Below are 113500 nucleotides of genomic sequence, written 5' to 3'. Positions count from 1 at the left end.
CGGTTGCGCAGGTCGACCACCCACTCACCGCGGTCGATCCGGTCGGCGAGCACGGCCTTGTCGGCCTGCTCGGGCGGGGTGAGGTCCGGCGCCTGCGGCCCGGTGCTGTTGGCCGGGCCCATGTGGGCGTAGTAGGCGGGGTAGGCGTCGAGCCCGGCCAGCGTGTCGGACACCCAGCGCTCCTCGTCCTGCGTCAGGGCCGAATTGGCGCGCTTCTCGCGGCCGATGGTCGAGGCGGTCGTGTCGCCCGTCGAGCCCGCGGAGCAGAAGCTGCCGAAGCCGTGCGTGGGCAGCACGTGCGCGTCGTCCGGAAGGACGTGGGCGAGGCGGTGCGCCGACGCGTACTGGTGGTGCACGAGGTCGTGGGTGTGCGCGGCGCCGAGCAGGTCGGGGCGGCCGGTCGCGCCGAAGAGGAGGGAACCTCCGGTGAAGACGCCCACGGTCTCGAACTGTTCCGTCGCCGGGTCGGACGACTCGAGGGCGTAGGACAGGTGCGTGAAGGTGTGGCCGGGCGTGGCGATGACGCGCACACGCAGGCTCGGCGACACGTCGACGACGTCGCCGTCGGACACCGGCACCCGCTCGAAGGAGACGCTGTCGGCGGCGTTGACGTGGTAGGCCGCACCGGTCGCCACGGCGAGCGCGTGGCCGCCGGTCACGTAGTCGTTGTGCAGATGCGTCTCGAAGACGTGGGTGATCCGCACGCCGGCGTCCGCCGCGAGGCCGAGCACGCGGTCGATGTCGCGCTGCGGGTCGATGACGACCGCGACCTGCCCGTCGTGGGCGAGGTAGCTGCGGTCGCCGAGGGTGGGCGTGTCGATCGCGACGACGGTCGCCAACCCGATGACGGTCGCGGATCCGGCAGCGGGGGTGGTCATGCGTCCTCCTGGCACTTCGTCGTCATGACCTGAACTATACCCCCTGGGGTATAAGTTCACGAACACGACCGGCGCGCGGACGTCGTCGGGCTGCGACGGCATACCCCATTGGGTATGCTCGAGGTCCATAGGACCCTGCATCGAAGGAGCGTCGTCATGGCGACACGGAACTGCTCGGGGGCTGCCTGATGGGCTACGTGCTGACGGCCACGATCCCCCGGGACTTCGCCACGACCCTGGCGGCGACCCGAGAGGCCCTCTCCGAGGTCGGCTTCGGGGTGCTGACGGAGATCGACCTGGCGGCGACCCTCGAGGCGAAGCTCGGCGCCGACATCGCTCCCCAGGTCATCCTCGGCGCCTGCCGGCCTCCCCTGGCGCTCGCGGCCCTGCAGGCCGAGCCCTCCATCGGGGTGCTGCTGCCGTGCAACGTCGTCGTGCGCAGCCTCGACGCCGCCCACACCCTCGTCGAGGCGATGGACCCGGCCGCCATGGTGACGATGACCCGCAACGAGGGGCTCGTCGACGTCGCGACCGACGCCCGCGAGCGGCTCGGACGCGCGCTCGAGCTCGTCGCCGGCTGACCGACGACGCCCCGCTCGTCGCCCCGCTCGTCGCTCTGCTCAGGCCTGCGCGGGGGTGACGTCGAGCGACTCGAGCAGTCGCAGGACGCGCTGCCTGATCTCGTCGCGGATGGGTCGCACGGCGTCCACGCCCCGACCGGCCGGGTCGGCGAGCTCCCAGTCCTCGTAGCGCTTGCCCGGGAAGATCGGGCACGTGTCGCCGCACCCCATGGTGATGACGACGTCGGACTCCTTGACGGCATCGGTGGTCAGCACCTTGGGAGTCTCGGCCGTGATGTCGATGCCCTCCTCGGCCATCGCGGCCACCGCGGAGGGGTTGACCCGCTCTGCGGGCGCGGACCCTGCGGAACGCACCTCGACGGCGTCGCCGGCGAGGTGGGCGAGGTAGGCCGCCGCCATCTGCGACCGGCCGGCGTTGTGCACGCAGACGAAGAGGACGGACGGCCGGTCGGCGGGTCGGGTCTCGGTGCTCACGGGTGAATCGGTCCTTCCGGGTGGGTGAAGCGACGACGGAGGGCGAGACTGACGTAGACGAGGGCGACGAGGGCGGGCACCTCGATGAGCGGGCCGACGACCCCCGCGAGCGCCTGGCCCGAGGTGGCGCCGAAGGTGGCGATGGCGACCGCGATCGCGAGCTCGAAGTTGTTGCCGGCGGCGGTGAAGGCGAGGGTCGTCGTGCGCTCGTAGCCGAGCCCGATGCCGGCGCCGAACGCGAAGCCGCCACCCCACATGATGGCAAAGTAGGCGAGCAGCGGCACCGCGATGCGGGCCACGTCGAGCGGGCGGGAGGTGATCGCGTCGCCCTGGAGGGCGAAGAGCACGACGATCGTGAAGAGCAGGCCGTAGAGCGCCCACGGCCCGACCTTCGGGATGAACGTCTTCTCGTACCAGTCGCGCCCGCGCCGACGCTCTCCGAGGCGGCGCGAGAGGAAGCCCGCCACGAGCGGGATGCCGAGGAAGACGAGCACCGACCGCGCGATGTCCCACGTCGAGGCGTCGATGCCGGTCTGCTCGAGACCCAGCCAGCCCGGCAGGACGGAGAGGTAGAACCAGCCGAGACCGGCGAACGCCACGACCTGGAAGAGCGAGTTGAGCGCGACGAGCACGGCCGCCGCCTCGCGGTCGCCGCACGCGAGGTCGTTCCAGATGATGACCATGGCGATGCAGCGCGCGAGGCCCACGACGATGAGGCCGGTGCGGTAGGCCGGCAGGTCGGGCAGGAAGATCCAGGCCAGCGCGAACATCAGCGCCGGACCGACGACCCAGTTGAGCAGGAGCGAGCCGACGAGCAGACGACGGTCCCCGGTCACCGAGTCGAGCCGGTCGTAGCGCACCTTGGCGAGCACCGGGTACATCATGACGAGCAGGCCGAGCGCGATGGGCAGCGAGACCCCGTCGACCTCGACGCGCGACAGCGCGTCGCCGAGGCCGGGCACCAGGCGTCCGAGGAGCAGGCCCGCCACCATGGCCAGACCGATCCACACGGGCAGGAACCGGTCGAGCGTCGAGAGCCCCCCGGCGACGGGGTCGGGAGCGGTCGGGCGCTGCGCGGTGGTTCGGGTCACGCGGCAACGGTGACGGCTGCATCGACGTGTGTCAACATGGACCCTCATCGATACAGGCCGACGGACGGTGGACCCATGGGCATCACGACGCTGACGACCACGCTGTCGAGGACCCCGCAGGACGTCCCGAGCGTCTCGGCGTGCGGATCGGCACCGGTGCCCGTGCTCGAGCGGGCCGAGGCCGACCGGCGCGCGGCGCTGCTCAAGGCGCTCGCCGACCCCGTCCGGCTCCAGCTGCTCAGCATCATCGGCGCCTCGCCCCGCCAGGAGGCGTGCGTGTGCGACATGACCGACGGCGTGCAGGTCTCGCAACCGACCGTCAGCCACCACCTCAGGACGCTCGTCGAGGCCGGGATCCTCACCCGCGAGCGGCGCGGCACCTGGGCCTGGTTCCGGCTCCGGGCCGACGCGCTCGACGACGTCCGGCGCTTCCTCCCCTGAGCTCCGAGGTCCGTGCTCCGAGGTCCGTGCTCCGAGGTCCGCGCCCTGTGCTCCGCGCTCCGGGCTCTGAGACCGCTCTCAGATCCTCACGTCATCCTGCGGGTTGCGGCGTCCTGCCGCGCGACCGACCCGAAGGACGACCGTGAGCCGCCTGCTCGGCCTCAGCGACAGCCTGTTCCTGCGCTTCAACGACCTCGCTCGAACGACGACGGCGCTCCACGCGCCGGCCGTGGCGTACGCCACGTACGGCGTCGTGGTCTTCGCGGCGCTGGTGGTGCTCGGTGTCTGGCGTCGGCGACGTGCGAGCGACCGGCAACTGGCCGCGGCGCTCTGGGCGGGCCTCGGGACGGCGCTCGCGATCGCGGTCAACCAGCCTGTCGCTGCCCTCGTCGCCGAGCCCCGGCCGTATGCCGCCCACCCCGCGGCCCTGACGCTGGTGGACCGGACGACGGACTGGTCCTTCCCGTCCGACCACTCCGTGATGGCCGGTGCCGTCGCCGTCGGCCTGCTCGTCGTGTCGAGGCGCCTGGGCGCCCTCGCGGCTGCGGCCGCGGTGCTGATGGCCGTGACCCGCGTCTACGTCGGCGCGCACTACCCGCACGACGTCGTTGCGGGCCTCGCCCTCGGCGGGGTGGTCGCCGGTGTCGGCTGGTTGCTCGTGCGGCTGCCGCTCACTCGCCTGGCCGGGGCGCTGCGACGGCTCCCCGTCGTCCACCGCGTGCTCGCGCCGGCCGCGTAGACGCCTGGGGCGGCACCGAGGATCGGTGCCGCCCCAGGACGGTCAAGCCTGACGACCGGCGTCAGCTGCAGCCGCTGGTGCTGCCGCAGCCCTCGCAGACGTAGCAGGAGCCGGCGGGACGCATCTTCGTGCCGCAGGTCATGCAGATCGGCGCGTCGGCGGTGATCCCGCCGAACTTCTCGAGCAGCTCGGCCGAGCTGTGCACGTCGGAGCCCGCCTCACGGGCCGACGCGGCGCCGGCACCGGACTTGACCTCGGAGGCCTTGAGCTCCTTGGCCTCGTCGGACTTGGCCTCGGCGCGCTTGGCGACCGGGGCCGACTGCTGGAGGGTCTCCAGCTCGTCCTCGAGCTCCTCGTCGGACTCGTCGCTCGCGGTGGCCTCGTACGACCCGGTCTCGACCTGACGGGCCCGCTCCACCGCGGTGTGGATCCCCATGAACGAGCGGGTGTCGAAGTCGAGGTAGTCGAGCGCCAGGCGGCGGAAGACGTAGTCCATGATCGACTGCGCCATGCGCACGTCGGGGTCGTCGGTCAGGCCGGCCGGCTCGAACCGCAGGTTGGTGAACTTCTCGACGAAGGTCTCGAGCGGCACGCCGTACTGCAGGCCGATCGACACGGCGATCGAGAAGGCGTCCATCACGCCGGCGAGGGTCGAGCCCTGCTTGCCGAACTTGAGGAAGATCTCACCGAGCTGCTGGTCGTCGTAGGTGCCGGCCGTGAGGTAGCCCTCGGCCCCACCGACGGCGAACGACGTCGTCTGCGAGGTGCGGCGCTTGGGCAGGCGGCGACGGACCGGACGGTACTCGATGACCTTCTCGACCTTGACCTCGGCGGCAGCGGCGTCCGCGGCGGCCTTGTTGTTCTTGGCCGTCGAGCCACCGTCGGAGAGCGGCTGGCCGACCTTGCAGTTGTCGCGGTAGATCGCGAGCGCCTTGATGCCGAGCTTCCAGCCCTGCATGTAGACGTCCTGGATCTCCTCGACCGTGGCCGTCTCGGGCAGGTTGACCGTCTTGGAGATGGCGCCCGAGAGGAACGGCTGCGTCGCGGCCATCATGCGCACGTGGCCCATGGCCGAGATCGAGCGGGCACCCATGGCGGTGTCGAAGACCTCGTAGTGCTCCGGCTTGAGGCCGGGGGCGTCGATGACGTGGCCCTTGTCGGCGATGTACTCGACGATGGCCTCGATCGACTCCTGCTGGTAGCCGAGCTTCTTCAGGGCGCGCGGGATCGTCAGGTTGACGATCTGCATCGAGCCGCCGCCGACGAGCTTCTTGAACTTCACGAGCGAGAAGTCCGGCTCGATGCCGGTCGTGTCGCAGTCCATCATGAAGCCGATCGTGCCGGTGGGCGCGAGCACCGACGCCTGGGCGTTGCGGTAGCCGTGCTTCTCACCGAGCTTGACGACGTCGGCCCACGCCTTCGTCGCGAGCTGGTGGACGTCGGAGTCCATCGCGTCGAGCGTCTTGATGGTGTCGTTGGCGGCCTGGTGCTTGCGCATGACCCGCTTGTGGGCGTCCGCGTTGCGGGCGTAGCCGGCATACGCACCGACGACCGACGCCATCTCGGCGGAGCGCTTGTACGCGGCACCCGTCAGGAGCGAGGTGATCGAGGCGGCGAGGCTGCGGCCACCCTCGGAGTCGTAGCCGTGGCCCGTCGCCATGAGGAGCGCGCCGAGGTTGGCGTAGCCGATGCCGAGCTGGCGGTAGTTGCGGGTCGTCTCGCCGATCGGCTCGGTCGGGAAGTCGGCGAAGCAGATCGAGATGTCCATCGCCGTGATGACGAGCTCGACGACCTTCTGGAAGGTGACCGCGTCGAACGTGTCGTCGTCGCGGAGGAACTTCAGCAGGTTGAGCGAGGCGAGGTTGCACGAGCTGTTGTCGAGCGACATGTACTCCGAGCACGGGTTCGAGGCGGTGATGCGGCCCGTCTCGGGGTTCGTGTGCCAGGCGTTGATGGTGTCGTCGTACTGGATGCCCGGGTCGGCGCACTCCCAGGCGGCCTTGGCGATCTTCGTGAAGAGCTCACGCGCGTCGACGGTGTCGATGACCGAGCCGTCCGAGCGCGAGCGCAGCCCGAACTCGGTGCCGTCCTCGACGGCCTTCATGAACTCGTCGTTGACGCGGACCGAGTTGTTGGCGTTCTGGTACTGGACCGAGACGATGTCCTTGCCGCCGAGGTCCATGTCGAAGCCGGCGTCACGCAGCGCGCGGATCTTGTCCTCCTCGCGCGCCTTCGTCTCGACGAACTCCTCGATGTCGGGGTGGTCGACGTCGAGCACGACCATCTTCGCCGCACGACGCGTGGCGCCGCCCGACTTGATGGTGCCGGCGGAGGCGTCGGCGCCGCGCATGAAGGAGACGGGACCGGAGGCCGTGCCACCCGAGGAGAGCAGCTCCTTGGAGGAGCGGAGGCGGGAGAGGTTGAGGCCGGCGCCGGAGCCGCCCTGGAAGATCTTGCCCTCCTCCTTGTACCAGTTGAGGATCGAGTCCATCGAGTCGTCGACGGCGAGGATGAAGCACGCGGAGACCTGCTGCGGGCTCTTCGTGCCGACGTTGAACCACACCGGCGAGTTGAACGAGAAGACCTGGTGCAGCAGGGCGTGCGACAGCTCGTGCTCGAAGATCTCGGCGTCCTCGGCCGAGGCGAAGTAGCCGTTGCTCTTGCCGGCCGCGACGTACGTGAGCACGACCCGGTCGATGAGCTGCTTGAGCGAGACCTCGCGGGCCGGCGTGCCGACGGCGCCTCGGAAGTACTTCGTCGTGACGATGGTGCTGGCGTTGACCGACCAGAAGTCGGGGAACTCGACGCCGCGCTGCTCGAAGATCGTCTCGCCGGTCTTCCAGTTCTGCTGGACGACGTCGCGCTTCTCCCACGTCACCTCGTCGTACGGGTGCACACCGGGCGTGGTGTAGATGCGCTCGATCCGGACGCCCTTCGCGCCCGCCTTCGCGCGTGAGCTGCGGTTACCGATCTCCGTCATGTGTCGCGGCCTCCCTGACCGAATCTGCTGCTGGACTGAGTGTTGCGTGTGGCACCGACAGCGGACGTGGCCGGGGCGGTGCGGGGTCGTGCTGGTCGTGCTCAGCGGTGCTCGTGGTGCTCGGTGGTGCTGGGTCGTGCTGGTCTGGTCGTGCGGGTCCTGCTGGACGGTGCCGGTCGACTCACGCGTCCCGGTGCGCCACGCTCACCGCGGTGCGTCGTGGCGGAGAGGCTCCTCGCCCACCGCGTCGCGCTCGGCCCGCAGGAGCGCGATGGCTCCCTCGAAGTCCTCGAGCGACTCCCAGCCCTGGTAGACGCTGGCGAACCGGAGGTAGGCGACCTCGTCGAGCTCCCGGAGCGGCTCGAGGACGGCCATGCCGACCTCGTGCGCGTCGATCTCCGCGCTGCCCTGGGACCGGATCGTCTCCTCCACCTTCTGGGCGAGGAGCGCGAGGTCGTCCTCGGTCACGGGCCGGCCCTGGCAGGCCTTGCGCACCCCGGAGAGCACCTTGGCCCGGGTGAACGGCTCGCTCACCCCCGACCGCTTGATGACGTTGAGGCTCGAGGTCTCGAGCGTCGTGAAGCGGCGGTTGCACTCCGGGCACTGCCGACGGCGCCGGATCGAGGTGCCGTCGTCGGTGGTCCGCGAGTCGATGACCCGGGAGTCGGTGTGGCGGCAGAACGGGCAGTGCACGCGTGGTCACCTTCCTTCCCGGGGCATGGCTCTTCGAGCACAGGTCGGAGCGCCCCGCACCGCGCTCCCCGGGACCGCCTGGGGACGGAGGTGGGGACGGGTTGGGGATGACCTGTGGGTAACCCCCGTTCAGCTGGGGACTACATGTGGATGTCTTACATCTGTGTAACTACTAGATGTAGGGGTAACTGTAGGCGCGAGCGGACCCCGCCGCAAGCAGCGATTTCACCGTCGGCGCGTCGCGTCGCTGACCTGCGCAAACGCCTCCGCGACCCATTCGCCCGACATGTCCGTGAACATCGAGACCCATCATGTGGGGGTCCACCGTCGGTCCCGCCCCACCATCCGGGGAACGCCGCCACCGACGGCCCCGGCGACGCGACCCACGACGCGACGCACGACGCGACCGGGACCGCGATGCGTCCCGGCGTCGTCCATGGCACAGTTCTTTCGTGACAAACCGGACATCGACGACGACTGCTCTGGACACCGCCGAGCGCCGCGACCACGCCCTGGCGGGCTACGACGTGCTCGACCACGCGCCGGCTCGCGAGCTGCAGGCCCTCGTCGACATCGCGGCGCAGGTGTGCACCGTGCCGCGCGCCGCCATCAACCTCATCACCTCGACCGAGCAGCAGCAGATCGCCACGACCGGCTTCGCGGCATCGATCTGTGCCCGCGAGGACTCGATGTGCGCCGCCGTGCTCGAGCACACCGACCGGGTCGTGGTGCCGGACGCTCGCCTCGACGACCGCTTCCGCGAGAACCCTTTCGTCACCGGCATCCTCGGCACGGTGCGCTTCTACGCCTCCGCCCCCCTGAGGACGCCGGACGGCGTCATCATCGGCCGGCTCTGCGTCTTCGACCACGCGCCGAGGGAGCTCGACGCCTCGCAGGAGGCGGCCCTCGGCGCCCTGGCCGAGCGGGTCGTCGACGTGCTCGAGCTGCGGCTGCGCACGCGCGAGCTCGAGGGCTCCCTCTCGGCCCTGACCCGTGCCCGTGACGAGCTGCACCGCTCCAACGAGGCCCTGTCCGTCTTCGCCGGGCAGGTGAGCCACGACCTGCGCAGCCCGCTCACCGCGATCATGGCGAGCACCGAGATGCTCGGCCAGCAGCCCTCGGTCCTTGAGGACGCCACGGCGCAGCGGCTCGTCGCGACGGCCTTCCGGTCGGCCACGCGCATGGCCGGGCTGATGGAGCAGATCCTCTCCCACGCCCAGGTCGGCGCCCAGCTGCTCACGACCGAGACCGACCTCGACGCCGTGCTCGGCGCGGTGCTCGAGGACCTCGCCCCGCGCCTCACGGCCCGGTCCGCCACGGTTTCGGTCGGGCCCCTCCCCGTCGTGGTCGTCGACGACCAGCAGATCTACTCGGTGCTGCTCAACCTCGTCTCCAACGCCGTCAAGTACTCGCGGCCGGACGTGCCGCCGGTCGTCGCCGTGTCGGCCAGCCGACGTCGCGGAGCCTGGCGGATCTCGGTGCGCGACAACGGGATCGGCATCCCCGTCGGCGAGCGCGAGATGGTCTTCGGCCTCTTCAACCGCATCGAGACCTCGGTCGACGGGAGTGGCATCGGCCTCGCCACGGTCAAGCGCATCATCGAGGCCCACGGCGGTCGCATCGGGATCGACTCGGTCGACGGACCGGGCACCGAGGTCTGGTTCGACCTGCCCGCCTGCTGAGCAGGCCGGCCGTCGCCTCACGTCGTCACGGCAGCAGGCGCGGCCAGGCCAGCGGGTCCGTGCCGAGGCTCGGCCCGGTCGTCGTGCACGCCCGCTCGTCGTCGCCCTGCAGCACGCGGAGGTCGCGGCGCCCGACCGCGAGGGCGACGAGGTTGCGGGCGCTGTCGGTGCCGGACCGCAGGTAGTCGGAGTGGCCCACCGAGGTGCGACCGACGTCGACGTAGTCGGAGCGCGGCCGCAGCCAGTGGTTGCAGCCGGACGCGGGTGCCTTCAGGGCCAGCGTCGACAGGCGCACGGCCCCCGCGACGGCAGCGGGCGCCGTGCCGTGCACGACCCACCCGTAGGCGAACACGTCGTCGCCGATCGCCCCGAGGACGTTGAACGAGCCGGGGGCCAGGGAGGCCTTCGCGACGTCGGCGAACGGCATCCCCGGTGCGCCGAGGACAGCCACGTCATCGATGACGCTCGTGCGCAGCACGGCGAAGCCCGCGAGCGTGCCCCCGTAGGAGTGCGCCCACACGCTCGTGTGCGCCGGACGGTCGCGGGCCGCGTCGACACCGGTCACGAAGTCGGCCAGTGCCGCCGCGTTGTCGCGAGCGAGCTTGGAGCTCAGGACGTTCCGGTCGATCGAGGTGACGATCTCGCGCAGCTGGGGCGCGTCGTAGCCCATCCACGTCACGATGGCGACGTCGCCGCCCCGGGCGAGCTGCAACGCCTCCGAACGCATCCGCACGAAGGTCTCGTCGTAGCGGCGCAGGTCGCCGCCGACGGTCGTCGAGAGGCCCCCGACGTAGGTCGCCACGTGGTCGGCGCGGTCGACGTCGCCGATCGCCACCACCGCCCGCAGATCGGGTGCGCCGGTGTCGACGAGAAGCAACTGCCGCTGCACCCCGTCGCGCCGGGCGAGGACCTCGCGGATCGCCCGGAGCCCGTCGACGCGTTCCTGCGCCCGCGTCCGCTCCCCCGCGTCCCACGGGGCGCCGTCGTGGCCCAGCTCCTGCACGCGCCCGTATGCCGTCCGCTCGGCGCGCACGAGCAGCGTGAGGTTGGCCTCGTGGCGGGCCCCGGCCGGGACCCCGTCGCGCGCGCCGACCCACTCCGGCCGCTCGCGCAGCACCCAGCGCTGCTCCTCGGCGGTGAGCGAGCGCCACCAGGCGGCCGTCGAGAAGACGAGGTCGGGCACGCCACCCGCGACGCCCGAGGGAGGTGGTGACGGGCGCACGGTCGCCGCGCCTGCCGGGGCGCCAGGCGACGCGCCCGCCGTCGGGTCGGAGCCGCGCGCGGACTCGAGCAGCGCGCGGGCGAGCTCCTCGTCGAGCTCCCGGGCCGCGCGCTGCGCCTCGTGGAGGCACGCGTGCACCTCGGCGAGCAGGAGGGCGTCGAGGCGGGTCCGGTGGGCCTCCACGAGCGGCTCGCCGAGCGACGCCCGCACGGGCAGGAGCACGACACCGTCGGGGTCGACCCAGGCGCCCTCCGCGGCCGCGCGGCGATCCGCGCGGCGCACGAGGTCGGCCGCCGCCTCGAGTCGGCGTGCGGCCCGGCCCAGGGCGTGGCCGGTTGCGGCGAGGCTCCGGCCGAGCCGGGAGAGCTGGTCGACGACGAAGGCGTGCCGCGCGAGAGCGGCGCGGGCAGCAGGGCCCGACCACCGCGTGACGGCCGAGCGCCGCCACAGCAGGACCTCGGTGCACCTCAGCACGGTGGCTCGCCGCTCCTCCAGCCGTCGGGCCACCGCCAGCAGCACCGCCGGCCGGGCCTCGCGGATCTCGCGGATGCCCGGTCCGCCGGCAAGGGTCGCGGCGGTCATGCGCGCCGGCGGGACCCCGACCGGCCCGAGGGGCCCGACGGGCCCGACGGGCCCGACAGGGCGGACCGCGCCAGCTGCTCCACGCCGTCGTAGCCGTCGGCGGCGGTACTCACCGCGGCCCCGAGCTCGCGCAGCTCCCACGTGATGCCGGCCAGCCGCGCCTGCCACGCCAGCGCGAGCCCCTGCGCGCCTGCCGTGGTGCGCCCGGCAGGCACCGCGGCGGTGACGGCGGCCAGGTCGTCGGCGATGCCGAGCCGCCGCACCCGCGCCAGCACCTCACCGATCGTCAGCGCGCCCTCGCGCAGCGCCGCGGTGTCCACCTCGTAGTGCATCGGTCGTGGCTCCCTTCCCCGGTGGCGACGGTAGGACCTCGCGGCGCCGGACCGGGCCCGTCATCCACAGGGCGCCGGAGGGAGCAGAACGCCGCACCCCACGCAGGGGTGCGGCGTCCGGCCGGGGCCGGCGGGGTCGAAGCGCCGGTCCCGACAGCCGCTGGAGGTGGAGCCAACGCGGCCGTTGGGGGTCTGCGCACGGTGTGCGCAGAGGTCTGCTGGATCGGAGCGGGCTCAGGATCCGGGGACGACCAGCTGCTGGCCGGCATGGATCTGGCTCGTGCTGAGACCGTTGGCCAGCTGCAGCTCGAGCACGCCGTCGGCGCGGCTGAGACCGGGCAGCTCGCGGGCGGCGATGCCGGAGAGGGTCTGCCCCGGCTGGACCGTCAGCGTGCGCGGCTCACCGGTGGCGGACGCGAGCTGGCCGGCCAGTCCCACGGCGAGCAGGGCCACGACCGAGGCGACGAGCAGGGAGACGACGAGACGGCCGAAGCGCGTGAGCCGCATCGGGACGCGGGCGTCACGGCCCGCCGGTGCGGTCCGGGGGTCCCGTGCGATCCGTGCGGCTCGCGCGGTCCGACCTGCTTCGCGTCCGGTCGGCACGGAGACGAGGCGCGGGCGCCCCTGCGGACCCGACGGGGCCTGCTGCTCCTGCGTCGCGATCGGACGAACGGCCGTCAGCACGGTGGCGCTCATGGTGACCTCCCCTAGCTCCGGATCCACCGAACAGGTGTTCGATGGAACGTCTGGACGATTTCTAGCACGTATGTTCGAAGAAGTCGAGACACGCGTCGAACAGGTGTTTGGCAACTGTGTTCGAACCTCGTACGCTTCCCTCACACCACACACCTCACCAGCCACCACTGACATCGGTCGTCACGACCGGTCGCAGCAACGGTCTGACGAGCCGACGAAGGGGACACCATGGGCGTGACCGAGCTTCCCGACCGCGACACCGGCGACGGGCTGACGGTGCGCCAGCGGAAGGTGCTCGAGGTGATCCGCAACTCCGTCGACCGGCGCGGCTACCCGCCGAGCATGCGCGAGATCGGCGACGCCGTCGGCCTCGCGAGCCCGTCGAGCGTCTCCCACCAGCTCAACGCGCTCGTGGCCAAGGGCTACCTGCGCCGCGACCCGAACCGACCGCGCGCCCTGGAGGTCGTCTCCCCCGACGCGACGGCCGAGCAGGTGGGCTACCGCGGCCGGGCCACGTCCTCGCCCGCCCGCGCCGCGACCGCCACGCCGGCTGCGCAAGGCTCGCGCGGCGTCGGGACGGCCGACCCGGCCGGCGACCAGTACGACACGGAGACCGACTCGGGTGACGCCCGACCCGAGGCCTCCTACGTCCCGGTGCTCGGCAAGATCGCCGCCGGCGTGCCGATCACGGCCGAGGAGGTCGTCGAGGACGTCTTCCCGCTGCCGAAGCAGCTCGTCGGCGAGGGCGACCTCTTCCTGCTCAAGGTCACGGGCGACTCGATGGTCGAGGCCGCCATCTGCGACGGCGACTGGGTTGTCGTGCGCCAGCAGCAGCACGCCGAGAACGGCGACGTCGTGGCCGCGATGCTCGACAACGAGGCGACCGTCAAGACCTTCAAGCGCACCGACGGCCACGTGTGGCTGATGCCGCACAACCCCGACTTCTCGCCGATCGACGGCGACCACGCCACCATCCTCGGCAAGGTGACCGCCGTCCTGCGGCGCATCTAGGAGGCGCGCTGGGCACCAGAGCCCGGGCACCAGGCCCAGGGCGTCAGACCCCGAGCGCGGAACGCAGGCCGGTCAGGGTGGCCCCGAGCGGCGCGTGCAGGCGCAGGGTCGCCTCGGCGTCACCCCGCGTGGCCGAGCGCGTGACGATGGCGACGGGAACGCCCTTGGCGTGCGCCCGGCGCACGAACCGGTAGCCGCTCATCACCGACAGCGACGAGCCGAGCACGAGCAGGGCCCCCGCCGTCTCGACGAGGCCGAAGCAGCGCTCCACGAGGGGCTTGGGCACGGACTCGCCGAAGAAGACGACGTCCGGCTTCACCGTGTCGTTGCCGCAGACGAGGCACCGCGGCGGGTGGAACGACTCGACGAGCTCATCGGCCAGGACGATGTCGCCGTCCGGACGCACCTGCTCGCCCCACTGCGAGCCGACGGCGTGGGCGGCGGCCGCGAAGCGCGCCATGAAGCCCGGGTTGGCCTCCGTCATCCGCTCGTGCAGGCCAAGTCGTGAGGTGACCTCCCCGCACGTGAGGCACACCGCCCGGTCGAGCGAGCCGTGCAGCTCCACGACGTCGCGGGCGCCGGACGCCTGGTGCAGCCCGTCCACGTTCTGGGTGATGACCGGGCCGAGGTAGCCGGCCTCCTGCAGGTCGGCGACGACCCGGTGCCCCTCGTTCGGCTCCGCGGCGTCGAAGCGCTGCCAGCCGATGTAGCTGCGCGCCCAGTAGCGCCGCCGGGCCTCGCCGGAGCCGGCGAACTCGCCGTACGTCATCGGCTCGACGCGCCGGGTGCCGTCGGGTCCGCGGTAGTCGGGGATGCCCGACTCCGTCGAGAGCCCCGCACCGCTCAGCACGAGGACCCCACCACCGCTGACGAGGTCGACGAGGTCCTCGAAGGTGCCGAGGTCGTGCGTGACGAGTGGCAGGGTGCGTGAGGTGGACAGCCGGGTCGTCGGGGACGAGGAGGACAGACCGGTCGGCTGGGACACGCGACCAGCCTACGTCGCCGCGACGCACGACCCGGCAACCCATGCCTGGCTGACGTCACGCCGCCGGAAAGCATAAGAACCCGTTATGATTGCCCCATGATCGATGCTGCGGGACTGAGGGTCATGAAGGCCATCGCCGACGAGGGGAGCTTCACGAGCGCCGCGAACGCGCTCGGGTTCACCCAGCCGGCCATCTCGCAGATGGTGCGCCGCCTCGAGCAGCGCACCGGCACGGTCCTCGTCGAGCGCTACGGCCGGCAGGTCCGTCTGACCGAGGCCGGTCAGGTGCTCGCCCGTCACGCCGTCGGGGTGCTCGCGGCGCTCGACGCGGCCGAGGAGGAGATCACCGCGATCGCGGGTCTGCGCGCGGGACGCGTGCGGCTGCAGGCGTTCCCGAGCTCGTCCGCCACCCTCGTGCCGCGCACCCTCGCGATCCTCAAGGCCCGCCACCCCGACATCACCGTCACCTTCACCGAGGCCGAGCCGCCCGAGTCGCTGGCGGCGCTCCGTCGCGGCGACTGCGACGTCGCCGTCGCCTTCGCCTACGAGGGGGCCGACCTCGGCGAGCTCGAGGAGGACCTGTCGCTCCTCGTGACGCGCCGGCTCATGGACGACGAGGTGCGCCTCGTCGTGCCCCGCGCCCACCCCCACGCCGGTGACGCCGCCGCCAGCCTCGCGGACTTCTCGGCGGAGGAGTGGATCGCCGGCTGCCCGCGCTGTCGTGGCCACCTGCTCTCCCTGGCCGACCACGCCGGGTTCCGCCCCAACGTCGCGTTCGAGACGGAGGACTACGTCGCCCAGCTGGGCCTCGTCACCGCCGGGCTCGGGGTGGCGCTCGTGCCGGACCTCATCCTCAACGCGGCGAAGCACGACGAGGTGGCCACGCTCCCGCTCTCCCCCGCCTCACGGCGCCAGATCCTGGCCGTCACCACGTCCGACCTGCAGCGGGTGCCCGCGGTGGCCGCCGCGCTCGACGCCCTCGTCGAGGCCGCCGGCACGGACCCCCGCTCGCCCCGCGCCGCGCTCGCCGCCGCGGCCCGCTGAGGCAGCCCACTCCGGTGCGCGGCTGACGCGGCCCGTCGCGCTCGGACGCGCCGTCCGCGCGCCCGGGGTCCCACCGGCATACGGTGGTGCCATGGGTGACGACGAGCGCTGCTCCTACCTGCCGGAGCCCGACCGGGAGCGGGCGCGGCGAGCCGCGACCGACGCTCGACCGTCATGACGAGGGTCGCCCTCGCCGCCTCCGGCCCGGCGCCGCTCGAGGCCGGGCTGCAGGCCGCCGCCGACGGCGGCAACGCGGTGGACGCGGCCCTCGCAGCCGCCCTCGCGTCGATGAGCACCGAGCCCGGCATCGTCAGCCTCATGGGTGGCGCCTTCGTCAACGTGTGGCCGGCAGGCGGTGACCCGGTCGTCGTCGACGGCAACGTCGAGATGCCCGGCCGGGGGCTCGACCCGTCCGCGTTCGGGCGAGGCGTGCGCCAGGTCCGCACCGACTACGGGGGCGGCGTCACCATCGGCGCCGGGCACGGCTCGGTCGCGAACTCCGGTGCGCTGCAAGCGCTCTCACTCGCGAGGGAACGGTTCGGCGTGCTCCCCTGGCGCCGGCTCGTCGAGCCGTCGGTCCACTTCTGCCGCGACGGCTACCGCACCGGCGCCGCGGCCGCGCTCTACCTCGCCCTCGTGCGCGACAGCCTCTTCGGCGACGACCCGGAGGCGCACGCCCTCATCACCGGCGCCGACGGCGGGCCGGTGGAGCCGGGCGAGACGAGCGTCAACCCCGACCTCGCCGACATCCTCGAGCTGCTCGCGACCCAAGGGGTCGACCTCTTCACGACCGGCGCCGTGGGGCAGGTGCTCGCCGGCGACATGGCCGCCCACGGCGGCCTCGTCACCCGGGCCGACCTCGAGGCCTACGAGGCCGTCGTGCGCACCCCGACGATGCGTTCCGTCGGCAGCTGGACCGTGGCGCTCAACCCCCCGCCCTCCGTCGGTGGGCCGATGCTCGCCGCGATGCTGGGCGAGCTCGCGCGGCACGAGCACTGGACGTGGCCGGAGGTCATCGACATCCAGCGCCGGGTCCTCTCCTACCGGCTCGCGGTGCACGACCGGTCGAGGGACCTCGCCGCGGACGGCCATGCCCTGCTGCTCGCCGTGGAGCGCCACGGCCTGGCCGGCCTGCCGACCTCGGCGTCGACGGCCCACGTCTCGGCCGTCGACGAGCACGGTACCGCCTGCGCCGTGACCATGTCCGCCGGCTACGGCGCCGGCATGGTGATCCCCGGCACCGGCATCCTGCTCAACAACGCCCTGGGCGAGCCGGAGCTCAACCGTCTCGGGCTGCACGCCGTCGAGCCCGGCACGCGTCTCGCTTCGAACATGGCGCCGACGACCGCGCGCAGCGCCGTCGGGGCGGCCCTCGCCGTCGGCTCTCCCGGCGCCGACCGGATCACGACGGCGCTCATGCAGGTGCTCGGCCGCGGCCTGCTGCTCGGCGACGACCTCCAGCACGCCATCGACGCCGCGCGACTGCACGTCCGTTTCCTCGACGACGGCTCGCCGCGCGTGGAGCACGAGCCGTCGCCCGACATCGCAGCCGCCATCGCGGCGAGCGGCCTTGCGGCGCACGCTTACCCGGGCCCCCACATGTACTTCGGGGGCGTCGGCGCGGCAGAGCTCGGCCCGCGCGGCCTCGTCGCCGCCGGCGACGCGCGCCGCGAGGCGGCCGTCGGGGTATCTCCTTGAGGCAAGGGCGCCCCGGTCGCACCGCCCATCCGTGCGACCGTCCGCTCCGAAGCACCACACCGAAGCACGTGCAGCACCACCGACCCGCTCGCGTCGACCCCCAACGAGAGGCCACCCGATGACCATGACCGACGACCGCCCCGACGCTCCCGCCCCCTCCGCGGCGTCCACCCGGCCCGGGGGCGTCGCCTCCCGCCTGGCCGCGGTCGTCGAGCCCCTCTTCGGCGGCACCCTCCCCGTTCGCCTGCGCGCCTGGGACGGCACCGTCGCCGGGCCGAGCGACGCACCGACCGTGGTCCTGCGCGACCCCGCGGCCCTGCGCCGGCTCGTGCGCCACCCCGGTGAGCTCGGCCTCGCCCAGGCCTACGTCACGGGTGAGCTCGACGTGGAGGGCGACCTCCTCGACGGCTTCCGACGGGTCTGGTCGACGGCCCGCACGCTCGCGGGCGGCCGCCCCTCCGCCGGCACCGTCGCGGCCGTGGCGAAGAACGGCATCCGCACGGCCTTCGACCTCGGGGTCGTGGGCCTCCCGCCCGAGCCGCCGGTGTCGCAGGCGCGGCTGCGCGGCCGGCTGCACACCAAGACCCGCGACCGCAGCGCCATCGAGCACCACTACAACCTCTCGAACGACTTCTACTCGCTCATCCTCGACCCCCACATGGCCTACTCGTGCGGCTACTGGACGAGCACCGAGCCGGGCTACACCGTCGAGGACTCCCAGCGCGACAAGCTCGACCTCGTCTGCCGCAAGCTCGGCATCGAGGCGGGCGGCCGCCACCTCGACATCGGATGCGGCTGGGGCTCGCTGTCGCTGCACGCCGCCGAGAAGTTCGGCGCCCAGGTCGTCGGCGTCACCATCTCGAGCGAGCAGAAGGCCTTCATCGACGAGCGGATCCGGGAGCGCGGTCTGCAGGACCGCGTCGAGATCCGGCTCCAGGACTACCGTGAGGTGCCCGACGGCCCGTTCGACACGATCTCCTCGATCGAGATGGGCGAGCACGTGGGGCAGCGCAACTACCCGACCTTCACGGGCCAGATCCACCGTCTGCTGCGCCCCGGCGGCCGTGCCCTCATCCAGCAGATGTCGCGGACCACGCGCCCCGGCGGCGGCCCCTTCATCGAGGCCTTCATCGCCCCCGACATGCACATGCGTCCCGTCGGCGAGACCGTCGACCTCATCGAGCAGGCGGGCCTCGAGGTCCGCGACGTGCACGCGATGCGCGAGCACTACGTGTGGACCGTCAACGCCTGGTACGACACCTTCGAGGCCAACTGGGACAAGGTCGTCGACATGGTCGGCGAGGAGGTCGGCCGCGTGTGGCGCCTCTACCTCGTCGGTGGCGCGCTCGCCTTCGAGGAGGGCCGGATGGGCGTCGACCAGATCCTCGCCGTGAAGCCGACGGACGACGGCCGCAGCGGTATGCCGCCCGTGCGGGCCTGGTGACCGCGTGAGCTCCGCGTCGCCGCTCTGGGCGACCGTCGTCCCCGCCGCCGGGGCCACCGGCTTCGACGGCGGGGCCTTCGGGCGCACCCTGGCGTTCACCGCCCTCGCCGTCGTCGTCGTCCTGGGCGTCACCTTCGCCGTCGCGCTGCGCGTCGGCAAGCAGGCCGTCATCGACGTCACGTGGGGGCTGGGGTTCGTCGCCATCGCGCTCACGGCCTTCGTCACGAGCGAGGGTCACGGTGACGTCCTGCGACGCTGGGTGGCCCTCGTGCTCACGGCCGTCTGGGGGCTGCGCCTCGCCGGACACATCTTCAGCCGGTCGCGCGGCAAGGGCGAGGACCCCCGCTACGAGGCCATGCTGAAGCGCGCCGACGGCAACCCGAACGCGTACGCGCTCCTGCACATCTACCTGCCGCAGGGCCTCATCATGTGGTTCGTCTCCCTGCCCGTGCAGATCGCGATGTTCGTCGAGGGCGGACTGGTCTGGGTGCTGTGCATCGGCGTCATCGTGTGGGCCGTCGGCTTCTACTTCGAGACGGTGGGCGACCTGCAGCTGACGCGCTTCCGCAACGACCCGTCGAACAAGGGGACGGTCCTCGACACCGGCCTGTGGCGCTACACCCGTCACCCCAACTACTTCGGGGACGCGAGCGTCTGGACCGGGCTCTTCCTCGTGGCCGCGAGCGCCTGGCCGGGCGTGCTGACGTTCCTCTCGCCCGCCGTCATGGTGTGGAACCTCTACGGGGGAACGGGGAAGAAGCTGCTGGAGAAGGACATCGGCGACCGCCGCCCGGACTACGCCGACTACGTGCGGCGCACGAGCGGCTTCTTCCCGTGGCCGCCGAAGCCCGCCGACCCCTCGGTGAAGCGCGGCTGACGACCTCGGCTGCAGGTCGGGAACGGGTCGGGGATGATGGGCGTCATGCGCCCGCCCCTCGCCGACCTCCTCGACCTGCAGCCCCACCCGGAGGGCGGCTGGTTCCGCCAGACGTGGGCCTCCCCCGCGAGCGTCTCGCTGCCCGACGGGCGGGTGCGGCCGACCGCCACCCTGATCCACTTCCTGCTGCCCGCGGGCGAGGCCTCGGCCTGGCACCGGGTCAGGTCCGACGAGGTGTGGCTCGCGCACCGGGGGTCGGTGCTGCTCGAGATCGGTGGTTCGGGCGCGCACCCCGGCAGCGGGGCCGGGGTGGAGTCCGCCACCCTGGGTCTCGACCTCGACGCGGGCGAGCAGGCCCAGCTCGTCGTGCCCGCCGGGCACTGGCAGCGCACCGTCCCCGGCGGCGCGGACGCCCTCGTCAGCTGCCTCGTCTCGCCGGGCTTCGACTTCGCCGACTTCGAGCTGGTCGACGACCACGCGTCCCGCGACGGGGCGGACGACGGGGTGCCGCGGGCACCCGCGGGCCCTGACGACGACCCGGTCGACCCCACCGCCCCGGTCAACCCGGCCTGACCTCCGGGCACGGTCGGTCGCACCCGTCTCACCGCGCCACCGCCTCAACGCCTCGCGACCCGCGCCACCCCATCGTCGGCGACGACGGCGAGGTCACCCTCCCAGTCGGTCCGGTGCACCTCGAACCCCCTGTCCTGCAAGGCTTTCAGGGTGGCACCTGCGGGGTGCCCGTAGTCGTTCCCGGTCCCGACGCTGACGAGCGCGAGCCGGCCGTCGACCTCGTCGAGCAGGCGGTCGTCACGGTTGGCCGACCCGTGGTGCGCGACCTTGAGCACGTCGACGTGGCCCCATCTGACGGGGTCGAGGCGCGAGGCGTGCAGGACCTGGGCGGCCGCCTCTCGTTCTATGTCGCCGGCCAGCAGGAGCGTGAGGCCCCGCACGTGGACGGTCAGCACGACGGACGCGTTGTTCGGCACCGAGCCCGCGTCGATCCGCCGAGCCGGCCACCACACGTCGGCCTCGACCGCACCGACGGAGACGTGCTCGCCGGCGTGCAGCTCGGCGACCGGCACGCCCGCCGTCCCGGCCAGCCGGGCCACGCGGGCAGCCTCGTCCGGAGGATCACGCACCGGGGTGGCCCGGATCTCGGTGACCGGCAGCTCGAGCACGGCCGAGACCCCACCGACGTGGTCGGAGTGGTAGTGCGTCAGCACGAGCAGGTCGACGGTCCGCACCCCGATGCGGTCGAGGCACCGGCGCATGGCGGCGGGCTCGGGGCCGGCGTCCACGACGACGGCGTGCCCGTCGCCGGTGTCGACGACGAGGCCGTCGCCCTGCCCCACGTCGCAGACGACGAGCACCCAGCCCCGGGGCGGCCAGGCGATCACGCTCGTCGGCACCGCCGAACCGGCCGCGAGCACGACGACCGCCAGCGCGACGGGCGGTCGCTGCCGTGACCGGTGCCAGGCCCAGGGGGCGACGGCGAGGCCGGCGACGGTGATCCCGGCGAGCAGGACGGCGGCGCCGGCGGAGTCACCCCACGCGACGCTCCCGGCGGGCAGGCTCGCGCTCCACCGGGCCACCGCCCCGATGCACTGGGCCGGCAGCGCCGCCGGCCAGGCGAGCACCGCCGCCACCGGCACCGAGCCCACCCCGAGCAGGGCGACGGCGACCCCGAGCACCGTCGTCGGCCCGACGAACGGCGCGGCCAGGAGGTTGGCGAGCACCGCCACCACCGACACGTTGCCCTGCAGGGGCACCACGAGCGGTGCGCACACCACCTGCGCGACGACCGGCACGGCCAGGACCGGCCCCAGCGGTTTCACGGGCCCCGGCAGCCACCGCGCCAGCCGCTCACCCCACGGACGTGCGAGGACGAGCAGCCCGAGGGTCGCGACCGCGGAGAGGGCGAAGCCGAACGACCGGGACAGCCAGGGGTCCCACACGAGGAGCCCGACGACGGCGCCGGCGAGGGCCGGCGGGCCGTCGCGCCGCCGGGACGTCGACAGCGCGAGCAGCCCGACGAGGCCCATGACGGCAGCGCGGACGACGCTCGGCTCCGGGCGGGCGACCACCACGAAGGCTGCGAGCGCGATGCCGCCGACCGGTGGCCGCCACCGTCGGCGCACGCCGACGAGCGAGCAGAGCCAGCCCACCGACGCGAGGACGAGCGTGACGTTGCTGCCGGACACCGCGCTCAGGTGCGTGAGCCCCGTCGCGAGCATGGCCGTCGTGAGCTCCGGTGGCGTGCGTGACACGTCGCCCACGACGAGCGCCGGCACGAGGCCACGGGCGTCGGGCCAGAGCCCGTCCGTGGCCTCGCGCAGCCGCCCGCGCACCACCTCGGCCGCGGCGAACACCCCGCCGGCCGGCACGACGACACGGACGGGGCCGCGCGGCGTGGCGACGGCGACGACGTCGTCGCCGGGGTCCGCCGGCCCGAGCCGCAACACGGCCGTCACCTCGTCGTGCCAGCGCACCCGGGACCACGTCGGCTCACGCGAGAGCACGAGCACGGGCGTGCTGACGTCCGCAGCGCGCCCACGGCCGACGACGCGCGAGACCTCGACCCGGACGAGGACGAGCCCCGGCGCGGCACCCGCCCCACCCCCACCGTCACTGCCGCCAGCAGCACCACCACCACCCTCGCCGCCGACCGGTCGTGGCTCAGCCACGACGACGCCCTCGACGACGACGACGGCGCGCTCGGCCGCCAGCTGCTCGACCGGGCCCACCGAGCGCAGCGCCCGATGGCCCGCGGCCGCGCCCAGCGCCAGCCCGAGCACGGCGAGCACGGCCGCGACCTCGCGCCCGCGGGCCCCTCGTCGCGCGGCACCCGCGGCGAGGACGAGGCACGCACCCGCCGCGACCACGACCCATCGCAGGTCGGCGAGGAGGCCCCAGAAAGCCACGACGGGCCACGCGACGAGCGCCGGCACGAGCAGCCGCACGTCGAGACGCCGGCGCTCCCTCGGACGCACCCGCCGCACGGGCGACCGACCGGTGAGCACGACGAGTGACGGCCCCCCGGTGCGCCGACCAGGTTCGTGGGTCTGCCCGCGGCTCACAGCGTGACGCGGTCGCGCAGCTGCGCCATGAGCTTGTCGCCGATGCCGCTCACCTCCCCCAGCTCGTCGACCGAGGTGAAGCGCCCGTGCTCGGTGCGCCAGTCGAGGATGCGTTGCGCGAGTACCGGCCCGACGCCCGGCAGTGCGTCGAGCGCCGCGGCGTCCGCCGCGTTGAGGCTGACCGGCGCCCCGGACGAACCGCCGCCCGACGCAGGAGCCGGGACCTGCACCGGACCCTGCACCGGACCCTGCCCCGAGGCGAGCACCTCACCGGCGCGCGGCACCCGCACCTGCTCGCCGTCGACGACCGGACGGGCAAGGTTGACGGCCGAGACGTCTGCACCCGGACGCGTGCCGCCCGCCCCGGCGATCGCGTCCGCGACACGGGCCCCCACCGCCAGCCTGACGAGGCCCGGGCGCGCCACCTGACCCACGACGTGCACCACGACCACCGCACCTGCCGCACCGCCACCCGCACCGCCACCCGCACCGCCACCCGCACCGCCACCCGACGCACCACTCGTGCCTCCCGCCGTGATGCCGGTCGGCCGGGCCCCCGTCGCACCTGCCGTCCCCGTCGCACCTGCCGTCCCCGTCGCACCTGCCGTTCCCGCGGCGCCGGCCGTTCCCGCCGCCGACGGCTGCACGACGCGGACGCTGCGCCCCGGACCAGGTGCGACGTCGGAGCCCTCGACCGCGCGCTCGGCCCACAGCACGCGCAGCACGAAGAGGCAGCCCACGGCCACCGCGAGCGCGAGCAGCGCGACCACGGCGGCGCTGCTGACGCCCCGGCGGCCGCCCCGCAGCTCGTCGGGCAGCGTCAGCAGGCCGGGACGGCGGGCCCGGCGCAGGTCGGCGTCGAGGCGGGCCACCTCGTCCTCCGCGCCCGGCACGCCACGCCCCCTCCCGAGCCCGACCCCGTCGCGGAGCCGCTCGGCGACCGCCCGCACGGGTTCCACCCGCACAGTCCCCAACCGCACGGCACCGACCCGCTCCGGCCCGGCCCGCGCCCGTCCCGTCGTCGCGGACGTGCGACTGCCGGCCCCCTCGGGCGGGAGCTCGGGCTCCCGGGGCACCCACCCGGCCGACCCCGAGCCGAGCACGCGGGCCACGCGCTCGAGGTCGGCAGGTCGTCGGGAGGCGCGGGGCGGCATACCTCGACGGTAGGAAGCCGACGGGACCCGCGCGCCTACCCCGACCCGGGCTGGGGACAACGCCGCCCGGTCGGGAGGGGGTGTGGACAGCCGACTCCTGAGACGCCCCGCGCGTCGATGCGGGCGGTCACCCGCGACTGGTCCAGACTGCTCCAATGGCCAGGCACATCATGACCCTCACCTGCGACGACCGCCCCGGGATCGTCGCCGCCGTCTCGGCGGCGCTGCTCGCCGTGGAGGCGAACATCGTGGAGAACCAGCAGTACTCCGACGAGGACACCGACCTCTTCTTCATGCGCACGGTCTTCGACGCCGAGCCCGACGAGGTCGAGCAGGTGCTCGAGGCGGTGCGCGAGAGCCCGGCCATCGCCCACCACCACCTCTCGGCGCGCCCCGAGGACGAGCACTGCCGCACCGTCATCCTCGTCAGCAAGTTCGACCACTGCCTGCTCGACCTGCTCCACCGCTGGAAGTCCGGCGACCTGCCCATCGACATCGTCGGGGTCGTCAGCAACCACGAGGACTGCCGTGGGCTCGTCGAGTACTTCGGCCTGCCCTTCACGGTCATCCCCGTCACCCGGGAGACCAAGGACGAGGCCGAGGCCGAGCTGCTGCGCCTCGTCGAGGCCGAGGACGTCGGGCTCGTCGTGCTCGCGCGCTACATGCAGATCCTCAGCGACGGCCTCTGCCGTGCGCTCGAGGGGCGTGCCATCAACATCCACCACTCCTTCCTGCCGGGCTTCAAGGGCGCCAAGCCCTACCACCAGGCCCACGACCGTGGCGTCAAGCTCATCGGCGCCTCCGCGCACTACGTCACGGCCGACCTCGACGAGGGGCCGATCATCGAGCAGGACGTCGTGCGCGTCACCCACGCCGAGTCGCCCGACCGGCTCGTCGCCATCGGCCGCGACGTCGAGCGCCGCGTGCTCTCGCGCGCGGTGCGCGACCACGCGGAGTCGCGGGTCTTCCTCTCCGGCCACCGCACGATCGTCTTCTGACCCGTCGATCCCGTATGCCGTCCGGCCCGGCCAATGCGCCCCTGCGGGTAGCGTGCGAGCCATGAGCGAGGCGCAGTTCGTCGTCGGGCGACCGCACTTCGGCCGCTTCACGAGGAGCCGTGACGAGAACGAGGCCGCGCTCGCGCAGGCGCGCGACGCCCTCGTGTCGGCCGTGGACGCCGACCCCGCGGACGCCGGGGCGGCCGACGTGCTCGACGCGACGGTCCACCTCGCCGAGGCCCTCACGGTCGCGCGACGCGAGGCCGAGGCCGTCGCCCTCGCCGGCCCGGCCGTGCGTCTCGCCCGGGACTCGGGCCGCACCGACGTGCTCGGCTGGGGCCTGCTCGCGCTCGCCACGGCAGAGCACTACCTCGGCCGACCGGGTGCCGCCGAGCCGCACTTCGTCGAGGCGCTCACCCTCGCGCGGGAGACCGGCGACCCGGTGCTCGAGCACTACACGCTGCACCACCTCGGCCGTTTCCTGGTCGACACCGACCGGGCCGACGACGCCCTGCTCGCCTTCCGGGCGGCGCTCGCCATCCGCGAGCGGCTCGGCGAGCCACGGGCCGCGAGCACCCGCGCGGCCGTCGCAGCCCTGACCCGGGACCACTGACCCGAGACCACTGACCCCGGTCGCCCGGCCCGCCTGCCGGGGATGCCGTCAGGCGTTCTCGTCGAGGTGTCGCTGGCGCCACCAGCCGAGCACGTTGTTGCGGTGCCGGGCGAGGACGAGCAGCCCGATCGCCATGAGCCACAGGGCGGTCCACGCATCGCCGGGCGCGTGCCCGGTCCAGATGAGCACCGCCACGACGAGCATGGCGAACGCGCCGAAGATCGAGCCGGCCGCGACCCACCGCGTCAGCGCCACGGCCACCGCGAAGACCACCACGACGACGAGCGCCACCCACGGGTGCACGCCGAGGATCGCGCCGAGCGTCGTCGCGACCCCCTTGCCGCCCCGCCCCCGGAGGAAGGGCGACCAGATGTGCCCGAGCACGGCCGCGATCCCGACGGCGTACGCCGCGTGCGCCCCGAAGAGGTGGCCGGCGACGAGGGTGGGCACGAGCCCCTTGAGCACGTCGAGCACCCCGACGACGACGCCCCACTTGCGGCCGAGCACGCGCCCGGCGTTCGTCGCACCGGGATTGCCCGAGCCGGACGACGCGAGGTCCTTGCCGAGGAGGCGGGCGATCGTCGTCGCGGGGTTGAGGGCACCGACGAGGAAGGCGGCGACGACGCCTCCCGTCCAGGCGAGCACCGTGCCGACGCTCACGAGTCGGCGGTCTCGTCCGGATCCGACTGCGGCAGCGGCTCGCCGGGACGCGGTGACACCGCGATGGCGACGGTGCCCGGACCGACGTGCGCCCCGACCACGGCCCCGAGCTCGACGACGGTGACGTCCGGCGACCCCGGCACCATCGTGCGCAGCTCCCCCGCGATCTGGTCGGCCCGGGCCCGGGCGTCAAGGTGGTGGACGGCGAGGTCGACGACCCGCCCGCCCCGCTGCACCTGCTCGAGCACCATGGCCTCGATGCGCGCGACGGCCCGCGAGGACGTGCGCACCTTCTCGACCGGCACGATGCGCCCGCCCCGCACCGCGAGGATCGGCTTGATCGCGAGGGCCGAGCCGAGCAGCGCCGACGCGGCGCCGATGCGACCACCGCGGCGCAGGTGCTCGAGCGTGTCGACGTAGAACAGCACGCCCGACGGGCCGAGCCGCGCGTGCGCCGCCTCGACGACGGCGCCGGCCGCCGCTCCCCCGGCGGCCGCCCCGGCCGCGTCGAGGACGGCGAAGCCCATGGCCATGCCGATCGTCGCGCTGTCGACGACCTCCACCGGCACCGGCGCCTCGGCGGCCGCCAGGCGCGCGGCCTCGACCGTGCCCGACATCTGCGAGGACAGGTGGATGGAGACGACGGACGAGGCCCCCTCGTCGGCGAGACGCCGGTAGGTGTCGGCGAAGACCTGGGGTGTCGGGCGCGACGTCGTGACGATCGTGTAGTCGCGCAGCGCGGCCGCGACCTGCGCGGCCGAGATGTCCTGCCCCTCGACGTGGTCGCGGCCCCCGACGACGACGTGGAGCGGGACGACCTCGATGCCGTGCCGCTCGACGAGCTCCTGGGGCAGGTAGGCCGTCGAGTCGGTGACAATCCTCGTGGTCACGTCCCGCTCCTCTCCGTCGCGGTGGGTCGGGCGATCAGGCGGTCAGGTGGTCACAGCGGGACGACGTTGACGAGCTTGGGCGCCCGCACGATGACCGTGCGGATGCCGCCCTCCGTCGCCGCCTTCACCTTGTCACGGCCGAGGGCCAGCTCGCGCAGCTCGTCCTCGGTGATGTCGGGGCTCACGTCGACGCGGTCGCGCACCTTGCCCTTGATCTGGATGACGCAGGTGACCTGCTCCTGCACGATCTTCGTGGGGTCGCTGACGGGGAACGGCGCGTACGCCACCCCGCCCGCGTGACCGAGGCGCTGCCACATCTCCTCCGCGAGGTGCGGGGCGACCGGGGCGAGCATCAGCACCATGGCCTCGACGACCTCGCGCGGCGGGGTCTCGAGCTTGGTCACCGCGTTGTTCAGCTCGATGAGCTTGGCGATCGCGGTGTTGAACCGGAGTCCCTCGAAGTCCTCGCGGACGCCGGCGATCGTCTGGTGCAGCTGCGTCGTCAGGGCCTGGTCGACCTCGACGTCGGCCACCCGCAGCTCACCCGTCGTCTCGTCGACGACGTTGCGCCACAGGCGCTGGAGGAACCGCTGGCTGCCGACGACGGCGCGGATCTCCCACGGCTTGCTCAGCTCGAGGGGCCCCATCGACATCTCGTAGACCCGGAAGGTGTCGGCGCCGTAGGCGTCGTACATCTCGTCGGGGCTGACCGAGTTCTTCAGCGACTTGCCGATCTTGCCGTACTCGCGGTTGACCGGCTGCCCCTGCCAGGTGAACGTCGGCTCCGCGCCGTGGGCACCCGGGTGCTCCTCGACCTCGGAGGCGGTGACGTACTGCCCGCGGCTGTCGGTGTAGGCGTAGGCCTGGATGTAGCCCTGCGAGAAGTACTTCCGGAAAGGCTCCTCGCTGCGCACGTGCCCGAGGTCGAAGAGCACCTTGTGCCAGAAGCGCGCGTAGAGCAGGTGCAGCACGGCGTGCTCGACGCCGCCGACGTAGAGGTCGACGCCGCCGGGGTCGCGGGTGCCGGCCGGGGCGCCCTCGACGGGGCGGTCGTGCCGGCCCAGCCAGTAGGCCTCGTTCTCCGGGTCGACGAACGACTCGTGGTTGGCCGGGTCGAGGTAGCGCAGGTAGTACCAGCACGACCCCGCCCAGTTGGGCATGGTGTTCGTCTCGCGGCGGAACCGGCGCAGGCCCCGGCCGTCGCCGAGGTCCTTCTCGACCTCGACCCACTCGGGCACGCGGCTGAGCGGCGGCTCCGGGCTGCTCTGCGCGTCGTCCGGGTCGAACGTCTTCGGGCTGTAGTCCGGCACGTCGGGCAGCGTCAGCGGCAGCTCGTCGGCGGGCACGGCGTGGGCCACGCCGTCCTCGTCGAACATGATGGGGAAGGGCTCGCCCCAGTAGCGCTGGCGGCTGAAGAGCCAGTCGCGGATGCGGTAGCTGATGGTGCCCTCGCCGAGACCCGCCTCCTCGAGGAAGGCGATGACGCGTGCCTTGGCCTCGGCGACGTGCAGGCCGTCGAGCGAGATGCGCTCGTTGGCCGAGTTGACGGCGACGCCGTCTCCGAGGAACGGCTCGTCGTCCGGGTGGCCCTCGGTGGGCTGCACGGTGCGCACGATGGGGATGTCGAACTTCTCGGCGAACTCCCAGTCGCGCGTGTCCTGCCCGGGAACGGCCATGATCGCGCCCGTGCCGTAGCCCATCAGCACGTAGTCCGCGACGAAGACCGGAACCCGCTCTTCCGTCACGGGATTCGTGGCCCACGACCCGGTGAAGACACCGGTCTTGTCCTTGCCCTCGGTCTGGCGCTCCACGTCACCCTTGCGCGAGGCCGCGAGCTGGTATGCCGTCACGGCCTCCTTCGGCGAACCCGCGGCGGTCGCATCCGCACCCGTCCAGGCGTCCTTCGTGCCGTCGGGCCAACCGCCCTGCGGCACCAGCGAGTCCACGAGGGGGTGCTCCGGGGCGATGACCATGAAGGTGGCGCCGAAGATCGTGTCGGGGCGCGTGGTGAAGACGTCGATGCCGCTCTCGGCGCCGTCGGTCGTCACGACGGGGAAGGTGATGCGGGCACCCTTGGACCGGCCGATCCAGTTGCGCTGCATGAGCTTGACCTTCTCGGGCCAGTCCACGCCGTCGAGGTCGTCGGCCAGCCGGTCGGCGTACGCCGTGATCCGCATCTTCCACTGGCTGAGGTTGCGCCGGAAGACGGGGTAGTTGCCGCGCTCGGAACGGCCGTCGTTCGTGACCTCCTCGTTGGAGAGCACGGTGCCGAGGCCGGGGCACCAGTTGACGGGCGCCTCGGAGGTGTAGGCGAGCCGGTGCTCCTCGAGCGCCCTGGCCCGCTCCGTCGCCGACAGCTGCGACCAGGCCCGACCGTCGGGCAGCGTGCGCTCCCCCGACTCCAGCTCCTCGACGAGCTCGCTGATCGGACGGGCCCGCCCGCGGCCGCCGTCCTCGCGCACGGCGTCGGCGTCGTACCAGGAGTCCCAGATCTGCAGGAAGATCCACTGCGTCCAGCGGTAGTAGTCGTCGTCGATCGTTGCGAAGGTGCGGCGGTTGTCGAAGCCCAGCCCGAGGCGGCGCAGCTGGCGCTTCATGTTCGTCATGTTCTCCTCGGTGGTCTTCCGAGGGTGCTGCCCGGTCTGCACGGCGTACTGCTCCGCCGGCAGGCCGAACGCGTCGTAGCCGAGGGCGTGCAGGACGTTCTTGCCGAGCATCCGGTGGAACCGGCTGTAGACGTCGGTCGCGATGTAGCCGAGCGGGTGGCCGACGTGCAGCCCGACCCCGGAGGGGTAGGGGAACATGTCGAGCACGACGAGCTTCTCGCCGCGCGCGGCGACCTTCTCGGGCTCGGCCCACGGGCCGGCCGGGTTGGGGGCGTCGAAGGTGCCCTCCTCCTCCCAGCGGTCCTGCCAGGCGATCTCGATCTGCTGCGCCATCGCCGCGGTGTAGCGGAACGGGGTCTCGTTCGTCTGCTCGCTCATGTCGTCTCTCTCGTCGCTGCTCGGTCGGGGCAAAAAAGAACCCCTCGCACAGGAGGGGGGCCGCGTTGATGCCGGGAGTCCCGGCGTTCGTCAACGCGGCTACGGAAGGAGCAGCAGGCCAGCCATGCGCCCAAGGTTAGCGCAGCCGCCTCCGGCACCCCACGGCATACGGCCGCGGGTCGGGCGCGGTCGGGCGCGGTCGGGTCCGGTCAGCGGAAGAGGCCGACGACGACGAGCGTCTGGGCGACGTGGTAGGTGACGATGACCGTGAGCGGCGCCCACCGCCGCTCACGCACGAAGCGGTCGTGCCCGAGCACCGCGTCGGAGACGGCGAAGACGGCGGCACCGAGCAGGACGAGCCAGTCGCCGTGCCAGGCGGCGACGAGGACGAGCACGCTGAGCGCGAGCTCGTAGAGCAGCACCGGGCCACGGTCGGGGCTCGCGCCGCGCACGATCGCGCGCCCCACGCGGGCGTGCAGGAGCAGCAGCGCCGGCACGGCCGCGAGCAGCCACCACGGGAACCCGTCCGGCCCGCCGGTCTCGACGATCGCGATGACGTAGGCGACGTGGGCGAGCAGGAAGGCGCCGAGCCCGACGAGGAAGCGCGCCTCGGTCGCGTGCAGCAGCGCGACGTCACCGACGAGGGAGAGGCCGAGCGCGACGAGCACCGGCAGCAGGCGGGGCGAGTCGAGCGCGTGGCCCTCCCAGTAGAGCGACGTCGCGAGGCCCATGAGCAGCAGCACGACGAGCGGCTTCGTCACGCGCTCGACGACGACGTCGCCGCGCAGCACGGAGCGCCAGTCGAAGACCGCCGTCACCGCGAGGGCGACGGCGAGGACCCACAGATGGGTGGTCACCGCCCCACGTTCCCAGCCGGGGCCCAGGTTGGCGGCACCGACACGCGGCAGGCGGCACCCACCAGTCGAGACGTCTCGGGGTGGTTTCGGCGCATCCCCAGTTCTCTGTCAGACTCGAGCAATGCCCATGCGCAAGTTCCAGCACACGGTCACCCCCGACGACACGGCAGCCCGTGTCGGCAGCGGCGACCTCGACGTCCTCGCGACACCCCGCCTCATCACGTGGTGCGAGAACGCCGCGTTCCAGGTCTGCCGGGGCAGCGTCGACGCCGAGCACACGACGGTCGGCACGATGATCCGGCTCGAGCACGTCAAGGGCAGCCCCGTCGGTGCCGAGGTGACGGTGCTCTGCGCGGAGCCGATCAACGACGGGCGTCGCCTCGTCTGCCACGTGGCGGTGCAGGACGCGGAGGGCGACGAGATCGCGCGCGGCGAGGTGCACCGAGCGGTCGTCGACCCGGACCGCTTCATGAGCAAGTGCCAGCGCCTGGTCTGAGGCCCAGCCGCCTCCCAGTCTCGCCCGGCACCATGGGGTCGTGACGCCCGGTCTGCTCGGTGCCCTCGTCGCAGCCGTCGCCTACGGCGCCGCGACCGTCGCGCAGGCCGTCGGCGTGCGACGCGCGTCCGCCGTCCCCGCCGGGAGCCACCTCCGCGTGCGGGCTCGGGCCGCGTGGCCGTATGCCGCCGGGCTCGGTCTCGACGGACTCGGCTTCCTCGCGTCCGTGGCGGCGCTGCGCACCCTGCCGCTCTTCCTCGTCGAGTCCGCGGTCGCGTCGTCGGTCGCCGTGACGGCCGTGCTGTCCGTCCTCCTGCTCGGGCTCCGGCTGGGCGCCGCCGAGGTCGTCGGCCTCGTGGCCGTCGCCGCGGGCCTGGCGGGGCTCGCCCTCGCCGCGCAGGACGGGTCCCCGACCGAGCCGGGCGGCGGCGCGACGACGTGGCTGCTCGTCGCCGCGGCCGTCGTGGGCGCCCTGGTCGTCGCCGGCTGGCGCGACCGCGTGCGGTGGCGCGGCGCCGTGCTGCTCAGCGTGGCCGCCGGCCTCGGGTTCGGTGGCGTCGGGGTGGCCGCCCGGCTGCTCGAGGTGCCCTCCCCGCCCTGGGGGCTCGTCACCGACGGCCTCGCCTGGGCCCTCGTGGCGCACGCCGCGCTCGCGACCGTCGCCTACGCCCTCGCCCTCGGCCGCGGCCGGGTCACCACGGTCGCCGCGCTCACCTTCGCCACCGAGACGGTCGTTCCGGCCGGCGTGGGCCTCGCGCTGCTCGGCGACCGGGTGGTGCCCGGCCGCGGCGTCGTGGCCGCCGTCGCCTTCGCGGTGACCCTGGCCGGGTGCGTGGCCCTCGCCGGGCGGGCCGAGCCCGAGGCGGGCGGGGACGCGGACGCAGACCTGGGCGCGGGCGGGGACGCGGGCGGGGACGGTCGTCAGATGACGAAGGCGTCGCCGTCGCGGCGGAACCCCAGCGCCTCGTAGTACGGCTCGACCATGTCGGGGGGCGGCAGCACGCGCCGGAAGCCGCGGCGCCGGAACGGTCCGTCCGGTCCGAAGACGAACTCCCCCGGCGTCACGTCGCGGTGGCGCGGCGTCACCCAGTCGAGCAGCAGCTGGGCCGTGCCGTGCCCGGCGTCGCGCACGAGCACGACGCCGACCATCTCGTCACCACGCAGGACGAGGTAGGACGGGTCGCCCGCGAACGGGTCGTGCACGAAGTGCGGGTTGTAGCGCCGCACGTCGGCCTCGTGGACGCGCAGCACGTGGCGCAGGTAGGTGTCGTCGCCCGCCACCTCGAGCACCTCGTACACGTGGCCGTCGTGCTGCTCGCGCGACATCCGCACGAGGTAGGTGAGGTTGATGCCGGCGAGCACGACGTTGAGGCCCACCATCGGCCACACGTGGTTGAGCGCGTTGTAGGCGATGAGCACGACGCAGCCGACGAGGTTGATGACGCGCAGGCGGCGCAGGCGGGTCTGGAGCAGCGACCACACGAGGACCGCCGATCCGAGCCACCCGACCGCCTCGAGCCACCACGAACCCATGACGCGACCCTAGCCGGGCACGGCCCCCGCCGGACAGCGTCCGGCGGGGGCCGTGCGGCTCAGGCGTCGGGGGCGACGAAGCCGGGCAGGGCCGCCTCGAACTGCCGGTCGAGGGTGAGCGAGGGCAGGACGTGGCCCTGCTTCTGGGCGTCGGCGGCGACACCCGATCCCCACGCCGAGGCCCGCAGGCGCTGGTTCGGGGTGCCGTGGTGGCCGGGGTTGGTGAAGGCGCAGTCGCCGACCTGGTAGAACGACTGCTCCGCCTCGAGCACGCGTCGGGTGTTGAGCGCGAGCCCCCGCTTGTGCGTCACGAAGTAGGTGCCGAACGCGTCGGCCATGAGCTCGGTGCGCCGGGTGGCCTCGGGGCCCGTGAGCGGCGAGTCGAAGAGCGAGCGGTCGTACTGCACGTGGTGGGCGTACTCGTGGCCGAGCACCGCGCGCGGGCCGACGTCGCCCACCCCGATCGCGCCGAGCGCCTGGAGCATGCCGTCGCCGAAGACGAGCTTGTCGGGCAGCGCGGAGATGACCGGGTCGGTCTCGCCGGCACCGCTGAAGGCGAAGGCGTTGAGGGTGAAGATCGGGTTGCTGCCGCCGGCGAGCCCGGGGTCGGAGGAGACGACGTCGACGACGAGGTCGGCGATCTCGGCGGCGTCGGCGGGCGAGACGCCGTACAGCACCGCGACGAGGCGGGTCAGACGCGCGCGGTCGAGCATGAGGTCACCGTGCATGGCCATCAGCTGGATGTTCGAGCCGTCGGTGTCCCAGAACTTCTGGGCGGCCCGGAACGAGCTCGTCAGCTCGTTCCTGGACGCCTTGGTCAGGGCGTAGGCGGGGTCGCCGGACGTGCCGAACAGCAGCGCGTCGTAGGTCGGGAAGTCGAGGCCGCCGACGAGCGACAGGATGAAGAGGCTCGACGGGTCGATGCCGGCGAGCGCCGAGTCGACGAACGCGTCGAGCTTCGTCGGCGCGCACTGGTACTGCGAGCCGTCGACGGCCCGACCGAGCGCCTCGCGGGGCGCCGACGCCTCGACGCCGAAGCGCGAGAGGGCGGCCGCCTCCCGGGCGCGCCAGTCCGCCGGCAGGTGCGCGCGCAGGATGGCGACGCGTGCCGCGGCGCGCGGGTCGGACGTCGTGCCCGTCGTGAGGTCGTAGCGGTAGCCGGACGCGGTGAGGGCCGAGCCCCCGGCGGTGGCCGAGGCGCGCGCCGCGGACGCGGACGGGGACGGGGCGGCCGTGGCGGCGGCCGCACCCACGGTGGAGAGGGCCAGCGAGGCGACGAGGGCGATCGACCAGGGGGCGGTCCTGCGCACGAAGAGCTCCTTGCGTTCGGCTCGGGACCCGGTGCCCCGAGCGACGCGCTCATTGTGCGTGCCCACGGCGCCCGACGCGCGTCAGAACGCGCCGGAACGTCCCGCTTCGTCCGTGGGGTGCCCGACGACCTTGAGCCCGATGACGGCGCCGACGATCCCGGCGAGCAGGGCCACCTTGACGACCGAGAACGCCTCACCGCCCGTCGTCATCGCCCACGTCACGGTCAGCGCGGCCCCGAGACCGGTCCACACGGCATACGCCGTGCCGATGGGGATCGACCGCACCGCGTGCGCGAGCCCGACCATGCTGAGGGCGCCCGCGACGAGGAAGAGGACCGCCGGGCCGGGACGCGAGAGTCCCTCGGAGGCGGCGAGCGCCGACGCCCAGACCGCCTCGAGCACGGCGCTGGCGAGCAGGACGAGCCACGGCATCACGCCACCGCCTTGAGGCCGGCCACGCAGCCGACGAGGACGACGAGCAGCACGGCGCGCGCGGCGCCGAGCCGCTCCTGCCCGCGGGCGACCGCCAGCAGCACGGTGCCGACGGCCCCGATGCCGACCCACACGGCATACGCCGTCCCGGTCGGCAGCGCGGTCATGGCCCAGGCGAGCCCGACCATGCTCAGCACGAGCGCGGCGGCGAAGAGCGCGGTGGGCCGCGGGCGGCGGAAGCCGTCCGACGCGGCGAGGGCGGTGGCCCACACGGCCTCCAGGGCGCCCGAGACGATGAGGACGAGCCAGTGCACGGCGATTCCGATCTGGCCGTCTTGTCGCTGGGCGGGTACGGCTCCCTCGTCCGCGAACGCGCTCGGCGCGCTCGTCCCCGAGGATACCGGCCCGCCGGCCCGGGCGCGAAACGTCGTATCAGGTCGGCCCGCTCGGCGTACTGTCTGTCGCAGGCTCGCTCCTTCACGGACAGAGGACCGCCATGAGCCGTGACTATCTCGACTTCGACGTCGCCGTCACCCCCGAGGGGCAGGGGTATGCCGCCCGCGTCCTCGCCTCGCCCGCCGGCGAGGCGTCGGCACCCTTCACGTTGCCTTTCGCGGCGACCGACCTCGCGGCCTTCCTCGTCGCCGTGGGCCCACCACGCGTCTCCTCGAGGCGGCTGGCCCCGGCGGAGGCCCGGGTCGTCGACGTCAAGGAGTACGGCCGGCGGCTCGGCGAGGCGCTGCTCTCGGGCGACGTGGGGCGCGCCTTCCGCGACAGCCTGGCGGCCGCGTCGGCCTCGGACCACGACCTGCGGCTGCGACTGCGGCTCGACCTGGTGCCCGACCTCGACGCGGTGCCGTGGGAGTACCTCTACGACACCGGGCTCGGACGCTTCATCACCCTCTCGCAGGAGACGCCCGTCGTGCGCCTGCTCGACGCCCTCGAGCGGCCTCCGGTCGTCACCGTCGACGCGCCGCTGCGGGTGCTCGTCATGATCTCCAGCCCCTCCGACATGCCGGCACTGGCCGTCGACCGCGAGGAGCAGCTGCTCCGCGCGACGACCGGCGACCTCGTCGAGAGCGGCCGGGTCGAGCTCACCGTGCTCGAGGACGCGACGCTGGGCGGCCTGCAGCGGGCGCTGCTCGACGACTTCCACGTCTTCCACTTCATCGGGCACGGCGGTTTCGACGCGCAGGCCCAGGAGGGCGTGCTCGTGCTCGAGCGCGCGGACGGCACCGCCCACCGGGTCTCGGGCGCCCGCCTCGGGACCCTGCTGCACGACGCCCGCCTCCTGCAGCTCGCCGTGCTCAACGCCTGCGAGGGCGCCCGCACGTCGGGCAGCGACGCCTTCTCCGGCGTCGCCCAGGCGCTGGTGCGCCAGGGGCTGCCGGCCGTCGTCGCGATGCAGACCGAGATCTCCGACCGCGCGGCGCTCGTCTTCAGCCACGAGTTCTACTACTTCCTGACGCGCGGCCTCGGCATCGACGCCGCCATGTGCGAGGTGCGCAAGGCGATGGCCGTCTCCGACGAGGCGTCCGAGTGGGGCACGGCGGTGCTGCTGCGCTCCGGCACGGAGCAGCCGTTCAGCTTCACGGGGGCCTCGGTCGCCACGGCCGACCCGCGCGAGAGGGGCGAGTCGCGCGTCGAGTCGCTGTATGCCGCGGCGCGGGTGGCGCTCGAGGCGAACGCCACGGAGACGGCGCTGCCGCTGCTCGAGCAGGTCGCGGCGGAGCACCCCGACTACCAGGACGTCACCGCGCTGCTCGACCGCGTACGGCCGGCCGAACCGGCGACGGACCGGCCGGTGGCCCTCGCGGGCGCGCCGACCGACGCCACGGCCGCCCGGCAGGAGGTGGTCACGGAGACGGTCACGGAGCCGGGCACGCAGACCGAGCCCGAGCCGACCGGGTCCGATCCCCAGGGTCCGCCCTCTTCCCCTACTCCCCCGGCCCCCCGGGAGGGCCCGTCACCGAAGCCGCGGGGGGTGCACCTCGGCCGGTGGCTGCGGCTCGGGGTGCTCGTCGTGCTCGTGGTCGGCAGCTACGTCGCGTGGCGGGTGCTGCCCTCGCTCCTGCAGAAGGCGGACCCGTTGGTGGCGGCGGCCTGCGGCAGCAGCTCGACCGACCCCGGCGCGACGACCTTCTCCGTCGGCTGCGCACCTGTTGCGCCCGTCGTCGACGGCTCCTTCGACGACTGGCGCTCGGTGACCGAGCACGACGCCGACGCCGCCGTGTTCGGCGCCGCGAGCCGCCGCGCGGGGCTGACGGCGACGTGGCAGGCGCTGTGGGACCACGACGCGTTCTACCTGCACGCCGTCGTCGACGACCCGCTCGTCACGCCCGTGCAGGGCGCACCCGCCGCGTGGTGGAACGGCGATGCCGTCTCCTTCGAGATCGGGCCGGACCCGCGGGCCCTGTCCCGCACGGCCCCACTGCGCGCCGGGCGCGACGTCCACGTCATCCTCGCCGTGAGCGCCGACTCCGACCGGCGTGCCGCCGCCGACGTCAACGTCGTGGGACGCAACAGCGCGGGTCGCCTCGTCTTCGCGACCGGGTCCGCCCGCCCGGGCATCGCCGTGGTGGCCCGGGCCCGCGACACGGGCTACGAGCTCGAGGCCCGCCTCCCCTGGGCCGAGCTCGGGCGCAGCGTGGCGCCGCAGCGCGGCGAGGTGCTCGGCCTCAACGTCAACGTGAGCGACGCGACCGGCGCCGGTCCCGACTGGCGGCTGCGCACGATGCTGAGCAGCAACCCGCAGCGCACGGGCGCCAACCAGAACGCCCCGGCGCGCTGGCAGACGGTCGCGCTGACCGACGCGGGGTGACCGCGTGGCCGCCCGCCTGCACGCCCTCCTCGTCGGCATCGACGCCTACCCGGCGCCCGTCCCGGCCCTCTCCGGCTGCGTCAACGACGTCACGGCCTTCGCCGGCGTGCTGCGCGAGCGCGTCGGCGCGGAGGCGCTCGAGCTCGTCGTGCTGACGGATGCCGCGGCCACCCGCGCCGCGGTCACCGCCGCCCTCACCGACCACCTCGGCCGGGCGGGCGCCGACGACGTGGCGCTCTTCTACTGGAGCGGGCACGGCTCGCAGCAGGACACCCCGCCCGAGCTGTGGGCGCTCGAGCCGGACCACCGCGACGAGACCCTCGTGTGCGTCGACAGCCGCTCGCCCGGCAGCTGGGACCTCGCCGACAAGGAGCTCGCCACCCTCCTCGCGGGCGTCTCCGCCTCGGGGTGCCACACCGTCGTCGTCCTCGACTGCTGCCACTCGGGCGACGGCACCCGCGACGCCGACGACACCGTGCGCCTCGCACCGCCGGACCCGCGCCGGCGCCCCGCCTCGAGCTTCGTCGGGCCCGGGCCCGGCCCGCAGACCCGGGCCGTCGCCCGGTGGACCCCTGCCGGCCGGCACGTGCTGCTCGCAGCCTGCCGCTCGTCCGAGACGGCCAAGGAGGTCACCGTCGGCGGACGCCGGCGTGGGGCCCTCTCGGCCGCGCTCGAGGCGGCCCTCACCGGCGCCGGGGGCCGCCCGTCCTACCGCGACGTCCTGCGCATGGTCACGGCCGACGTCGCCGCGCGGGTGTCCGAGCAGCACCCCCAGGTCGAGACGACCGACGCCACCGAGCTCGACCGCCCCTTCCTCGGTGGCGCCCTGCCCACGACGCCCCGCCCGCTGACCCTGAGCCACCTGCCGGACGGCTGGTGCATCGACTCGGGCGCCGTGCACGGCGTGCCGGCCCCCGTCGGCGACGAGAGGACCGAGCTCGCCGTCTACCCCCTCACCGGCGAGACGTCGGGGTCACCCCTCGCGACCGCCGCCGTGACGCAGGTGCTGCCCGACCGCAGCCTCGTGCGTCTCACCCCCGAGCTCGACGAGTCGTTCGTCTACCGGGCCGTCGTCACCTCGATCCCGCTCCGCCCGCTCCTCGTGGGCGTCGTCGGCGAGGACGCGTCCGCCACGGCGCTGCGCGAGGCCGCGTCCGAGGCCGACGAGGGTCTCGTCGACCTCGTCGAGGGCGGCGGCACCCACGACGCCGACCTGGTCGTCGAGGCCACTGCCGACGGCTTCGTCATCACCCGGCCGGGCGTCACGCGACCGCTCGTGCCCGTCGTCGGGGGTCCGGCACGGGAGGAGCGCACCATCCGCGCGCTCGAGCAGGTGGCGCGGTGGCTGCGCCTGTCGGCCCTCACCAACCCCGGCACCCACCTCCCGGCCGACGCGATCCACCTCGAGGTCGAGGCGGGTGCCGCTGCCGTCGGTGCGGGCGGCACCCTCACGCTGACGTATGCCGGCAGCGAGCCCCCGCGCTTCACCGTGCACCTCGCGAACACGACGGCCACGCCACTCTGGGCCGCCCTGCTCGACCTCACCGAGACCTACGGCATCTTCACCGACGCGTTCCCCGCCGGGGCCGTCGCGCTCGGGCCCGGCGAGTCGACGGCGGTCGACCTCGTCGGCCAGGTCGACGACACCCTCTGGGCGGCCGGCACCGTCTCGTTGCGCGACCAGCTCATGGTCGTCACGAGCACGCTCGAGTTCGACCCCCGCTCGCTCGAGCAGGACGAGCTCGACGTCGGCGCGCCGCCGGCACCCCGCCCGGCAGCCGGGCCCACCCGTGGTGCGGGGGCCGGCGGCGGCGCGGGTGGAGGCGGCGTGGGTGGAGGGGACAGCGGAACCGCCGCGCGGACGAGCCTCGACCGCGTGCTGGGCGGCGTGACGACGCGCCGCCTCGGCCCGACGCCCACCCGCGCGGCCGTCGCCGACTGGCGCACCGACTCGGTCTTCGTCGTCACCTCTCGGCCCCGCTGAGGCAGCCCTGGGTGGCACGATCGGGCGATGCCTGCCGCCCTGCCGACCGCGCTCGTCTCCGCCGACGACCTCACCCAGATCGGCGACCTGCCCCTCGCCTTCGCCCTCTCGACGGTCATCGGCTTCGAGCGGCAGCTGCGCGGCGAGAGCGCGGGTCCGCGCACCCAGACGTTCGTCGGCCAGGCCTCGGCTTCCTCGGCGCCGAGCTCGTCATCACGCAACGGGGCGCGATCCGCGGCCTGACGACCGCCGCCTCGGTCTGGGGACGACGGCGATCGGCACGGCGGCGGGCGCCGGGCTGCCGCTGCTCGCGCTGACCGTCACGGCGCTGCACGTCGTCGTCGTGCTCGGCTACACGCCGTTCGGCCGCGTCATCGCCGAGCGGTCGCACACCGAGCGCGACATCGCCGTCACCGACGTGGACGGCCAGGGCGTGCTGACCCCGGGGACCGTGGTGACGGCAGCGAGGCCGAGGACGACCCGGGAACGCGCGAAGGGCCGGACGTGTCGTCCGGCCCTTCGTCTGGTGGAGCTGAGGGGACTCGAACCCCTGACCCCCTGCATGCCATGCAGGTGCGCTACCAGCTGCGCCACAGCCCCGTACGGGATGCCGCTCCGTGAAGCGACTGCGTAACCATAGCGGGTGTGCGCCCCGGAGCCAAAATCGGGGGCGGCCTTTCGGGTCAGACGTTCCAGGGCCCGAGGTTCCAGCCGGCGATGCGCCAGCGGGTGACGTCGGAGAAGCTCTTGGACGACTCGACGAGCTCGATCCAGTGGCAGTTGTCGAGGCCGCGGAAGACGGCGTCCGACACGTCCTGGTCGAGTCCGACGAGCGCGCTCGCGGCCACGCGGGCCGACACGCCGTGAGCGACCACGACGGCGGTCTCACCGGGCAGCAGCTCGCGGGCGAGCTCGCGCAGGGCCGTCCCGGCCCGGTCGGCGACCTGCGCGCGGGTCTCCCCCGTGACGCCCCGCGGGGCGTCCTCGCCCCGGTCGAGGGCTGCGACGACGTCCGGGTAGCGCTCGCGCACCTCGTCCGCGTGCAGGCCCTGCCACTGCCCGACGTGCACCTCGCGCAGCCGCGGGTCGAGGCGCACCTCGACCCCGGTCAGCTCCGCGATGGCGTCCGCGGTCGACGCCGCCCGCTGCAGGTCGCTCGAGGCGATGAGGGCGGGGGCGTAGGCCGCGAGGTGCGGCGCCGCGGCGCGCACCTGCTCCCGGCCGCGCTCGGAGAGCTCGGTGTCCTTGTGCCCCTGCCACACGCGGGCCGCGTTGTCGACGGTCTCCGCGTGGCGCACGAGGACGATGCGCCGCGGCCCGGGGGCCGCGGCGGCAGGCGTGGCCGAGCCGGCCGCGGCGGGTCCGGAGCTCACGCCTCGTCGGCCTCGACGGTCTCGTCGGACTCGGCGTCCGGTCGCGGCAGGGCCTCGACCCCGCCGAGGTCGACCTCGGGGCAGTCCTTCCAGAGCCGCTCGAGGGCGTAGTACTCACGCTCCTCCTCGTGCTGCACGTGCACGATGATGTCGCCGAAGTCGATGAGGACCCAGCGTCCCTCGCGCTCGCCCTCGCGGCGGATCGGCTTGCTGCCGAGCTCGCGGAGGCGGTCCTCCACCTCGTCGACGATGGCGCCGACCTGGCGCTCGGACGGCGCCGACGCGATGACGAAGACGTCGGTCAGCGGCATCTGGTCGCTGACGTCGATGGCGAGCACCTTCTCGGCGAGCTTCTCCTCCGCGGCGAGGCCGGCGGCCTTGGCGAGCTGGAGGGAATGGTGTGCTGCGGTCACGGATCTCCTTGGGGCGCGTACGCCCCGGTTGCTCCCACGGGCTCGGCCGCGTGGGGTCTCGGGTGCACCGGGGGGAGGTCCCCCAGCGGGTCGGCGTAGAGCCGGTACTTGTTGATGTACTGCACGACACCGTCCGGCACGAGGTACCAGACCGGCTGGCCGTCCCCGACGCGCGCGCGACAGTCGGTCGAGCTGATCGCCATCGCCGGCACCTCCTGCAGGGTGACGCGGTGCTCGGGCAGGCCCTTGTCGGAGAGCTCGTGCCCGGGCCGGGTCACCCCGACGAAGTGCGCGAGCTCGAAGAGCAGCTCGGCGTCCTTCCACGAGAGGATCTCGGCCAGGGCGTCGGCGCCCGTGATGAAGAAGAGCTCGTCGTCGGGCCGTTCGGCGTGGATGTCGCGCAGGGTGTCGATCGTGTACGTCGGCCCGGGGCGGTCGATGTCGACCCGGCTGACGGTGAAGCGGGGGTTGCTGGCCGTCGCGATGACGGTCATGAGGTAGCGGTCCTCGGCGGGCGAGACGTGCCGGTCGGCCTTCTGCCAGGGCTCGCCGGTGGGCACGAAGACGACCTCGTCGAGGTCGAACCGGGACTGGACCTCGCTCGCGGCCACGAGGTGGCCGTGGTGGATCGGGTCGAACGTCCCGCCCATGACGCCGAGGCGCATGCTCAGTGGTGCGCCTCGTCGGTGCCGCTGGACGTGCCGTGCGCGGCCCGGCCACCGGGGCGCGGTGCCTGCACCTTGTAGGCGGTGTTGCGGAAGCTCCACGTGACGCCCAGCGCCACGACGAAGAGCGCGAAGGTGATGAGGAAGTAAGCGATCACCGGCATGGGAAGCTCGCGGGCGGCTTCCTCCCCCTCGGTGACGAGTGCGAGGACACGATCAGACATGCCGCCAGCCTAGCGCCCGCGCGGCCCACCCGCCGCAGCGCGTCGCAGCCAGGCGTGACCCACGGTGCCGAACGGCTCGTCACCGGCGGCCACGGCCGCGTGGACGAGGTCGCGCCACCGCTCGGCGAGGGCGACCACCTCGGCCGGGTAGCCGAGCTGCGCCCGGTGCTGGGCGAACTCGTCCTCGTCGTCGACGAAGAGGTGACCGTCGCGGGTCAGCACGACGTCGAGGTCGAGGTCGACCATCGTCACCTCCCACTCCGGGCCGCCGGCCTCGTCGCGCCGCCGCCACACCGGCTCGGTCGACATGTCGACGTAGACGCTGATGTCCCGGTGGCTCGGGTAGAAGCCGGCGACGTACGCCCCCTCGTGCGGGGCGAGCGAGACCCACCCGCTGGGCTCGACGAACTCGACGCCGGGCCGGGCGCAGTGCGTGCCGGCCGGGGCGAACCACCAGTGACCGTGCTCGTCGGCGCCGAGGTAGCGGCCGTCCCACTCCCAGTGGCGACCCCCGCCCCACTTCGTGAAGCGCCCCGCGACCGGGGTGCCAGGCGCGAGCCCGCCGGCCGGCATACCTGGGGTGGACGGACGGTCGGCGGCAGGGCTCACGCCCGGCACGCTACCCGCGGCGCGCGCGGTACAGGGCCCGCACAGCGCGGCGACAGGCGCAGCCCATCGGCGGCCGTACCCTAGATCGCATGGTTCCCGAGTTGTCCGTGGTCATCCCGATGTACAACGAGGAGGAGGTGCTGCCCCTCCTCGTCGAGCGCCTGCGGCCCCTCCTCGACGGGATGGGCGGCAGCTACGAGGTCGTCGCCGTCGACGACGGCAGCAAGGACCTCACCGCCGCCCTGCTCCAGCGCTACCACCGGGAGTGGCCGAACCTGCGCGTCGTGCGGCTGCGCGCCAACGCCGGGCACCAGGCCGCGATCTCGGCCGGGCTCGTCAGCGCCCTCGGCGACTACGTCGTCACCATCGACGCCGACCTGCAGGACCCGCCCGAGATCATCCCCCGGATGCTCGCCGCCGCGAAGGACGACGGCGTCGACGTCGTCTACGGCGTGCGGAACGACCGCTCGACCGACACGTGGTTCAAGCGGGTCTCCGCGCAGGCCTTCTACAAGCTCATCGGCCTGATGTCGCAGACCCCCGCGCACGCCGACGCCGGCGACTACCGCCTCATGTCCCGCGCCACCGTCGACGCGATCAACAGCCTCCCCGAGCACAACCGGGTGCTGCGCTTCATCGTCCCGGCCCTCAACTTCCCGTCGGACACGGTGGAGTACAAGCGCGAGGAGCGCGCCGCGGGCGACTCGAAGTACCCGCTCCTGAAGATGGTCAAGCTCTCGCTCGACTCGCTGACCGGCTTCTCCACGGCGCCCCTGCGGCTCGCGACGTTCGCCGGCTTCGGTGGCGCGGTGCTCGCCGTGCTGCTCGTGCTCTACACGCTCATCTCCCGCTCGCAGGGCCACACCGTCGCCGGCTGGACCTCGACGGTCGCCATCGTCGCGGGCGTCGGCGCCGTGCAGCTCGTCTGCGTCGGCATCCTCGGCGAGTACATCGGGCGGATGTACGGCCACATGCAGGGCCGGCCGACCTACTTCATCGCCTACGACTCGATGACGGCCGACAGCGGCGCGCACGGCCCGACCGACACCCCGCTCCCGGCGCAGCCGAACGGCGCCGCCATCCAGACCGAGCCGGGAGCGCCGGCGGCGGAGCCGGCGCGCTCCCCCGAGCCGCAGCCGACTCAGCTGCGCGGCTGAGCGCGCACGAGCAGGCTGACGCCGGGCAGCGACCCGACCGGCAGGTAGCGCTCGGCCGTGATGATGGTGCGCAGGCCGAGGTTGACCACGGGGTGCAGGTCCTCGAGGTCCGAGCCCGAGCTCGTGCGACGACGCATCGCGACCACGGGCCGGAGCAGCACGTTCCACGACCGCACGTCGCGCACCGCGAAGCCGCCCCGGTCGAGCAGGTCGAGCAGTCCCTCGCGGGTGTAGCGGCGCACGTGGTCGACCGCCTCGTCGTGGCTCGACCACAGCCTCGGGTCGGCCGGCACGGCGACGAGGTAGGTGCCCGTCGGCTTGAGCACGCGCCGCACTTCCGCGACGGCGGCGTCGTCGTCGTGCAGGTGCTCGAGCAGGTCGAAGGCGACGACGAGGTCGAGGCTCGCGTCGGCGAGCGGGAGGCGCGTCGCGTCGCCGCGCAGGGTCGCGAGGCCGCGCCCGTGCGCCACCTCGGCGCCGTCGGCGCCGTACTCGAGTGCCACCGCCTGCCAGCCGTGGTCACGCAGCACGCGCGTGTTGCCGCCGCCTGCCGCACCGATGTCGATGGCGCGTCCCGGCGCGAGACCCGTGATCGCCTTGGCCAGGAGGTGGCGCCGCTCCCGGTACCACCAGTGGTCGTCCTCGAGCTCGGCGAGCTTGCGGACCTCGGTGCCTTCCATGAGGGCACATCATGCCATCGCCCCCGCGCAGGTGCGGGAGGCTGGTCAGCGCGTGTGGCCGTCGCCCTCGACGATCCACTTCGTCGTCGTCAGCTCGGGCAGCGCCATCGGCCCGCGCGCGTGCAGCTTCTGCGTCGAGATGCCGATCTCGGCGCCGAAGCCGAACTCCCCGCCGTCGGTGAAGCGGGTGCTCGCGTTGACCATGACGGCGGCCGCGTCGACCTCGGCCGTGAAGCGCCGGGCCGCCGCGCGGTCCTCCGTCACGATCGCCTCGGTGTGCCCGGTGCCGAAGCGCCGGATGCGCTCCATGGCCTCGTCGATGCCGTCGACCACCGCGACGCTCATCTCGAGCCCGTGCCACTCCGTGCCGAAGTCGGCCTCGCTCGCGAGGGCGTATGCCGCCCCGGCCGCGTCGGCGTGCTCGGTCACCTCGGGTGCCACGTGCAGTCGCACCCCCGCGCCCGCGAGGTCGGTGAGCGTCTTGGGCAGGAAGTCGGCCGCGACGTCGCGGTGCACGAGGAGCGACTCGGCCGCGTTGCACACGCTCGGCCGGTGCGTCTTCGCGTTGAGGGTGATCGCGCGGGCCTTGTCGAGGTCGGCAGCGCGGTCGACGTAGACGTGGCAGACCCCGACGCCGGTCTCGATGACGGGCACGGTCGACTCGCGCACGACCGTCGCGATGAGGTCGGCTCCCCCGCGCGGGATGACGAGGTCGACGTGACCGCGCGCGGTCATCAGGGCCCGGGCGGCGTCGCGCCCGCCCTCCTCGAGCAGCGTGATCGCGTCGACCGGGAGGCCTTGCGCTGCAAGTGAACCCCGCATCGCCTCGACGAGCGCGTGGTTGCTGCTGGCCGCGGCCGAGCCGCCGCGCAGGAGCACCGCGTTGCCCGACTTGAGGGTGAGCCCGGCCGCGTCGACGGTGACGTTGGGGCGGGCCTCGTAGATCATCCCGACGACCCCCATCGGCACGCGCACCTGGCGGATCTGCAGGCCGTTCGCGAGGGTCGAGCCGCGCACGATCTCGCCGACCGGGTCGGGCAGCGCGGCCACGTCGCGCAGGGCCTGGGCGACCGCGGCGACGCGCGCCTCGTCGAGGCGCAGCCGGTCCTGCAGGCTCTCGCCCATGCCCGTCGCCCGGCCGCGCTCGAGGTCCTCGGCGTTGGCGGCGACGACGGCGGCCGTGGCCGCCTCGACGGCGTCGGCCAGCTGCAGCAGGGCGGCGTCCTTCTCGGCGCGCGAGAGGAGGGCGAGCCGGCGCGAGGCCACGCGAGCCCGCTCGGCCAGGGCGGTGACGTGCTCGACGACGGCGGGGTCGATCGTCTGTGACATGGCTCCAGCGTAGGTCGTCGGGCCGCTCGCGCCGCACGCGTTCCCGGCTGCTGGGACCGGCGGACCGCCACGGACCCGGGAACCGCGCCGTTCCGCGCACGGGCGGGCCCCGGCACACCGGCTCGTGGCGGTTCGTCGGCGCGGAACGACACGGCCGGACGGGCTGGACGGGGCTGGACGGGCCTGGACGGGCCTGCGAGGGCGCGCGCGCGTCACTAGGGTTCGGGGTGTGTCGCCCCACTCGGTCCTGCGCAACGCCCGCCGCCTCGTCGTCAAGGTCGGCTCGAGCTCGCTGACGGGCCCGGACGGCGGCCTCGACCCGGCCCGGCTCACGGCGCTCGTCGAGGCCCTCGCGGGCCGGCACCTCGGTGGCGCGCAGATCGTCCTCGTCAGCTCCGGCGCGATCGCGGCCGGCATCCACCCCCTCGGGCTCACCACGCGCCCCCGCGACCTCGCGACCCAGCAGGCCGCGGCATCCGTTGGGCAGGGCGCGCTGCTCGCCGCCTACACGCGGGCCTTCGACGCCCACGACATCACCGTCGGCCAGGTGCTGCTCACGGCCGACGACGTGACGCGGCGCACCCACTACGCGAACGCCCGCCGCACGCTCGAGCGCCTCCTCGACCTCGGGGTGCTGCCCGTCGTCAACGAGAACGACACGGTCGCGACGAGCGAGATCCGCTTCGGCGACAACGACCGGCTCGCTGCCCTCGTCGCGCACCTCATCGACGCCGACGCCCTCGTGCTGCTCTCCGACGTCGACGCGCTCTACGACGGGCCGCCGAGCCGGCCCGGCGCGAGCCGGATCCCGGTCGTGCGCGGCCCCCACGACCTCGTCGGCGTCGAGATCGGCGGCAGCGGCTCCAAGGTCGGCACCGGCGGCATGACGACGAAGATCGAGGCGGCGCGCATCGCCACGGCCGCCGGGGTGGTGACGACCGTGACGGCCGCCGCCCGCGTCGTGCAGGTGCTGGCCGGTGAGGACGTCGGCACCGTCTTCCTGCCGATCGGCGTGCGCGGCCGCTCGCGCCGGCTGTGGTTGGAGCACGCCACGACCGCGCGCGGCCGGCTCGTCGTCGACGAGGGGGCGGTGACCGCACTCGTCGTGCGCAAGAAGTCACTGCTGCCCGCCGGCATCACGGCCGTCGAGGGCACCTTCCACGACGGCGACCCCGTCGACGTCTGCGGGCCGGACGGCACGCCGGTCGCCCGCGGCCTCGTCAACTACAGCTCGAACGAGCTGCCGGCCCTGCTCGGCCGCTCGACGAAGGAGCTGGCCCGCGACCTGGGGCCGGAGTACGAGCGCGAGGTCATCCACCGCGACGACCTCGTCGTGCTCTGACACGGCCGGACGGCCACGCCCCGAGGGGGCGTGGCCGTCCGGACCCCTGGTCCGCGCGGGACGGGGTCAGTGCGTGCTGGCGCCCTCGGCTCCGTGGCCGGTGAGCGAGCGCACCTCCATCTCCGCGTACTTCGCCGCGTTGTACTCCTTGCTCGTGACCGTGCCGAGCCAGCCGAGCAGGAAGCCGAGCGGGATCGAGACGATGCCCGGGTTGTCGAGCGGGAACCAGTGGAAGTCGACCTCCTGCAGCATCGACGGGCTCTTCTTCGTCACCGGGTCGATCGCCTTGCCCGACACGACGGGGCTGAAGACGATGAGCGTGATGGCGCTGACCAGGCCGCCGTAGATGCTCCACAGCGCCCCGCGGGTGTTGAACCGCTTCCAGAAGAGCGAGTAGAGGATCGTCGGCAGGTTCGCGCTCGCCGCGACGGCGAAGGCGAGGGCCACGAGGAAGGCGATGTTCTGGCCGAGGGCGAAGATGCCGCCGATGATCGCGACCGCACCGAGGACGAGGGCCGAGATCCGCGCGACCTTGACCTCCTCCTCCGGGGTGGCCGTGCCCTTCTTGACGACGGTGTTGTAGATGTCGTGCGAGAGCGAGGCGCTCGCCGTGATCGTCAGCCCCGCGACGACCGCGAGGATCGTCGCGAAGGCGACCGCCGAGATGATGCCGAGGAGGATCTCGCCGCCGAGCTCGAACGCCAGGAGCGGTGCGGCCGAGTTGACGCCGCCCGGCGCGGCCTTGATGGCGGCCGAGCCGACGAGGTCGGCGGCACCGAAGCCGAGCACGAGGGTGAAGAGGTAGAAGATGCCGATGAGCCAGATGGCCCAGACGACCGAGCGCCGGGCCTCGCGCGAGGTGGGCACCGTGTAGAAGCGCATGAGCACGTGCGGCAGGCCGGCCGTGCCCAGCACGAGCGCCATCGACAGCGAGATGAAGTCGATGGGGTTCTTGTACTGCAGCCCCGGCTGCATGAGGTCCTTGCCCCCCGCGGACTGCGACGCGGTCGTGGCGTCACCGAGGAGCGTCGAGAGGTTGAGCCCGAACTTGCCGAGCACCCAGAGCGTCATGATGCCGGCACCGATGATGAGCAGCACGGCCTTGATGATCTGCACCCACGTCGTGCCCTTCATGCCGCCGTAGATGACGTAGAAGATCATGATGACGCCGACGACGACGATGACCAGGCGCTGGCCCAGCGCCCCGTCGATGCCGAGGAGCAGCGCGACGAGACCACCGGCGCCGGCCATCTGGGCCAGCAGGTAGAAGAACGAGACGACGAGCGTCGAGGTGGCCGCGGCGATGCGCACGGGGCGCTGGCGCAGCCGGAAGCTGAGGACGTCGGCCATCGTGTACTTGCCGACGTTGCGGAGCAGCTCGGCGACGAGGAGCAGGGCGACGAGCCACGCGACGAGGAAGCCGATCGAGTAGAGGAACCCGTCGTAGCCGTTGATGGCGATGGCCCCGGCGATGCCGAGGAACGAGGCGGCCGAGAGGTAGTCGCCGGCGATGGCGATGCCGTTCTGGCGGCCGGTGAACGCGCGCCCGCCGGCGTAGTACTCGGCAGCGCTGCGGTTGTTGCGCGAGGCCCGGATGACGATCGCCAGCGTGACGACGACGAAGAGGGCGAAGATGCCGATGTTGATGGCCGGGTTGCCGACCGTCGTGGCCGCGGGCGCGAACGCGGGAGCGGCGAGCAGGGCGGCGGCGCTCACGAGGTGGCTCCCATCTTGCGGGCCAGGGCCTCGGCCTCGGGGTCGAAGACGCGGTCGGCCCACCGGGCGTAGACCATCGTGATGGTGAACGTCGACACGAACTGGAGCAGGCCGAGGACCAGGCCCCACGTGACGTTGCCGACGACGCGCGTGCCCATGAAGTCCTTGGCGAACACGGACAGCAGGACGTAGAGGAAGTACCACGCAAGGAAGAGCGCGGTGAGGGGGAAGACGAATCGCCTGAACTTGCTTCTCAGCTGGGCGAACTCGTCGGAGTTCTGCATGGCGACGTTGAGGTCGTCCTCCACGCGCTCTGGAGCTTCTTTGCTCACTGGGCCACCTCCGGGGCGGTTGGTCGTGCTGGTCTCCGGTGACTGCGGTGAGTGCAAAGGTAGGAGCCCGGCCGTACGGGCGGCAGACCGACGCGACCCGACGTCGCCGAGTGGCGCCGACGGCTCGCCGTGCGCAGCCTCAGCTGCGACGAGCGGTCGGTCGCGCGCGACGAGCGGTCGATCGGGACGCGCGCTCGGGGTGGAACGACCCGCGGTTGAGGCTGAGGTGCTCCGGGGCGTGCAGCCGCACCATCGTCTGCCCGACGTGCTCGGGCGTGCGCGAGCGGGTCGCGAGCGAGGCGAGCACCATCGTGACGAACGCCAGCGGCACGCTGACGGCTGCCGGCTGGGTCAGCACGACCCCGACCCAGCCGTGCGTCGCGATGCCGAACGTCGTCGACACGACGGCGCCCATGGAGAGGCCGCCACCGACGACGAGGCCGGCGATCGCCCCCGGCGCCGTGAGCCCGCGCCACCAGATGCCGAGCACGAGCATCGGGCAGAACGTCGAGGCCGCCACGGCGAAGGTCAGCTCGACCGCGTGCGCGACCGGCACTCCTGCGGAGGCCACCGTGAGCGCGACCGAGACGGTGACGGCGATGACGGTCGAGAGCCGGAAGGCCCGGATGCCCTGCCGGTGGCCCGTGCCGGTGCGCACGAGGTCCTGGCTCAGCACCCCGGCCACCGAGACGACGAGGCCGGTCGACGTCGAGAGGAAGGCGGCGAACGCGCCGGCCGCGAGCAGCGCCGTCAGGCCCTCCGCGAGCGGCCCGTCGAAGAGCCGGCTCGGCAGCTCCAGCACGACCGAGTCGGCCCGCCCGGCCGCGACGAGGTCGGGCGCGTAGAGGCGGCCGAGCACCCCGTAGAGGACGGGCAGCAGGTAGAAGCCCGAGAGCAGGACGAGCACGGCGAGGGTCGTGCGGCGCGAGGCCCGGCCGTCGCGGTTGGTGTAGAAGCGCACGACGACGTGGGGCAGCCCCATCGTGCCGAGGAAGGTGGCGAGCACGAGCGAGTAGGTGAGGTAGAGCGCGTGCTCGCCCTGGAGCGGCTCGACCCACGCCGCGACGTCGACGGCTCCGACGTCGGGGTTGCCGCTGCGCGCGCCGGCGGCGCCGAGGACGAAGAAGAGCGGTGTCAGCAGGGCGAGCAGCTTGAGCCAGTAGTGGAAGGCCTGCACGAGCGTCACGCTGCGCATGCCGCCGGGCAGGACGTTGAGGCAGACGACGATCGCGACGGCGAACTGCCCGACCCAGGACGGCGCACCCGTCAGCGTGCGCAGCGTGAGCCCGGCGCCCTGGAACTGCGGGATGAGGTAGAGCAGCCCGATGGCGACGACGAGCAGGCTGGACAGCCGTCGCGCGAGCACCGACTCGAGGCGCAGCTGCGCGAAGTCCGGCAGCGTGTAGGCGCCCGACCGGCGCAGCGGCGCCGCGACGAAGGCGAGGAGCAGCAGGTAGCCCGCCGTCCACCCGACCGGCAGCCACAGCATGTCGACACCGCGCGCGAGCACGAGGCCCGCGACGCCGAGGAACGAAGCGGCAGAGAGGTACTCGCCGCTGATGGCGGACGCGTTGAGCACGGGGCTCACGCCGCGCGAGGCGACGTAGAAATCGCTCATGGTGCGCGACAGCCGCAGCCCGAAGGCACCCACCGCGAGCGACGCGACGGAGACGAGCAGGACGGCGACGATGCTCGCGGCGTTGTCGACCACCGGTCAGCGCCCGTCGAGCAGGTCGCTGAACGCGTCCTCGTTGCGCTCCGCGTGGCGCACGTAGTACCAGCCGAGACCGATGATCTCCGAGAAGGCGACGACCGTCAGCAGCAGCCACGGCAGCGGGACCCCGACGACGTCGAGCCGGCCGATCTCGGGCACGAGGTGGAGCAGCAGCGGCAGCAGGCCCAGGGTGAGGCCGAGCACGACGAGCACGACGAGGGCGAGGCGCAGCTGGCTGCGCATGAGCGAGGAGATGTAGACCTCGCCGAGGCGGGTCTGCTCGTCGATCTCCGACGCGATCGAGACGGGCCGGGTGCTCGCGGCCGACGCGCGCGGGCTCGTCACCCGCACCCGCGCCCGGGCGCCCTCGCGCGTGCCCTCACGGGTGCCGTCGCGCGTGCCCTCGCGCGGGCCGTCGTCGGTGCCCTGGCTCACGACCCGGCCCGTCCGAGCGGCTGGGCGCGGCGCACGAGCAGGTCGCGCAGGGCACGGGTGTGCCGCCGGCTGACGACGAGCTCGTGCCCGCCGACGACGACGGTCGTGCGGGCGCCCTCGGTGCGCCACTCGGTGATGTGGCCGAGCGCGACGAGCGAGGACCGGTGGATGCGCACGAAGCCGGCCTCGCGCCACTGGTCGGCGAGGGTCGTGAGCGGCACCCGCACGAGGTGGCTCTCGGTGGCGGTGTGCAGCCGCGCGTAGTCACCCTGGGCCTCGACGAAGAGCACGTCCGAGCGGGCCACGAGTCGGCTCACCCCGGCGAGCTCGACGACGATGCTCTCGTCGGCCGGCCCGGTGGCCTCGCCCGCGGACTCCCGACCGTGGATCTGGCGCACGACGCGACGCACGGCCTGGTCGAGCCGCTCGTCGCGGACCGGCTTGAGCACGTAGTCGACGACGTTGAGCTCGAACGCGTCGACGGCGTGCTCCTCGTGCGCCGTGACGAAGACGACGGGCGGCTGGGCGCTGAAGCGCGAGAGCACCCGCGCGAGGTCGAGCCCGCTGAGGCCCGGCATCTGCACGTCCATGAAGATCGCGTCGACGGCCTCCTCGTGCAGCACCCGCAGCGCCGCCTCGCCCGACCCCGCCGGCACGACCTGACCGACGCACTCGTGGCGCCCCAGCATCCACACCAGCTCGTCGAGCGCGGGGGCCTCGTCGTCGACGGCGAGCACGCGCAGGGCCGGCGCCGGGGCGGCCGGCTCCCCCGGCTCGACGCCGTGGGGCTGCCCGCTCACACGTGCACCCCCGGTCGGAACTTGGGCAGCCGCACGACGACCTTCGTGCCGGCGCCGGGCGCGGTCTCGACGACGAGGCCGTGGTCGTCGCCGAAGGCCGCGCGCAGCCGCTCGTCGACGTTCGCGAGCCCCACCGAGTCGCTGCCGGGGTCGCCCGCGAGCACGCGGCGCACCCGCTCGGGGTCCTCACCCACGCCGTTGTCCTCGATGGTGACGACGCACTCGTGGTCGGCGTCCTGCGCGAGGATGCTGATCTCGCCGTCGCCCGCGCGCCCCTCGAGGCCGTGGCGCACCGCGTTCTCGACGAGGGGCTGGAGGCAGAGGAACGGCACGACGACCGGCAGCACCTCCGGGGCCACCCGCAGGGTCACCGTCAGTCGGTCGCCGAAGCGCGCCTTCTCGATGACGAGGTAGGCCTCGATGGAGCGCAGCTCCTCGGCGAGCGTCGTGAACTCGCCGTGCCGGCGGAAGGAGTAGCGGGTGAACTCCGCGAGGTCGAGGAGCAGCTCGCGCGCCCGCTCCGGGTCGGTGCGGGTGAACGAGGCGATGGCGGTCAGCGAGTTGTAGATGAAGTGCGGGCTGATCTGCGCGCGCAGGGCGCGCACCTCGGCCACCATGAGCCGGGTGCGCGAGGCGTCGAGCTCGGCGAGCTCGAGCTGGCCCGAGACCCATCGGGCCACCTCGTTCGTCGCGCGGACGAGGCCGGCCGAGGCCTGGCCGGTGAAGACCTGCAGCGTGCCGACGACCTTCTCGTCGACGTCGAGCGGCGCGACGATGGCCTGCCGCACGACGCACGACGCCTCGTCGCACGCGACGTCGGGGCCGTCGACGACGGTCGTGCGCCCGTGCGCGAGGGTGCCGGCCGAGATGACGGCCGGCTGGCCCGCGTGGTGCGACCGCCCACCGTCCCAGGCGAGCAACCCGCTCGTGTCGGTCATCGCGACCGCCGGCGCCCCGAGGAGCGCCCGCAGGTGCTTGAGCGAGCGCTCGGCGGCGGTCGGCGTCAGCCCCATGCGCAGCGGGGGCGAGGCGAGCAGCGCCGTGTGGAGGGTGCGGTACGTGGCCCGGTCGGCCTGCGTCCCCAGCTGTCCCCGGCGCAGCATCGCGCCCCACGAGCTCATGGCGACACTGTATGCGGTCCGCCCCGCCGGGTGCCCCCCGTCAGGACGTCCCGTCGAGGGGTCCGGTCGAGGGGTCCCGCCGCGCGTCGGGCGGGGGTCCCCGGTCAGGCGTCGTCGTCGGCGGGCACGTGCCAGAGGCCGGCGCGGCGCTCCGCCTCGAGCTCCTCCTGCGTGGCCGCGCGCGCCGCGTAGCGGTCGCGCTGGGCCTCGCGCTTCTCGTCCCGCGTCGGGCGCGAGGACTCCGAGAGGCGCAGGTCGGTGCCGCGCGAGCCGAGCAGCTCGGCGCCGGCCTGCAGGGTCGGCTCCCAGTCGAAGACGACGGCGTCGTCGGTGGCACCGATGACGACGGTGTCGCCCGCCACGGCGCCGACCTTGTAGAGCTCCTCCTCGACCCCGAGCCGGCCGAGCCGGTCGGCGAGGTAGCCCACGGCCTCGTCGTTGCTGAAGTCGGTCTGGCGCACCCAGCGCACCGGCCGGTCGCCGGTGACGCGGAAGAAGACGCCGTCGGGGCCCTCCTCGCGGGTGACCGAGAAGCCCTTGTCGTCGACCGACCGCGGCCGCAGCACGACGCGCTTCGGCGTGGCCGCCTCGGCCTCGATCTCGGCGCGGGCGGCGTCGACGTGGCGGGCCATGGCGAAGCTCAGCTCGCGCAGCCCCTGGTGGGCGACGGCGGAGACGATGAAGACCTCGATGCCGCGCGCCTCGAGGTCGGGCTTGACCATCTCGGCCAGCTCGCGCGCCTCGGGCACGTCGGCCTTGTTGAGCACGACGATGCGGGTGCGCTCCGCGAGCGGTCGCCCGCCGAGCGAGGAGTCCGGCACGTAGAGGGAGAGCTCGTTCTCGATGACGTCGAGGTCGGTCATCGGGTCGCGGCCCGGCTCGAGGGTGGCGCAGTCGATGACGTGCACGAGCACCGAGCAGCGCTCGACGTGCCGCAGGAACTCGAGCCCGAGGCCCTTGCCCTCGTGGGCGCCCGGGATGAGCCCGGGCACGTCGGCGACGGTGAACCGGCTCGAGCCGGCCGTGACGACCCCGAGGTTGGGCACGAGCGTCGTGAAGGGGTAGTCGGCGATCTTCGGCTTGGCGGCCGAGAGCACCGAGACGAGCGAGGACTTGCCGGCGCTCGGGAAGCCGATGAGGGCGACGTCGGCGAGCGACTTGAGCTCGAGCACGACCTCGACGTCCTCGCCGGGCTCGCCCAGCAGGGCGAAGCCGGGGGCCTTGCGGCGCGAGCTCGCCAGGGCCTTGTTGCCGAGGCCGCCGCGGCCGCCGGCCGCGATGACGTGCTCGGTGCCCATGCCGACGAGGTCGACGATGATGGCGCCGCTGCCGTCCTTGACGACGGTCCCCTCCGGCACCGCCAGCACGAGGTCGTCGCCGTCGGCACCGTTGCGCTCGTCGCCGGCGCCCGGGGCACCGTTGCCGGCCTTGCGGTGCGGGTGCCGGTGGTACTCGAGCAGCGTCGTCGACTGCGGGTCGACCCGGAGGATGACCGAGCCGCCCCGGCCGCCGTTGCCGCCGTCGGGGCCGCCGAGCGGCTTGAACTTCTCACGCTTGACGGAGGCCACTCCGTGGCCACCCGCACCGGCGCTGAGATGCAGCACCACGCGGTCGACGAAGGTCACTGCCATGGGGGTCACTCTTCCAGATCAAAGGGGGCGGACGGCATCCGTCGGCGGACGGACGCCTCTCACCGGGAAAGCCGGAAGGGCGGGCCGCGCGGGCCCGCCCTTCCGGAACACACTCAGTGCGTGATCGAGGCGATCACTCAGCGGCAGCCGGCTCCGGCTGCTCGATGTTGACGGTCTTGCGGCCGCGCTTGGTGCCGAACTTGACGGCGCCCGCGACGAGGGCGAACAGCGTGTCGTCGCCACCGCGACCGACGCCCTCACCCGGGTGGAAGTGCGTGCCGCGCTGGCGGACGAGGATCTCGCCCGCGTTGACCTTCTGGCCACCGAAGCGCTTGACGCCGAGGAACTGTGCGTTCGAGTCGCGACCGTTGCGGGTCGAGGACGCACCCTTCTTGTGTGCCATGTCAGTTGTCTCCTTGAGAGTTCTGTGCCGAGCCGGTCAGGCGTCGATCACGCGGTGATGTCAGTGATCTTGACCTGGGTCAGCGGCTGACGGTGGCCCTGACGCTTGCGGTAGCCGGTCTTGTTCTTGTACTTCATGATGACGATCTTGGGGCCCTTGGCGGCCTTGACGACCTCGGCCTTGACCGACACCTTGGACAGCTTGTCGGCGTCGGACGTGACGGTGGTGCCGTCCACGAGGAGCAGCGGCGTGAGCTCGATGGCATCGCCGGGCTGACCCGTCACCTTGTCGACGAGCAGGACATCGCCCACCGACACCTTCTCCTGGCGACCGCCAGCGCGAACAATCGCGTACACAGTGAAACTCACTCTCTCATCAGGGTTCGGTGTCGCCGCTTTCGGTACCGGCCCGTCAACACGGGCCCGGTGGGCGCACCAAGGGTCAAGATTACCGGCTGGGAGCTCCCAGCTCCAAACCGAGGTCAGGCGCCGTCGCCGGCACCGCCCTCGGCGTTCCCGCGCGGGGGGCCGGCCGGGGCGACGACCCGACCCCGACGGCGCCGTCCGCGCGTGGCGGGGCCCGTCGACTGGGCCGTCTCGGCCGTCGGTGCCGGGGCTACGGGTTCCTCGGCCGCCGCGGGTGCCTCGGCTGCGGCAGGGGCCTCGGCCGGCTGGGGCTCGTGCTCCTCGGCCGGGGCCGCGTCGACGACGTCGGACTCGAGCTCGACGTGGCTGCCGCCCTCGGTCGCCTGGGCGTGCGCCCCGGTGTCGTCCGCGGGGGCCGGCGCGTCGGCGCCCGACCACGGGCCGTCGTCGTCGGGGAACGCGTGCGGACGACCGTCGTCCTGCTGCGGGTGCTGCCGGCCGTCCTGCTGCGCCTGCACCTCGGCCACGGCCTCCGCGGCGGCCTCGCCGACCGGCTGGCCTAACGCGCTCTTGAGCGCGGCGGCGTGGGCGGCCGCCGCGATCTGGGCGGCGGTCGGACCGGAGTGGCGCGCCTCCTGCTGCGTGGACGAGGACGCCGCTCCCCCGCCGTTGCCCGAGCCGTTGCCCGAGCCGTTGCCGCTGCCGCCGTTGCCGCTGCCGCCGTTGCCGGTCGCGGGGCCCGACTGGCCCCGGCCCCGACGCCGCGCGTTGCCCTCGGGCTGGTTCTGCTCGTGGGCGTGGGCGCCCTTGTCGACCGGCGCGGTGTGGATGATGAAGCCGCGCCCGTTGCAGTGCTCGCACGTCTCGGAGAAGACCTCGATGAGGCCCGACCCGACGCGCTTGCGGGTCATCTGCACGAGGCCGAGCGAGGTGACCTCGGCGACCTGGTGCTTCGTGCGGTCGCGGCCGAGGCACTCGAGCAGGCGGCGCACGACGAGCTCGCGGTTGCTCTCGAGCACCATGTCGATGAAGTCGATGACGATGATGCCGCCGATGTCGCGCAGCCGCAGCTGCCGAACGATCTCCTCGGCCGCCTCGATGTTGTTCTTGGTGACCGTCTCCTCGAGGTTGCCACCCGACCCGACGAACTTGCCGGTGTTGACGTCGACGACCGTCATCGCCTCGGTGCGGTCGATGACGAGCGAGCCGCCGCTCGGCAGCCAGACCTTGCGGTCCATCGCCTTGGCCAGCTGCTCGTCGACGCGGTGGTGCACGAAGAGGTCCTCGTCCGAGGTCCACTTGGTGACGCGGTCGGCGAGGTCGGGGGCCACCGACGAGATGTACGGGTGGATCTCGTCCCAGGCCTGCTCGCCGGCGACGACGAGCTGCTTGAAGTCCTCGTTGAACACGTCGCGGATGACGCGGACGGTGAGGTCGGGCTCGCCGTGCAGCAGCAGCGGGGCCTGCCCGCCCGTCACGGAGCCGGCGCCGCCGTTCTTCTTCTTGCCCTTGCTCTTGCCGGCCCGGGGCGTCGACGAGGCCTCGGCCTGGGACTGGATCTCCTCCCACGTCCGCGTGAGGCGCTCGACGTCGGCGCGCAGCTCCTCCTCGCTCGCCCCCTCCGCGGCGGTGCGCACGATGACGCCCGCCGAGTCCGGCACGACGTCGCGCAGGATCTTCTTGAGGCGCGCGCGCTCGGTGTCGGGCAGCTTGCGGCTGATGCCGGTCATCGAGCTGTTCGGCACGTAGACGAGGTAACGGCCGGGCAGCGAGATCTGCGAGGTGAGGCGCGCTCCCTTGTGGCCGATCGGGTCCTTCGTCACCTGCACGAGCACGGTCTGGCCCGAGCTCAGCGCGTTCTCGATGCGCTTGGGCTGGTTCGACTCGAGCCCGGCGGCGTCCCAGTTGACCTCGCCGGCGTAGAGCACGGCGTTGCGGCCCTTGCCGATGTCGACGAAGGCGGCCTCCATCGAGGGCAGGACGTTCTGCACGCGACCGAGGTAGATGTTGCCGGCCATCGAGACGTTGGTCGCCTGGTCGATGTAGTGCTCGACGAGCACGCCGTCCTCGAGCACCCCCATCTGGGTGCGCCCGTCCTTGTTGCGCACGACCATGACGCGGTCGACGGCCTCGCGGCGGGCGAGGAACTCGGCCTCGGTAATGATGGTGCGGCGCCGTCCGGCCTCGCGGCCCTCGCGGCGGCGCTGCTTCTTGGCCTCCAGGCGGGTGGAGCCGCGCACGGCCACCGGCTCGTCGCTCTGCGCGCGGGGCTGCCGCACGCGCGTCGAGACGTTGGGGCTCTCCTCGCCCGAGTCGCTGCTCGACCCGGCGCGACGGCGCCGACGGCGTCGGCGGCTCGAGCCGCCCTCGTCGTCCGAGTCGGTCGACTCGTCGTGGTCGTCGCGCTCGTTCGCGTCGGAGGCGTCCTTGCCGTCCCGGGCGTCACCCGCACCGCGGGCGTCCCGTCCGGCGTCCGAGGACCCGCCCTGCTCGTCGCCGCCTGCAGCGCTCGAGCCGCCCGAGCTGCCGGAGCCGCGGCGGGAGCGGCGCCGTCCGCCGGTCTCAGTGGACTCGGCGGTCTCGGCCGCCTCGGCGGCGTCGTCCTGGGTCTCGTCGTCGCCGCGTCCGCGACGGCCCTTGCCACCACGGCGCCGGCGCGAGCGGCGCGGGGCGGTCTCCTCGTCGCTTCCGGTGCGCGCGTCGCGGCCCGTGTCGGCGTCCTCGACGTCCTCGTCGACCCCGAGGTCGTCGCGGTCGTCCTCGTCGTCGGCGGGCACGGCAGCGGGCGGGGGCGGACCCTCGGCCGAGGCGGCGCGCCGACGGCGCGTCGGGGTGGCCTGGCTCGCGTCGGGTGCCTGGAAGAGCACGCTGAAGCTCGGCACGACCTCGGCCGCGGCCTCGTCGGTGCCGTCGGTCTCGTCGCCCTCCTCGTCCTCGGCGTCGGTGGCATCGGGGGCGTCGGGGGCGTCGGGGGCGTCGGGGGCGTCGGGGGCGTCGGGGGCGTCGGGACGGGCCGCCTCGGGGGTGCCCGCGGAGGCGACCGCCTCGTCGAGGGCGAGGGCCGTGTGGTCGATCAGGGCCGGGTCGGTGCCGGCGGGCGTGGCCTCGTCGGCGCCGTCACCGGTGGCGTGCACCTCGGCGACGAGCTCCTCGAGCGCCTCGGCCGCGCGGGCGGCCGTCTTGGAGCGAGAGGCGCGCTTGGTCGTGCCGGCCGCGCGCGGCGCCTTCGCGGCCTTCGTCGCGCGCGGTGCCCGGGCGGCCTTGGCGGCCGTCTTGGCGGCCTTCGCGGGCTCGTCGTCGGTGCTGGTGTCGGCGCTGGCGTCGGTGCCGGCCTCGGTGCTGGCGTCGGCGGGCGCAGCGGGTGCCTCGACCGGGGCGGCGTCGGTCGCGGGCGCCTCGGCCGGTGCCGCGGTCGCCTTCTTGCGGGTGGCGCGCTTGCGGACGGCCTTCTTGACCGGCGCGCTCTCGGCGTCCGGTGCGGCGGGGGCGTCCGGCTCGGCGGGTGCAGCGGGCTCGGTGGAAGCAGCGGGAACGCTGGGCTCCGCCGGAGCGCTGGGCTCAGGCGTCGCGGCCGCGGTCGTGACCCGCCGCGAGGCGCGCCTGCGGGGCGCGGGTGCCGCGGGTGCCTCGGCCTCGGGGGCCTGGGCGAACAGGGTCTCGTCGCCGGTGGAGGGGGTGTCGTTGGGTGCCATCAGGCAGTCTCCCGTCAGGTGCGGTGCGACCCACACGCGGCCGGGGCCGTCGGCACCGCACGAGTGCGGTTGCAGTCGTCGCGCCGCGTGTGCGACGGACGGAAGTCGTCTCGCTACACCCGGAAACGGTTCGCGCTGGGCGCGGCCCCGTGACCGGCTGCCGGCGACCTCTGGTCGGCAACCGGTTCGCCGTCATGACCTGGTGGGTCATTCCAGCGGGTCGGTCACCCTCGCGGATGCGGTGTCGAGCGGTCCCTGCGCCAGACGCGTCACCAGTGGCGGACGCGGAGGCTGCAGGTCGGCGGTCTCACGCAGCGCGGTCAGAATGTCGTCGGGGCGTACAGCAGGTGTGGTGTGCCGTACGACCATGCGCAGTATCGCACAGTCACCCTCGATCACGTGAGACGTGACCGTGTCGGCGAGCGCGTCGGCCGGCCCCAGCACCCGCGCCATGACGATCGCACCGCGCACGTCGAAGGTGCGCGGGCCCGACTTCGTCATCCGCGTCACCTCGGCGCGCTCGAGCGCCAGCAGGCCCTCGACGGCCGCGCGCAGGACCTCGAGCGGCACCCCGGCGAACTCGAGCACCCAGTCGCTCGCCTCGAGCCGGTCGGCGAGCGCCCCGGGGGCGGCCTCGACGACCTCGACGACGTCGATGCCCCGGGGCAGCGCCTCGTCGAGCGCCACCCGCACCGACTCGGGGTCGACGCGCTGGGTCACGGAGATCTCGACGTACTCGGCCTCGCTGCCGGTGCCCGTGGCGGCCGCGTTCGCGTAGCTGATCTTCGGGTGCGGGTGGAAGCCGGCGGAGAACGCCATCGGCACGTCGGCGCGCCGCAGGGCCCGCTCGAGCGCGCGCTGGAAGTCACGGCTCGAGGTGAACCGCAGCCGCCCCCGCTTCGTGTAGCGGATCCGGAGCTTCTGGACCGCGGGGTCCGGTGCCGGACCCTCGGGGACGCGCTGACGTGCCTGACGAGCCATGCCCGAAGGCTACCGGCGCCGTCAGAGGTCGGCGGAGAAGCCCCGCTCGGCGTCCGCGCGGCGCTGCCGCTCGCGGGCCTCCTCCTCGTCGAGCCGGGTCGCCTCGGCGAGGGTCGGAGCGGTGCCGCCGAGCCGGGCCGGCAGGTACTTGAGGTCGGGGCCGGTGAGCGGCTCGTAGGCGGCCTGCGCGGTGTCGAGCAGGTCGGCCATGACGGCCTTGTAGCGAGCCGTCACCTCCTCGGGGTCGGCATCGGCCGGCGCGGGCACGGGTTCACCCACGGTGATGAGGATCGGCACGTTCGTGCGGCCGAGGCGACGCGGCAGCCCCTTGGACCAGACCCGCTGGCTGCCCCAGATGACGACGGGCAGGATCGGCACGCCCGCCTCCGCCGCCATCCGCGCGGCGCCGGTCTTGAACTCCTTGAGCTCGAACGAGCGCGAGATCGTCGCCTCGGGGAACACCCCGACGATCTCGCCACCGCGCAGCGCGTCGAGGGCTGCGGCATACGAGCTCGCGCCGGCGGTGCGGTCGACGGGGATGTGGTGCATGCCGCGCATGAGCGGCCCGCTCACGGGGTGCGAGAAGACGCCGTCCTTGGCCATGAAGCGCACGAGGCGGCCCGAGCCCTGCGCGGCGAGCCCCGCGTAGGCGAAGTCGAAGTAGCCGGTGTGGTTGACCGTCATGACGGCTCCCCCGCTGCGCGGCACGTTGTCCTCGCCGAGGATGGTGAACTTCAGCCCCTGCATCGCGAACACCCCGCGGGCGAAACCGATGACGGACGAGTAGACGGGCTCCATGGGGGACACTCTGCCCTGCGTCGCTACGCTTCGGCACGCCGATGCGCCGAACGGGCGCGCCGACCGACGGGGGACGACCGTGAGCACCATCGCCGCAGTGACCGACGCCACGGCCGCCGTGCCGGCCCTCGTCGATCGCGACACCCTCGTCGGGGCTTCGGTGCTCGGCCTCGTGCCGGTCGCGCTCGCCGCCCTCGTGGTGCTCGTCAAGTGGTGGCGCGGGCGCGACGAGGTCTTCGTCGACGTGACGCCGGGCCTGCTGCCGACCGATCCCGCCCGCGCCCCGCGGCGCCGGGTGCGCGGCGGCCAGTGGTCGGGCACCGTGGCCCCGGCCTTCGCACCGCCGGGGGCGCCCCGACCGGGTGAGGCACGCGCGGGCGTCGTGCGACCGGGCGTCGTCGGCACGGTCGTCGACGGCGTCGCCGACCCGCACGACGTCAGCGCGACCCTGCTCGACCTCGCCGTGCGCGGCTGGTTCCGCATCGTCGACGTGCGCGAGCGTGAGGACGAGCGGCCGCGGGACTGGGAGCTGCGCCGCAGCCCCAGCCCGCCGGACGAGACACCCTCCTCCTTCGAGCGGCTGCTCCTCGACCGGCTCTTCGAGGGCCGCGACCACGTGCGGCTCTCGCAGCTGCGCGGCTCCTTCGCCCTCACCATGCGCGAGGCCCAGATCGGGCTCTACCGCGAGGTCGTCGACCGCGGCTGGTACGCCCGCCACCCCCGGGCGCGCAACGGGCGCACCCGCGCGGCGGGGCTCGCGCTGCTCGTGCCGCTCACGCTCGCCGCCGCCGTCGTCGTCGTGGCCGCGTTCCTCGACGCGCACGACTGGTCGCTGACACCGGTCCTCGTCGGCCTCGTCGTCGCGCTCGTCGTGCTGGCCCGCTGGGGCGGCGCGCGCACGCCACGCACCGCGGAGGGAACCGCGGTGCGCATCCAGGCGCTGGGCTTCCGCGAGTACCTCGCGACGGCCGAGGCTGACCGGCTGAGGTTCGAGGAGAAGCGCGCCCTGCTCACCGGCTACCTGCCGTATGCCGTCGCGTTCGGTCTCACGGCCCACTTCGCCGACCTGCTGCGCGACCTCGCGAAGGAGAGCCACTGGGTCGACTACGTCGACGGCCTCGACTGGTACGACTTCGGCGGCTCGGGACCCGACGGCTCCGACCTGTCGCTCGGGGACGCGCTCGGGGACGCGCTCGGCGACCTCGGCGAGCTCACGTGGATGACGGACGCCGGCGACCTGCTCGACGGCGTCGACGGATTCACCGACGCCGCCGACTCGCTCTTCTCGTGGGACGGGCTCCCCGGGTGCGGCGACGGTTGCGACGGCTGCGACCTGCCCGGCTGCGACTTCTGAGCGCGACGACACACGGGCGGCGGGCGCCGGGGAAAGGCGGTCGAGGGCACCCCGACGGCCATGGAAGGATTGCCCGCATGACTGACGCACCTGACGCCACCACCTCGCGGATCCCCGAGCGGCCCTCGCTCGACGGCCTCGAGGAGAAGTGGATGCAGGTATGGGCCGACGAGGGCACCTACGCCTTCGACCGCGAGCGCGCCCTGTCGCTCCCCCGCGACCAGGTCTTCGCCATCGACACGCCGCCGCCGACCGCGAGCGGCAGCCTGCACGTCGGGCACGTCTTCAGCTACACGCACACCGACTGCATGGCGCGCTACAAGCGCATGCGGGGGCTCGAGGTCTTCTACCCCATCGGCTGGGACGACAACGGCCTGCCGACCGAGCGGCGGGTGCAGAACTACTACGGCGTGCGCGGCGACGCGAGCCTGCCCTACGAGGAGGGCTTCACGCCGCCGTTCGAGGAGGGCGTCGACGCCAAGGGCAAGGCCATCAAGGCCGCCGACCAGCGCCCGATCAGCCGCAAGAACTTCATCGAGCTGTGCGACGTGCTGACGGTCAAGGACGAGGTGACCTTCGAGTCGCTCTTCCGCCGCCTCGGCTTCAGCCTCGACTGGGACATCAGCTACCGCACCATCGACGAGCGCTCGCGCGCCGTCGCCCAGCAGGCCTTCCTGCGCAACCTCGAGCGCGGCGAGGCCTACCAGAGCGAGGCCCCGGGCCTCTGGGACGTGACGTTCCAGACCGCCGTGGCGCAGGCCGAGCTCGAGGCGCGCGACTACCCCGGCGCCTACCACCGCGTCGCCTTCCACCGTCCCGACGGCACGCCCGTGCACATCGAGACGACGCGCCCCGAGCTCATCCCGTCGGTCGTCGCGCTCATCGCGCACCCCGACGACGAGCGCTACCAGGGCCTCTTCGGCACGACCGTCACCTCGCCCCTCTTCGGCGTCGAGGTGCCGGTGCTCGCGCACCGCGCGGCCGAGATGGACAAGGGCGCCGGCATCGCCATGTGCTGCACCTTCGGCGACCTCACCGACGTTTTGTGGTGGCGCGAGCTGCAGCTGCCGATCCGCTCGCTCATCACCCGCAACGGGCGCCTGCAGGCCGAGACGCCCGAGTGGCTCGTCGGCGGCCCCGGCGAGGAGCTGTATGCCGGCTCGCTCGCCACCAAGACGACGTTCAGCGCGCGCGAGGCCGTCGTCGCGGCGCTGCGCGAGTCGGGTGACCTCGACGGCGAGCCGCAGAAGACCCAGCGCAAGGCGAACTTCTACGAGAAGGGCGACAAGCCGCTCGAGATCGTCACGTCGCGGCAGTGGTACATCCGCAACGGCGGCCGTGAGGAGGCCCTGCGCGGCAAGCTCGTCGGCATGGGTGACGAGGTGGACTTCCACCCCGCCTTCATGCGCTCGCGCTACAAGAACTGGGTCGAGGGCCTCAACGGTGACTGGCTCATCTCGCGCCAGCGCTTCTTCGGCGTGCCCTTCCCGGTGTGGTACCCCGTCACGGCCGACGGCGAGACCGACCACGCGCACCCGATCGTCGCCCCGGAGTCGGCGCTGCCGGTTGACCCGCAGATCGACGTGCCGGAGGGCTACGAGGAGGGCCAGCGCGGCGTGCCGGGCGGCTTCGTCGCCGACCCCGACATCATGGACACGTGGGCGACCTCGTCGCTCACCCCGCAGATCGCGGCCGGCTGGCCGGTGCGCGAGGGCGCGGCCGACGGCGCGAGCCGGCTCGGCTCCGACGAGGCCCTCTTCGGCTCGATCTTCCCCTACGACCTGCGGCCGCAGGGGCACGACATCATCCGGACGTGGCTCTTCGCCACGGTGACGCGCTCCTTCCTCGAGCACGGGGTCGCGCCGTGGCGCCACGCCGCGATCAGCGGCTGGATCCTCGACCCCGACCGCAAGAAGATGAGCAAGAGCAAGGGCAACGCCGAGACGCCCGAGGACGTCGTCAAGGCCAACGGCGCCGACGCCGTGCGCTACTGGGCCGCGTCCGGTCGCCTCGGCACCGACGCCGCCTACGACACCGGCCAGATGAAGGTCGGCCGGCGCCTCGCGATCAAGGTGCTCAACGCGAGCAAGTTCGCGCTCGGCTTCGGTGACGTCTCCGGCGACCTGCGCGCGGCGGTCACGAATCCCCTCGACCTGTCGATGCTCTCGGCGCTCGCCGTCGTCGTCGACAAGGCCACGCAGGGCTTCGAGAGCTGGGACTACACGCGCTCGCTCGAGGTGACCGAGTCGTTCTTCTGGACCTTCTGCGACGACTACCTCGAGCTCGTCAAGGACCGTGCCTACGGCGGCCAGGGCGACGAGGCCGCCGCGAGCGCCCGCGCTGCGCTGCGCCTCGCGCTCGAGACGCTGCTGCGCCTGCTGGCGCCGTTCCTGCCCTACGCGACGGCCGAGGTGTGGTCGTGGTTCGGCGAGGGCTCCGTGCACCGCCAGGCGTGGCCGACCCGCGACGAGCTGCCGACCGGTGGCGACGCCGCGCTGCTCGCCTCGGTGGGCGCCGCGCTCGCCGGCGTGCGCAAGGTCAAGTCCGAGGCGAAGGTCGGCATGCGCGCCGAGGTGCGCACCATGACCCTCGTCGCGCCGGCCGCGTCCGTGGCGCACGTGCGCGCCGCCGAGGCCGACCTGCGCGCCACGGGTCGCATCAGCGAGCTGACGTATGCCGAGGGCGAGGCCGTCGAGGTGCGTGACGCCGAGCTCGTGCCCGTCGAGAAGACACCTCCGCCGGCCTGAACGGTCCGCGGGCGGCGGCGCTGGCATAGGGTTCCCGCATGTCGAGACGGGGGGTGCTGGCCGCGGTCCTCGGGGGTGTCGTCGTCATGGCCGCCCTCGTCGTGGCCGCGCTCGGCAAGCCCCTGCCCCTGCTCTCCCGGCCGGCGCAGAGCGAGAGCGTGACCCGGCTGCCGACCCTCTCGACGAGCACGGTGGAGTCGACGCCGTCGTCGCCGTCGACATCGGCCGCGGCGACGCCGCTGGAGCCATCGCCGTTCCTCGTCGTGCTCGTACAGCTCGTGCTCGCCTTCACGGTCATCGTCCTGCTCGTCATGGTCGTGCAGCTGCTCCGCTCGCTGCTGCGCAAGCCGCACGTCACGAAGCACGAGGAGCCCGACTTCGCGATCCCCCTCGTGCCGACCGAGCTGCTCGAGACCGCCCGGTCGCGGCTGCTCGACCTCGAGACGGGCGAGCCGCGCAACGCCATCGTCGCCGCGTGGCTCGGCCTAGAGTCGTCGGCGTCCGCCACCGGCCTGCCCCGGCTGCCCGCCGAGACCTCGAGCGAGTACACCGCGCGGGTGCTCGGCGTCTGGCCCGTCGACGCCGAGCGGCTCGCCGACCTCGCCGCGCTCTTCCGTGAGGCCCGGTTCTCGGTGCACCCCCTCGGAGAGCCCGAGCGCCGCCGTGCCGTCGGCGACCTGCGGGTGCTCGTCGACGGCCTCGAGCGCGTGGCCGCGCAGCAGGCCGCCCGGCGGGCAGCGCAGGAGCCCACAGGATCGAGCGGGTCGAACGGGTCGAACGGGTCGAACGACCGGGGGACGCGGCCGTGACCGGCGTGCCCGAGGACCCGCGCGTGCGGCCCCTGCCCCGCGGTGCGCGCGAGCGCCCGCCGGGCCGCCTCGCCGCTGCCGCGGCGCTGCTGCGGCCCTGGCGGCGCCGGCTCGTCTGGCTGCTGCTCACGTGGGTCGCCCTCTCGCTCCTCACCGCCGGGCTGGGCCTGCGCCCCGACGTGCCCGTGCTCCTCGCGATCCTCGTCTCGGTCGCCGGCCTGGTCTGGCACCTCGTCGACCACACCGCGCCGCAGCACCTGACGACCTGGCCCCTCGTCGACGGCGACCCGGCCGGCCGGGCCCGCGGCAGCGACTTCCGCGTGACCAACCTCGCCGGCCGCATCGAGGCCGCGAACACCCGCGGCGAGGGCCGTGAGGCCCTCGTGCACGACCTGCACGTGCAGCTGCAGGTGCTCGTCCGCGAGCGCCTCTACGCCCGGCACGGCATCGTGGCCGAGGAGGAGCCCCGCTGGGCGCAGGGCGTGACGCCGCCCGAGCTGTGGGACCTTCTCGTCGGGCTGCCGCCGCCCGACCTCTACACGCCCCGGCGTCTCGACCCCATCCTCCGACGAATCGAGCAGTGGTAGCGCATGACCGAGATGAACCTGACCCGCGTGGGCGAGCTCGCCGGCGCCGTCCTCGACGAGGTCGACCGCGCCGTCGTCGGCAAGCGGGAGGCGCTGCGCCTCGTCCTCTCCGGCATCCTCGCTGGCGGCCACGTGCTCATGGAGGACTTCCCCGGGCTCGGCAAGACGCTCGCGGCCCGCAGCTTCGCGCAGGCGCTCGGCCTCGACTTCAAGCGCGCGCAGTTCACCCCCGACCTGCTGCCGGGCGACATCACGGGGTCGTTCATCTACGACCAGCGCTCCGCGGACTTCGAGTTCCGGCCCGGGCCGCTCTTCGCCGGGCTGCTGCTCGCCGACGAGATCAACCGCACCCCGCCCAAGACGCAGTCGGCCCTGCTCGAGGCCATGCAGGAGAAGCAGGTCACGGTCGAGGGCCGCACCTTCCCGCTCCCCCGCCCCTTCCACGTGCTCGCGACCGCGAACCCCGTCGAGTACGAGGGCACCTACCCGCTGCCGGAGGCGCAGCTCGACCGCTTCCTCATGCGCATCTCGTTCGGCTACCCCACGCTCGACGAGGAGTGGCAGATCCTCGCCAACCGCATGACGCGCCAGCGCGAGGAGCAGGAGCTCGACCCCGTCGTCGACGCCGAGCAGCTGCTCGCGATGCAGGCCGCCGTCGAGGCGACCGTCGTCGACGAGTCCGTCGGCCGCTACTGCGTGGCGCTCGCCGCGGCGACACGCACCCACGGCGACGTGCTGATGGGCGCCTCACCGCGTGGCGCGCTCGGCCTGCTGCTCTGCTCGCGGGCGTATGCCGTGGTCGACGGCCGCGACTACGTCACGCCCGAGGACGTCAAGGCGGTCGCGGTACCCGTGCTGGCCCACCGGATCACGGTCAAGCCGGAGCTGTGGATGAGCAACGCGTCCGGGTCGGGCGTCGTTGAGAGCCTGCTGCGCACGGTGACCGCGCCCTCGGCCCGCGAGCACCTCGGCTCCGACCCGGCGGCGGGCTGACCGGCCGTGCAGACCTGGCACCCGCGCCGGACGGCCGAGCGACGTCTCGGCGCCTGGGAGTCCACGGCGGCGCACCAGCGCGCCATCGTGCTCGCCGCCGTGGGTGCCATCGCGGCCGTCCTCGGACGCCGCGCCGACCTGCTCGTCATCGTCGCCCCGCTCGCCGTCGCCGCGGCCTGGGGGCACCTCGCCCGGCCGCGCAGCGACGTCACGGCCACGGCCCGGCTCGGCGACACCACCCTGCGCGAGGGCGCCGTGACCGGTCTCGTCGTGCGCACCGAGCCGGCCGACGCCGACGTTCACGGTGTCGTGACGGTCGCCCGGTCGGCCTGGGTGGAACGCAAGCCCTCGAGCGGCATCGCGGAGCTCGAGGACGGCGTCGCCGTGCTCGGCCTGCGCTCGACCCGGTGGGGCCGCCGCCGCGTCGGGACGGTGAGCGTCGCCCTCGTCAGCACGTGGGGCGCCTTCCGCGTGGGGCCGGTCGACCTGCCCGACCTCGACGCGGCGACGCTGCCCGTGCCGGCCGCCTTCGACGCAAGCGCCCCCACGCCGCACCCGCGCGGCATCGTCGGGCTCAACCGCTCGAACCGGCCCGGGTCCGGGTCGGAGTTCAGCACGATCCGGGAGTTCCACCCGGGCGACCGGCTCCGCCGCATCCACTGGCCGGTCTCGATGCGCACCGGGCGGCTGCACGTCACCTCGACCTTCACCGACGAGGACGCCCACGTGTTCCTGCTCGTCGACTGCTTCAGCGACCTCGGTCCCCGCGAGGGCATCGACGGCCGACCGACGAGCCTCGACGTCACGGTGCGGGCGGCCGGGGCGCTCAGCGAGCACTTCCTGCGCAGCAACGACCGGCTGACCCTGCGGACGGTCGGCTCGGCCGAGGTGCCGACGCTCGGCACCGGCTCGGGCACCAACCACCTGCGCCGGGTGCTCGACACCCTCGCCGCCATCTCCCCCGCGACCGAGCGCCGCGACACCGGCGAACGCGCCGTCCGGGCCGTGGACGCGAACGCCCTCTGCCTCGTGCTCTCGCCGCTCGTCGAGCCCACCATGGTGACGCTCGCGCACACCCTCGCGGCGCGTGGGCGCACGGTCGTGGTCATCGACACCTTCCCGGAGCACCTCGCCCGCAACCCGGACAACCCCTACGAGGCCCTGGCCTGGCGGATGCGGCTGCTCTCGCGCGACGCCGAGGTGCACGGCCTGCGCCTGCGGGGCGTCCCGGTCGTGCCGTGGCGCGGCCCCGGCTCGCTCGACCAGGTGCTGCGTGACGTCGCCCGGCGCGCGGCCGCGCCCCGGATGGCGAGGCGGTGACCCGGTGACCGCGCCCGACGCCCCTGCTCCCCGCGAACCCTCCGACCCCGCCCTGCCGACCACCCACCCCGTGCGGCGCACGCTCCGCTTCGGCGCCGGACCGGAGTGGTCGCTCAGCCAGCTCGGTGCGGCCGCCGCGGGCATGGGCGGGGTGGCGCTCTTCCTCGCCGCCCTGTCGGTCGCGGCAGGCGGTTTCGACGCGGTCTGGTGGGCCCTCGTGCTGGTGCCCCTGCTCACGCTGTCGTGGGCCGGCTCCGCCGCACCGCTCGCCCTGTGGTCGCTGCTCCTGCTCGGCTGGTTCGTCCTGACGCCCGCGGGCAGCTTCTCGTGGTGGTCGCTGCCGGCCGCGCTCGGGGCGGTCAGCGCGCACGCCGCGGCCGCGCTGGCGGCGTCCTCGCCGCCGGCCGGCTCCTTCACGCAGCGCACCGTGCGCCGGTGGGTGCGTCACGCCGCCGTCGCGGCGGCGGCCGCGGTGCCCGTCGCCCTGCTCGCCGGGGCGCTGTCGGCCCGGCCGCTGGGACTCGTGCCCGCGGCATACGTCGTCGGGCTCGGCGGTGTCGCCGTCGGCCTGTGGCTGCTGCGCACCAGCCCACCCACCACGCCCGGCTGACCCCGCCGCCGACCCCACCGCCGACCGCGCCGGGAAAGCCGCTTGCCCCGGACGCCGCGACGACCTACCCTTCGATGAAACGAAACAGTTTCGTTTCATCGAGAGGAGGCCAGCATGGGTGGGAAGACCGGCACCGACGGCGCCGCCACACCCGAGCCCCTCCCCGCCAGCCGCCCGCGGGTGGCCGGTGACCGTGAGGTCGAGCTGCTCGAGAGCGCGATCGAGGTGCTCCGCGAGGTCGGCTACGACCGCCTCACCTTCGACGCCGTGGCCGCCTCGGCCCACGCGTCGAAGGCGACGCTCTACCGGCGTTGGCCGCACAAGCGCGACCTCGTCATCGACGCGGTCGGTCTGTTCATGGACTGTCCCGCCGAGCAGGACCCCGACACGGGCACCCTGCGCGGCGACCTCATCGCCCAGGCCTGCGCCCAGGGCGGACTCGACGACGACGACGTCGTCGACACGTGGAGCGCCCTGCTCCCCGTCATCCACCGCGAGCCGGAGCTGGCCCGCGGCATCCACGAGCGGTTCGTGGCCCCGAAGATCGAGGCCGCCCGCGTCATCTTCGACCACGCCCGCCAACGGGGCGAGCTGGGCGCCGACGCCGACGTCGACACCCTGCTGATGGTCCTACCGGCCCTGTCGATCCACGAGGCGCTGCTCTCGGGACGTCGACCCGGGCCCGAGCGCATCGCCGAGTTCGTGGACACCGTCGTCCTCCCGGCCTGTGCGGCCAGCCTCGTGCCGCGACCCGAGCACCGCTGAGCCGGACGGCACCACGCGCGGCCCGCGCCCCGGCGCCCGCCGTGCCCCACCGCACCTCCACGTCACCCTTGCCCTGAAAGAGGAACACCCATGTCTTCGACCACCGTCGACGAGGTCGAGGAGCCGTCCGGCTCCTTCACCTCCCACGACACCCCACCGAAGCGGCTCGGCCTCGCGCTCTTCGTCATCTGCGCCGCGCAGCTGATGATCGTGCTCGACGGCACGATCGTGAACATCGCCCTGCCCCACATCGAGCGCGACCTCGGCTTCAGCCAGGCGAACCTGCAGTGGGTCATCACCATCTACACCCTCGCCTTTGGTGGGGTGCTGCTGCTCGGTGGCCGCCTCGGCGACCTCTACGGCCGCCGGCGCATGTTCGTCTGGGGCGTCGCGCTGTTCACGCTCGCCTCGCTCGTCGCGGGCGTCGCCCAGAACGAGGCGATGATGCTCGCCGCCCGCGCCGTGCAGGGCCTCGGCGGCGCGCTCGCCGCGCCGAACGCGCTCGCGCTCATCACGACGACGTTCCCGGCCGGCAAGGAGCGCAACAAGGCCATGGGTGTGTTCGCCGCCATGTCCGGCGCCGGCGCCGCGATCGGCCTCATCCTCGGTGGCGCGCTGACCGAGATCGACTGGCGCTGGAACTTCTTCATCAACCTGCCGATCGGCATCGTCGTCGCGTTCTTCGCCCAGCGCATCCTCACCGAGTCCGAGGACGGCCGCGGCTCGCTCGACGTGCCCGGCGCGATCACCTCGATCGTCGGCCTCTCGGCGCTCGTCTACGGCCTGACCCACGCGGCGAGCACGTCCTGGGGCGACACGACCACCGTCGCCTACCTCGCCGTCGGCGTCGTCCTGCTCGTGGCCTTCGTCGTCATCGAGACGCGCGTCGCGCACCCGCTCCTGCCGATGCGCATCCCCGGCGACCGCACGCGCGGCACGTCGTACTTCGTCATGCTCATCGTCGGCGCCGGCATGTTCGCGATGTTCTACTTCCTCGGCATCTACATCCAGACGATCCTCGGCTACTCCGCCCTCAAGACCGGCCTGGCCTTCCTGCCGTTCTCGGTCGGCATCGTCGTGGCCGCGCAGGTCGCCTCGTTCCTCATCTCGCGCGTCGACCCGCGCTGGATCTCCGGCGCGGGCGCCGGCTTCGCCGCGGTCGGCATGTGGGGCTTCACGCACCTGACGCCACAGAGCACGTATGCCGCCAACCTCCTGCCGTGGATCGTCGTCCTCGCCTTCGGCCTGGGCCTCATCTTCGTGCCGCTCACCCTCACTGCGGTGCACGGCGTGGCTCACGAGGACTCGTCGGTGGCCTCGGCCGTGCTCAACACGATGCAGCAGGTCGGCGGCACGCTCGGCCTCGCGACCCTGAGCACGATCTTCGTGAACAACCTCAACGACAAGGTCGCCGAGCTGACGGCAAGGCTGCCGCAGGGTGGTCCCGCACCGAGCAAGGAGGCCGTGGCGGCGGCGCAGCAGGCGATCGCCCACGAGGCCTTCACGTACGGCGCGAGCCGGGCCTACCTCGTCGCGGCGATCATGATCGCCGTCGGCGGCGTCGTGACGCTGCTCTTCCTCACGGTGCGCCACCGCGAGCTGGCGTCCGACGGGGCCGCCCCCGCCCACATGGGCTGACCCGCTCGCTTCACCCGTCTCTCAACCGTCGAGTGGCCACTCTTCGCGACCTCGGTCGCCTCGAGTGGCCATTCTTCGTCCCAGGGCAGTGACCTCTCGACCGGGGCGGACCCGCAAGGAGTGGCCTCTCGACAGTCAGTGGGGGCCCGGCTGGACGGTGAGCCAGGGGACGTCCCAGCCGCCGAGACGCAGCGTCCGGCTGGTGAACGCCGCCTCGTCGAGGTCGACGACGCGCCCGATCGACGGCTCGTAGACCACGAGCCCCGCGGCGGCGGCCCCGGCCGCCGGGAGCACGAGCACGACGTGGCGCGGGGCCCAGGCGTTGCCGACGTAGAGCAACGCGGGGGCGCCCGGCCGCACCCGGGTGCGGAGGGCGGCATACTCCCGCGCCAGCCCCGCCGGGCCGCGCGTGCGCAGCCAGCCCACGCCGTAGGGCGTGCCGGGGTCGGCGGCGCCGTGCTCGAGCTCGCGGCGGGCGCCCCACGGCGGCGTGCCGAGGGCGCGGGGCCAGGGCAGCTGTGGCCGGGAGCCCGCGCCGAGGACGGCGTTCGTGCGCGCGGCGACGACCTGCTCGTAGGCCGCGAAGCGTCCGGTCGGCGTCCCCGGGTCGCGGGGGTCGGCGACGACGCCGAGCGGGTGGACGCCGTCACGCACCCAGCGCGCGAGCGCGGGGTCGCGCAGCATCCGGGCGACCGCCAGCGACGCGGAGCCGCACGTCGTGCTCGTCTGCTGCACCGGCGCGCTGTCGCCGGCGACGAGGCGGAAGGGCTGGGCCACGGGTCAGGCTGCCTTCACCCGAAGCAGTGGGCGCGCCTGCGGTTCAGGCGGATTCCTTGCGCGGTCGCTTGGCGCGGGGCTCGGCCTCGCGGCGTACGATCGTGGGGTTGACGTTGTCGAGCACGACCTCGCGGGTCACGACGACCCGGGCGATCTCGTCGTCGCTGGGCACGTCGAACATGACAGGGAGGAGGACCTCCTCCATGATGGCGCGCAGGCCTCGGGCACCGGTGCCGCGCAGCAGGGCCTGGTCGGCCACGGCCGCGATGGCCTCGTCGGTGAACTCGAGGTCGACGCCGTCGATCTCGAACATCCGCTGGTACTGCTTGACGAGCGCGTTGCGCGGCACGGTGAGGATGTTGACGAGCGCCTGCTGGTCGAGCGGCGCGAGGGTCGTCAGCACGGGCAGGCGGCCGATGAACTCGGGGATGAGCCCGAACTTCAGCAGGTCCTCCGGCATGACGTCGGAGAAGCTGTCGGCGAGCTCCTTCGGGTTGTGCAGGGGCTGGCCGAAGCCGAGGCCCTTGCGGCCCGCGCGTGACTCGATGATCTTCTCGAGGCCGGCGAAGGCACCACCGACGATGAAGAGCACGTTCGTCGTGTCGATCTGGATGAACTCCTGGTGCGGGTGCTTGCGCCCGCCCTGCGGGGGCACCGAGGCGGTCGTGCCCTCGAGGATCTTGAGCAGCGCCTGCTGCACGCCCTCGCCCGAGACGTCACGGGTGATCGACGGGTTCTCGCTCTTGCGGGCGATCTTGTCGACCTCGTCGATGTAGATGATGCCCGTCTCGGCCTTCTTGACGTCGTAGTCGGCGGCCTGGATGAGCTTGAGGAGGATGTTCTCGACGTCCTCGCCGACGTAGCCGGCCTCCGTCAGGGCCGTCGCGTCGGCGATGGCGAAGGGGACGTTGAGCATCTTCGCGAGGGTCTGCGCGAGGTAGGTCTTGCCCGAGCCGGTGGGGCCGATGAGCAGGATGTTCGACTTGGCGATGTCGACCTGGTCGTCGTCGCGCTTGGCGGCCTCGCCGGCCTGGATGCGCTTGTAGTGGTTGTAGACGGCCACGGCCAGCGACTTCTTGGCGACGTCCTGGCCGATGACGTAGTTCTCGAGGAAGTCGAAGATCTCACGCGGCTTGGGCAGGTGGTCGAGGCCCAGCTCGCTGCTCTCGGCGAGCTCCTCCTCGATGATCTCGTTGCAGAGGTCGATGCACTCGTCGCAGATGTAGACGCCCGGCCCGGCGATCAGCTTCTTGACCTGCTTCTGGCTCTTCCCGCAGAAAGAGCACTTGAGCAGGTCCCCGCCTTCTCCGATGCGTGCCACCGATTCGCTCCTGGTCCGTTCGCGCCGAACGCGAGGTGCACTCGGCCGGCCCCGGTCGTGGGGCCGACTCCATTAGACGACGGAGCAGGCCGCCACCGCTCGCGCAACGCCGTTTGTCCGCTGATGGCGGACAAACGACGACCGTGTCACTTGAACGACGTTCCAGTCGAGTTGTCCTCTCCCGCACCGCCCCCGGGGCGGCGCGGGTGGGGCGGGCGCGGCCCCGAGGTCTGGCGGCGCCCCACGACGAGGCCGAGTACGACGGCGAGGGCGAGACCACCCACCGTGACCCCGACGAGCCCCAGGAGGGCGATGGTCAGCATGCCGAGCGGGCTCGCCCACCACGACCACCGCTGCGCCACCTCCGGCACCGCGGCGCCCGGCACCGACCCGTCGTCGAGGGGGGCCGCCGCGGGCCCGGCCGCCGCGGCCATGGCGGCGGCGTCGGCCGCGCCGGCCGGGGCCACGTCCTGGCAGCCGCCGGCCCGCAGCCCGCCGCCGACCACGTCGAGCGCGAAGACGTAGGAGCCGCCCGCAGTCACGTCCTCGTGCGAGTACTGCGTGGCGAGGACGTGGGCGCTGCGCGGCGCGCTCCCCCGGTGCACGGCGTCGACCTGGACGGTCCAGACGACGTCGTGCGGGCTCTGGGCGCCGCCCGGGTCGTCGACGCCGGTGAGCCGGCCGGCGAGGACGACGTCGGAGTCGGCCACGACCTGGGCCGGGCTCCGGCCGGCGCACGACGCGGAGGCGGCCGGGGCCGTGACCCCGAGGCCGAGCGCGGCCAGCCCGGCGACCGCGGCGACGCGAACGGCATACGCCCTCATGGGCCGAGCGTACGGGCCGCCCGGAGCGGGCCCGGCCTCGGTGAGCCACCCGTGGCTGGATCGTTGCGGTCGACCCGGCCCGGACGCCACCACGACCCAGCCATGGCTGGATTCTCGCGGGCGCACGGCGGCTGCGGGCGCATCACCCGGGGTCGCGCAGGTCGCCCGGCAGGCTCGGGAAGTGGCGGCGCCACTCGTCCCGGAGCGCGGGCACCGGCAGGCCCCGGTCGCGCATGGCGGCGCAGACGCGGTGGAGGGTGGCGGGCGGGCGACGTCAGTCGGCGGTCAGGTCGCGCACCACGGCGACGTACTGCTCCTGCGCGTCCTCGGGCGAGGTGCCGGCCAGCTTCGCCCAGGCGTCGTGCTTGGCCCGCCCCACGGGGTTGGTGAAACCGGGCCGCGAGCCCGTCACGTCACCGGCGGTCGCCTGCTTGAAGAGGCCGTAGAGCCTCAGCTTCACGTCGTTGCCCGGGTCGCGGGTCAGCCCCTTGACCGCCTCGACCGCCTGCTCGAACTCCGCGCTCGCCATGCCACACCTCCACCGATCGACTGCTGCCGTCAGCCCATCCAAGCAGGTGTGCCGCAGGGCCGGGTCCCAGTGGAACCCGGCCCTGCGGCATACGTGCTCGGAACGACGAGCGGCGGCTCAGCTCTCGAGCGAGGCCTTGCGCGAGGCGAGCACCTCGTCGATGAGGCCATACTCTTTGGCGTCCTCGGCCGAGAGGATCTTGTCGCGCTCGATGTCGGTGCGGACCTGCTCCGAGGTGCGACCCGTGTGGTGCGCGAGGGTGTCCTCGAGCCAGGTGCGCATGCGCAGCACCTCGTTGGCCTGGATCTCGATGTCCGAGGCCTGGCCGTAGTCGCCGCCCGAGAGCGCCGGCTGGTGGATGAGGATGCGCGCGTTCGGCAGGGCGAAGCGCTTGCCCGGCGCACCGGCGCCGAGGAGCACCGCGGCGGCCGAGGCGGCCTGGCCGATGACGAACGTCTGGATGTCGGGCCGGACGAACTGCATCGTGTCGTAGATCGCCGTCATGGCGGTGAACGAGCCACCCGGGCTGTTGATGTACATGAGGATGTCGCGGTCGGGGTCGAGCGACTCCAGCACGAGCAGCTGGGCGATGATGTCGTCGGCCGACGCGTCGTCGACCTGCACGCCGAGGAAGATGATGCGGTCCTCGAAGAGCTTGTTGTAGGGGTCGGACCGCTTCATGCCGTACGAGGTGCGCTCCTCGAACTGCGGCAGGATGTAGCGGCTCGACGGGCCGGGGACCGCGAGGCGGTTGGTGGGTTCGATGTTCATGTGTGTCTCCAAGTCCTGGTTCAGGCCGCCGCGGTCAGTTCTCGTCCTTGGCGTCGGCCTGGCCGACGCCCTTGCCCTCGACCGCCTGGTCGGCCCGGCTGAAGACGTGGTCGACGAAGCCGTACTCCTTGGCCTCCTCCGCGCTGAACCAGCGGTCGCGGTCGGAGTCCTTCTCGATCTGCTCGACGGTCTGGCCGGTGTGCTCGGCGATGAGCTGCGCCATCTGCTTCTTGACGTAGAGCATCTGCTCGGCCTGGATCTTGATGTCGGTGGCGGTGCCGCCGATGCCGCCCGAGGGCTGGTGCATCATGACGCGGGCGTGGGGCGTCGCGTAGCGCTTGCCCTTGGTGCCGGCCGAGAGGAGGAACTGGCCCATCGAGGCGGCCATGCCCATCGCGACGGTGGCGACGTCGTTGGGGATCCAGTTCATCGTGTCGAAGATGGCCATGCCGGCCGAGATCGACCCGCCGGGGCTGTTGATGTAGAGCCAGATGTCCTTCTCGGGGTCCTCGGCCGAGAGCAGCAGCAGCTGCGCGGCGATGGCGTTCGCGTTGTCGTCGCGCACGTCCGACCCGAGGAAGATGATCCGCTCCTTGAGCAGGCGGTTGTAGATGTGGTCGTCCAGACCACCCGGCATGCCGTTGCCGTTGGCGGAGGTCTCCGAAATCACCATGTCTCCATCGTCGAAGTGGTCCAGCCTCCCGCCACGGGATGTGGCGCCGGCTGGCTCGTCACTGACCCTAACGCCCGACCCCTCGGCCGGATTTCCCGAATCGCGCCGTGTTCGCCGTGAGCGCACAAACCTGAGCCGGTGCCACGCAACCACCCGCGTGCGCGTGGGCGGCGCGGACGCGCGACCCCGCCGCGGCCGTATGCCGTCGGCGGGGTCGGGTGTCGGGCGCGGTCAGTCGTTGAGGCCGTTGTCCTGCCCGGACTCGCCGAGGTCGGAGGTGTCGCTCGTCTCGGAGTCGCTGCTCTGGTCGGAGACCTGGTCGAACGAGCCGTTGCCGGCCGCCTGGTCGAGCGAGCGGTCGCGCGGCTCGTCGGGGGCGTTGCTGCCGTCGAGGTTGCCGCGCTCGGCGTCGTCGCCGGAGCCCTGGGCGGCCGCACTGTCCCGCTCGGGCGGGTTCGTGCCGTCGGCGTCGGTGCTGTTGACGTCGGTGTCCGCCACGTTCGCGCCCGTGTCGTCGTTGCTCATCGGTGGGGCTCCTTCTCTCGGTGCGTCTCGTCGCACGGCCACCGGCCGGCGGCTTGCCTGCGACGTACCCCGGGCGCGGTCGGCGCTACCCGGGGACGCGTGAGGCCGGCCCCCGAACGGGGACCGGCCTCACCTCTGCGAAGCGGAGCGGACGCTCAGGCGTCGGCCTTCTCGGCCGTGGCCTCGTCGGCGCCCTCGGCGGCCTCGACGACCTCGACGACCTCGTCGGCCTCGTCGGCCTCGTCGGCCTCGTCGTCACCCTCGGTGCCGGGGACGGCCTCGTTGAGGTCGACGACGTTGCCCGCGGTGTCCTTGACGGAGACCTTCTCGAGCACCGTCGCGAGCGCCTTGCGGCGGGCGACCTCGGCGACCATGGCGGGGATCTGGCCCTCCTGGTCGAGCGACTGGGCGAACTGGTTCGGGTCCATGCCGTACTGCTGCGAGCTCATGACGAGGAACTCGATGAGCTCCTGCTGCTCGACCTTGACCTCTTCCTTCTCGGCGATGGCGTCGAGCACGAGCTGGGTCTTGAGGCCCTTGCGGGTGCTCTCGCCGACCTCGGCGCGGTGCTCGTCGTCCTCGAGACGACCCTCGCCCTCGAGGTGGCTGTGCACCTCGGCCTCGACGATGCTCTCGGGGATCGGCACCTCGACCTTCTCGAGGATGGCCTCGAGGAGCTGGTCGCGGGCGGCGACGCCCTGCGCGAACTTGGCGTCGACCTCGGCCTTGGCCGTCAGGTCGGCCTTGAGCTCGTCGAGGGTGTCGAACTCCGAGGCCAGCTGGGCGAACTCGTCGTCGAGCTCGGGCAGCTCGCGCTCCTTGACCGCGGTGACGGTCACGGTGCAGTTGGCCTCCTGGCCCTCCTGGTCGCCGCCGGCGAGCGGGGCGGTGAACTGCTTGGTCTCGTCGGCCGCCATGCCGACGAGCGCCTCGTCGAGGCCCTCGAGCATGTTCTTGCTGCCGACCTCGTAGGAGACGCCGGTCACCTCGTCGATCTGCTCGCCGTCGATCTCGGCGGAGAGGTCGATGGAGACGAAGTCGCCGTCCTGCACGGCGCGGTCGACGCCCTTGAGCGTGCCGAAGCGCGCGCGCAGGTCGGTGAGGCGCTGCTCGACGGCCTCGTCCTCGACCTTGACCTCGTCGACGGTGAGCTCGATGCCACCGAAGTCGGGCAGGTCGATCTCGGGGCGCTTGTCGACCTCGGCGGTGAAGACGAAGTCCTCGCCGTCGGTGGCGGGCACCTTGAGGTCGGTGATCTCGGGCTGGCCGAGCGGGCGCACCTCGTTCTCCTCGAGGGCCTGGCCGTAGAAGGTCGGGAGGGCGTTGTTCACGGCCTCCTCGAGCACGGCGCCACGGCCGACACGCTGCTCGATGATCCGGGCCGGCACCTTGCCCTTGCGGAAGCCGGGCACCTGGATGTGCTCACCGATGTGCTTGATGGCCGCGTCGAGGCTCGGCTTGAGCTCCTCGAACGGGACCTCGACGGTCATCTTGACCCGGGTCGGGCTGAGGGTCTCGAGCGCACTCTTCACTGCGGGGTACTCCTGGGGTGGTGCCGACGTGGTCGTCGACGGTGAACGGACGGGCCAGCGCACCATGCTATAGGCCGGGGCCCGGATGGCTAAATGCGCGGATCGTCCGGGCCGTCGGTCCGCCTATGCTCGGGGCCCATGAGCACCACGCCGAGCCCCTTCGCCTCGCCCGAGCGCGCCACGCTCCGACCGATCCAGATGGTGTGCGTCGCCGTGGGCATGGGGGCACCGATGCTGAGCGCGGTGCGCATCCTCGTCGACCCGGCCGCCCCGATGCCCTCCCCCTGGGCGGTCGCGCTCGTGCTCGCCGCGCTCGTCGCCGCGGCCGTGCTCATCCGCTGGGTGGGGTATGCCGTTCCCTCCCTGCCGCTCGGCCTGCCCCGCGAGAACGCCGAGGCGACCAGCCTGCGCTACTTCACGTCGACGACGACCCTGCGCACGGCGCTCGCCGAGGCCCCGGTGCTCGTCGCGTTCGCGGCCTCGTTCCTCTTCACGCCGCACTCGTGGCTGCCGCTGCTCATCGCGCTGCCCGGCGGGTTCGCGCTCTTCTGGGTGCACGGGTGGCCCTCGCCGCGCACGGCGGCCGCGGTCGAGGCCGGTCTCGAGGCCGACGGCGCCGAGAGCCACCTCAGCGAGGCGCTCGGCTTCCGCTGAAGGTCAGTCGACGGTGCCACCGCTGCGCCAGTAGCTGCCGTCGGCCCGGTCGAGGAAGCCCTCCTCGACGAGGTAGCGGCGCAGGGCGGCCACGTCCGGGTGGAACGCCCGGAGCCGGTTGTTGACCTGCGTCTCGTCGTAGCGCTCCCCCGGCTCGAACTGCTGCGCGAGCAGGTCGAGCACGACGAGGCGCTTGCGGATCCTCGTCGGGATGCTCGTGAGCGATCCGTCGGGGGCGAGGAAGGCACGCAGGACGGCGTCGCGGTCGCGGAGGGCGTCCTGCAGGTCGGGGCGGAACATGCCGCCACCGTAGGCAGCGCCTGGACCCGGGTCCAGCGCTTTGTGGAGCGGGCGACGAGAATCGAACTCGCGTAATCAGTTTGGAAGACTGAGGCTCTACCATTGAGCTACGCCCGCGAGGAGCCGATCTGCCGGCATCCGAGGCATGAGCCTACTGGTTCGCGTCCGGCCGCTGAAATCGGCTGGCTCCGGCCGCGGTCCCGTGTCGGGCCGGCCTCGTGTCCGTTACGATTCCGACGCCACGGGGTGTGGCGCAGCTTGGTAGCGCATTGCGTTTGGGACGCAAGGGCCGCAGGTTCAAATCCTGTCACCCCGACTCGGCGAGGAGACCCGCCGGCAGCGACGACGTCGCCCCCGGCGGGCCTTCCGCTCGTCGGGGCCGCACGGTTCCTCGGCCCCCGTCAGTCAGCGGGCAGCAGGTCGAGGCGCAGCTCGTTGATCGTGCGTCCGGCTGCGATCCCCTTGGCCTCGAAGCCTGCTCCCGGTCGCCAGGCGGGACGCCCGACGCGGCGCGCCTCGAACCGCGGGTGCGCGGCAACCTGCTCGAGCGCGTGCTCGGCGTAGAAGTCCTGGTCGGTGGCGACGAGCACATGACCGCCGGGCTTCAGCACCCGGGCGAGCTCGTCGAGGTTGGACCGGCTGACGAACCGGCGCTTCGTGTGCTTCTTCTTGCGCCACGGGTCGGGGAAGAAGAGGTGCACGGCGTCGAAGGTGGCCGCGGCCACCCGCTCCTCGAGGAAGAGCACGGCGTCGCCGATCTCGACGCGCAGGTTCGGCACACCGGCCTCGTCGGCGTCGGCGAGCATTCGGGCGAGGCCCGGGGTGTGCACGTCCATGGCCACGATGTCGTGCTCGGGGAACGCGGCGGCATACGCGATGGCGGCGTGCCCGTGGCCGCAGCCGATCTCGAGGACCACGGGGGCGCTGCGCCCGAAGGCGGTGGCCGCATCGAAGGGGCCGTCCGGCAGCGACCGGGCCGGGGCAAGCCGCTCGACGCGGTCGAGGGTCAGCGTCGAGAGCCGGCCCCGGCGCACGAAGGTGCGCACCCGGGCCGGGGTGACGCCGGGCGGCAGGTCGGGCAGGTTCGTCGGGGGTCGATCGCTCACCCCGGCATCGTAGTGACGCGTGTGCCGCTCGCTCAGCCGCGCCAGATGACGACGACCGCGCGGTCGTCGCCGAGGCCGGCCGCCGCCTGGTCGCACAGGCGCTGGGCCAGGCCCTCGAAACCGGTGCGGATGAAGGACTCCGCGCGGCCGAGCATGCGGTCGACGCCGTCGACGAGGGCCTTGTCGCGTGCCTCGATGACGCCGTCGCTGTACAGCACGAGCGCGTCGCCGTGGCGGATGGTGCCCTGTTCGCGCGGGTAGTCGGCCTGCTCGATGACCCCGAGGAGCGGCCCACGACCGCCCTCGAGCATCCGCCACCGACCCGACCCGGCGGCGAACTGCACCGCCGCGGGGTGGCCGGCGTACCCGATGGTGAAGTCGCCGCTCTCGAGGTCGACGGCGACGTGCACGGCCGTGGCGAAGCCCTCGCCCCAGCGCAGGCGCAGCAGGTGGTTGTTCGCCGACTGGAGGAAGCCGCCCTGGCTCATCTCGCCGAGCAGGCCACCGAGGGCGCCGGAGAGCAGGAGCGAGCGCGTGCCCGCCTCGCGGCCCTTGCCGGAGACGTCGACGAGCGCGATCTCGAGCGTGCGCCCGTCGGTGGAGCGGCTCGCGACGACGAAGTCCCCGGCGAAGCCGTCGCCGTAGGCCGACTCCAGCGCCACCTCGGCGCCCCACGGCGTGGGCAGCGGGGGCAGCTCGCCCTGCGCGCGCAGGCGGTCGCGCATGTCGACGAGCATCGACTCACCACTGACCCCGACGACGCCGACCTGGGCGCGCGCGTGCGAGAGCCACATCATCAGCGCCATCGTCGCGACGGTGACGACCTGGGCGCCGGCGGTCGTCGTCTTCGCCGAGCCGAGGTAGGCCCCGAGGATCGCCATCGACAGGAACAGCCCGATGTAGACGACGAGCAGGTAGCGCGGCTCGAGGAAGAGCCCGGCCGCGACGACGATGAGGCCGTAGACGCCCCACGGCACCCGGTCCGGCCAGATGAAGATGCCGGCACCCGCGCAGACGCTGACGAGCACGAAGAAGGCGACGAGCACCCAGGGTGAGTGGCTCAGCGTCGGGCCGAGCATCCGCAGGCGACGGACGGGTCCGGCAGCGTAGCGCGCGCGCCGAGAGACGATGCTCTCGTTGGTGGCCACGTGCCTCCCTTGCTGGGCCTGGGGGGACCGGCCCGGAGGCGGCGTTCTCAGCGTTCTTCCGAGGCCGGCAGCGCCGGCACGTTCCCCGTCGTCTCGTACGCCGAAACCATACCCAGACGCCGACTGTGGCGCTCCTCATCGCTGAATTCCGTGGCGACGAAGGTGTCGACGATGGCCTTGGCGACGTCGTCGGGCGTGAACCGCGCGCCGATCGAGACGATGTGGGCGTCGTTGTGCTCACGCGCCAGGCCCGCGAGCTCGGCGCTCCACGCGAGCGCCGCCCGGATGCCGGCGACCTTGTTCGCGGCGATCTGCTCGCCGTTGCCCGACCCGCCGAGCACGACGCCGCGCGAGCCCGGGTCGGCCGCGACGGCCTCGGCCGCGCGCAGCACGAAGACGGGGTAGTCGTCCTGGGCGTCGTACGCGTGGGGGCCGTGGTCGACGACGTCGTGGCCGGCCTCCTGCAGGTGCGCGACGAGCGTCCGGTGGAGCTCGTACGCCGCGTGGTCGCCGCCGATGTGAATGCGCATGGTCGTCCTCGGTGTGGTGGGTGGGGTGGCGGGTCGGTCGGAGGGCGGGTCAGTCGAAGACGGGGCCCTGGGTGCGGGTCCGCTTGAGCTCGTAGAAGCCGGGGGTGCCGGCGACGAGCACGCAGCCGTCCCAGAGGCGGGCGGCCGCCTCGCCCTTCGGGGCGGGGGTGACGACGGGGCCGAAGAAGGCGACGCCCTCGACGGAGATGATCGGGGTGCCGACCTCCGTGCCGACGAGGCTGATGCCGCGCTCGTGGCTCTTTCGCAGCGCGTCGTCGTGGGTGTCGCGGTGCGCCTCCTCGGCGAGCTCCACCGGCAGGCCGACCTCCTCGAGCGCCTCGCGGACGACGACGTCGTAGTCCTTGACCTGGCCGGGGTGGATGCGGGTGCCCATGGCGTCGTAGAGCGGCTTGACCACCTGGTCGCCGTGGGCCTGCGCGGCCGCGATGACGACGCGCACCGGTCCCCACGCCGCCTTCATCATCTCCCGGTAGGAGTCGTCGAGGTCGTCACGGTCCGCGTTGAGCACGGCGAGGCTCATGACCGACCACGTCACCTCGATGTCGCGCACCTTCTCGACCTCCATGAGCCAGCGGGAGGTCATCCAGGCCCACGGGCAGATGGGGTCGAACCACATCTCGACCTGGTTCGTCGCCGTCGGGGTGCTCTCGTTCACGTCCGTCATGGCGCCATCATGGCACCCGCTGCCGGGCGGACGATGCGGTGGTGGGGCGCCCGGCGTTCCGTGCGAGGATGGCCCGCGACGGCGGCCGTCCGACCGACCCTCCGTCGTGCTCCGCATCCGTCCCCAGGAGGTCCCCTCGTGCCCGGCAAGAACCTGACCCGCGAAGAGGCGGCGAGCCGCGCAGCGATCCTGCACGTCGACGCCTACGACGTCCGTCTCGACCTCACGACGGGACCCGAGACGTTCCGGACCGTCACGACGGTGCGGTTCACGTGCTCCGACCCCGGCGCCGACTCGTTCATCGACCTCATCGCCGACTCGGCGCAGCGGATCACCCTCAACGGCACCGACCTCGACCCGGCCGAGGTCTTCGCCGACTCGCGGATCGCGCTGCCCGGCCTCGCGGCCGAGAACGAGCTGACGGTCGACGCGACCGGTCGGTACACGAACACGGGCGAGGGTCTGCACCGCTTCGTCGACCCGGTCGACAACGAGGTCTACCTCTACACGCAGTTCGAGGTGCCCGACTCGCGGCGGATGTACGCCGTCTTCGAGCAGCCCGACCTCAAGGCCGCCTTCTCGTTCACCGTGACCGCGCCGGCGCACTGGAAGGTCATCTCCAACTCCCCCACGCCCGAGCCGGAGCCGGCCGGCGTGGCCGACGGCGTCGAGGTGGCCACCTGGGCCTTCGCCCCGACGCAGCGCATCTCCTCCTACATCACGGCCCTCATCGCCGGGCCGTACGACGAGGTGCGCGACGAGGTGCAGACCCGCAAGGGCGTCGTGCCGCTCGGCGTCTTCTGCCGCAAGTCGCTGACCCAGCACCTCGACGCCGACAACATCTTCGACTGCACCAAGAAGGGCTTCGCGTTCTTCGAGGAGGAGTTCGACCAGCCGTACCCCTTCGAGAAGTACGACCAGATCTTCACGCCCGAGTACAACATGGGCGCGATGGAGAACGCCGGCGCCGTCACCTTCGTCGAGGTCTACGTCTTCCGCTCCAAGGTCTCCGAGGCCAAGATCGAGCGCCGCGCGCTGACGATCCTGCACGAGCTGGCCCACATGTGGTTCGGCAACCTCGTGACGATGAAGTGGTGGGACGACCTCTGGCTCAACGAGTCGTTCGCCGAGTGGGCGTCGACGACGTGCCAGGCCGAGGCCACGGAGTGGACGAGCGCGTGGACGACCTTCGGCACGTCCGAGAAGGCGTGGGCCTACACCCAGGACCAGCTCTCGTCGACGCACCCGATCGCCGCCGACATGCGCCACCTCGAGGACGTCGAGGTCAACTTCGACGGCATCACGTATGCCAAGGGCGCCTCCGTGCTCAAGCAGCTCGTGGCCTACGTCGGCCGCGAGCCGTTCGTGGCCGCGCTGCGCGAGTACTTCCGCAAGCACGCGTGGGGCAACACGACCCTCGCCGACCTGCTCGGTGAGCTCGAGAAGGCCTCGGGCCGCGAGCTGACCGCGTGGAGCAAGCTGTGGCTCGAGACCGCCGGCGTCAACACGCTGCGCCCCGTCTTCGAGGTCGACGCCGACGGGCGCTACAGCTCCTTCGCCATCACCCAGTCCGCGACGGCCGAGCACCCGACGCTGCGCCCGCACCGCATCGGCATCGGCCGGTACGCCGTGCGCCCGGGTGACGCGGGAGACGTGCTCGAGCGCATCGGCTACGACGAGGTCGACATCGCCGACGAGCGCACCGACCTCGCCGAGCTCGTCGGCCAGGTGCAGCCCGACCTGCTGCTGCTCAACGACGACGACCTCGCCTACGGCAAGATCCGCCTCGACGAGCGCTCGCTCGCCACGGCGCTCTCGCTCCCCCGCGGGTTCACCGACTCGCTGCCGCGCTCGCTCGTGCTCGGCGCCACGTGGGACATGACCCGCGACGGCGAGATGCCCGCGCGCGACTTCGTCCGCTTCGTGCTCGAGTCGCTGCCCGGCGAGACCGACTCGACGCTGCTCCGGGTGCTCCTCGGGCAGGCGTCGACGGCGGCCCGGCTCTACACGGCTCCCGAGCACCGTGCCGAGACGGGCGCGCTGCTCGCGACCTCGCTCCGCGCGCTGGCCGAGTCGGCCGAGGCCGGCAGCGACGCCCAGTTCCAGCTCGTCGAGGCCTGGGCCGGGGCGACGGCCGACGCCGCCGACGAGGCCCGGCTGCGCGCGCTGCTCTCCGGCGACGAGGCCCTCGAGGGGCTCACCGTCGACACCGAGCTGCGCTGGACGCTCCTCAAGGCCCTGGCCGCCCTCGGTGTCGCGTCCGACGACGAGATCGACGCCGAGCTCGACCGCGACCCGACCGCCACGGGCAAGGAGCGCGCCGCCGAGGCACGCGCCGCGCGCCCCACGGCCGAGGCCAAGGCCCAGGCGTGGGCCGACGCGGTGGAGCAGAACGTGCTCTCGAACCAGATGGTCGAGGCCGTGAGCGCCGGCTTCCGCCGCAGCACCGACCTCTCCCTCCTCGAGCCCTACGTCGAGCGGTACCACGCGATGCTCGTCGACGCGTGGGCCGAGCGCAGCGTCGCCATCGGCGAGCGGGTGGTGGGCGGCTTCTACCCGTTCTCCCTCGCGAGCGAGGAGCTCAAGGACGCCTCCGACGCGTGGCTCGCCACGCACGCGGACGCCGCTCCCGGCCTCGTGCGCACGGTGGCGGAGAACCGCGACACCGTCGCCCGCGCGCTCGTGGCCCAGGAGCGCGACCGCCGCGGCTGACCCGTGCTCGACGCCTCCGCGACCGTCCCCCTCCTCGCCCCGCGGGCGGCGGACCCCACCACCGGTCCGTCGCCCGCCACCTCGAGTCCCTCCCAGGAGCAGCCCGTGGACCTCTCGATGCCCGACGTCTCCGCCCTCACGTGGTCGGGCGTCGGCGACTGGCTCGTCGGCACCCCGCTGCTCGTCATCACCGTGCTCGTCGTCGGTGTCATCGCCCGCTTCGTGCTGCACCGGCTCATCAACCGGGTCGTCGCCACGGCGACGTCCAAGCGGGCCGAGCGGCTGACCAACCTGCCGGGCGCCGGTCGGGCGCTGCAGGCCGTCGGCGTCGCGAACACCCGGCACGTGCAGCGCACGCAGACGATGGGGGCCCTGCTCAAGAGCATCACGACGTTCGTCGTCGGCGGCATCACCGTGCTCACGGTGCTCTCCCTCGTCGGCATCCCGCTCGGGCCGATGCTCGCCTCGGCGAGCGTGGGCGGCGTCGCCCTCGCCTTCGGCGCGCAGAGCCTCGTCAAGGACTTCCTCTCCGGCGTCTTCATGATCGTCGAGGACCAGTACGGCGTGGGCGACGTCATCGACACCGGTGAGGTCATCGGCACGGTCGAGAACGTCTCGCTCCGCGTCACGCAGCTGCGCGACGCCAACGGCATGACGTGGTACGTGCGCAACGGCGAGATCATCCGGATCGGCAACAAGACGCAGGGCTGGTCCACCGCCCTCGTCGACATCCCGATCGCCTACGACCAGGACGTCGAGAAGGCCATCCGCACGATCCGCGAGGTCGTCAGCGGGCTGGACGACGACGAGGCCTGGAAGGACGTCCTCCTCGAGGAGCCGAACGTCGCGGGCGTCGAGTCGATCGCCAACGGCGCCATCACGATCCGCATCATCGCGAAGACCGTCGCGAACGAGCAGTTCGGCCTGCAGCGCGAGATGCGCGAGCGGATCAAGCTCGCCCTCGACCGCGCCGGGGTGCGCAGCCCGCAGACGCTGATGCCGCCCTACGGGGGCACGCAGCCCCAGTGACGACGCCTCTGGGAGACTGGTCCGCGTGACGTACTACGACGACTTCGGCGGCCACGAGACCTTCGCCCGGCTCGTCCGCGAGTTCTACCGCGGGGTCGCCGGCGACGAGGAGCTGCGGGCCCTCTACCCCGAGGAGGACCTCGGACCGGCCGAGGAGCGGCTGCGGATGTTCTTCGAGCAGTACTGGGGTGGCCCGACGACCTACTCCGAGCAGCGCGGCCACCCACGACTGCGGATGCGGCACATGCCCTTCGCGGTGACGCCCGACATGCGGGACCGGTGGCTGCTGCACATGATGACGGCCGTCGACACGCTGGAGCTCTCCCCCGAGAACGACGACCGGCTGCGCGACTACCTCACCCGGGCCGCGTACTCCCTCGTCAACGCCCCGGGACCCGACGGCACCTTCTGATCCTCGACTCCCCGGACTCACAGCAAGTCACAGGCGGTTCACGGGTCGCCGGTCGCGGCAGGGGTGTTCGCTGGGACCAGGCACCATCCACCGCCGGGCGTGCTGCGCGCGGCGGCCGACGAAGGGGACGCGCATGGTCTCGATCAGCAGGAAGTCCGCAGGCGTGGCCGTCGTCGCCGCGACGGCGGCCGCCATCGGCCTCGGCGTCTCGCAGGGGGCACGCGCCGACGACACGGGCGCCACGCGCACGGCGACGCCCACCCCGACGGCGACCGGCACGCCGGGAGCGCCCGGGACGTCCGGGACCCCGGGCCCCGGCTGGGGACCGGGCGGCCGGCACGGCGGCATGGGCATGGGCCCCGGCCGGATGGGCTTCGGGATGGGCTTCGGGATGGGCCCCGGCGCCGACCTCTCCACGCTCGCCACGACGCTCGGCGTCGACGAGACGAAGCTGCGCGATGCGCTCACGGCCGTGCGTGACGAGCTGCGGGCCGCTCGGTCGTCGGGACAGGGCAGCAGCACGACCAAGCCCGACCCCGCGACCCTGCAGGACCAGCTCGCGACGAAGCTCGCGAGCAAGCTCGGCCTCGACGTGGCCAAGGTCAAGGCGGCCTTCGCCCAGCTGCGGACGGCGCACGAAGCCGCCGAGCAGAAGGCGCTCGACGACCGGCTCGCCGCGGCCGTCAAGGCCGGAACCCTGACCCAGGCCGAGGCCGACGCCGTCGAGAAGGCCGTCAAGGCGGGCGTCATCGACGGCCACGGCGCCGGGCCCGGCCGGCACTGACCCACCGGTCCCGCTCCCCCTCGTCGGGCGGGGGGCGGGCGGGCGCGTCAGGATGCCGCCAGGTGCTCCCGCACGGCGGGCACGACGTGGTTGCGCAGCAACGGCGCGAGGTCGGCGGGCAGCTCGGCATCGAGCCCCAGCCAGCGCTGCTCGGCGATCTCGGCCAGCGGCGCCGGCTCGTCGTCGGGCCCGAGGTGCGCGACGTAGACCGTCGCGTCGACCCAGGCCCCCGGCTCGTTCGCGGCGACGTCGAGGTAGTGCCCGAGCGGGAGCCCGCGGTCGGTGACGTCGAGGCCGACCTCCTCCATCACCTCGCGCACGGCCGCCTCCCGCGGCGTCTCGCCGGGGTCGATCTTGCCGCCGGGCAGCATGAAGCGGCTCGAGCCCGCCTTGCGGACCGTGAGCATCCGCCCGTCGCGCACGAGGGCGAAGGCAGCCGTGACAAAGGTCGTCATGGACCGTAACGCTAGTGCGTGCGACGAGGACGGATGCCGTCGGCGCGTGCCGTCGGCGCGTGCCGTCGGCGCGGGCCGTCGGCACGTGCCCTCAACGCAGGGGCGGCGGCCCGGCCTCGACGCGGCGCCGCACCTCGGCGAGCCCCTCGGCCCCCTGCGGCACGTCCCACCAGCTCTCGATCCACCACGTGGCGCCCGCCTGCTCCCACGCCGCGGGCTCCGCGGGCTCGAGCGTCGTGAACGAGCCCCACGAGTCCGCCTCGACCACGACGTCGTAGCCCTCCCACGACAGGCCCTGCTCCTCTCGCAACCGCCGGACAGGCTCGACGACGGCGGCGAACGCCGCGAGCGTCCTGGGCTGCCCGTCCGGCGGGGTGATCGCCGGGATCAGGCCCTGCCAGCGGGCGGCCCGTTCGAGGGAGCGCTGCCGGCCACCGCCCGGGGTGGGCGCCCCGACGACCCAGACCGGCGGGTGCGGTCGCTGCGGGGTGGGCGGCGGCAGCAGGAAGTCGTTGGCCTGTGCGCTGTAGTACCGGCCGGCATACCTGAACGTGGCGGCGTCGTCGAGCAGCCCGGCGTAGACCGCCAGGCTCTCGTCGAGCTTGCGCGCCCGCACCGCGCGCCCCTCGTCGGCCTCAAAGGCCAGCCACCCCGGGTGCAGCGCACCGAGCCCGACCGACATGAACGCCCGCCCGCCGCTGATCCGGTCGACGGAGCCCACGCGGGAGGCGAGGTCCCACGGCCGGTGCCGGGACGCGGGCGTCAGCAGCGTGCCGAGCCGGATGCGCTCGGTGACCATGGCGGCGGCCCCGAGCTGCACCCACGCGTCGACGCCGTAGAGCGCCTCCCACCCCAGCACGGCGTCCCACCCGCGCTCCTCGCCGAGGCGGGCGAGCTGCGCGAACTCGCGCTCGGTGGCATACGGGACGACGAAGCCGGACCTCATGCCCGGTGTCTACCCCACCCCGCCGACAGCCGGTGGAATCCGACGCGCTGCAAGAAGTTGCAGAACTTTCTTTGAGTTTTCGGGCGGATGCGGAACGATGGTGGCCCGTGACGCCATTCTCAGCCCAGACCCTGAACCACCCCTCGTCGGCGACCGACCTGCGCGAGGACCCGACCCCGGTGCACCCCGCCGACCGACCCGACGCCGCCTGGTGGCGGCAGGCCGTGATCTACCAGATCTACCCGCGCTCCTGGGCCGACAGCGACGGCGACGGGATCGGCGACCTGCCGGGCATCACCTCGCGCCTGCCGCACCTGCGCGACCTCGGGGTCGACGCGATCTGGCTCTCGCCCTTCTACACCTCGCCGCAGGCCGACGCGGGCTACGACGTCGCCGACTACCGCGACATCGACCCGATCTTCGGCTCGCTCGACGACGCCGACGCGATGATCGCGCGCGCCCACGAGCTCGGCCTCAAGGTCATCGTCGACATGGTGCCGAACCACTCCTCCGACGAGCACGCCTGGTTCCGGGCGGCCCTCGCCGCGGGACCCGGCTCGGCCGAGCGCGAGCGCTACATGTTCCGCGAGGGACGCGGCGAGCACGGCGAGCTGCCCCCGAACAACTGGGAGTCGGTCTTCGGCGGCGCCGCCTGGACCCGCGTCACCGAGGCCGACGGCAACCCCGGCCAGTGGTACCTGCACATCTTCGACACCAAGCAGCCCGACTTCAACTGGGAGCACCCCGAGGTGCGCGCCGAGTTCGAGTCGATCCTGCGCTTCTGGCTCGACCGCGGGGTGGACGGCTTCCGCGTCGACGTCGCGCACGGCCTCATCAAGGAGCAGGGCCTGCCCGACACCGAGGAGGAGCGCACCACGATGCTCGGCCACGCCGAGGACGGGCACGAGGGCGCGACCGACGGGGTCGAGGCGCCGCGCATCGACCACACGAAGCGCAGCCCGATGTGGGACCAGGACGGCGTCCACGAGGTCTACCGCGCGTGGCGGAAGATCCTCGAGTCCTACGGCACCCCCGACCGCATCCTCTGCGCCGAGGCCTGGGTCGAGCCGCAGGAGCGCGCCGTCAAGTACGTGCGCCCCGACGAGATGCACCAGGCCTTCAACTTCGACTTCCTCACCTCGTCGTGGGTGGCCGACGACCTGCGTGCCGTCATCACCTCGTCGCTGCACGCCGCCGACTCGGTCGGCGCGCCCTCGACGTGGGTGCTCTCGAACCACGACGTCGTGCGCCACGCGTCGCGCCTCGGCTTCGCGCCCGGCACGCCGCGGATGAACGGCATCGCCGCGACCGACCCGCAGCCCGACCGCGAGCTCGGCCTGCGCCGCGCCCGCGCCGCGACGACCCTCATGCTCGCGCTGCCCGGTGGCGCGTACATCTACCAGGGTGAGGAGCTCGGCCTGCCCGACTCGACCGACATGCCGGCCGAGTTCCGCCAGGACCCGACCTTCGCGCGCACCGACGGCGCCGAGACGGGTCGCGACGGCTGCCGCGTGCCGATCCCGTGGTCGTCGCAGGGCCCGTCGCTCGGCTTCGGCCCGAGCGCGAGCAGCTGGCTGCCGCAGCCGGCCGTCTACGCCGACTACGCCGTCGACCGCCAGGCGGGCGTGCCCGGTTCGACGCTCGAGCTGTACCGGGCGCTGCTGGCCGCACGCCGTGAGCTCTCGCTCGGCACCGGCTCGCTGAGCTGGGTGCAGGGGTATGCCGATGACGTGGTCGCGCTGACCAACGGCGCAGACGCCCGCGACCGCGTGCTCGTCGTCGCCAACCTCGGCGAGGCCCCGGTCGCGCTGCCCGAGGGCGCCGAGGTCGTCGTGGCCTCCGGACCGCTCGAGGACGGCCTCGTGCCGACCGACACGACCGTCTGGGCCCGCTGGGCCTGAGCGACCGGCGCTCGCCCGAGGCGGGCGCACCGCCCGACGAGGCCCCGTCCCCGGTGGACGGGGCCTCGTCGCGTCGGGACCTGTGGACGACGGGCCGCCAGCGGCCGGAGGTTCTCCTACCGTCGCTGCATGACGCGGTACGCCATGGACGCCGACGGGGTCTCCCGCGAACGGCTCGCGCTCGCGCACGACCCCGCCGAGCTGCGCGCCTGCGCCTCGGCGCTCGCGGCCGCCACGGCACACGTGCTCGGTGCGCTGGGGAACGAAGCCGCGGACGTCCGTGCGGCGACCGAGCGCTTCCGCCTCGTGCACGCGCACGCGCTCGACGCCGTGGCGGAGGCGGCCGACGCGCTCGGCGGGAGGCTCGACCGCTCGGTCGCCGAGGCTCGGGCTGTGGAGCTCGCCGTCACCCGTGCGCTCGCCGACACGGGCGGGTGGGCCACGGGCCCGGGAGCGCCGTGGAACCCGTGAGCCGCCCGGCCGCGGCCGGGCCCGACCCACCCTGGCCGGTCGCGGGCGCCCAGGCGCTGCCCGCCCCGACCGGCCGCCCGGCGGAGCTGCGCTCGGGGGCGCGTGCCGTCGCCCGGGTGGCCGTCCGCGCCCGCGCGACGCCGACCCTGCGCGGCGAGCTCGCCCCGCGCCTCGGGGCGGTGTGGACCGGCGATGCCGCCACCGCCGCCGTCGGCGAGGCAGCGGCTCTCGCGGGTCGGGCGCGCGCCGTCGTCGACGCCCTCCCGGCCGCGACCCACGCCCTCCTGGCGTATGCCGCCACGCTCGAGGGCGTCATCGCGCGGGTCCGATCGGTGCAGCGGCGCTGGGACGACGCCGACGAGGCGCACGAGCGTGCCGTCGCCGCGTTGGTTGGCGGTGCCGCCCCGGGCGGCGGTGCCACGCCGGTCACGGATCCGCTGGTCGCGGAGCACCGCCGGCGCCTGGACGACGAGCACCGCACGGCCCGCGCGAGGCTCCGACGCGCCCACGAGGAGGAGCTCGACCTCCTGCGGTCGGCGGCCCTGCGCTGCGCCTCGGCCGTCGCGGCGGCCACCGACCGCACGCTGCCGTGGCCCCTGGACCCCACGGCGGCCCGGGTGCGCGAGGCGGTGACCGGGGGTCTGCCGTTCGCCGACGGGGTCGTCGCAGCCCGGGATGCCAGGGAGTCCGCGCTCGGCGACGCGGCGGCGCTGCGCCGGGCGCTCGGCGGACCACCCGACGCAGCCGCGTTGGCCGCGTTGAGCGCCCGCCTGCGGGCCCACCGCGGTGACACCCTCCACGCCCAGGCGCTGCTGACCGAGCTCGGCGCCGACGGGTTCGGCGCGGCCGTGGCCGAGCTGACCGTGGCCGGGCCGGCCACCGACGTGGACGCCGTGCGCGAGCTCCTCGGGCTGCTCGGCTCGCTGCTCGTGTCGGCGATGGCGCCCCTGACAGCCGGGCCGCCCGCGGCGGGGCCGTCGGTGGCGGGGGCCGACCCCCGGACCCGCGACCAGCTCGCCTCGGGCGCAGCGCTGCTCGCCGACGACCTCGTCGCGGGGCTCGGGGCCGTGCGCGCCGGAGCCGGCGGCCGCGGCCGAGCCGGCGGTGGCTGGTTGCTCGGGCAGCTGCTCGTCGGCGCCCGCGCCTCAGGAGACCACCGGCCGCTGCCGGCGCGCCTCGTGCGCCGCGCGGCGGCCGCCGTGGCCGCCGCCGAGGTGGCCGAGACCTGCGACACCGACATCGGCCTGCGGCGCGGCACGACGCTGCAACCGGACGGCTCCGGCGTCTTCGCCTCGTGGTTCGACGAAGCCGGCCGCACCGGCGATGCCCTGCACGTCGTGCTGGGCGAGGCGACCGACGAGCCGGGCGCCGCAGCCGCGCTCCTCGCCGAGCCCCTGCCGGACGTCGGCGGCCTCGGGACCGCCCTGGCGAACTCGCGCGGCGACCGCCTGACGGTCGGCGAGCACCTCGTGCGCCGCTGGGTCGTCGTCGAGGCCGGCGGCACCGAGACGCACGAAGACCTGCAGCTGGCCACGGACGACGACCTCGCGCGTCTGCTCACCGGCCTCGCTGCGTCGGCGGCGGCGCCCGGCACGGTGACCGGAGGGAGCGGGCCGGGACTCGCGGCGGAGGTCAGGGCGCGGCTCCTGCTCGAGGTGTCGCGCACGAGCGCGCACGCCGTGCGGGAGGCGTCGTCGACCGCTCTCTACGCCGCCGGCACGGCCGCCCTCGAGCCCACGGTCGTGGCGTGGCTGGCCGCGATGCGAGAGAACCTCGACCGTGCGCTGGCCGCGCCGCCTCGGCCGGCCGGCGACGGGACCTACGTCGCCCCGACGACGAACGGGCCGCAGCCGCTGCTCGACGCCGACGAGCTGGCCGGTGTCGTCGCCGCGCTCGCGGTCGAGACCGGCACGGGCCTGCACGCACGCGATCCGGCGAGCGCGTACGACCTGCTGCTCGACGGGGAGCTCGCCGCGACGCGACGGTCCCTGGCGGAGGGCGGCTCGGCGAGCGCCGACCTCGTGCGCCTCGGCTTCCTCGAGCGCGCGGCCGCCGCGGCGCTCGTCGACGTGGCCCGCGCCCAGGACGATCTCGACCGGGCCGCCTGGCAGGGGCTGGCCGAGGTCAAGGGGGTGGCGTTCGCGCTGCGCGGGAACCCCGTGGCCGGGCTGCGCACCGTCATCGGCACGTATGCCACGGGTGGCACGATGCGCACGGCTGCCGACGACCTAGCCGTGGCCGTCGTGCGCTCGGACGTCGAGCTCGAGCAGACGCTCCGCGACGACGGCCGGCGGCTCGCCCTCGTGGGCCGCGTGCTGTCGATCCCCGGCATCGGCCCCGAGGCGAGCGTGAGGGCGGCCATGGACCGCGGGGCCGCGCGGGCCCCGGCCGTGCCGACGGCCCCGCAGCTGCGCGCCGCCAGGGCGGCCGAGGTCAGGGCCGCGTGGGACGCGTGGCGCGACGAGGGCTCGCGCGGGCGCGTCGAGGACGTCGCGAGGCGCGGCGTCGCCCGGGACCCGGGCCGGCTCGCCGTCGCGGCGGGCCGCGACGGACGCCTTCCCGAGCTCGACCGGCTGCCGCGCGGCCGCAGCTTGACATCCAAGATCGTCGAGAGCGAGGCCGAGCTGCGCACGCTGCTCCGCGACCTGACGCGCGGCGCGAAGCGGGTCGACGCGGGCCACTACCCCGGGATGCGCTTCCTGCGGCCGGACGGCGTCGAGGTGCGCTTCCGCGAGGCCTCGACGTCCGGTGGTGCGACGATCGACCTCACGTTCACCGACGGAACCTGGAAGAAGGTCCACATCCGATGAGGTGGTCACTGCCGACGTCGCGGCTCACCCACGAGGAGCAGCTCGACGAGCTGTTGTCCCGGGCTGCCGAGGACTGGGTGCACCCCGGTGACGTCTTCGACGTGGCCCGGTATGCCGGCCCCGCCGACGACGCCGAGCTCGTCGAGGTCGCCGTCGGCCTGGTGACGGAGCTCCTCGAGCAGGGCCTCACCGTCGCCGGCACCGTCACGCGCGAGGGGTTCGAGCCCTGGCGGCGCTCCCCCGGCTCCGCGGCCGAGCACGTCGCCGCGACGTGGCGCGCCGACCGCGACGGCGCCCAGGACTCGTTCCTGGTCTGGCTCGAGGCCACGCTTGAGGGCCTCGAGCGCGGCCGGCGCGCGTGGCGGGTCGACCGGCCGCTCGACTGACCGACCCGACTGACCGACCCGACTGACCGACCCGACTGACCGACCCGACTGACCGACCCGACTGACCGACCCGGCTGACCGACCGCGGTCGCGCTAGCCTCGGCCGCATGGCGCGACCACGGCCCTACCTCGACCGCACCCCGGTGGCGCTCGCGCACCGGGGCGGCGCCCGCTACGCACCGAACGTCGGGCTCGAGAACACCCTGACGGCGTTCGGCAACGCCGTCGCGCTCGGCTACACCCACCTCGAGACCGACGTGCACGTCACCCGCGACGGGCGCCTCGTGGCCTTCCACGACGTGCGCCTCGACCGCGTCAGCGACCGGCGGGGGCGCCTGCGCGACCTGACGTGGGCCGAGGTGTCGACCGCGACGCTGGGCGACCCGTCCCGTGGCGTGACCGAACGCGTCCCGCTCCTGACGGAGGTGCTCGACGCCTGGCCCACCGTCAACCTCAACATCGACCTCAAGGCGCCCGGCACCGCCGAGCCGCTCTGGCAGCTCGTGCAGGAGCGCGCGCTGCACGAGCAGGTCTGCGTCGGCTCCTTCTCGCAGCGACACCTCAGCCGGTTCCGCCGCCTCTCCCGCGGCACCGTCGCCACCGCCGCGGGCCAGGTCGGCACGGCTGCGGCGCGCTTCGGGCCGGGCTGGCTGCCCCGGGCCCTGCGCACGCCGGCCGACGTGTTCCAGGTGCCCCCGTCGGTCACGGTGCGGGGGCGCACCGTGCCGGTCGTGACGCCCGGTCTCGTGCGGGCCGCGCACCAGGCCGGCAAGCAGGTGCACGTGTGGACGATCGACGAGCCCGACGAGATGCACCGCCTCCTCGACCTCGGGGTCGACGGGCTCGTGAGCGACCGCATCGACGTGCTCAAGCAGGTGCTCGTCGACCGCGGGTCGTGGACCGGGCGCCTCTGACCCGCAGCGTGGTCAGCGCACGAGCACGTGCCCGCGCGTCGTGCTGAGACGGGTCCAGCGTCCTTGCGCGGCAAGGGCCGCGGGCTCACCCGGCACGACGAAGCCCAGCACGTGCGCCCCGAAGGCGAGCCCGGCCGCGATGGGCGGCACGGTGTCGCTCATGGACCCCCACACACGGCGTCGGAGCGCGTCGACCGCATGACCACCGGCGCCGTCGGGCGAGCCCGTGGCGATGTCGGAGATGCCTTGTCTGGCGATCGAGTCCACGACCTCACCGGCGAGCTGGCCGACGGGCTCCCACCCGTCGCGCGGGGGTGTGAGCCCACTCCACGGTGCCCTGACCGTCACCGGCGGCACGGAGAAGACTGCCGAGTCCGTCTGGTGCGCAAGGCGATCGGAGACGGAGGCGAACGACACGGTGACGTCGACGTCGTCCGACGGGCGGATCGGGACCGCCCGGAGCCCCAGCACCGTCCCCTCGCCCATCAGTCCGCTCCCCTCGATCACGGCGACCGTGGTGAGCAGCACGGTGCCCATCGTCTGCAGGCGCACCGCTCCGTCCGGGTTCGCCCGTCGGGCGCGCCCGACGAAGGTGGCGAGGTCGGACAGCCCGCGCGGGTCGCCCAGGTCGATGGTCGGCGTGCTGCTCACCGCTTGCGCCTGCGGAACGGGGCGCGGTCACCGAGGCGGCGCTCGAGCGATGCGCGCTCCTCGGGGCGCATCCGCCGGGGCGAGGCGCCGGCGAAGTCGTAGAGCGCCAGCTCGGTCTCGGCGACGGCGTAGACGGGCGGCTCCCCCGGGGCGTCGGCCGCCGCCGGGTCGGTGACGATGTAGGCGACGTCGAAGCCGGCGCCGCCGATGCGCGAGACCCAGAGCTGGATCTCGACCGGCTCGTGGCGGAAGCCGAGGGGGCGCCGGTACTCGATCTCGTGACGCGACACGAGCACGCCCTCGTCGAGCAGCGACTTGTCGCCCGCACCGGCGGCGTCGAACCAGTCGCGGAACGCGATGACACGGGCGTCCTCGAGCAGCCGGAGGAACTGCACGTTGTTGATGTGCGCGTAGGCGTCCATGTCCGACCAGCGCAACGAGACGTGCGCGGCATACGGCGTGGTCTGCGTCATGGGCCCATCCTTCCAGCCTGTCGGGCCGTCGGGTCGTCCACACCCCCTCAGCGGACGGCAGCGGTCGTCCACAGGCCAGGTGTGCCGTGCGGCGCGGTCGGTGGCGCGACGTAGGTTGGTCCCATGTCGCCCTCCACCGCCGCCCCTGCCGTCGCCGACGTCGACTCCGACCTCCGCGACCGCGCCACGGCGGCCCTGCGACGGCTCGTCGGCCGCGACGACGTCGACTTCCGCGACGGGCAGCTCGAGGCCGTCAACGAGCTCGTCGCCGGCCGCCGCCGGGTGCTCGTCGTGCAGCGCACGGGGTGGGGCAAGTCCGCCGTCTACTTCGTGGCGACCGCGCTGCGCCGCGCCGAGGGCGCCGGGCCCACGGTCATCGTCAGCCCCCTCCTCGCGCTGATGCGCGACCAGATCGGGGCCGCCCAGCGAGCCGGCATCCGGGCCGTCACGCTCAACTCGACGAACGCCGACGAGTGGGGTGCCGTCTCCGGCGCGCTGGCCCGCGGCGAGGTCGACGTCCTCCTCGTGAGCCCCGAGCGGCTCAACAACCCGCGCTTCCGCGACGAGCAGCTGCCGGCGCTCGCCGAGTCGTGCGGGCTCCTCGTCGTCGACGAGGCGCACTGCATCAGCGACTGGGGTCACGACTTCCGACCCGACTACCGCCGCATCCGCGACCTGCTGACGACCCTGCCCGAGCGCACCCCGGTGCTCGCGACGACCGCCACCGCCAACGCCCGCGTCGTCACCGACGTCGTCGAGCAGCTCGGCGCGGGCGGGCGCGACGTGCTCACGCTCCGCGGCCCGCTCGCGCGGGCGTCGCTGCGCCTCGGCGTGCTGCCGCTCGCCTCGCCCGAGCAGCGCCTCGCCTGGCTCATCGCCCACCTGGGCGAGCTCTCCGGCTCCGGCATCGTCTACGCCCTGACCGTCGCCGCCGCCGAGGACGTGGCGGTCGCCCTGCGCGAGGCCGGTCACGAGGTGGCGGCCTACACCGGGCGCACCGAGCCCGCCGAACGCATCCGGCTCGAGGAGGCCCTGCGCGACAACCGGGTCAAGGCGCTCGTCGCGACCTCGGCGCTCGGCATGGGCTTCGACAAGCCCGACCTCGGCTTCGTGCTGCACCTCGGGGCGCCGTCCTCGCCGGTGGCCTACTACCAGCAGGTCGGTCGCGCCGGCCGAGCCACCGACCGCGCCGACGTCCTGCTCATGCCCGGCCCGGAGGACAAGGACATCTGGCGCTACTTCGCCTCCGCCTCGATGCCCCGCCAGGACCAGGCCGACGCCGTCCTGCGGGCCCTCGCCGAGTCGCCCAAGGCCCTCTCGACGGTCGCCCTCGAGTCGATCGTCGACGTCCGGCGCACGCGCCTCGAGCTGCTGCTCAAGGTGCTCGACGTCGACGGCGCGGTCCACCGGGTGCCCGGCGGCTGGATGGCGACGGGCGAGCCGTGGACCTACGACGCCGAGCGCTACGGGCGCGTCAGCGAGGCCCGTGACCGCGAGCAGCAGCTCATGGTCGACTACGAACGCACCGACGGCTGCCGCATGGCGTTCCTGCAGACCTGCCTCGACGACGCCGGTGCCGAGCCGTGCGGACGCTGCGACCGCTGCACCGAGCCGTGGTTCGAGACGGCCATCCCCGCGGCCGCGGTCGACACCGCCCGCTCCCGGCTCGAGCGGCCCGGCGTCGTGCTCGAGCCGCGCGCGCAGTGGCCGAGCGGCATGGACCGGCTGGGGGTGCCGCTCAAGGGCCGCATCGCCCCGTCGGTGTCGATGGGCGAGGGCCGCGCCGTCGCGCGCCTCAGCGACCTCGGCTGGGGCCAGCGGCTGCGCGAGCTGCTCCGCTCCGGCGACCGCGCCGTGCCCGCCGAGGTGGTGCGGGCCTGCGTCGACGTGCTCGCCGGCTGGGGCTGGCAGGAGCGGCCCGCCGCCATCGTCTCCGTGCCGTCGCGCCGACGGCCCGAGCTCGTGACCACGCTCGCCGCGGGGCTCGGCGAGCTCGGCCGGCTGCCCTACCTCGGGGCGCTCGACCTCGTCGAGGGCGGCCCGGTCGGCGAGCCCGGCGGCAACAGCGCCTTCCGGCTCGCGAACGTCTGGGGCCGGCTCGCGGTGGGCGCCGACCTCGCCGCCGCGCTGGCCGGCGTCCCGGGCCCGGTGCTGCTCGTCGACGACGTCAGCGACTCGCGCTGGACCCTCACCGTGTGCGCCGGACTGCTGCGCGAGGCCGAGGCGCCCGCCGTGCTCCCCCTCACCCTCGCGCTCGAGGCCTGACGCCGGCCGGAGGGCGCAGCGCGGGACCGGCAGCGACCACTAGGGTCGAGCTGTGAGTGCCGACGCCACGCCCGACCCGCGCCCGCTGACCCCGCTCGAGGACCTCCTCGACGTCCTCGACCTCAAGGACGTCGGGACGGCACACATCGCCGTCACCGACGTGCAGGGACGCGACGCCACCGAGTCGATCGGCGCGACGTCGGCGCGCGTCTTCGAGGGCCGCAGCCAGAAGATGCCGCACGGGCGCGTCTTCGGCGGCCAGGTGCTCGCCCAGTGCGTCATGGCCGCCGGGATCACGGTCCGCGACCTCGACGACGGCGACGGCGCCCGTCCGATCCACTCCCTGCACGGCTACTTCATGCGCCCCGGCGACGACACGCTGCCGATCCGCTTCGCCGTCGAGGAGATGCGCGACGGCAACTCGTTCTCGACCCGGCGCGTGCACGCCGTCCAGAAGGGCGCGCCCATCATGTCGATGGTCTGCTCGTTCCAGGAGCGGGCCGGCGGGCTCGACCACCAGGAGCCGATGCCCGACGTCGTCGGCCCCGAGGGGCTCGTGTCGCTCGCCGAGTCGTTCCGCGGGGTCGACCACCCGGGCGCCCGGCACATCGCGGAGTCGCGGCCCATCGAGCTGCGGCCCGTCGAGAGCAACATGTTCGTCGACGCCGGGCCGGAGCAGGTCGCCACGAACCACGTGTGGATGCGGGCCGTCGACCGGCTGCCCGACGACCCGCTGCTGCACGCCGCGGTGCTCGCCTACTCGAGCGACTACACGCTCCTCGAGCCGGTCCTGCGCCGGCACGGCCTCGTGTGGAGCGACCCGCGCCTCCGCGTCGCCAGCCTCGACCACTCGATGTGGTTCCACCGCGACGCCCGCGCGGACGAGTGGCTGCTCTACGACCAGCAGTCGCCCTCCGCGGTCAGCGGCCGTGGGCTCTCGATCGGCCAGATCTTCGGCGCCGACGGCGTGCTCGTGGCGACGACCGCGCAGGAGGGCATGGTCCGGGTCAAGGAGTCCTGACCCGGACCGTGCCCTCGGCCCTCAGTGGTGCTCGCCGGCGCTCACACGGTGCGCAGCACGGCCACGTCGTGGCCGTCGAGGCGTACGCCCTGGGCGTCGACGATCGGCGAGCGTCCCCACGAGGCGAGCACGTGCTCGACCTCGCCCGAGAACGGCACCTGCTGCGAGCGGCCGGCCAGGTTCGCGACGACGTGCACGCGTCCGCGGCTCACCACGATCCAGCGGGCGTCCTCGTCGAAGCGCACCGAGGTGGCCCGCAGGTCGCCCGACGCGACGTCCGGCTGGCTGCGCCTGACCTTGATCAGCTCGCGGTAGAAGTGCAGCATCTCGATGTGGCCCGGCGCGACCGGCTCGTGCCAGTCCAGCACGCTGTCGGCACGCGTGGCGGGATCCTGCGGGTCCGGCACGTCGGCCTCGTCCCAGCCGTGCGCGGCGAACTCGGCCCGCCGTCCGGACCGGACGGCGTCGGCGAGCCACTCCTCCTCGAAGGAGGTGAAGAAGGCGAACGGGGTCGAGGCCCGCCACTCCTCGCCCATGAAGAGCATCGCCGTGAACGGGGAGAGCAGGTAGAGCGCGGCGCCCACCGCCTGCTGCCCCGGCGAGACCTGCGCGCTGATGCGATCGCCCGTCGCACGGTTGCCGACCTGGTCGTGCGTCTGCAGGTAGGCGAGGAAGCGGTGGCCCGAGTGGGCCTCGGGGTCGACGCGCGCACCCCACCGCTCGCCGCGGAAGGTCGACATGCGCCCGTCGTGCAGGAACGCGTCGGTGAGGGTCTTCGCGAGCACCGAGACGGGCCCGCCCTCCGGCCAGGCCTCGGTGCCGCCCGCGAAGTCGGCGTAGTAGCCCTGCGTCTCACCCGTCAGCGCGACGTGCAGGGCGTGGTGGATGTCGTCGTCCCACTGCGCCGTCATGCCGCGGCCGCCCTCGTCCGTCGGCGTCACCATGACCGCGTCGTTGAGGTCGCTCTCCGCCACGAGGTCCAGCGGTCGGCCGAGCTCCGTTGCGAGAGAAGCGGTCTCGTCGGAGAGCTGCGCCAGGATGTGTGGCTCCGACTCGTCGCGCAGCTCGTGCACGGCATCGAGGCGCAGCGCGTCGACGTGGAAGTCACGGAACCAGCGCAGCGCGTTGTCGACGATCCACCTGCGCACCTCGTGGCTGCCGTCGGCGTCGAGGTTGACCGCCGGGCCCCACGGGGTCATGTGGGTGTCGGTGAAGTACGGCCCGAACTCGGCCAGGTAGTTGCCGGTCGGCCCGAGGTGGTTGTAGACGACGTCGAGGCAGACCCCGAGGCCCCGCACGTGGCACGCGTCGACGAAGCGCTGGAAGGCCGCCGGGCCCCCGTAGGCGTGCTGCACGGCATACGGCGCGACGCCGTCGTAGCCCCAGCCGTGCGTGCCGCCGAACGCGGCGACCGGCATGACCTCGACGACGTCGACGCCGAGGTCGACGAGGTGCTCGAGGTGGGCGACCGCGGCGTCGAAGGTGCCCTCGGGGGTGAACGTGCCGACGTGCAGCTCGTAGACCACGCCCCCGAGGATGCCGCGACCGTCGCGGGCTCCCCGCCAGGACGCGTCGGACCAGGCGTGCGCCGACGGGTCGAACGTGCGGCTCGCGCCGTGCACGCCGTGCGGCAGCCAGGCCGACCGGGGGTCGGGCCGTGGGTCGCCGCCGTCGAGGCTGAAGGCGTAGTCCAGCTCGTCGTCGGTGGGGCGTTCCCAGGACCACCAGCCGCCGTCCTGCGCCACCATCGGCGCGCGGGCGGCCGCCGTGGTCGGCTCGAGCCCCGGTCCCCGCAGGCGCGTGGCGACGACCTCGACGCTCGAGGCGCCCGGCGCCCACACCCGGATGCTCCCGGCCATCAGGCCTCCTCCTCCGTGACGCGGACGAGCAGCGCGACGGGCAGGCCCGCCCGGCCGTCGTCCGAGGCGCCGACGAGCTCGGCGAGCCGCACGGCGCCTCCCTCGAACGTGCGTGCCGACACGACGTCGGACCAGCGCCCCGAGGGCAGGGCGACGCTCGCGTCGCCGAAACCGCCGCCGTCGGCCAGCCGGCCCGCGAGACGCGTGGCGACGACGACGACCTGGACGCCCTCCGACGTGCCACGCCCGAAGGCGAGCGCGTGCTCGGTGCCGGTGTCGAGCGCGACGTAGGTCGCGTCGGTGCCGGTGAAGCACTCCGGCCACTCACGGCGGGTGCGCAGCGCGGCCGCCGTGACGAGCAGCTTCTCGTCGTGCAGGTCGACGGGCTCGGCTCCCCCGTCGAGCCGCGCGAGGCGGTCGCGACGCTCGCCGTAGTCGACGAGCCTCCGGTTGTCGGGGTCGACGAGCGAGAGGTCGACGAGGTCGGTGCCCTGGTAGACGTCGGGCACGCCGGGCATCGTCAGCTGCACGAGCTTCTGACCCAGCACGTTGGCCCGCGTCTCGGGCGCCGTCGACGCCACCCACGACTCGACGTGCTCGGCCACGGCCGGCGTCGTGACGATCCCCGTGACGAACCGCTCGACGGCGGCCTCGTAGGCCTCGTCGGGCTCGGTCCAACGGGTGTGCAGCTTCGACTCGCGAATCGCCTTGAGGGCGTAGGCCTGCAGTCGCTCCTCGCTGATCGGCCACGCGCCGACCACGGTCTGCCAGAGGAAGTACTCGGTCAGTGCGTCGAGCTCGTCCGCGCGGACGTCGTCCGCGAGCACACGCGCCCGGCGCACCCAGGTGGCCCACGCATCCGGACGCTCGGCGAGCACGAAGAGGCGTGCGCGCACGTCCTCCGCCCGCTTGGTGTCGTGCGTCGAGAGCGTCGTCATCGCCTGCGGCCACTCGGCGAGCAGGGTCTCGGCGAACCGGTGGAAGTCGGCCGCCGGCACCCCGACGAGCGTCGGGTCGCCACCGACCTCGTTGAGACCGACGAGTCGCACGTGGCGGTAGTACGCCGTGTCCTCGATGGCCTTGGCCATGGCCGGCCCGCACGTCTGCTGGAACCGGACGACGAACTCGTCTGCCGCAGCGCGGTCCTCGGCGCTGCCCTGACCCAGGGCCAGGTCGAGCACCCCGGTGACGGCGGCCGGGTCGAGCTCACCCACGACGTGCGCGCCGCGCGACGCGGCGGCCTGCAGCTCGGCCGCGTCGTCGGCGTGCGCGGGCGTGCCCGGCCGGAGGTAGACGCGGTAGCGCTCCATGCCGACGAGCATCGCCTCGACGACGGTGCGGGCGGCGGCCTCGTCGAGGTCGGGCCGGGCGCGCGCGACGAGGCGCAGCAGGCGGCTCACCTCGGTGGCGAGCATGACCTGCACGACCCAGCGCTTCGACTCGGCGACGATGGCCTCGAGGTCCTGCCGCTCCCCGAGCAGCTCGGTGGAGAGGTCGGTGAGGGGCTCGGCGCCCGAGGGGTCGACGAAGAGGCCGCCGACCCGCAGCATCGCGTCGTAGCCGGTCGTGCCCGCGGTGCGCCACGTCGGCGGCAGGGTCTCGTCGCCCTCGAGGATCTTCTCGACGACGACCCAGGCGTCGCCCGTCTCGTCCCCGAGCCGTGCGAGGTAGCCCTCGGGGTCGGCGAGGCCGTCCGGGTGGTCGATCCGCAGCCCGTCGATGGCGCCCGAGCGGATGCCGTCGACGAGCAGGGCGTGCGTGGCGTCGAACACCTCGGGCACCTCGACGCGCACCGCGATGAGCGACGTGACGTCGAAGAAGCGCCGGTAGTTGAGCTCGGAGTCCCCGACCGTCCACGAGGCGAGGCGGTAGTGCTGGCGCGCGAGCACGTCGGCCAGGGGGGCGGTCACGTCGGTGCCCGGGGCGACCGGGAAGACGTGGTCGTAGTAGCGCACCACGGCCTCCCCCTCGTGCTCGCCGAGCTCGAGCTCGCCGTCGGCGAGCACGTCGTCGAGCGACGACCCGAGGACGGGCATGAGGATCCTCCCGTCCTGGGCGTCCCAGTCCACGTCGAACCACGTGGCGTATGCCGACGCCCGGCCCTCGCGCAGCACCGACCACAGGGGGCGGTTGAGCGAGAGGGGCGTCGGGGTCGTCATGTGGTTGGGCACCACGTCGACCACGACGCCGAGGCCGGCCGCGTGGGCCGCCTCGACGAGCTGCGCGAAGGCCTCGTCACCGCCGAGGCCCTCGGCGACCCGGGTGTGGTCGACGACGTCGTAGCCGTGCTTGGAGCCCGACGACGCCTGGAGCACCGGCGAGAGGTAGAGGTGGGTGACCCCGAGCGTCGCGAGATGGCCGACCCGGGCCACGGCGTCCGCGAGGGTGAAGTCCGGCTCCAGCTGGAGCCGGTGGGTCGAGACGGGCGCCGTGGCGTACCTCACGCGGAGGCCTCCTCCGTGATGCCGGGAACGGTGGTCGTGACGATCTCGCGCGGGCAGCGCAGCACGACGGTGCTCCGCGGCTGCACCTGGATCTGCCAGGTCGGCTCGAGCGTGGTGCTCTCGACGACGGCCAGCGCGGTGTCGATGACGGGGACCCACTGGGCGCCCCACTCGTCGTCGGGCAGCGTGAAGGTCAGGACCTCGTCGTGCGCGTTGAACATGACGAGGAACGAGTCACCGAGGATCTGCTGGCCGCGGGGGTCGGGCTCCGGGATGGCCGAGCCGTTGAGGAAGACCATGAGCGACTTCGCGCGGCCGTCGCTCCAGGTCTGCTCGTCCATGTGGCTCGCCTCGGGCGTGAACCAGGCGATGTCGCCGAGCTCGCTCTCGCCGCCGTGGTCGGCGCTGCCGGCGAAGAAGCGACGCCGGCGGAACACCGGGTGCTCGCGCCGGAGCCTGACGAGCGACTGGGTGAAGGCGAGCAGCTGCTGGTCGTCCTCGTCGAGCACCCACTGGATCCAGGAGATGTCGTTGTCCTGGCAGTAGCCGTTGTTGTTGCCGCCCTGCGTGCGCCCGAGCTCGTCGCCGTGCAGGAGCATCGGCACGCCCTGCGAGAAGAGCAGCGTCGTGAGGAAGTTGCGCTGCTGGCGCAGCCGCAGCTCGCGGACGCCCTCGTCGTCCGTCGGGCCCTCGACGCCGCAGTTCCACGAGCGGTTGTGGCTCTCGCCGTCGTTGTTGCCCTCGCCGTTGGCCTCGTTGTGCTTCTCGTTGTAGGAGACGAGGTCGCGCAGCGTGAAGCCGTCGTGAGCCGTGACGAAGTTGATCGACGCGATCGGCTTGCGGCCCGAGTGCTCGTAGAGGTCGCTCGATCCCGTGAAGCGCGAGGCGAACTCGCCGAGCGCGCCACCCTCACCGCGCCAGAAGTCGCGCACGGTGTCGCGGAACTTGCCGTTCCACTCCGTCCACAGGGGCGGGAAGTTGCCGACCTGGTAGCCGCCCTCGCCGACGTCCCACGGCTCGGCGATGAGCTTGACCTGGCTGACGACCGGGTCCTGCTGGATGAGGTCGAAGAAGGCCGACAGCTTGTCGACCTCGTGGAACTGGCGCGCGAGCGTCGCGGCAAGGTCGAAGCGGAAGCCGTCGACGTGCATCTCCGTCACCCAGTAGCGCAGCGAGTCCATGATCAGCTGCAGCACGTGGGGGCTGCGCATCAGCAGGCTGTTGCCGGTGCCGGTCGTGTCGTAGTAGTGCGTGAGGTCGTCGCTGACGAGCCGGTAGTAGCTGTTGTTGTCGAGGCCGCGGTAGGCGAGCGTCGGGCCCATGTGGTTGCCCTCGGCCGTGTGGTTGTAGACGACGTCGAGGATGACCTCGATGTTCGCCGCGTGCAGCTCCTTGACCATCGCCTTGAACTCGAGCACCTGCTGCCCGCGCTGCCCGCCGGCCGCGTACTCGTTGTGGGGTGCGAGGAACCCGATGGTGTTGTAGCCCCAGTAGTTCGACAGGCCGCGGTCGACGAGCGGCGCGTCCTGCACGAACTGGTGGACCGGCATGAGCTCGATGGCCGTGATGCCGAGGTCGCTGAGGTGCTTGATCATCGCCGGGTGCGCGATGCCGGCGTAGGTGCCGCGGATCTCCTCGGGGATCTCCGGGTGCAGCATCGTCAGGCCCTTGACGTGGGCCTCGTAGATCACCGTCTCGTGGTACTCGTGCCGCGGCGGGCGGTCGTCGCCCCAGTCGAAGAACGGGTTGACGACGACCGAGTGCATCGTGTGGCGCACGCTGTCGTCGGTGTTGATCTCCGTCGTCGTCGCCGCGTCCTCGTCACCGAACGTGTACGAGTAGAGCGACTGGTCGTTCTCGGCCTGGCCCTCGATGGCCTTGGCGTAGGGGTCGAGCAGGAACTTGCTCGGGTTGCAGCGGTGACCGTTCTCGGGGTCGTACGGGCCGTGCACGCGGAAGCCGTAGCGCTGCCCCGGCTGCACGTAGGGGACGTAGCCGTGCCACACGAACCCGTCGACCTCCGGCAGGTCGAGGCGGGTCTCGCCGAGGTCGTCGTCGAGCAGGCAGAGCTCGATGCGCTCGGCCACCTCCGAGAAGACGGCGAAGTTGACTCCAGAACCGTCGTAGGTCGCCCCGAGGGGGTAGGGCTTGCCGGGCCAGATCTCCATGGACCTTCTTTTCCGTCATCGGTCGTGGCGCGGGGGCCACGGCGCCACAGGTGGGGCGTCGAGCGGACGACAGTGGCCGCAGTGCGCATTCTCTCCTGCCCCGCCCGGTCGTGCGCAAGACCGGCCGTATGCCGGTCGGCGCGCCCATCGGGCAGGTGCGCCGTACGGTCAGCTGGGGCGTCCCTGCTTCCAGTACCCCATGAAGGCCACTTGCGGACGTGGCAGGCCCGCCTCACCGACGAGCAGGCGCCGGCACGCCTTCACCGTGTCGGAGTCCCCCGCCACCCACGCGTACGTGTCGTCGGGCCCGAGCGGCGCGGCCGCTGCGACCTCCTCCCCCGACGAGCTGTGGACCGGCGTCTCCCAGACGTCCTCGTCGAGCTCCCCCGACGGGCCGCCGGCGCCCGCAGCGGCGAGCCCGAGCGACGGCAGCTCGGCCGCGACGCGCCCGTCGGAGTCGAGGCGCAGGCAGGCGCGCAGCCGCTCGACCGTCTGCTCGCCCCGCGGCCGCTCCCCCCGCACGATCCGGTGCACCTCCATGCCGTCGGGCAGGCGCACGTCGGCGGCGTCGAGCGCGTCGGGCACCTCGACGACGGCCACGCCGTCGACGTGGGGCGGGAGGGCCTCGGCTATCGAGGCGAGCGCGGGCAGCGCCGTCTCGTCGGCCACGAGGACGAGCCGGCGGGCGGAGCCGGGCCGGAACTCGATGCCGCCGAAGCCGTCCTCGCACCCGCGCCTCGGGGCGACCAGGCCGATCTCGTCGCCGACGACCGCCGCCGCTGCCCAGGCGCCGGCCGGCCCCACGCCGTCGTCGCCGGGCCTCCCGTGACCGGCGACGCCGTGCAGCACGAAGTCGACGACGAGCTGCCGTTCGGCGCCCTCGCCGTCGACGGCGCGGGCGGTGTAGGTGCGCAGGACGCCGCGGTCGGCCTCCGGCAGGGCCAGCCACGCGGCATACCAGCCCCGGGCGTCGAGGTGCGTGGTCACGCACGGGCGCCCCGGCGGCGGCACGAGCAGCTTGACGCGCTGGTCGAGCGTCGGGCCCTCGGGCCCGACGTGCTCGAAGCCTGCGCCGCCCAGGCGGATCCGCACGAAGGAGGGGCTGAGCCGCTGCACGTCGCGGACGACGGCCGTGAGCAGCAGCACCGGGCCGGTCGTGGTCGCCGTGGTCGTCGTGGGGGTCGGGGTGGTGGTCGTCATGAGGAGGTTCCGCTCGGCGAGGGGGTGGACGCGGACGGGGTGCACGTGGCGGCCTGCGTCGCCGACACCGGCACGACGAGCGGGGAGCCCGTGACCGGGTCGGCGACGACCCGGCTGTCGAGGCCGAAGACGTCGCCGACGAATTGCTCGTCGATGACGTCGCCGGGGGCGCCGCTGCCGACGACGCGCCCGTCGCGCAGGGCCACGACGTGGTCGGCGTAGCGGGCGGCCAGGTTGAGGTCGTGCAGCACCATGACGACCGTCGTGCCGCGCGTGCGGTTGAGCTCGCGCAGCAGGTCGAGCACCTCGACCTGGTGCGCCACGTCGAGGAAGGTCGTCGGCTCGTCGAGCAGCACGACCCCGGTCTCCTGGGCGAGCGTCAGGGCGATCCAGACCCGCTGCCGCTGACCGCCGGACAGCTCCTCGACGTGCCGGTCGGCGAGGTCGAGCACCCCGGTCGCGCGCATGGCCCGCGTGACCGCCTCGTCGTCGGCCGGTGACCATCGCCGCACGAGCGTGTGGTGCGGGTGACGCCCGCGGCCGACGAGGTCGACGACCGTGATGCCCTCGGGGAGCGGCGGGCTCTGCGGCAGCAGCGCGATCCGCCGTGCGACGTCCTTGGGCCGCAGCGACCACACGTCCTGCTCCTCGACGTCGCCGGTGAGCAGCACCGCGCCCGCGGTGGGTCGGAGCAGTCTCGAGAGGCCGCGGAGCACGGTGGACTTGCCGCACCCGTTCGGGCCGACCACCACGGTGACCCTCCCGGCCGGCACCTCGAGGTCGAGCCCCTCGACGACCCGGCGACCGTCGTAGGCGAGCGTGAGGCCGCGGGCACGCAGACCGGCGGCCGTCACCCGCCCTCCGGCGTCGGCGGTCGCACCGGGCGGCGTGCGGTTTCGGGTGGCGGAGGTCATCTCAGTCCTTTCCGGCTCGTCCGGCGGCCACGACGACCGCGACCATGAGGGGCGCGCCCAGCGCACCCGTGACGACGCCGACCGGCAGGTTGACGTCGGGGATGAGGTAGTCGCCGGCGAAGTCCGACAGCACGACCACGACGCCGCCCACGAAAGCCGCGGCCCACAGCGAGGCCCGTCCGCCGCACAGCCGGCGCGCGATCGGCCCGGCGACGAAGGCCACGAAGGCGATCGGTCCGGTCGCGCTCGTCGCGACCGCAGCCATCGCCACGGCCACGAGCAGGCCGAGACGCGACCGGCCGGCCGGTGCGCCGAGGGTGGTCGACAGGTCCTCGCCCAGCTCGGCCAGGCGCATCCAGCCGGCGCACGCGGCCAGGAGCGGGGTGAGCACGGCGAGCGAGAGGGCGAGCAGGCCGATGACGGGCCAGGTGGCGCGTGCCAGGGAGCCGGTGAGCCAGACGAGAGCCGCCTGCGCGTCCTGGACCGAGGTGCGGGTCATGACGAGCTGGATGACGCTGCCGAGCAGGGCGGCGATGCCGATGCCGACGAGGACCATCCGCTGCCCGGCGAGGGCGGTGCCCCGGGCCACGGCCATCATGAGGAGGCTGACGGCCAGGGCGCCGGCGAGCGCGGCGGCCGGGAGCCACAGCCCCTGGGCGTCGAGGAAGGTCAGGGCGACCACGGCGGCGGCCGAGGCGCCGAGGCTGATCCCGATGATGTCGGGGCTCGCGAGCGGGTTGCGCAGGGTCGTCTGGAACATCGAGCCCGCGGCACCGAAAGCCAGTCCGGCGAGGGCACCGAGGAGGGCCCGCGGGAGCTTGGCCTCCATGACGATGAACGACGCACCGGGCGCCTCGGGGAGCGTCTCGCCGCGCAGGATCGGCAGGAGATCGGCCAGGGCCACGACGTAGTCGCCGAGCAGCACCCGCACCAGCACGGCGCCCACGGCGGTGACGCCCAGGCACGCGAGCACGAGCCGCACCCTCCGCGCCGGGCGCAGCCGGGCCCGGCGCACGCGGGCGACGTCGGCTGCCGGGACGGGCACGGCCGGACTGAGTGGTTCGGCGGGGACCCGGCCCGTGTCGAGCGTGGCGGCGGGTGCACCGCTCGTGGTGGGCGCCGTGGACACGCCGTTCACAGGCTCGCCATCCGTCCCCGGCGCACGAGCACGACGAAGAACGGCACTCCGACGACCGCCGTCATGATGCCGGCCTGAACCTCGGTCGGCCTCGCGACGAGGCGACCCGCCGTGTCGGCGAGGAGCAGCAGGGTCGGGCCGGCGACGAGGCAGACGGGGACGATGCGGCGGTGGTCGGGACCGACGACGAAGCGCGCGACGTGCGGCACGACGAGGCCGAGGAAGCCGACCGGGCCGGCGAGGGCGGTGGCCGCGCCGCAGAGCACGGCGACCCCCACGGCGATGGCGACCCGGGCCAGCACGACGTTCTCACCGAGGCCCCGGGCGAGGTCGTCGCCGAGGGCGAGCGCGTTGAGCCGGCGCACGGCGAGCAGGACGACGACGAGCCCGACGACGACGAAGGGCAGCACGGTCACGACGAGGTCGAGCCCGCGCCCGCCGATCGTCCCCACCTGCCAGAACCGGAAGGCGTCGAAGGACTGTCGGTTCGACACGAGCAGACCGGACGACCAGCTCGACAGTCCTGCCGTCACGGCCGCCCCCGCGAGCGTGAGGCGCAACGGGGTCACCCCGCCACCGGCGAGGCCGGCGAGCGCGTGGACGAGCACCGCCGCCACGCCCGCACCGGCCATGGCCCACCAGACGTAGCCGGTGAGCGAGCCCACCCCGAAGACGCTGATCGCCACGACGACGGCGAGCGCCGCTCCCGCGTTGACGCCGAGCAGGCCGGGGTCGGCGAGCGGGTTGCGGGTCAGGCCCTGCATGGCGGCCCCCGCGACGGCGAGGGCTGCCCCGACGAGGATCCCCACCGCGGTCCGCGCGAGCCGGGCGTCGACGATGCCACGGTCATCGATGCCGTCGCCGTGGCCGAGCAGCACCTGCACCACGTCCGACAGCGGGATCGCCTTGGACCCCAGCGTGATCGAGCAGACGAGCGCCACGAGCAGCAGCCCGGCGAGCAGGGCGGTGACGGTGACGGCGCGACGGCGCCCACCCTCCCCGGGTCGCGACGGAGGCACGGCTGCCCCCGTCGCCTCCCCCACGCGCTCGACGGTCTGCGGGCCCGCCATCAGGAGGCTGCGGCCTTGTCGGCGGCCGCCGCGACGAGCGGCACGAACAGCTTGGTCATGTACGGGATCGACAGCGGCGTCGGCGAGCTCATCGTCAGCCCCACCTTCTGGTCCTTGGTCGCGACGAGCGCACCGGACCGGATGGCCGGCACCCGGCCGACGAGCGGGTCCTTCGTCATCGTCTGCACCTCGGAGTCCTCGGTGATGTAGGTGAGGAAGACGTCCGAGTCCAGCGAGGCCGCCTGCTCGGCGCTGACGGTGAGGTAGAACTCCTTCGACGACCTGGCCCGGGCCTCGACGAACGGCGCGTTCTTCATGCCGAGCTCGGTCAGCATCTGGGGCCGCAGGTCGCTCGGGGTGTAGAAACCGATCTGCGAGAGGTCGGTCGGCGCGACGTAGCCGTAGACGAACGTCTTGCCCTCGAGCTGGGGGTGGTCGGCCCGGGCCTTCGCCAGGGTCGCCTCCGTCGCCCGCTCGACCTCGTCGGCGCGGCTCGAGCGGCCGAGCGCCTTGCCGATGGTCTCGAGCGAGTCCTTCCACGGGGTGCCGTAGGCGACCTCGGGGTAGGCGACGACGGGCGCGAGCTTGCTCAGCTTGTCGTACTCGTCCTTCGTGATGCCCGAGTTCGTCGCGAGGATGAGGTCGGGCTGCAGCTTCGCGATCTCCTCGACGGGGTTGCCGTCGGAGTCGTCGAAGCGCGTCGGCGCGGCCCCGCCGAAGGTGGCCAGCTGCGCGTCGAACCAGTCGGTCGAGAGGGTCGCGTTGCCACCCCACGACACCTTGGGGGCGCCCACCGGGGCCACCCCGAGCGCGGCCACGTGGTCGGCGTCCGACCAGCCGAGGGTCACGACCCGCTGCGGCTCCTTCGTGATGGTGGCCGAGCCGAAGGCGTCGGTCAGGGTCACGGGGTAGGCCGTCGGGTCGGCGCCGGTGGACGTGCTGCTCGACCCTGCGCCCGCGGCGGTCGGGGCGGCGGCGCCACCGGTGGGCCCGGTGGTGCACCCGGCGAGGACGAGCACCGCGGCTGCGGCGGTGGCGAGGGCGGTCGTGAGGCGGGACACGTGAGGCGTCTCTCTGTCAGGGGACGGGAGCCCAGCCGTGCCCGTCGGAGCTCTCCGGGTGGCTAAGGTAAGCCTCACCTTAGTAAGGAAACCCTGACCTATGTCAAACGGCGCCCGGCATGCGTCCGGGCCCGTGCTGCGGCACGGGCCCGGACGGCATACTCGATCAGCGAGATCGCTGGTCGCACAGCGCGACTCGTCAGAGAGCGCCCCCGAGGGTCACGCCGCCGTCGATGGTCAGGGTCTGGCCCGTGATCCACGACGCGTCGCGGCTCAGCAGGAAGCTGACCGCGCCGGCGACGTCCTCGGGCACGCCGAGCCGCTTCATCGGGTAGGCGCGCACCACCTTCTCCTCGCGCCCCTCGTAGAGCGCCTCCGCGAACTTGGTCTTGACGACGGCCGGGGCCACGGCGTTGACGCGCACGTCGGGTCCCAACTCGTAGCCGAGCTCGGTCGTGAGGTGGATGAGCGCCGCCTTGGACACGCCGTACCACCCGATGACGCCGCTCGCGCCCTGCCCGGCCACCGAGGCGAGGTTGACGACCGCGCCGGGGTGGTCGTCGTCGCCGAGGCCGGCGGCGACGGCCTTCCTGATCCACGAGAAGGCCGCGACGACGTTGACGTCGAGCACCTTGCGCGCGATGTCGACGTCCGAGTCGAGCATCGGCCCGTAGGCGGGGTTGATGCCCGTGTTGTTGACGAGCAGGTGCAACCCGCCGAACGTCTCGCGGGCGGCGGCGACCACCTCGTCCTGGTGGGCCTCGTCGGCCGCGTTGCCCGCGATCCCGAGCGCGTGCTCCGGCCCGCCGAGCGTCGCGACCGCCTCGGCGAGCGCCTCGGGCTTGCGGGCCGTGATGACGACCCGGGCGCCCTCGGCGACGAGGCGTTCGGCGATGCCCAGCCCGATGCCGCGGCTCGCACCGGTGACGATCGCCACCGCACCCTCGTGCACGCCCATCAGAAGCCGAGGTCCCGGCCGATGAGCTCCTTCATGATCTCGTTCGAGCCCGCCCAGATCTTCGTGACGCGGGCGTCGCGCCAGGCGCGGGCCACGCGGTACTCGTTCATGAAGCCGTAGCCGCCGTGCAGCTGCACGCAGTGGTCGAGCACGTCGTTCTGCACCTCCGAGCTCCACCACTTCGCCTTGGCGGCGTCGACGGCCGAGAGCTTGCCCTC

105 protein-coding genes, 3 tRNA genes and 1 riboswitch (2 of these 109 only partly in view) are annotated in these 113500 nt (G+C 73.5%); of the genes, 41 read left to right on the top strand and 67 right to left on the bottom strand.

Features of this window, described 5'->3' with window-relative positions:
* On the bottom strand, window positions 1-878 hold the 5' portion of the coding sequence (locus tag ABT295_RS20215; RefSeq protein ID WP_352396198.1) for a rhodanese-like domain-containing protein. 544 nt of this gene lie to the left of the window's left edge; only the first 878 of its 1422 coding nucleotides appear in the window; it begins with the start codon at window positions 876-878; the stop codon falls past the left edge of the window.
* A gap of 188 nt (window positions 879-1066) precedes the next feature.
* On the opposite strand from ABT295_RS20215, the gene ABT295_RS20210 reads away from it, so the two are divergent.
* A complete protein-coding gene (locus ABT295_RS20210) occupies window positions 1067-1459 on the top strand; it encodes a DUF302 domain-containing protein (RefSeq protein WP_352396197.1) in 393 nt (130 codons plus the stop codon).
* Between the two features lie 39 nt (window positions 1460-1498).
* Here ABT295_RS20210 and ABT295_RS20205 read toward each other — a convergent pair whose 3' ends face one another.
* Both ABT295_RS20205 and arsB read right to left on the bottom strand, forming a co-directional pair.
* Complete coding sequence (locus ABT295_RS20205) at window positions 1499-1933, bottom strand: arsenate reductase ArsC (RefSeq protein ID WP_352396196.1); 435 nt, start codon at window positions 1931-1933, stop codon at window positions 1499-1501.
* Window positions 1930-3072, bottom strand: a complete 1143-nt coding sequence (arsB, locus tag ABT295_RS20200) for an ACR3 family arsenite efflux transporter (protein WP_502991235.1) — start codon at window positions 3070-3072, stop codon at window positions 1930-1932. The genes ABT295_RS20205 and arsB overlap by 4 nt, the downstream gene beginning before the upstream one ends.
* 27 nt (window positions 3073-3099) lie before the next feature.
* On the opposite strand from arsB, the gene ABT295_RS20195 reads away from it, so the two are divergent.
* Both ABT295_RS20195 and ABT295_RS20190 read left to right on the top strand, forming a co-directional pair.
* Window positions 3100-3465, top strand: coding sequence for an ArsR/SmtB family transcription factor (locus ABT295_RS20195; RefSeq protein ID WP_352396194.1), 366 nt, complete (start codon window positions 3100-3102; stop codon window positions 3463-3465).
* Window positions 3466-3607: 142 nt separating this feature from the next.
* Complete coding sequence (locus ABT295_RS20190) at window positions 3608-4204, top strand: phosphatase PAP2 family protein (RefSeq protein WP_352396193.1); 597 nt, start codon at window positions 3608-3610, stop codon at window positions 4202-4204.
* A gap of 61 nt (window positions 4205-4265) precedes the next feature.
* On the opposite strand, the gene ABT295_RS20185 is transcribed toward ABT295_RS20190, so the two are convergent.
* Together ABT295_RS20185 and nrdR are read right to left on the bottom strand one after the other, a co-directional pair.
* A complete protein-coding gene (locus tag ABT295_RS20185) occupies window positions 4266-7184 on the bottom strand; it encodes a vitamin B12-dependent ribonucleotide reductase (protein WP_352396192.1) in 2919 nt (972 codons plus the stop codon).
* Window positions 7185-7388: 204 nt separating this feature from the next.
* Window positions 7389-7877: a transcriptional regulator NrdR gene (nrdR, locus tag ABT295_RS20180; protein WP_352396191.1), complete on the bottom strand. Its 489-nt coding sequence runs from the start codon at window positions 7875-7877 to the stop codon at window positions 7389-7391.
* Between the two features lie 452 nt (window positions 7878-8329).
* On the opposite strand from nrdR, the gene ABT295_RS20175 reads away from it, so the two are divergent.
* Entirely contained in the window at window positions 8330-9559 is a 1230-nt protein-coding gene (locus ABT295_RS20175; RefSeq protein WP_352396190.1) for a sensor histidine kinase, read from the top strand.
* Window positions 9560-9584: 25 nt separating this feature from the next.
* Here the strand turns inward: ABT295_RS20175 and ABT295_RS20170 are convergent, their stop codons facing one another.
* The 3 genes from ABT295_RS20170 to ABT295_RS20160 all read right to left on the bottom strand — a co-directional run bounded on the left by ABT295_RS20170 (window position 9585) and on the right by ABT295_RS20160 (window position 12391).
* Window positions 9585-11363, bottom strand: coding sequence for an alpha/beta hydrolase (locus ABT295_RS20170; protein ID WP_352396189.1), 1779 nt, complete (start codon window positions 11361-11363; stop codon window positions 9585-9587).
* Window positions 11360-11695: a hypothetical protein gene (locus ABT295_RS20165; protein ID WP_352396188.1), complete on the bottom strand. Its 336-nt coding sequence runs from the start codon at window positions 11693-11695 to the stop codon at window positions 11360-11362. The genes ABT295_RS20170 and ABT295_RS20165 overlap by 4 nt, the downstream gene beginning before the upstream one ends.
* Window positions 11696-11929: 234 nt before the next feature.
* Window positions 11930-12391 carry a LysM peptidoglycan-binding domain-containing protein gene (locus tag ABT295_RS20160; protein ID WP_352396187.1) on the bottom strand — a complete coding sequence of 154 codons (462 nt, stop codon included), beginning with the start codon at window positions 12389-12391 and terminating at the stop codon, window positions 11930-11932.
* 228 nt (window positions 12392-12619) lie between these two features.
* Between ABT295_RS20160 and lexA the strand changes: the two genes are divergently transcribed.
* A complete protein-coding gene (gene lexA / locus ABT295_RS20155) occupies window positions 12620-13402 on the top strand; it encodes a transcriptional repressor LexA (RefSeq protein ID WP_352396186.1) in 783 nt (260 codons plus the stop codon).
* 43 nt (window positions 13403-13445) lie between these two features.
* Here lexA and ABT295_RS20150 read toward each other — a convergent pair whose 3' ends face one another.
* The gene (locus ABT295_RS20150) at window positions 13446-14387 is read right to left on the bottom strand and encodes a Sir2 family NAD-dependent protein deacetylase (protein ID WP_352396185.1); all 942 of its coding nucleotides are present in this window, start codon (window positions 14385-14387) and stop codon (window positions 13446-13448) included.
* Window positions 14388-14483: 96 nt separating this feature from the next.
* Between ABT295_RS20150 and ABT295_RS20145 the strand changes: the two genes are divergently transcribed.
* The 5 genes from ABT295_RS20145 to ABT295_RS20125 all read left to right on the top strand — a co-directional run bounded on the left by ABT295_RS20145 (window position 14484) and on the right by ABT295_RS20125 (window position 20023).
* Entirely contained in the window at window positions 14484-15431 is a 948-nt protein-coding gene (locus tag ABT295_RS20145; RefSeq protein WP_352396184.1) for a LysR family transcriptional regulator, read from the top strand.
* A gap of 174 nt (window positions 15432-15605) precedes the next feature.
* Window positions 15606-17129, top strand: a complete 1524-nt coding sequence (locus ABT295_RS20140; RefSeq protein ID WP_352396183.1) for a gamma-glutamyltransferase — start codon at window positions 15606-15608, stop codon at window positions 17127-17129.
* A 118-nt stretch (window positions 17130-17247) separates the two neighbouring features.
* Window positions 17248-18573 (top strand): class I SAM-dependent methyltransferase, encoded by a 1326-nt coding sequence (locus tag ABT295_RS20135; protein WP_502991233.1) that lies wholly within the window; start codon window positions 17248-17250, stop codon window positions 18571-18573.
* Between the two features lie 4 nt (window positions 18574-18577).
* The gene (locus tag ABT295_RS20130; protein ID WP_352396182.1) at window positions 18578-19450 is read left to right on the top strand and encodes a DUF1295 domain-containing protein; all 873 of its coding nucleotides are present in this window, start codon (window positions 18578-18580) and stop codon (window positions 19448-19450) included.
* A 45-nt stretch (window positions 19451-19495) separates the two neighbouring features.
* Window positions 19496-20023, top strand: coding sequence for a cupin domain-containing protein (locus tag ABT295_RS20125; RefSeq protein ID WP_352396181.1), 528 nt, complete (start codon window positions 19496-19498; stop codon window positions 20021-20023).
* Window positions 20024-20067: 44 nt separating this feature from the next.
* Here the strand turns inward: ABT295_RS20125 and ABT295_RS20120 are convergent, their stop codons facing one another.
* Both ABT295_RS20120 and ABT295_RS20115 read right to left on the bottom strand, forming a co-directional pair.
* Window positions 20068-22443, bottom strand: a complete 2376-nt coding sequence (locus tag ABT295_RS20120; RefSeq protein WP_352396180.1) for a ComEC/Rec2 family competence protein — start codon at window positions 22441-22443, stop codon at window positions 20068-20070.
* A gap of 83 nt (window positions 22444-22526) precedes the next feature.
* A complete protein-coding gene (locus ABT295_RS20115) occupies window positions 22527-23684 on the bottom strand; it encodes a helix-hairpin-helix domain-containing protein (RefSeq protein ID WP_352396179.1) in 1158 nt (385 codons plus the stop codon).
* Window positions 23685-23839: 155 nt separating this feature from the next.
* Here ABT295_RS20115 and purU point away from each other — a divergent pair, with 155 nt between their 5' ends.
* Together purU and ABT295_RS20105 are read left to right on the top strand one after the other, a co-directional pair.
* A complete protein-coding gene (gene purU, locus ABT295_RS20110) occupies window positions 23840-24682 on the top strand; it encodes a formyltetrahydrofolate deformylase (RefSeq protein WP_352396178.1) in 843 nt (280 codons plus the stop codon).
* A gap of 61 nt (window positions 24683-24743) precedes the next feature.
* Window positions 24744-25295, top strand: coding sequence for a tetratricopeptide repeat protein (locus ABT295_RS20105; RefSeq protein ID WP_352396177.1), 552 nt, complete (start codon window positions 24744-24746; stop codon window positions 25293-25295).
* A 48-nt stretch (window positions 25296-25343) separates the two neighbouring features.
* Here ABT295_RS20105 and plsY read toward each other — a convergent pair whose 3' ends face one another.
* From plsY to ABT295_RS20085, 4 genes are all read right to left on the bottom strand, one after another.
* Window positions 25344-25955: a glycerol-3-phosphate 1-O-acyltransferase PlsY gene (plsY, locus tag ABT295_RS20100; RefSeq protein ID WP_352396176.1), complete on the bottom strand. Its 612-nt coding sequence runs from the start codon at window positions 25953-25955 to the stop codon at window positions 25344-25346.
* A complete protein-coding gene (locus ABT295_RS20095; protein ID WP_352396175.1) occupies window positions 25952-26845 on the bottom strand; it encodes a DegV family protein in 894 nt (297 codons plus the stop codon). The genes plsY and ABT295_RS20095 overlap by 4 nt, the downstream gene beginning before the upstream one ends.
* 50 nt (window positions 26846-26895) lie before the next feature.
* Window positions 26896-29829 carry a leucine--tRNA ligase gene (gene leuS / locus ABT295_RS20090; protein WP_352396174.1) on the bottom strand — a complete coding sequence of 978 codons (2934 nt, stop codon included), beginning with the start codon at window positions 29827-29829 and terminating at the stop codon, window positions 26896-26898.
* 209 nt (window positions 29830-30038) lie between these two features.
* The gene (locus ABT295_RS20085; protein ID WP_352396173.1) at window positions 30039-30686 is read right to left on the bottom strand and encodes a lysoplasmalogenase; all 648 of its coding nucleotides are present in this window, start codon (window positions 30684-30686) and stop codon (window positions 30039-30041) included.
* Window positions 30687-30807: 121 nt separating this feature from the next.
* Between ABT295_RS20085 and ABT295_RS20080 the strand changes: the two genes are divergently transcribed.
* The gene (locus ABT295_RS20080; RefSeq protein ID WP_345508485.1) at window positions 30808-31182 is read left to right on the top strand and encodes a thioesterase family protein; all 375 of its coding nucleotides are present in this window, start codon (window positions 30808-30810) and stop codon (window positions 31180-31182) included.
* A gap of 40 nt (window positions 31183-31222) precedes the next feature.
* Window positions 31223-32152: a hypothetical protein gene (locus ABT295_RS20075; RefSeq protein WP_352396172.1), complete on the top strand. Its 930-nt coding sequence runs from the start codon at window positions 31223-31225 to the stop codon at window positions 32150-32152.
* On the opposite strand, the gene ABT295_RS20070 is transcribed toward ABT295_RS20075, so the two are convergent.
* The 4 genes from ABT295_RS20070 to ABT295_RS20055 all read right to left on the bottom strand — a co-directional run bounded on the left by ABT295_RS20070 (window position 32104) and on the right by ABT295_RS20055 (window position 34771).
* A complete protein-coding gene (locus tag ABT295_RS20070; protein ID WP_352396171.1) occupies window positions 32104-32715 on the bottom strand; it encodes a hypothetical protein in 612 nt (203 codons plus the stop codon). The two genes, ABT295_RS20075 and ABT295_RS20070, sit on opposite strands and share 49 nt — an antisense overlap.
* Before the next feature lie 59 nt (window positions 32716-32774).
* Window positions 32775-34025: a neutral zinc metallopeptidase gene (locus ABT295_RS20065; RefSeq protein ID WP_352396170.1), complete on the bottom strand. Its 1251-nt coding sequence runs from the start codon at window positions 34023-34025 to the stop codon at window positions 32775-32777.
* 81 nt (window positions 34026-34106) lie between these two features.
* Window positions 34107-34457 carry a DMT family transporter gene (locus ABT295_RS20060; RefSeq protein WP_352396169.1) on the bottom strand — a complete coding sequence of 117 codons (351 nt, stop codon included), beginning with the start codon at window positions 34455-34457 and terminating at the stop codon, window positions 34107-34109.
* The gene (locus ABT295_RS20055; RefSeq protein ID WP_345508481.1) at window positions 34457-34771 is read right to left on the bottom strand and encodes a DMT family transporter; all 315 of its coding nucleotides are present in this window, start codon (window positions 34769-34771) and stop codon (window positions 34457-34459) included. Before ABT295_RS20055 ends, ABT295_RS20060 begins: the two co-directional genes overlap by 1 nt.
* Before the next feature lie 10 nt (window positions 34772-34781).
* A riboswitch (guanidine-III (ykkC-III) riboswitch) is annotated at window positions 34782-34847 on the bottom strand.
* Window positions 34848-34953: 106 nt separating this feature from the next.
* On the opposite strand from ABT295_RS20055, the gene ABT295_RS20050 reads away from it, so the two are divergent.
* The 3 genes from ABT295_RS20050 to ABT295_RS20040 are packed head-to-tail and all read left to right on the top strand — an operon-like array spanning window position 34954 to window position 39505.
* The gene (locus ABT295_RS20050) at window positions 34954-37278 is read left to right on the top strand and encodes a CHAT domain-containing protein (protein ID WP_352396168.1); all 2325 of its coding nucleotides are present in this window, start codon (window positions 34954-34956) and stop codon (window positions 37276-37278) included.
* A gap of 4 nt (window positions 37279-37282) precedes the next feature.
* A complete protein-coding gene (locus ABT295_RS20045) occupies window positions 37283-39262 on the top strand; it encodes a caspase family protein (RefSeq protein ID WP_352396167.1) in 1980 nt (659 codons plus the stop codon).
* Between the two features lie 27 nt (window positions 39263-39289).
* The gene (locus ABT295_RS20040) at window positions 39290-39505 is read left to right on the top strand and encodes an MgtC/SapB family protein (protein WP_352396166.1); all 216 of its coding nucleotides are present in this window, start codon (window positions 39290-39292) and stop codon (window positions 39503-39505) included.
* A gap of 281 nt (window positions 39506-39786) precedes the next feature.
* On the opposite strand, the gene ABT295_RS20035 is transcribed toward ABT295_RS20040, so the two are convergent.
* From ABT295_RS20035 to ABT295_RS20010, 6 genes are all read right to left on the bottom strand, one after another.
* Window positions 39787-39862 (bottom strand) — tRNA-Ala (locus tag ABT295_RS20035).
* 83 nt (window positions 39863-39945) lie between these two features.
* Entirely contained in the window at window positions 39946-40635 is a 690-nt protein-coding gene (locus tag ABT295_RS20030; protein ID WP_352396165.1) for a histidine phosphatase family protein, read from the bottom strand.
* On the bottom strand, window positions 40632-41048 hold the full coding sequence (rsfS, locus tag ABT295_RS20025) for a ribosome silencing factor (RefSeq protein WP_352396164.1): 417 nt from the start codon (window positions 41046-41048) through the stop codon (window positions 40632-40634). The genes ABT295_RS20030 and rsfS overlap by 4 nt, the downstream gene beginning before the upstream one ends.
* Window positions 41045-41698, bottom strand: coding sequence for a nicotinate-nucleotide adenylyltransferase (gene nadD, locus ABT295_RS20020; RefSeq protein WP_502991240.1), 654 nt, complete (start codon window positions 41696-41698; stop codon window positions 41045-41047). The genes rsfS and nadD overlap by 4 nt, the downstream gene beginning before the upstream one ends.
* Before the next feature lie 17 nt (window positions 41699-41715).
* Window positions 41716-41937 (bottom strand): hypothetical protein, encoded by a 222-nt coding sequence (locus ABT295_RS20015; RefSeq protein WP_352396162.1) that lies wholly within the window; start codon window positions 41935-41937, stop codon window positions 41716-41718.
* Between the two features lie 9 nt (window positions 41938-41946).
* Complete coding sequence (locus ABT295_RS20010; RefSeq protein ID WP_352396161.1) at window positions 41947-42546, bottom strand: DUF402 domain-containing protein; 600 nt, start codon at window positions 42544-42546, stop codon at window positions 41947-41949.
* 89 nt (window positions 42547-42635) lie between these two features.
* On the opposite strand from ABT295_RS20010, the gene ABT295_RS20005 reads away from it, so the two are divergent.
* A complete protein-coding gene (locus tag ABT295_RS20005) occupies window positions 42636-43703 on the top strand; it encodes a glycosyltransferase family 2 protein (protein ID WP_352396160.1) in 1068 nt (355 codons plus the stop codon).
* On the opposite strand, the gene ABT295_RS20000 is transcribed toward ABT295_RS20005, so the two are convergent.
* Entirely contained in the window at window positions 43688-44383 is a 696-nt protein-coding gene (locus ABT295_RS20000; RefSeq protein WP_352396159.1) for a class I SAM-dependent methyltransferase, read from the bottom strand. The genes ABT295_RS20005 and ABT295_RS20000 overlap by 16 nt on opposite strands.
* A gap of 45 nt (window positions 44384-44428) precedes the next feature.
* Window positions 44429-45712, bottom strand: a complete 1284-nt coding sequence (locus tag ABT295_RS19995) for a glutamate-5-semialdehyde dehydrogenase (protein ID WP_352396158.1) — start codon at window positions 45710-45712, stop codon at window positions 44429-44431.
* A gap of 229 nt (window positions 45713-45941) precedes the next feature.
* Here ABT295_RS19995 and proB point away from each other — a divergent pair, with 229 nt between their 5' ends.
* Window positions 45942-47054: a glutamate 5-kinase gene (proB, locus tag ABT295_RS19990; protein ID WP_352396157.1), complete on the top strand. Its 1113-nt coding sequence runs from the start codon at window positions 45942-45944 to the stop codon at window positions 47052-47054.
* Window positions 47055-47120: 66 nt separating this feature from the next.
* Here the strand turns inward: proB and ABT295_RS19985 are convergent, their stop codons facing one another.
* The 12 genes from ABT295_RS19985 to ABT295_RS19930 all read right to left on the bottom strand — a co-directional run bounded on the left by ABT295_RS19985 (window position 47121) and on the right by ABT295_RS19930 (window position 61042).
* Window positions 47121-48770 (bottom strand): monocarboxylic acid transporter, encoded by a 1650-nt coding sequence (locus tag ABT295_RS19985; RefSeq protein WP_352396156.1) that lies wholly within the window; start codon window positions 48768-48770, stop codon window positions 47121-47123.
* Window positions 48767-49054 (bottom strand): DUF485 domain-containing protein, encoded by a 288-nt coding sequence (locus ABT295_RS19980; protein ID WP_352396307.1) that lies wholly within the window; start codon window positions 49052-49054, stop codon window positions 48767-48769. Before ABT295_RS19980 ends, ABT295_RS19985 begins: the two co-directional genes overlap by 4 nt.
* A 187-nt stretch (window positions 49055-49241) precedes the next feature.
* Complete coding sequence (locus tag ABT295_RS19975) at window positions 49242-50813, bottom strand: sodium/solute symporter (protein WP_352396155.1); 1572 nt, start codon at window positions 50811-50813, stop codon at window positions 49242-49244.
* 3 nt (window positions 50814-50816) lie between these two features.
* Complete coding sequence (locus tag ABT295_RS19970; protein WP_352396154.1) at window positions 50817-51251, bottom strand: hypothetical protein; 435 nt, start codon at window positions 51249-51251, stop codon at window positions 50817-50819.
* Window positions 51248-52051 carry a LytR/AlgR family response regulator transcription factor gene (locus ABT295_RS19965; RefSeq protein ID WP_352396153.1) on the bottom strand — a complete coding sequence of 268 codons (804 nt, stop codon included), beginning with the start codon at window positions 52049-52051 and terminating at the stop codon, window positions 51248-51250. The genes ABT295_RS19970 and ABT295_RS19965 overlap by 4 nt, the downstream gene beginning before the upstream one ends.
* Window positions 52048-53172, bottom strand: a complete 1125-nt coding sequence (locus ABT295_RS19960; RefSeq protein ID WP_352396152.1) for a sensor histidine kinase — start codon at window positions 53170-53172, stop codon at window positions 52048-52050. The genes ABT295_RS19965 and ABT295_RS19960 overlap by 4 nt, the downstream gene beginning before the upstream one ends.
* Before the next feature lie 104 nt (window positions 53173-53276).
* Window positions 53277-54803: a GTPase ObgE gene (gene obgE, locus ABT295_RS19955; protein ID WP_352396151.1), complete on the bottom strand. Its 1527-nt coding sequence runs from the start codon at window positions 54801-54803 to the stop codon at window positions 53277-53279.
* 133 nt (window positions 54804-54936) lie between these two features.
* Window positions 54937-55206, bottom strand: a complete 270-nt coding sequence (rpmA, locus tag ABT295_RS19950; protein ID WP_344254274.1) for a 50S ribosomal protein L27 — start codon at window positions 55204-55206, stop codon at window positions 54937-54939.
* A 47-nt stretch (window positions 55207-55253) separates the two neighbouring features.
* Window positions 55254-55562 carry a 50S ribosomal protein L21 gene (gene rplU / locus ABT295_RS19945; protein ID WP_045190103.1) on the bottom strand — a complete coding sequence of 103 codons (309 nt, stop codon included), beginning with the start codon at window positions 55560-55562 and terminating at the stop codon, window positions 55254-55256.
* Window positions 55563-55687: 125 nt separating this feature from the next.
* Complete coding sequence (locus ABT295_RS19940; protein ID WP_352396150.1) at window positions 55688-59263, bottom strand: Rne/Rng family ribonuclease; 3576 nt, start codon at window positions 59261-59263, stop codon at window positions 55688-55690.
* A gap of 207 nt (window positions 59264-59470) precedes the next feature.
* Window positions 59471-60244 (bottom strand): TIGR03936 family radical SAM-associated protein, encoded by a 774-nt coding sequence (locus tag ABT295_RS19935; protein ID WP_352396149.1) that lies wholly within the window; start codon window positions 60242-60244, stop codon window positions 59471-59473.
* 21 nt (window positions 60245-60265) lie between these two features.
* Entirely contained in the window at window positions 60266-61042 is a 777-nt protein-coding gene (locus ABT295_RS19930; RefSeq protein WP_352396148.1) for a lysophospholipid acyltransferase family protein, read from the bottom strand.
* A gap of 97 nt (window positions 61043-61139) precedes the next feature.
* Between ABT295_RS19930 and ABT295_RS19925 the strand changes: the two genes are divergently transcribed.
* The 9 genes from ABT295_RS19925 (at window position 61140) to ABT295_RS19885 (ending at window position 71865) form a co-directional block, all read left to right on the top strand.
* Window positions 61140-62396: a DUF2207 family protein gene (locus ABT295_RS19925; protein WP_352396147.1), complete on the top strand. Its 1257-nt coding sequence runs from the start codon at window positions 61140-61142 to the stop codon at window positions 62394-62396.
* Between the two features lie 77 nt (window positions 62397-62473).
* On the top strand, window positions 62474-65143 hold the full coding sequence (valS, locus tag ABT295_RS19920) for a valine--tRNA ligase (protein WP_352396146.1): 2670 nt from the start codon (window positions 62474-62476) through the stop codon (window positions 65141-65143).
* Between the two features lie 38 nt (window positions 65144-65181).
* The gene (locus ABT295_RS19915) at window positions 65182-65952 is read left to right on the top strand and encodes a DUF4129 domain-containing protein (RefSeq protein ID WP_352396145.1); all 771 of its coding nucleotides are present in this window, start codon (window positions 65182-65184) and stop codon (window positions 65950-65952) included.
* Window positions 65949-66539 carry a hypothetical protein gene (locus ABT295_RS19910; RefSeq protein WP_352396144.1) on the top strand — a complete coding sequence of 197 codons (591 nt, stop codon included), beginning with the start codon at window positions 65949-65951 and terminating at the stop codon, window positions 66537-66539. The genes ABT295_RS19915 and ABT295_RS19910 overlap by 4 nt, the downstream gene beginning before the upstream one ends.
* A 3-nt stretch (window positions 66540-66542) precedes the next feature.
* Window positions 66543-67532: an AAA family ATPase gene (locus ABT295_RS19905; RefSeq protein WP_352396143.1), complete on the top strand. Its 990-nt coding sequence runs from the start codon at window positions 66543-66545 to the stop codon at window positions 67530-67532.
* A 6-nt stretch (window positions 67533-67538) separates the two neighbouring features.
* Window positions 67539-68852 carry a DUF58 domain-containing protein gene (locus ABT295_RS19900; RefSeq protein ID WP_352396142.1) on the top strand — a complete coding sequence of 438 codons (1314 nt, stop codon included), beginning with the start codon at window positions 67539-67541 and terminating at the stop codon, window positions 68850-68852.
* 4 nt (window positions 68853-68856) lie between these two features.
* Complete coding sequence (locus tag ABT295_RS19895; RefSeq protein WP_352396141.1) at window positions 68857-69462, top strand: hypothetical protein; 606 nt, start codon at window positions 68857-68859, stop codon at window positions 69460-69462.
* 114 nt (window positions 69463-69576) lie between these two features.
* Complete coding sequence (locus ABT295_RS19890) at window positions 69577-70227, top strand: TetR/AcrR family transcriptional regulator (RefSeq protein WP_352396140.1); 651 nt, start codon at window positions 69577-69579, stop codon at window positions 70225-70227.
* Between the two features lie 90 nt (window positions 70228-70317).
* The gene (locus ABT295_RS19885) at window positions 70318-71865 is read left to right on the top strand and encodes a DHA2 family efflux MFS transporter permease subunit (RefSeq protein WP_352396139.1); all 1548 of its coding nucleotides are present in this window, start codon (window positions 70318-70320) and stop codon (window positions 71863-71865) included.
* Between the two features lie 135 nt (window positions 71866-72000).
* Here the strand turns inward: ABT295_RS19885 and ABT295_RS19880 are convergent, their stop codons facing one another.
* From ABT295_RS19880 to tig, 8 genes are all read right to left on the bottom strand, one after another.
* Window positions 72001-72642: a hypothetical protein gene (locus tag ABT295_RS19880; protein WP_352396138.1), complete on the bottom strand. Its 642-nt coding sequence runs from the start codon at window positions 72640-72642 to the stop codon at window positions 72001-72003.
* A gap of 43 nt (window positions 72643-72685) precedes the next feature.
* Complete coding sequence (gene clpX / locus ABT295_RS19875) at window positions 72686-73963, bottom strand: ATP-dependent Clp protease ATP-binding subunit ClpX (RefSeq protein WP_352396137.1); 1278 nt, start codon at window positions 73961-73963, stop codon at window positions 72686-72688.
* 146 nt (window positions 73964-74109) lie between these two features.
* On the bottom strand, window positions 74110-74787 hold the full coding sequence (locus ABT295_RS19870; protein ID WP_352396136.1) for a hypothetical protein: 678 nt from the start codon (window positions 74785-74787) through the stop codon (window positions 74110-74112).
* Window positions 74788-75061: 274 nt separating this feature from the next.
* Entirely contained in the window at window positions 75062-75316 is a 255-nt protein-coding gene (locus ABT295_RS19865; protein ID WP_352396135.1) for an acyl-CoA-binding protein, read from the bottom strand.
* A 117-nt stretch (window positions 75317-75433) separates the two neighbouring features.
* Complete coding sequence (locus ABT295_RS19860; protein WP_352396134.1) at window positions 75434-76087, bottom strand: ATP-dependent Clp protease proteolytic subunit; 654 nt, start codon at window positions 76085-76087, stop codon at window positions 75434-75436.
* Between the two features lie 34 nt (window positions 76088-76121).
* The gene (locus ABT295_RS19855; protein WP_352396133.1) at window positions 76122-76760 is read right to left on the bottom strand and encodes an ATP-dependent Clp protease proteolytic subunit; all 639 of its coding nucleotides are present in this window, start codon (window positions 76758-76760) and stop codon (window positions 76122-76124) included.
* Window positions 76761-76991: 231 nt separating this feature from the next.
* Complete coding sequence (locus ABT295_RS19850; RefSeq protein ID WP_352396132.1) at window positions 76992-77285, bottom strand: hypothetical protein; 294 nt, start codon at window positions 77283-77285, stop codon at window positions 76992-76994.
* 155 nt (window positions 77286-77440) lie between these two features.
* The gene (gene tig, locus ABT295_RS19845; RefSeq protein WP_352396131.1) at window positions 77441-78817 is read right to left on the bottom strand and encodes a trigger factor; all 1377 of its coding nucleotides are present in this window, start codon (window positions 78815-78817) and stop codon (window positions 77441-77443) included.
* A 138-nt stretch (window positions 78818-78955) separates the two neighbouring features.
* On the opposite strand from tig, the gene ABT295_RS19840 reads away from it, so the two are divergent.
* On the top strand, window positions 78956-79471 hold the full coding sequence (locus ABT295_RS19840; RefSeq protein ID WP_352396130.1) for a hypothetical protein: 516 nt from the start codon (window positions 78956-78958) through the stop codon (window positions 79469-79471).
* Window positions 79472-79474: 3 nt separating this feature from the next.
* Here the strand turns inward: ABT295_RS19840 and ABT295_RS19835 are convergent, their stop codons facing one another.
* Entirely contained in the window at window positions 79475-79771 is a 297-nt protein-coding gene (locus ABT295_RS19835) for a DUF2087 domain-containing protein (RefSeq protein WP_352396129.1), read from the bottom strand.
* 43 nt (window positions 79772-79814) lie between these two features.
* Window positions 79815-79888: transfer RNA gene (locus ABT295_RS19830), tRNA-Gly, on the bottom strand.
* A 125-nt stretch (window positions 79889-80013) separates the two neighbouring features.
* Here ABT295_RS19830 and ABT295_RS19825 point away from each other — a divergent pair.
* Window positions 80014-80087 (top strand) — tRNA-Pro (locus tag ABT295_RS19825).
* A gap of 85 nt (window positions 80088-80172) precedes the next feature.
* Here the strand turns inward: ABT295_RS19825 and trmB are convergent.
* From trmB to ABT295_RS19805, 4 genes are read right to left on the bottom strand one after another with little or no spacing between them, the layout of a single operon-like run.
* A complete protein-coding gene (gene trmB, locus ABT295_RS19820) occupies window positions 80173-80877 on the bottom strand; it encodes a tRNA (guanosine(46)-N7)-methyltransferase TrmB (RefSeq protein ID WP_352396128.1) in 705 nt (234 codons plus the stop codon).
* Between the two features lie 32 nt (window positions 80878-80909).
* The gene (locus ABT295_RS19815; RefSeq protein ID WP_352396127.1) at window positions 80910-82025 is read right to left on the bottom strand and encodes a PP2C family protein-serine/threonine phosphatase; all 1116 of its coding nucleotides are present in this window, start codon (window positions 82023-82025) and stop codon (window positions 80910-80912) included.
* A gap of 47 nt (window positions 82026-82072) precedes the next feature.
* Window positions 82073-82555 (bottom strand): ribose-5-phosphate isomerase, encoded by a 483-nt coding sequence (locus ABT295_RS19810; protein ID WP_352396126.1) that lies wholly within the window; start codon window positions 82553-82555, stop codon window positions 82073-82075.
* 49 nt (window positions 82556-82604) lie between these two features.
* Window positions 82605-83240 carry a mycothiol-dependent nitroreductase Rv2466c family protein gene (locus tag ABT295_RS19805; protein WP_352396125.1) on the bottom strand — a complete coding sequence of 212 codons (636 nt, stop codon included), beginning with the start codon at window positions 83238-83240 and terminating at the stop codon, window positions 82605-82607.
* A 138-nt stretch (window positions 83241-83378) separates the two neighbouring features.
* Here ABT295_RS19805 and pepN point away from each other — a divergent pair, with 138 nt between their 5' ends.
* From pepN to ABT295_RS19785, 4 genes are all read left to right on the top strand, one after another.
* Window positions 83379-85952, top strand: a complete 2574-nt coding sequence (gene pepN / locus ABT295_RS19800) for an aminopeptidase N (protein WP_352396124.1) — start codon at window positions 83379-83381, stop codon at window positions 85950-85952.
* Between the two features lie 105 nt (window positions 85953-86057).
* Window positions 86058-86981 carry a mechanosensitive ion channel family protein gene (locus ABT295_RS19795; RefSeq protein ID WP_352396123.1) on the top strand — a complete coding sequence of 308 codons (924 nt, stop codon included), beginning with the start codon at window positions 86058-86060 and terminating at the stop codon, window positions 86979-86981.
* Between the two features lie 25 nt (window positions 86982-87006).
* Window positions 87007-87393, top strand: coding sequence for a globin (locus ABT295_RS19790; RefSeq protein ID WP_502991228.1), 387 nt, complete (start codon window positions 87007-87009; stop codon window positions 87391-87393).
* Between the two features lie 133 nt (window positions 87394-87526).
* Window positions 87527-88177, top strand: a complete 651-nt coding sequence (locus ABT295_RS19785) for a hypothetical protein (protein WP_352396122.1) — start codon at window positions 87527-87529, stop codon at window positions 88175-88177.
* Between the two features lie 47 nt (window positions 88178-88224).
* On the opposite strand, the gene ABT295_RS19780 is transcribed toward ABT295_RS19785, so the two are convergent.
* Together ABT295_RS19780 and ABT295_RS19775 are read right to left on the bottom strand one after the other, a co-directional pair.
* Window positions 88225-88632: an NUDIX hydrolase gene (locus tag ABT295_RS19780; RefSeq protein WP_352396121.1), complete on the bottom strand. Its 408-nt coding sequence runs from the start codon at window positions 88630-88632 to the stop codon at window positions 88225-88227.
* Between the two features lie 91 nt (window positions 88633-88723).
* Window positions 88724-89578 carry an LLM class flavin-dependent oxidoreductase gene (locus ABT295_RS19775; RefSeq protein ID WP_352396120.1) on the bottom strand — a complete coding sequence of 285 codons (855 nt, stop codon included), beginning with the start codon at window positions 89576-89578 and terminating at the stop codon, window positions 88724-88726.
* Between the two features lie 107 nt (window positions 89579-89685).
* On the opposite strand from ABT295_RS19775, the gene ABT295_RS19770 reads away from it, so the two are divergent.
* From ABT295_RS19770 to ABT295_RS19750, 5 genes are all read left to right on the top strand, one after another.
* Window positions 89686-91479, top strand: coding sequence for a glycoside hydrolase family 13 protein (locus ABT295_RS19770; RefSeq protein WP_502991227.1), 1794 nt, complete (start codon window positions 89686-89688; stop codon window positions 91477-91479).
* Between the two features lie 129 nt (window positions 91480-91608).
* Window positions 91609-91950: a hypothetical protein gene (locus ABT295_RS19765; protein ID WP_352396119.1), complete on the top strand. Its 342-nt coding sequence runs from the start codon at window positions 91609-91611 to the stop codon at window positions 91948-91950.
* Window positions 91947-94760, top strand: a complete 2814-nt coding sequence (locus ABT295_RS19760; protein ID WP_352396118.1) for a hypothetical protein — start codon at window positions 91947-91949, stop codon at window positions 94758-94760. Before ABT295_RS19765 ends, ABT295_RS19760 begins: the two co-directional genes overlap by 4 nt.
* Window positions 94757-95146, top strand: coding sequence for a hypothetical protein (locus ABT295_RS19755; protein WP_352396117.1), 390 nt, complete (start codon window positions 94757-94759; stop codon window positions 95144-95146). The genes ABT295_RS19760 and ABT295_RS19755 overlap by 4 nt, the downstream gene beginning before the upstream one ends.
* Before the next feature lie 107 nt (window positions 95147-95253).
* Window positions 95254-96060 (top strand): glycerophosphodiester phosphodiesterase family protein, encoded by an 807-nt coding sequence (locus ABT295_RS19750; protein ID WP_352396116.1) that lies wholly within the window; start codon window positions 95254-95256, stop codon window positions 96058-96060.
* 12 nt (window positions 96061-96072) lie between these two features.
* Here the strand turns inward: ABT295_RS19750 and ABT295_RS19745 are convergent, their stop codons facing one another.
* Together ABT295_RS19745 and ABT295_RS19740 are read right to left on the bottom strand one after the other, a co-directional pair.
* A complete protein-coding gene (locus tag ABT295_RS19745; protein WP_352396115.1) occupies window positions 96073-96711 on the bottom strand; it encodes a DUF8185 domain-containing protein in 639 nt (212 codons plus the stop codon).
* Window positions 96708-97184, bottom strand: a complete 477-nt coding sequence (locus ABT295_RS19740) for an acyl-CoA thioesterase (RefSeq protein ID WP_352396114.1) — start codon at window positions 97182-97184, stop codon at window positions 96708-96710. The genes ABT295_RS19745 and ABT295_RS19740 overlap by 4 nt, the downstream gene beginning before the upstream one ends.
* 123 nt (window positions 97185-97307) lie before the next feature.
* Here ABT295_RS19740 and ABT295_RS19735 point away from each other — a divergent pair, with 123 nt between their 5' ends.
* Window positions 97308-99449 (top strand): RecQ family ATP-dependent DNA helicase, encoded by a 2142-nt coding sequence (locus ABT295_RS19735; RefSeq protein WP_352396113.1) that lies wholly within the window; start codon window positions 97308-97310, stop codon window positions 99447-99449.
* A gap of 52 nt (window positions 99450-99501) precedes the next feature.
* Entirely contained in the window at window positions 99502-100470 is a 969-nt protein-coding gene (locus tag ABT295_RS19730; protein WP_352396112.1) for an acyl-CoA thioesterase, read from the top strand.
* Window positions 100471-100511: 41 nt separating this feature from the next.
* Here ABT295_RS19730 and treZ read toward each other — a convergent pair whose 3' ends face one another.
* The 10 genes from treZ to ABT295_RS19680 form a co-directional block, all read right to left on the bottom strand.
* Window positions 100512-102329 carry a malto-oligosyltrehalose trehalohydrolase gene (gene treZ / locus ABT295_RS19725; RefSeq protein WP_352396111.1) on the bottom strand — a complete coding sequence of 606 codons (1818 nt, stop codon included), beginning with the start codon at window positions 102327-102329 and terminating at the stop codon, window positions 100512-100514.
* Window positions 102329-104773, bottom strand: a complete 2445-nt coding sequence (gene treY / locus ABT295_RS19720; RefSeq protein WP_352396110.1) for a malto-oligosyltrehalose synthase — start codon at window positions 104771-104773, stop codon at window positions 102329-102331. Before treY ends, treZ begins: the two co-directional genes overlap by 1 nt.
* Window positions 104770-106941 (bottom strand): glycogen debranching protein GlgX, encoded by a 2172-nt coding sequence (glgX, locus tag ABT295_RS19715; RefSeq protein WP_352396109.1) that lies wholly within the window; start codon window positions 106939-106941, stop codon window positions 104770-104772. Before glgX ends, treY begins: the two co-directional genes overlap by 4 nt.
* Before the next feature lie 168 nt (window positions 106942-107109).
* On the bottom strand, window positions 107110-108141 hold the full coding sequence (locus ABT295_RS19710) for a siderophore-interacting protein (protein WP_352396108.1): 1032 nt from the start codon (window positions 108139-108141) through the stop codon (window positions 107110-107112).
* Window positions 108138-109055, bottom strand: coding sequence for an ABC transporter ATP-binding protein (locus ABT295_RS19705; protein ID WP_352396107.1), 918 nt, complete (start codon window positions 109053-109055; stop codon window positions 108138-108140). The genes ABT295_RS19710 and ABT295_RS19705 overlap by 4 nt, the downstream gene beginning before the upstream one ends.
* A gap of 1 nt (window position 109056) precedes the next feature.
* On the bottom strand, window positions 109057-110100 hold the full coding sequence (locus tag ABT295_RS19700; protein ID WP_352396106.1) for a FecCD family ABC transporter permease: 1044 nt from the start codon (window positions 110098-110100) through the stop codon (window positions 109057-109059).
* Between the two features lie 89 nt (window positions 110101-110189).
* Complete coding sequence (locus tag ABT295_RS19695; protein WP_352396105.1) at window positions 110190-111263, bottom strand: FecCD family ABC transporter permease; 1074 nt, start codon at window positions 111261-111263, stop codon at window positions 110190-110192.
* Entirely contained in the window at window positions 111263-112324 is a 1062-nt protein-coding gene (locus tag ABT295_RS19690) for an iron-siderophore ABC transporter substrate-binding protein (protein WP_352396104.1), read from the bottom strand. The genes ABT295_RS19695 and ABT295_RS19690 overlap by 1 nt, the downstream gene beginning before the upstream one ends.
* Window positions 112325-112523: 199 nt before the next feature.
* Window positions 112524-113282, bottom strand: a complete 759-nt coding sequence (locus tag ABT295_RS19685; RefSeq protein WP_352396103.1) for an SDR family oxidoreductase — start codon at window positions 113280-113282, stop codon at window positions 112524-112526.
* Window positions 113282-113500, bottom strand: the 3' portion of a protein-coding gene (locus ABT295_RS19680; RefSeq protein WP_352396102.1) for an acyl-CoA dehydrogenase family protein. Its footprint extends 927 nt past the window's final position; the window shows 219 of its 1146 coding nt (coding positions 928-1146); its start codon lies beyond the right edge, outside the window; its stop codon occupies window positions 113282-113284. The genes ABT295_RS19685 and ABT295_RS19680 overlap by 1 nt, the downstream gene beginning before the upstream one ends.

The sequence above is a fragment of the Terrabacter sp. NPDC000476 genome (assembly GCF_040300125.1).
Lineage (GTDB): Bacteria > Actinomycetota > Actinomycetes > Actinomycetales > Dermatophilaceae > Terrabacter.
The sequence above is the reverse complement of the archived record's forward strand: the minus strand, read 5'-3'. Positions and strand labels throughout refer to the sequence as shown.

Excerpts from the sequence above, each read along its gene's own strand:
- ABT295_RS19850 (WP_352396132.1), bottom strand. The coding sequence starts at position 77,285 with ATGAGCAACGACGACACGGGCGCGAACGTGGCGGACACCGACGTCAAC.
- ABT295_RS19710 (WP_352396108.1), bottom strand. The coding sequence starts at position 108,141 with ATGACGACCACCACCCCGACCCCCACGACGACCACGGCGACCACGACC.
- ABT295_RS20115 (WP_352396179.1), bottom strand. The coding sequence starts at position 23,684 with ATGCCGCCCCGCGCCTCCCGACGACCTGCCGACCTCGAGCGCGTGGCC.
- purU (WP_352396178.1), top strand. The coding sequence starts at position 23,840 with ATGGCCAGGCACATCATGACCCTCACCTGCGACGACCGCCCCGGGATC.
- ABT295_RS20135 (WP_502991233.1), top strand. The coding sequence starts at position 17,248 with ATGACCATGACCGACGACCGCCCCGACGCTCCCGCCCCCTCCGCGGCG.
- ABT295_RS19775 (WP_352396120.1), bottom strand. The coding sequence starts at position 89,578 with ATGAGGTCCGGCTTCGTCGTCCCGTATGCCACCGAGCGCGAGTTCGCG.
- ABT295_RS19870 (WP_352396136.1), bottom strand. The coding sequence starts at position 74,787 with ATGAGGGCGTATGCCGTTCGCGTCGCCGCGGTCGCCGGGCTGGCCGCG.
- ABT295_RS19740 (WP_352396114.1), bottom strand. The coding sequence starts at position 97,184 with ATGACGCAGACCACGCCGTATGCCGCGCACGTCTCGTTGCGCTGGTCG.
- ABT295_RS20005 (WP_352396160.1), top strand. The coding sequence starts at position 42,636 with ATGGTTCCCGAGTTGTCCGTGGTCATCCCGATGTACAACGAGGAGGAG.
- ABT295_RS19860 (WP_352396134.1), bottom strand. The coding sequence starts at position 76,087 with ATGAACATCGAACCCACCAACCGCCTCGCGGTCCCCGGCCCGTCGAGC.
- ABT295_RS19930 (WP_352396148.1), bottom strand. The coding sequence starts at position 61,042 with ATGGAGCCCGTCTACTCGTCCGTCATCGGTTTCGCCCGCGGGGTGTTC.
- ABT295_RS20040 (WP_352396166.1), top strand. The coding sequence starts at position 39,290 with ATGCCTGCCGCCCTGCCGACCGCGCTCGTCTCCGCCGACGACCTCACC.
- ABT295_RS19780 (WP_352396121.1), bottom strand. The coding sequence starts at position 88,632 with ATGACGACCTTTGTCACGGCTGCCTTCGCCCTCGTGCGCGACGGGCGG.
- ABT295_RS20000 (WP_352396159.1), bottom strand. The coding sequence starts at position 44,383 with ATGGAAGGCACCGAGGTCCGCAAGCTCGCCGAGCTCGAGGACGACCAC.
- glgX (WP_352396109.1), bottom strand. The coding sequence starts at position 106,941 with ATGGAGATCTGGCCCGGCAAGCCCTACCCCCTCGGGGCGACCTACGAC.
- ABT295_RS19885 (WP_352396139.1), top strand. The coding sequence starts at position 70,318 with ATGTCTTCGACCACCGTCGACGAGGTCGAGGAGCCGTCCGGCTCCTTC.
- ABT295_RS19705 (WP_352396107.1), bottom strand. The coding sequence starts at position 109,055 with ATGACCTCCGCCACCCGAAACCGCACGCCGCCCGGTGCGACCGCCGAC.
- valS (WP_352396146.1), top strand. The coding sequence starts at position 62,474 with ATGACTGACGCACCTGACGCCACCACCTCGCGGATCCCCGAGCGGCCC.
- obgE (WP_352396151.1), bottom strand. The coding sequence starts at position 54,803 with ATGGCAGTGACCTTCGTCGACCGCGTGGTGCTGCATCTCAGCGCCGGT.
- ABT295_RS20145 (WP_352396184.1), top strand. The coding sequence starts at position 14,484 with ATGATCGATGCTGCGGGACTGAGGGTCATGAAGGCCATCGCCGACGAG.
- ABT295_RS19750 (WP_352396116.1), top strand. The coding sequence starts at position 95,254 with ATGGCGCGACCACGGCCCTACCTCGACCGCACCCCGGTGGCGCTCGCG.
- treZ (WP_352396111.1), bottom strand. The coding sequence starts at position 102,329 with ATGGCCGGGAGCATCCGGGTGTGGGCGCCGGGCGCCTCGAGCGTCGAG.
- ABT295_RS19840 (WP_352396130.1), top strand. The coding sequence starts at position 78,956 with ATGAGCACCACGCCGAGCCCCTTCGCCTCGCCCGAGCGCGCCACGCTC.
- ABT295_RS20160 (WP_352396187.1), bottom strand. The coding sequence starts at position 12,391 with ATGAGCGCCACCGTGCTGACGGCCGTTCGTCCGATCGCGACGCAGGAG.
- ABT295_RS19695 (WP_352396105.1), bottom strand. The coding sequence starts at position 111,263 with ATGGCGGGCCCGCAGACCGTCGAGCGCGTGGGGGAGGCGACGGGGGCA.
- ABT295_RS19755 (WP_352396117.1), top strand. The coding sequence starts at position 94,757 with ATGAGGTGGTCACTGCCGACGTCGCGGCTCACCCACGAGGAGCAGCTC.
- ABT295_RS20170 (WP_352396189.1), bottom strand. The coding sequence starts at position 11,363 with ATGACCGCCGCGACCCTTGCCGGCGGACCGGGCATCCGCGAGATCCGC.
- ABT295_RS20185 (WP_352396192.1), bottom strand. The coding sequence starts at position 7,184 with ATGACGGAGATCGGTAACCGCAGCTCACGCGCGAAGGCGGGCGCGAAG.
- ABT295_RS19890 (WP_352396140.1), top strand. The coding sequence starts at position 69,577 with ATGGGTGGGAAGACCGGCACCGACGGCGCCGCCACACCCGAGCCCCTC.
- ABT295_RS19805 (WP_352396125.1), bottom strand. The coding sequence starts at position 83,240 with ATGACGGACGTGAACGAGAGCACCCCGACGGCGACGAACCAGGTCGAG.
- ABT295_RS19835 (WP_352396129.1), bottom strand. The coding sequence starts at position 79,771 with ATGTTCCGCCCCGACCTGCAGGACGCCCTCCGCGACCGCGACGCCGTC.
- ABT295_RS20165 (WP_352396188.1), bottom strand. The coding sequence starts at position 11,695 with ATGCACTACGAGGTGGACACCGCGGCGCTGCGCGAGGGCGCGCTGACG.
- ABT295_RS19865 (WP_352396135.1), bottom strand. The coding sequence starts at position 75,316 with ATGGCGAGCGCGGAGTTCGAGCAGGCGGTCGAGGCGGTCAAGGGGCTG.
- ABT295_RS20210 (WP_352396197.1), top strand. The coding sequence starts at position 1,067 with ATGGGCTACGTGCTGACGGCCACGATCCCCCGGGACTTCGCCACGACC.
- ABT295_RS19810 (WP_352396126.1), bottom strand. The coding sequence starts at position 82,555 with ATGCGCATTCACATCGGCGGCGACCACGCGGCGTACGAGCTCCACCGG.
- ABT295_RS19785 (WP_352396122.1), top strand. The coding sequence starts at position 87,527 with ATGGTCTCGATCAGCAGGAAGTCCGCAGGCGTGGCCGTCGTCGCCGCG.
- ABT295_RS20050 (WP_352396168.1), top strand. The coding sequence starts at position 34,954 with ATGAGCCGTGACTATCTCGACTTCGACGTCGCCGTCACCCCCGAGGGG.
- ABT295_RS20070 (WP_352396171.1), bottom strand. The coding sequence starts at position 32,715 with ATGGGTTCGTGGTGGCTCGAGGCGGTCGGGTGGCTCGGATCGGCGGTC.
- ABT295_RS19940 (WP_352396150.1), bottom strand. The coding sequence starts at position 59,263 with ATGGCACCCAACGACACCCCCTCCACCGGCGACGAGACCCTGTTCGCC.
- ABT295_RS19915 (WP_352396145.1), top strand. The coding sequence starts at position 65,182 with ATGTCGAGACGGGGGGTGCTGGCCGCGGTCCTCGGGGGTGTCGTCGTC.
- ABT295_RS20125 (WP_352396181.1), top strand. The coding sequence starts at position 19,496 with ATGCGCCCGCCCCTCGCCGACCTCCTCGACCTGCAGCCCCACCCGGAG.
- ABT295_RS19905 (WP_352396143.1), top strand. The coding sequence starts at position 66,543 with ATGACCGAGATGAACCTGACCCGCGTGGGCGAGCTCGCCGGCGCCGTC.
- ABT295_RS20140 (WP_352396183.1), top strand. The coding sequence starts at position 15,606 with ATGACGAGGGTCGCCCTCGCCGCCTCCGGCCCGGCGCCGCTCGAGGCC.
- ABT295_RS19980 (WP_352396307.1), bottom strand. The coding sequence starts at position 49,054 with ATGCAGAACTCCGACGAGTTCGCCCAGCTGAGAAGCAAGTTCAGGCGA.
- ABT295_RS20080 (WP_345508485.1), top strand. The coding sequence starts at position 30,808 with ATGCCCATGCGCAAGTTCCAGCACACGGTCACCCCCGACGACACGGCA.
- ABT295_RS19960 (WP_352396152.1), bottom strand. The coding sequence starts at position 53,172 with ATGAGCTCGTGGGGCGCGATGCTGCGCCGGGGACAGCTGGGGACGCAG.
- ABT295_RS19765 (WP_352396119.1), top strand. The coding sequence starts at position 91,609 with ATGACGCGGTACGCCATGGACGCCGACGGGGTCTCCCGCGAACGGCTC.
- ABT295_RS20195 (WP_352396194.1), top strand. The coding sequence starts at position 3,100 with ATGGGCATCACGACGCTGACGACCACGCTGTCGAGGACCCCGCAGGAC.
- arsB (WP_502991235.1), bottom strand. The coding sequence starts at position 3,072 with ATGAGGGTCCATGTTGACACACGTCGATGCAGCCGTCACCGTTGCCGC.
- rpmA (WP_344254274.1), bottom strand. The coding sequence starts at position 55,206 with ATGGCACACAAGAAGGGTGCGTCCTCGACCCGCAACGGTCGCGACTCG.
- ABT295_RS19735 (WP_352396113.1), top strand. The coding sequence starts at position 97,308 with ATGTCGCCCTCCACCGCCGCCCCTGCCGTCGCCGACGTCGACTCCGAC.
- ABT295_RS19685 (WP_352396103.1), bottom strand. The coding sequence starts at position 113,282 with ATGGGCGTGCACGAGGGTGCGGTGGCGATCGTCACCGGTGCGAGCCGC.
- nadD (WP_502991240.1), bottom strand. The coding sequence starts at position 41,698 with ATGGGCGGGACGTTCGACCCGATCCACCACGGCCACCTCGTGGCCGCG.
- ABT295_RS20060 (WP_352396169.1), bottom strand. The coding sequence starts at position 34,457 with ATGCCGTGGCTCGTCCTGCTCGCCAGCGCCGTGCTCGAGGCGGTCTGG.
- ABT295_RS19935 (WP_352396149.1), bottom strand. The coding sequence starts at position 60,244 with ATGGCTCGTCAGGCACGTCAGCGCGTCCCCGAGGGTCCGGCACCGGAC.
- leuS (WP_352396174.1), bottom strand. The coding sequence starts at position 29,829 with ATGAGCGAGCAGACGAACGAGACCCCGTTCCGCTACACCGCGGCGATG.
- ABT295_RS20015 (WP_352396162.1), bottom strand. The coding sequence starts at position 41,937 with ATGTCTGATCGTGTCCTCGCACTCGTCACCGAGGGGGAGGAAGCCGCC.
- ABT295_RS19995 (WP_352396158.1), bottom strand. The coding sequence starts at position 45,712 with ATGTCACAGACGATCGACCCCGCCGTCGTCGAGCACGTCACCGCCCTG.
- ABT295_RS20105 (WP_352396177.1), top strand. The coding sequence starts at position 24,744 with ATGAGCGAGGCGCAGTTCGTCGTCGGGCGACCGCACTTCGGCCGCTTC.
- ABT295_RS19855 (WP_352396133.1), bottom strand. The coding sequence starts at position 76,760 with ATGGTGATTTCGGAGACCTCCGCCAACGGCAACGGCATGCCGGGTGGT.
- lexA (WP_352396186.1), top strand. The coding sequence starts at position 12,620 with ATGGGCGTGACCGAGCTTCCCGACCGCGACACCGGCGACGGGCTGACG.